Genomic DNA, 100,184 nt, shown 5'->3' with positions numbered 1-100,184 from the left:
TTGCGGTGCTGGGCGAATCCCGCTTCTTGGTCGGCGGCCAGGGCCAGGGTGTGTTGCTTCATCTTTGTCGCCTTGTGAGGGATGACAATACCAATGCAAGTCACGCGCCAGGTCGGGACTTATTCAGCGTTGCCTTAACGGCTATTTGCTGAAGGAGCGCTGGGTGGGACGGCATGAGGTCTGAGCCTCGCTGAATGCGCAGCTCAGTGCAGTGCCCGCACCGCCCAGCGCAACTTGGCAGACGTGGAGCGGGGGTTGCTGCGTTGCTCGTCATACGAGGCACGAATCGGGTCGGGGGCCACGCTGCTGAAAGTGCCGTTGCGCTCGCCGGTTTGGAAGCACTTTTTCACCCGCCGGTCTTCGCCGGAGTGAAAGCTCAAAATCGCCACGCGCCCACCCGGCTTGAGGCAGGCAGGCAGGTTTAGCAACATGGTATCCAGCACGCCAAACTCGTCGTTCACCTCAATGCGCAGCGCCTGGAACGTGCGCTGCAGCACTTTTTTAGTCTCGGCCAAGCGCTCTTCTGCAGGCATGCTGCGCTTGTACGCCAGCTCCATCGTGGCCCGCACCAGGTCGGCGAGCTGCACGGTGGTCTCTAGATACTGGCCTTGCAGGGCTGCGGCCAATGGCAGGGCAAAAGGTTCGTCCGAGTTATCTGTCAACAAATCGCGCAACCGGTGCCGGGTCACGCACAACAGCAGTTCGCTGGCCGACTGGCCGCTGGTGGGGTCCAGGCGCAGATCCAACGGCCCATCGGCCCGGAAACTGAAACCCCGTGCCGGATTGTCAATTTGCATGGACGATACGCCCAGGTCTGCCAGCACAAAGTCAAAGCCACCGCCCGCCTGGGGCAGCAAAGTGGCCAGTTCGCTGAAGTTGGCCCGATGCACGATGAGCGTCTCGTCGCCAAAGCCCGCTGCACGCAGCCGCGCCGTGGTGCGGGGTAGCTCGATCGGATCCACATCCATGCCAAACATGCGCCCGCCCGGCTGCACCAGCGGCAGCATGGCCAGTGTGTGGCCGCCAAAACCTAGTGTCAGATCCACGCCAGTTTCGCCTGGCAAAGGCTTCAGGATGGCGAGGATTTCGTCCACACAAATGGAGCGGTGCATGCCCGCAGGCGTTTGCCCGCGCAGCATGACCTTATCCACCTCTGCCGCATGGCGCGTGGGGTCCAGCTCTTTGTACTTTTCTTCAAACTGGCGAGGATGGGTGCCAGCGTAACGTACGCGGCGCTTGTGGGGAGGGGTGGCATCTGTCATCGGCCATTATGCGGCCGGGCGCTGGTGCCGGTCGCAGAAGGCGGTCAGACTGCACTGCAACTATAAATAAAAAAGCCGCGCAGCCCTTATAGAACATGCGCGGCCAGCTACTGAATCAGTAGCAATGTAATAACTTACTTCTTCGCAGGCGGCAAGTCCGTGCAGCTGCCATGCGCTACTTCCGCGGCCATGCCGATGCTCTCGCCCAGCGTGGGATGTGGGTGAATCGTCTTGCCGATGTCGACCACATCTGCACCCATCTCAATCGCCAGGGCAATCTCGCCGATCATGTCGCCAGCGTGGGTGCCGACCATGCCACCGCCGAGGATCTTGCCGTGGCCGTGGGCTTCTGGCGAATCGTCAAACAGCAGCTTGGTAACACCCTCGTCGCGGCCATTGGCGATGGCGCGGCCGGAGGCTGTCCAGGGGAACAGGCCCTTCTTGACCTTGATGCCCTGGGCCTTAGCCTGGTCTTCGGTGAGGCCGACCCAGGCGACTTCGGGGTCGGTGTAGGCCACGCTGGGGATGACGCGGGCGTTAAAGGCGGCGGCGGCCAGTTCTTTATTGCCTTGCAGTTCACCGGCAATTACTTCGGCTGCCACATGCGCCTCGTGCACCGCCTTGTGGGCCAGCATGGGCTGGCCGACGATGTCGCCAATGGCAAAGATATGCGGCACATTGGTACGCATCTGGATGTCGACGTTGATGAAGCCGCGGTCGGTGACGGCCACACCGGCTTTGTCAGCGGCGATCTTCTTGCCGTTGGGCGTGCGGCCTACGGCTTGCAGCACCAAGTCGTAAACCTGGGGTGCGGGGGCGGTGCCGCCCTCTTCTGCTGCTGCGAACGTGACTTCGATGCCTTCGGGCAAGGCGCGTGCGGACACGGTCTTGGTCTTGAGCATGATGTTGTCAAAACGTGGCGCATTCATTTTTTGCCAAATCTTGACCAGATCGCGGTCGGCACCCTGCATCAGGCCGTCGAGCATTTCCACCACGTCCAGGCGTGCACCCAGGGTGCTGTAGACGGTACCCATCTCTAAACCGATGATGCCGCCGCCCAAAATCAGCATGCGCTTGGGGACTTCCTTGAGTCCCAGCGCGCCGGTGCTGTCCACCACGCGCGGGTCTTCGGGCATGAAGGGCAGGCGCACGGCTTGCGAGCCCGCAGCGATGATGGCCTTCTTGAAAGCAATGGTTTGGGTCTTGCCGGTCTTTTCCTGGCCTTGGGCACCCGTGGTTTCTTCTACCTGCAGGTGGTTGGCACCAACGAACTGGCCCAGACCGCGCACGGTGGTGACCTTGCGCATCTTGGCCATGGCGGCCAGACCGCCGGTAAGCTTGCTGATGACCTTGTCTTTGTGGGCGCGCAGCTTGTCGATGCTGACTTCGGGCTTGCCGAACTCGATGCCCAAAGCACCGAGGTGGCTGACTTCGTCCATCACGGCGGCCACGTGCAGCAGGGCTTTGGAGGGGATGCAACCCACGTTCAAGCACACGCCGCCCAGAGTGGCGTAGCGCTCGACCAAGATGACTTTCAGGCCCAGGTCGGCGGCGCGAAAGGCAGCAGAGTAGCCACCAGGGCCAGCGCCAAGTACCAGCACGTCGCATTCCAGATCGGCCGTACCGGCAAAGCTGGAGGCAGTGGGTGCGGGGGCCGCTGCTACAGTAGCTGTAGCTATTGGCGCAGGTGCTGCCTGCGCTGGAGCCTGTTTTGGCTCAGAAGCAGGCGCCGCAGCGCCACCGGCAGCTTCGAGCACCAGCACAACGGAGCCCATTTTGACCTTGTCGCCCAGCTTGACGTTCAGCGCGGTGACCACGCCGCCGTCACTGGACGGGATTTCCATGGAGGCTTTGTCGCTTTCCACGGTGATCAGGGACTGGTCGGGTTTGACGGTGTCGCCCACTTTGACCATCAACTCGATGACGGTGACTTCGTCGAAATCGCCAATGTCGGGGACTTTGATTTCCAGGGATGCCATTTGTTTGATCTCCACTTATTTCTTTAATTTGACGGTAAACACTTCGACGGGTCCCGCCGAGTTCTTGTCGAATTCGCAGGCGGCTTGCACGCTGAGCACCGCCAGATCGCGGGCCGACTTGGCGCTGCCCCAGGTGGCGTGCAGGGCCCCCAGCGCGAAGCTGCGGCCCGAGCCTATGCCCCAGAATTCCTTGAACTCGAACACCTCGCGGTAGCTGTACAGGCCGTAAATGCCGGTGGCGTTGGCCACCACCACGCTGAACTGGCTGGACTCGTAAGGGTCGTTGTCGTCTTCTTTGGTTTGCAGAAAGAAGGCTTCTTTCAGCACTGGGTGCAGCTTGGTGAAGGTGGTGAACACCTCGTCTTTGCTGCCCAGCAAAAGCTGCTCGGGCGGCAACCCGGCCATGGCCAGGCGCAGCGCGGGGAAGTGCGCCACGGTGCCTGCCATGCCGACAAAGCTGGGACCCGCCAGGGTGTCGATCTTGAAGATTTTGCTGTTGTCTTCGAAACGTTGGCCGAGGCGGGTGTCGCCGAAGGTCACCAGCGTGTCGGCAGCGATGGCCACCACACCGGCTTTTTTGACCACGACGACGGTCGTCATATCAGAGCAGAACCCGGCGGAAGTCGGTGAGGACTTGGCCGAAATAGGCGTTGAAGCGGGCAGCCGCTGCGCCGTCAATCACGCGGTGGTCCCAGCTCAGCGACAGCGGCAACATCAGCTTGGGCACAAAAGCCTTGCCGTCCCACTTGGGTTCGACCGCGCTCTTGCACACGCCCATGATGGCGACTTCGGGGGCGTTGATGATGGGCGTGAAGTAGCGCCCGCCAATACCGCCCAGGCTGGAGATGGTAAAGCAGGCACCGCTCATGTCGGCAGGGCCGAGCTTGCCGTCGCGGGCCTTCTTGGCCAATTCGCCCATTTCGGTGCTGATCTGGACCACACCCTTTTTGTCGGCGTCCTTGATGACCGGAACCACCAGGCCGTTGGGCGTGTCTGCCGCAAAGCCGATGTTGAAGTACTGCTTCATCACCAGTTGGTCGCCGTCCAGCGAGCTGTTGAACTCGGGGAACTTCTTCAGCGCGGCCACGCTGGCTTTGATCATGAAGGCGAGCATGGTGAGCTTGATGCCCGCCTTCTCGTTTTCCTTGTTCATGCTGACGCGGAAGGCTTCCAGGTCGGTGATGTCGCAGTCGTCGTGGTTGGTGACGTGCGGAATGATGACCCAGTTGCGGTGCAGGTTGGCGCCACTGATCTTCTTGATGCGCGACATGTCCTTGCGCTCGACCGGGCCGAACTTGGCAAAGTCGACCTTGGGCCAAGCCAGCAGACCCAGGCCGCCGCCATCGCCTGCGGGGGCTTTGGCTTGGCTTGCAGCCATGGCAGTGGTCTTGACCGCGCCGGACATGACCGAAGCTGTGAAGCTTTGCACATCGGAGTCGGTGATACGGCCCTTGCGGCCGGTACCCTTGACTTCTGCCAGCGGCACGCCGAGTTCGCGGGCGAACTTGCGCACCGAGGGCGAAGCGTGGGGCAGCGCGCCGGTGGGGGCGACGGTGGGGTTGTGGGCGGCGGGTGCAGCAGCAGCGGGGGTCGCTGCGGCAGGAGCCGGTGCAGGGCTGGCAGCGACAGCGGCCACAGCAGGTGCTGCGGCCGGGGCGGCCGCTGCGGCTGCGGGAGCCGCCACGCCTTCCAGAATCGCCAGCAGGTCGCCGATGTTGACCGTGTCACCCATCTTGACCTTGAGCTCTTTGAGCACGCCAGCCGAAGACGACGGGATTTCCATCGAGGCCTTGTCGCTCTCGACGGTGATCAGCGACTGCTCTTGCTTGATGGTGTCGCCGACCTTGACCATAACTTCGATGACGGTCACGTCTTTGAAGTCGCCGATGTCGGGAACGAAGATCTGGACCGGGCCGGATGCCGCAGGTGCTGCTGCGGGCGTTGCTACAGGAGTTGTAGCTGCTGGTGCAGGTTCTGCCTGGGCTGGAGCCGCTTTTGGCGCCTCAACTGGCGCGGCGGCAGCGCCACCGGCGACTTCCAGCATCACCACCAAAGAGCCCTGCTTGACCTTGTCGCCCAGGGCGACCTTGATCTCTTTGACCACACCGGCGCTGCTGGATGGGATTTCCATCGAGGCTTTGTCGGACTCGACGGTGATCAGCGACTGGTCGGCCTTGACGGTATCGCCGGGTTTGACCATCAGCTCAATGACGGTCACCTCGTCAAAGTCCCCAATATCGGGGACATGAATTTCAATCAATGCCATGTTTGTGTCTCCAAAGTTGCGCGCAGGACCACCCGTGGTGGCCCTGCAAGGTGAGGTTTTGTTACGCGTACAGCGGATTGACCTTGTCGGCCTGGATGCCGTACTTGGCAATCGCTTCGGCCACCTTGGCCGCTGGCACGGTGCCGTCTTCGCTCAGCGCTTTGAGGGTGGCGACCACGATGTAGTGGCGGTTGATCTCGAAGTGCTCGCGCAGCTTGCTGCGGAAGTCGCTGCGACCAAACCCATCGGTGCCCAGCACTTTGTAGGTGCGGCCCTTGGGGATGAACGGACGGATCTGCTCGGCGTAGGCCTTCATGTAGTCGGTGGACGCGATGACAGGACCGGCGTGGCCCGCCAGTTGGTCGGTCACGAAGCAGCTACGGGGCGTTTCCAGCGGGTGCAGCAGGTTGAAACGCTCGGCATCCTGGCCATCGCGGGTCAACTCGTTGAAGCTAGGGCAGCTCCAGACGTTGGCAGCAATGCCCCAGTCGGCTTCGAGCAGCTCTTGCGCGGCCATGGATTCGCGCAGGATGGTGCCGGAGCCCAGCAGTTGCACGGTGCCCTTGCCGTTGGCAGCGGGTTTGCACAGGTACATGCCCTTGATGATTTGCTCTTCCGTGCCAGCGGTGAGGCCGGGCATGGGGTAGTTTTCGTTCAGCAGGGTCAGGTAGTAGTAGACGTTGTCTTGCTTCTCGACCATGCGCTTCAGGCCATGGTGCAGGATGACGCCGACTTCGTGGGCAAACGTAGGGTCGTAGCTGACGCAGTTGGGGATGGTGTTGGCCAGAATATGGCTGTGGCCATCTTCGTGCTGCAGGCCTTCGCCGTTCAGCGTGGTCCGCCCCGAGGTGCCGCCCAGCAGGAAGCCGCGGGCTTGCATGTCGCCAGCGGCCCAGGCCAGGTCACCAATGCGCTGGAAGCCGAACATCGAGTAGTACACGTAGAACGGCACCATGATGCGGTTGCTGGTGCTGTAGCTGGTGGCCGCAGCGATCCAGCTGGCCATGCCACCGGCTTCGTTGATACCTTCTTGCAGGATCTGCCCGGCCTTGTCTTCGCGGTAGTACATGACCTGGTCTTTGTCGACCGGGGTGTATTGCTGGCCCGCCGGGTTGTAGATACCGATCTGGCGGAACAGGCCTTCCATACCGAAGGTACGGGCTTCGTCCACCAAAATTGGCACGACACGTGGGCCCAGAGCCTGGTCGCGCAACAGCGTGGTTAAAAAGCGCACATAGGCTTGGGTGGTAGAGATTTCACGGCCTTCGGGCGTGGCTTCCATCACGGTTTTGAAGGTCTCCAGCGCGGGCACGGTGAACTGCTCGTCGGACTTGACGCGGCGGTGTGGCAGGTAGCCGCCCAAGGCCTTGCGGCGCTCGTGCAGGTACTGCATTTCGGGCGTGTCGTCGGCAGGCTTGAAGAACGGAATCTCGGCCAGTTGGCTGTCCGGGATTGGGATGTTGAAGCGGTCGCGGAAGATTTTGATGTCTTCGTCGGTGAGCTTCTTGGTCTGGTGGACGTTGTTCTTGCCTTCGCCGCTCTTGCCCATGCCAAAGCCCTTGACGGTCTTGATCAGCAGCACGGTGGGTTGGTCTTTATGGTTGACCGCCTGGTGGTAGGCCGCGTAGACCTTCTTGGCATCGTGGCCGCCACGCTTCAAGGCAAAGATTTCGTCGTCGGTCATGTGGGCGACCATTTCCAGGGTGCGCGGATCGCGGCCGAAGAAATGCTTGCGCACGTAGGCACCGTCGTTGGCCTTGAAGGCCTGGTAGTCGCCGTCCAGCGTGTCCATCATCAGCTTCTTCAAAGCGCCGTCTTTGTCGCGCGCCAGCAGAGGGTCCCACTCGTTGCCCCACAGCAGCTTGATGACGTTCCAGCCGGAGCCGCGGAATTCGCCTTCGAGCTCTTGCACGATCTTGCCGTTGCCGCGCACCGGGCCGTCCAGGCGCTGCAGGTTGCAGTTGACAACAAAAATCAGGTTATCGAGCTTTTCACGCGCGGCCAGGCCGATCGCGCCCAGGGATTCGACTTCGTCCATTTCGCCGTCGCCGCAGAACACCCAGACCTTGCGGTTGGCGGTGTCGGCAATGCCACGGGCGTGCAGATACTTCAGGAAACGGGCCTGGTAGATGGCCATCAGCGGGCCCAGACCCATGGAGACGGTGGGGAACTGCCAGAAATTGGGCATCAGCTTGGGATGCGGGTAGCTGGACAGGCCTTTGCCGTCCACTTCCTGGCGGAAGTTGAGCAACTGCTCTTCGGTCAGGCGGCCTTCCAGGTAGGCGCGGGCGTACACACCGGGCGACACGTGGCCCTGGATGTAGAGGCAGTCGCCACCGTGGTTTTCGTTCTCGGCATGCCAGAAGTGGTTGAAGCCGGCACCAAACATGTGGGCCAGCGAGGCAAATGAACCGATGTGACCGCCCAGGTCACCGCCGTCTACGGGGTGGTGGCGGTTGGCCTTGACGACCATGGCCATGGCGTTCCAGCGCATGTAAGCGCGCAGGCGTTCTTCAATCTCGATGTTGCCGGGGCAACGCACTTCCTGGTCGGCTTCGATGGTGTTGACATAACCGGTGTTGGCCGAGAAAGGCATGTCAATGCTTTTTTGTCGCGCATGTTCCAGCAACTGCTCTAAAAGAAAATGGGCGCGCTCCGGGCCTTCACTTTCAATGACGGCGGACAGCGCGTCCATCCACTCACGGGTTTCCTGGCTGTCTGCGTCGGTTTGCGCAGCTCCTGACAGGCTTTCTGGTACAGCTGACATGCTTTGTCTCCTAGGTTGGGTAGCGGTATTTTGATGGTTTGACACGGCTTTTTAAGGCGGCAAGTTTATTTTTGCATAAAAGTTTGTAAGTTTCAATATATGAATTTAAATTTCATAATGTGGTTTAAAAGCGCTTTAAACTGCGTAAAAACACGCATAGTTTTTTAGGGCTTTGGGGCCTAGGCAAGCTGTCACCTACACTTCACGCATGCCACAGCGCTCCCCATCACCCCCTCAAATGCCCGCAGCGCTGGCCCCCGCACGCTGGTGGAAACGCTGGTGGGGCCGCCAAACACCACATCGGCAAGACCGTTTTGCCATGCTGGCACCGCTGATTGCGGTGCTGATGTTTCTGGCCGCCATTGGCTCGTCCTTCATGTATCTGCGGTTGGAAGAAATCGACCGCGAACAAGAAGCCGTCAAACGCGATGTGGAATACACGCAACAGCAAATCCGCCTGCGCCTCTTGGAGCGCCAAGAGCAGCTCATGCGCATTGGCCGCGACATCTCTAACGAAGAGGTGGACGCCGAAGAATTCATCAGCCGCGCCGAGTCGCTGGTGGCGCAACACCCCGATCTGCAGTCCGTCAGCTGGATCGACGAGCGCCGCCGCATCAAAGCCAGCTACGCGGCACCCAGCCTGCCCACGCCCCAGGTGCGTGCGGTAGACACCCTGCTGCGGCCCGGTGGCGATACCGAAAGCACCTTCAGCCTGGCGCGTGACCTGCAGCAGCCGGTATACGCCCAGCCCGCGGGCACGCCCGACAGCGTGCCGCTATTGCAACTGCACATCCCACTGTCTGACCGGGGCCACTTCGCGGGGGTGTTGCTAGCCGAATACTCCAACGAAAGCCTGTTGCGCTACGGTGTGCCCGCCGAGGTGCTGGCCAAGTACGCGGTAGCCCTGCTCAACGGCAACGGCCAGGTGCTGGCCGGCAATGCTGCGCCCATCCATATGGTGGGAGCCCGCTTGCTGCCCTGGTCTAGCCAGTCAGAACCTTACGAAGTGCCGGTATCGCCGGTGGGCAACGGCTTGGTGCTGCGGGCCCAGGCCTACCGCACCTCGCAAGGCGTGATCGGCAGCGGCCTGTTCTGGCTGGTGGGAGCCTTGAGCATCTTGACCGCCTGGATGCTGATCGGCAACTGGAAGCACACCCGCCGCCGCCTGCAGGCCCAGCAGGCCCTGGTGTCGGAAACCAACTTCCGCCGCGCCATGGAAAGCTCGATGCTGACCGGCATGCGCGCGCTGGATATGCAAGGCCGCATCACCTACGTCAACACCGCGTTTTGCCGCATGACGGGCTGGAGCGAATCGGCCCTGGTGGGCCACACTGCGCCGTTTGTGCACTGGCCCGAAGAAGACCGCGACTTCCTGGTGGCGCGGCTGGAAGACGAGCTGAACGGCCGCACCCCGCCCGGCGGCTTCCAGGTGCGGGTGAAGCGTCGCGACGGCAGTATTTTTGATGGCCGCATGTACGTGTCGCCACTGATCGACGCGGTAGGCAAGCAAACCGGCTGGATGACCTCGATGACCGACATCACCGAGCCAAACCGCGTGCGCGAGCAGTTATCCGCATCGTATGAGCGGTTTACCAAGGTGCTGGAAGCACTGGATGCTTCTGTTTCTGTAGCACCCATCAACAGCCACGAACTGCTGTTTGCCAACAAGCTGTACCGCCTCTGGTTTGGCGTGCAGACCGAGGGCCATGAAAAACTGGTGGCCGAAGCCGGTGTGCCCAGCATCCCGGCCAGCGACGACACCATGGACGACGATGTGGACGCGTTTGTCGGCCTGCCCACAGACAGCCTGACCGACACCCAGTCCGAAAGCACCGAAGTCTTTGTGCCCGAGCTGGGCAAGTGGCTGGAAGTGCGCACCCGCTACCTGAGCTGGGTTGATGCGCGCCTGGTACAGATGGTGATTGCCACCGACATCACGCCGCGCCGCCGGGCCGAAGAGCAATCGGCCGCCCAGGCCGAGCGCACCCAAAGCTCCAGCCGCCTGATCACCATGGGCGAAATGGCCTCCAGCGTGGCCCACGAACTGAACCAGCCGCTGGCCGCCATCAGCAATTACTGTAACGGCATGGTCTCGCGCATCAAAGGCCCGGGCATTGCCGAAGCCGACCTGTTGGCCGCGCTGGACAAAACCGCCCGCCAGGCCCAGCGCGCGGGCCAGATCATCCAGCGCATACAGTCGTTTGTGAAGCGCAGCGAACCCAACCGCAGTCCGTCCGACGTGGAACACATGGTGTTCGAAGCCATGGAGCTGGCGGGTATCGAGCTGCGTCGGCGCAATGTGCGCCTCAGCCATTACGTCGCCGCCCGCCTGCCCCAGCTGCAGGTAGACCCGATTCTGATCGAGCAGGTGCTGGTGAATCTGCTGCGCAACGCCGCCGAGGCTATCGACCTGGCGCAACGCCCGACGGCCAACCGCAACATCGAGTTGCGGGTAGTGCCCAAGGTGGTGAATGACAAGGCGGGCATCGAGTTTTCGGTGGCCGACACCGGTAACGGACTGGCACCCGAAGTCAAGGAGCGGCTGTTTGAAGCCTTCTTCTCGACCAAGGCCGAAGGCATGGGCATTGGCCTCAATTTGTGCCGCACCATCGTCGAGTCCCACCTGGGCCGGATGCAGGCCGAGAACCTCTACAATGGAAATGAGGGCACAGGGTGCCGTTTTTCATTCTGGATACCGTTGGCGCAATCCTCTACTGCACTGAGTAGCCCAGCAAACACCCCCGAACTTTTACGTTAACCCCGGAGTGACTGCATGAGTTTGATCCCCAAAAAAGGTACTGTGTACGTGGTCGATGACGACGAAGCCGTCCGCGACTCGTTGCAATGGCTGCTCGAAGGCAAGGACTACCGGGTTCGTTGCTTCGATTCGGCCGAGTCCTTTTTAAGCCGCTTCGATGCCCGTGAAGTGGCCTGTTTGATCGTCGACATCCGCATGGGCGGCATGACCGGCCTGGAGCTGCAAGACCGTTTGATCGAACGTAAATCGCCCTTGCCCATCGTCTTCATCACCGGTCACGGCGACGTGCCCATGGCGGTAGACACGATGAAAAAAGGTGCCATGGATTTCATCCAGAAGCCTTTTAAAGAAGACGAACTGGTTGGCCTGGTCGAGCGCATGCTGGAGCATGCGAAAGAAGCCTTCACCGACCACCAGCAAGCTGCCAGCCGCGGTGCGCTGCTGTCCAAGCTGACCTCGCGTGAAAGTCAGGTGCTGGAACGCATCGTCGCTGGTCGCCTGAACAAGCAGATCGCCGACGACCTGGGCATCAGCATCAAGACGGTGGAAGCGCACCGCGCCAACATCATGGAAAAGCTCAACGCCAACACCGTGGCCGACCTGCTGAAGATTGCTCTGGGACAGATCGCCCCGAAAACCTGACGCTACCATTCCGATAGCTGCTTACGCCCGCCGCATTTGTGCCAGCGGGCGTTTTTACTTATATTTTTGAACCCATGACCGCTGAACTGATCGATGGCATCGCCCTCTCCCGCACCCTGCGCCTGGATGTCGCCGCACGCGCCGCCAACCTGAAGGCCCACGGCATCACCCCTGGCCTAGCCGTCGTGCTGGTGGGTGAAAACCCGGCTAGCCAGGTCTACGTGCGCAACAAGGTCAAGGCCTGCGCCGACGCGGGCCTGCACTCGGTGCTGGAGCAATATCCTGCCGACCTGTCACAAGCCGAACTGCTCAAGCGCATCAAGTTTCTGAACAGCGACCCGGCGATCCACGGCATTCTGGTGCAGCTGCCGCTGCCCGCGCACATCGATGCCCAGAAGGTCATCGAAACCATCGCCCCGTTGAAAGACGTGGACGGCTTCCACATTGCCAGCGCCGGTGCGCTGATGACCGGCAACTCCGCTTTCCTGCCCTGTACACCCTACGGCTGCATGAAGATACTGGAGAGCATCGGCTATGACCTGCGCGGCAAGCACGCCGTGGTGATCGGCCGCAGCAATATCGTGGGCAAGCCCATGGCCCTGCTGCTGCTGCAAAAGAACGCCACCGTCACCGTCTGCCACAGCGCCACCGCAGACCTGAAAGCCATGACCCTGCAGGCCGACGTGATTGTGGCCGCCGTGGGCAAGCGCAACGTGCTGACCGCCGATATGGTCAAGCCCGGTGCCGTGGTGCTCGACGTGGGCATGAACCGCACTCCCGACGGCAAGCTCTGCGGCGACGTAGACTTTGACGGTGTCAAAGAAGTCGCCAGCTACATCACCCCGGTGCCCGGCGGGGTCGGCCCCATGACCATCACCATGCTGCTGGTCAATACCTTGGAAGCTGCGGAACGATCTGTAGCACCTTGAATCCCACGAGCCCAACGCCATATCACCACCATGACCAATCCACTGCTCGACTTCTCCGACCTGCCCCTGTTTGACCAGATCCAACCGGAGCACGTAGGCCCCGCGATGGACAGCCTGCTGGCCCAGGCCAACGCCGCGCTGGAAACCGTCACCCAGCCCGACTTCCCCGCGCAGTGGACCGCCATCTCCAAGGCCCTGGACGTGAGTGCCGAGCAGCTAGGCCGTGCCTGGGGTGCCGTAAGCCACCTCAACAGCGTGGCCGACACCCCGGCCCTGCGTGCGGCCTACAACGAGGCTCTGCCCCGTGTCACCGAGTTCTGGACCCGCCTGGGTGCCGACGAGCGCCTGTACGCCAAGTACAAGGCCGTGCACACCGCCAGCCTGAACCCCGAGCAGCTCCAGGCCCACCGCAACGCCATGCGCAACTTTGTGCTCAGCGGTGCAGACCTGGTCGGGGCCGACAAAGAACGCTTTGCCCGCATCCAGGAACGCCAGGCCGAGATCAGCCAGAAGTTCAGCGAAAACGCGTTGGACGCGACTGACGCCTTTGCCTACTACGCTGCGGCGGACGAGCTCGACGGCGTGCCCGCCGACGTGCAGCAAACGGCACTGGCCGCGGCCAAGACCGAAGGCAAAGAAGGCTACAAGCTCACTTTGAAAATGCCCTGCTACCTGCCCGTCATGCAGTTCGCCAGTTCCAGCGCGCTGCGCGAGCGCCTGTACCGTGCCTACGTGACCCGCGCGTCCGACCAGGCCGAAGGCGATGCCACCCAATTCGACAATTCGGCCATCATTGCCGAGATCCTGGCGCTGCGCCGCGAAGAAGCCCAGTTGCTGGGTTATGCCAACTTTGGCGAAGTCTCGGTGGTGCCCAAAATGGCGAAGTCGCCCCTGGAAGTGACCCGCTTCCTGCGCGACCTGGCTGTGCGCGCCAAGCCCTACGCCCTGAAAGACGTGGCCGACCTGCGCGCCTTTGCCGCCGAGCACCTGGCCCTGGCCGATCCGCAGCCCTGGGACTGGTCCTTCATTGGCGAAAAGCTCAAGGAAGCGCGCTACGCCTTCAGCGAGCAAGAGGTGAAGCAGTACTTCACCGCACCCAAGGTACTGGGCGGCCTGTTCAAGATCATCGAAACCCTGTTCGAAGTGGCCATCCGCAAAGACAGCGCACCTGTGTGGCACCCGTCCGTAGAGTTCTACCGCATCGAGCGGGCTGGGCAATTGGTGGGCCAGTTTTATCTGGACCAACCTGCCCGCACCGGCAAGCGCGGCGGTGCCTGGATGGACGACGTGCGCGCCCGCTGGCTGCGCCCCGACACCGGACAGCTGCAAACCCCGGTGGCGCACCTGGTGTGCAACTTTGCCGACGGCGTGGACGGCCAGCCGCCGCTGCTCACCCACGACGACGTGACCACCTTGTTCCACGAGTTCGGCCACGGCCTGCACCACATGCTGACCCAGGTCAACGAGCGCGATGTCTCCGGCATCAGCGGCGTGGAATGGGACGCGGTGGAGCTGCCCAGCCAGTTCATGGAAAACTTCTGCTGGGAATGGGACGTGCTCAAGCACATGACCGCCCACGTGGTGACCGGCGAGGCGCTGCCCCGTGCCCTGTTCGACAAAATGACCAAGGCCAAAAACTTCCAGAGCGGCCTGCAGACCCTGCGCCAGATCGAGTTCTCGCTGTTCGACATGCTGCTGCACACCGAGCACGACCCCGCCCAAGACTTCATGCCCCTGCTGCGCCAGGTGCGCGACGAGGTGGCGGTGCTGCAGGCCCCGGCCTTCAGCCGCACCGTGCACACCTTCAGCCACATCTTCGCTGGCGGTTACGCTGCCGGTTACTACAGCTATAAGTGGGCCGAGGTGCTGAGCGCCGATGCCTACGCTGCGTTCGAAGAAACCGCCGGTGCCGACGGCCTGCCCAGCATCGAGACTGGCCGCAAATACCGCGAATCGGTTCTGGAAGCCGGTGGCAGCCGCCCGGCGATGGAATCCTTCAAGGCCTTCCGCGGCCGCGAACCTACACTGGATGCCTTGTTGCGCCACCAAGGTATGGCCGAAGTTTAAAAAGGACACCACGATGCGCCCCACCCTGTTCACCACCGCTCTGGCCTGTGCCGCCCTGGCCTTGGCCGCCAGCACGCACGCGCAAACCGTGTACCGCATCGTCGGGCCGGATGGCAAGGTGTCGTTCTCAGACCAGCCGCCACCGCCCGCCAGCAAGGCCAAGGTGACCACGGCGGCCCCTGGTGGTGGCAGTGCGGTCAATGCATCGCTGCCGTTCGAGCTCAAGGAAATTGTGCAGCGCTACCCGGTCACGCTGTACACCGGCACCAATTGCAGCCCCTGCGCCAGTGCGCGCAACCTGCTGACCTCGCGCGGCGTGCCGTTCACCGAACGCACGGTCAACAGCAGCGAAGATGCCGATGCCCTGCAGCGCATCAGTGGCGACACCAACCTGCCGGTGGGCACTATCGGCAGCCAACAGCTCAAAGGATTTTCAGACGTAGAGTGGACCCAGTACCTGGATGCGGCCGCCTACCCCAAGACATCGGTACTGCCCGCCAGCTACAAACAGCCCGCGCCACGCCCGCTGGTAGCCAGCAAAGCCGCAGCCCCACCCGCCCTAGCGCCGGCACCGGCGGCACAAGCTGCCCCAGCGCAGCAGCAACCTACCGACACCAGCAATAATCCACGCGGTATCCAGTTTTAGAGTTAGCTATATTTTTTATAGCTACTAGCACAGATGGAATCTACGCTAGGGGCCTATTTGGCTTAAAAATCCAAAGTCTTCACACCCTGGGCTGTACCCAGCAGGCACACGCTGGCTTTTTGGTGGGCGAACACCCCCACGCACACCACTCCCGGCCACTGGTTGACCTGCGACTCAAACGCCAGCGGGTCGCTGATCTGTAGGCCGGTCACGTCCAGAATGACCTGGCCGTTGTCCGTCAGCAGGGCTTGGCCGTCTTTTTGGCGGATGCTGGCCATACCGCCTAGTGCGGCGAACTGGCGTTTGACGCGGTTGACGGCCATAGGAATCACCTCCACCGGCAGCGGAAACTGGCCCAGGGTCTGCACCAGCTTGCTCTCGTCGGCAATACAGACAAATTTGCGCGACTGGGCGGCCACGATCTTCTCGCGGGTCAGTGCAGCACCGCCGCCTTTGACCATATGGCCCTGGTAGTCGATTTCGTCCGCGCCGTCGATGTACACCGCCAACTCGCCCACATCGTTGGCATCGAACACCGCAATGCCCAATGCCAGCAGCCGCGCTGTGCTGGCCTCGGAGCTGGACACCGCCCCCTTGACCTGGTCCTTAATGGTGGCCAGTGCGTCGATGAACTTGTTGACGGTAGAGCCGGTGCCCACGCCCACAATTTCGCCGGGCACCACATAGCGCAGCGCGGCTAGGCCGACCAGGGTTTTGAGTTCGTCTTGGGTCAATGCAGGAATGAGGTTGGTCATCTGGGAAAATCCGGGGTTGTAACGAAGTGCAGAAACCGAGAATTATCCAATGCCCCTGATCCCCTACGCCCTGGCCCGTCCCTTTTTGTTTGGCATGGACCCCGAGGCAGCCCACGACCTGACCTTGAACGCCATCGCCCGCACCCAGGGTACGCCGCTGGAATGCCTGTACCGCCAAACGCGGATCAGCGACCCCATTACTCTGGCGGGCCTGCAGTTTCCGAACCGCGTGGGCCTGGCGGCGGGGCTGGACAAGAACGCGCGCTGCATTGACGGCCTGGGTGCCATGGGCTTTGGCTTTGTGGAGGTGGGTACGGTCACGCCACTGGCCCAGCCTGGCAACCCGCAGCCGCGCATGTTCCGCCTGCCAGCAGCGCAGGCACTGATCAACCGGCTGGGTTTCAACAACGGCGGGCTGGCAGCTTTTGTGGCCAATGTGCAGCGGGCGCAGTTCCGCCGCAAGGCGCAAGGCCAGCCGATGCTGCTGGGCCTGAACATCGGTAAAAACGCCGCCACCCCGATCGAGCGCGCCACCGACGACTACCTGCTGGCGCTGGATGGCGTGTACCCGCATGCCGATTACGTCACGGTCAACATCTCCAGCCCCAACACCAAGAACCTGCGCGCTCTGCAAAGTGACGAGGCACTGGACGGCCTGCTGGGGACCGTGGCCGCACGCCGCGCAGCGCTGGCCGTGCAGCACGGCAAGCGGGTGCCGATTTTTGTGAAAATTGCGCCAGATCTGGATGAAGCCCAGGTCGCCGTGATTGCCGCCACCCTGTTGCGCCACGGCATGGACGGCGTGGTGGCCACCAATACCACCCTGGCCCGCGACGCGGTCAAGGGCATGGCGCATGGTGAAGAAGCCGGTGGCCTGAGCGGCGCGCCGGTGCGTGAGGGCAGCAACCGCGTGGTGCGCCAACTGCGCAACGCCCTAGGCCCGGCCTTCCCCATCATCGGCGTGGGCGGCATTTTGAGCGCAGCCGACGCGGTCGCCAAGATAGAGGCCGGAGCCGACGTGGTGCAGATCTACACCGGGCTGATCTACCAGGGGCCAGCCCTGGTACAGCAAGCAGCCCTGGCCCTCAAGTCTATGAAGAAATAGGCGGTTAGCGCTTATTCCTCATGGCTTTATTGCTACTATTTTTTTAGCATGGGCAATTCAAACAGCGTCCGTTCGCTGTAGTTGGCATCGGCCTTGATCTGCTTCTCGGTATACGGCAGCTTGACCCATTCGCCTGCCGCGTACTTGCGGGTTTGGTCGCTGAAGTGCGCGCTGGTCGGGTCGGACGACTGGCTGTAGGTCAGGATACCTTCGGCCACCGGACCGGCGTTGTCCCAAGTCACAAACTGGATGTAGCTGTTGCCAAAGGCACCGGCATTGGTGGCTGGGTCGGCGGTGTAGATGAACTGACCTGGTGCCACCTGGGTGCGCACGCCCGCCCAGTTGTTGTAAGTCGAGCGGCCACCCGGTATTGCCAGCACGCCCTCGGCACGTTGCAGCAGTTGCACGTCCTGGGTGCGGGCACGGCGCTTGATGGGGTCGTCAAACTGTGGGCTGGCCACCAGGGTTTCCAGCTGCGCCATGGCCGCGGCCAGGTTGGAGGAGCCGCGCGGGGTTTCCTGCGGGTCGGCCGGGTTGAACGGCACGCTCCACCACGACGCATCGTTCAACTCGCCCAGAGCGGCGTACAGCTCGTCGAACAGCACCACGCCCTGGTTGCTGGGGGTGTGTGCGGTGTTCCAGGCTTGCAGTACGGCACAGGCATCCAACGCCGCCGGTGTGGCACCGCTGCTGGCCAGGCAGCCCGAGACAAAGCCCGGCAACCACTTTTCGGCCTTGAAGAAGCGGCTCTTCAGGTAGAGCTGCTGCAGGTTGGCCAGCGTGAAGCGGTAACCGCCTTGCCCGTCGGTGCCTGCCAGGCGGTCACGCACCATGGCGTGGCCGGTGCGGGTGCGGTTGCTTTGCGGCAGCGCTTCGGCATTCGGGCCGGTGGCGATGATTTTGGCAAAGCCGCCCAGGTAAGTGTTCAGACTGGGCCACCAGTGGCTGTCGTTGGAGTTCATCGCGTAGTCTGGGCGCTTGACCCAGGGCCGTCCGACCGCCGGGATGCTGCCCGACCAGTCGCAGGCTGCGGTGGTACCCGCCATCACCACCACACCGGTGCTGGCCATCAAAGGCTGGAACGGTGGGGGCACACAGGCGGCCAGTTGCGCGTCGGGCACATTGGCGGCGACCGAGTAGTTGGCATACAGGGTGTCGCCGCCTTTGTCCGCAGCAATGGTATTGACCCAAGGCATGGCGTTATAGGTGGCCAGGGACTTGCGCAGGCTGTCCACGCTGGTGGACTTACCGTTCAGGATGACCTGGTCGATGAGCTGGTAGTTGCTGGCATTGGCATCTTGCAGTGCGTAGCCGCTGCCGGAGGTCCAGGTAAAGCTGCTGTCCATCAGCATGGGGCCGTACTCGGTGGTGTACAGGGTGCGCTTGATCTGGATCTGGTTGCCATCGGCACCCAGGGCGGACACGGTCAGCGGCACGGCCTTCATGGCAACGGATTTACCGTCCTTCAGGTAGCGCGTGGGGTTGCTGGGATCTATGGCCAGGTAGCGCACGGTAAAGCGGTTGTCGGTCGAGAAGGTGTGCGTCCAGGCGACTTTGTCGTTGAAGCCGATCAGGGGTAGCGGCACGCCCAGCAGGGTCGCGCCCATCACGTCATAGTGCTCACTGGCCACGGTGATGTGCACCTGGTTCAAACGCAGGGCACCCCACCATGGAAAGTGCGGGTTGCCCATCAGCAGGCCTTTGCCGCTCTGGGTGGTGTCGCGGCCCAGGCCCAGGCCGTTGGAACCAATGGTGTGGTCGCGCAAGGTCTGGAACGCCATCAACACGGGCGAATGGGCGTAGTCCACAGGCAGTACGGGTGTCTTGGCTTTGGCCACGGTCAACGGGGCGGCCGCTTTGGTAACGACAGCAGCGGGTGGCACGGCACTGCCGATGGCACCGATGAAGCCTAGCGAGCTTCCGACCATGGCAGCCTGTGAAAACCGCAGATAGGCATCTTCTTCGGTCATGGGCTTGACCCAGGCTTTGCCGCGACAGGCAATCGGCAATTTGGCCAGGCCGGTCTCGGACAGATAGCGGTTGTAGCCGGTCGCAAAACCATCGGCCAGTTCGCGGGTAGCACGGCTTGAGCCCGCCTTGAAGCGTGCCGCCTGGTCAGAGCCGAGTACCAGCTTGTAGAAGAAATCAGAGTCCACGTTGCTAAACTGGGTGCCCATCTGGCCCAGGTAGCCGCCAGCAGCACCGAAGTACTTGGCCCGCTCGCCATGCAGGGTGACCAGCTCTTCGGCAAACAAACAAAAGTTGTCCTGGGCAAACGCATAACCATAGCCATAGCCCGCACCCGTAAAACTGTCGGCCACGATGTGCGGCACGCCGTAGGATGTAGTGCGGATCGTGGCCGCGTATTCGGTAGGCACGCAGCCGCTGAGCAAAGCCGCAGCGATAGCGGCCACAAGCCCGATTCGCGCCGCAGGTATCCCGCGCGAGGTCGTCATTAGTTTCATACTTACTCCGTAATATTGGATTTAAGACCGAATAGATGTACACATTGTTACGTAAAACGGACTTATTCCATACTACTTTGCAAGTTATGTAACGCCCCCTATGGCTTATTCAAATGTACCTATTTTTGAGGATGGAAATTCACATTCGCGTGACTGATTCGCCGAAAAATGGTAGAGCAAAGCCAAGTTTGGCGACCTAGCCTCAAGCCCCACAAGAAGGCGATAAGACGCTGTGCACCAGAGGCAACAGGCTTGTATCCAGAGGGCTCGGCCAGCATCGCCATGGAGCACCACAGCGCACTGCGAAGCCCTCCCCCCCTACCGCCGCCCGCCACCCGATAACAGACCCAGAGATTGCACTCGGCATGGAGTTCGGCAGAGCTGCTCTGCCACACCAAACGGCTCCGTTCCAGGACCACATGGGGGTCTGCCAGGCTCACCAGACGGCATACATATTTATCGACCACCCCAATCGCCTGACCGGCAGCTTGGGGCCAGACCAGATCCAGGCGGGCCATCGCACCGGTCCACATGCTGCGCAACATCTGCCCGCCAAAATGCAGCAATAGGCCTGCTGGGCCCGCAATGCAAAACGCCACCGCAGACAAGCCTGCGGTGGCGTTTTGAAATACTATCTATTTAATAGCTGCTAGCGCAATTAGAGTATGCGCTAGAGGCCATTTTTATACCCCATTCAGCGTCCGGTTCCGGCCATGCGAGAAGTGGTCTTGTCCAGCATGACTTCAGGCGTATTGGCTTCTTCCCAGGTTTCGTTGTTCAAGGCGGCATCCAGGCGCTTCATGTCCAGGTCGCCAGTCCATTTGGCCACGACCAGGGTGGCTACACCGTTGCCGACCAGGTTGGTCAAGGCGCGGGCTTCGGACATGAAACGGTCAATACCCAGAATCAGCGCCAAACCGGCTACGGGTACATGGCCCACGGCAGACAAGGTGGCGGCCAGCACGATGAAGCCGCTGCCCGTCACACCGGCTGCACCCTTGGAGGTGAGCAGCAGCACCAGTAGCAAGGTGATCTGCTGGCCGATGCTCATCGGGGTGTCGGTGGCCTGGGCGATGAACACCACCGCCATGGTCAGGTAAATGGAGGTGCCGTCCAGGTTGAACGAATAGCCGGTAGGAATGACCAGGCCGACCACCGATTTCTTGGCACCGGCGTTTTCCATCTTCTCCATCATGCGGGGCAGCACCGACTCGCTGGACGAAGTACCCAGCACGATCAACAGTTCTTCCTTGATGTACTTGACGAACTTCAAGATGCTGAAACCATGCAGCCGCGCCACGATACCCAGAATTACAAACACGAAGATCAGACAGGTGCCGTAGAAGGTACCCATCAGCTTGCCCAGCGACACCAGCGAATCCACGCCGTACTTGCCGATGGTGAAGGCCATGGCACCGAACGCGCCGATCGGAGCCACTTTCATGACCATGCCCACGATGTCGAACATCACGTGCGAGAACTTCTCGATGAAGTCAAACACCTGGGTGCCCCGGCCGCCAAACTTGTGCAGCGCAAAGCCGAACATCACCGCAAACAGCAGCACCTGCAGGATTTCGCCTTTGGCAAACGCATCTACCACCGTGGAGGGAATCACGTTGAGCAAAAAGTCGGTGGTGGTAACCATCTTGCCGGGAGCGGTGTAGGCCGCAATGCCCTTGGTGTCCAGCGTGGAGGCATCAATATGCATGCCCGAGCCGGGCTGGATCAGGTTGACCATGACCAAGCCAACGATCAGCGCCAGCGTGCTCATGATTTCAAAGTACAGCAGCGCCAGGCCGCCGGTTTTGCCGACCTTCTTCATGTCTTCCATACCGGCGATACCCACCACCACGGTACAGAAAATGATCGGAGCAATCAGCATCTTGATCAGCTTGATGAAGCCATCGCCCAACGGCTTCATCTGCGCGCCCAGATCGGGCTGGAAATGTCCCAACGCCACGCCCATGGCGACCGCGAACAGCACTTGCACGTAAAGGGACTTGTAAAACGGCTTCTTGGCCGCCGGAGTATCTGAGTGCATGGGGCAAACCTTTCTGGATAAATAAATGGCCGCCCACACAGGCAGCAGAACAATGTTTAATTTATTCGCAAAAATACGCGTCGCCATTGTGGAAACTACGGTGGAAAAGCCCGAACCATGGCCCCAACGGCATCCAGCCTGCGCAATTTGTAACAATTCCAGCGCTGGTGGTGTCAGCGTCGGCCGGGGTTGGAGCGTTTTAGGTGGGTAACAACAACATTTTGAGGACTCTCCATGCAATTTATCCGTGCCATCGCTTTTGCTGCCATTGCAGGTACCACCATCCTCGCCGCCACCGGCTGCGCTGTCGTGCGCAAGCAAGAAACTGTGGGCGCATATGTGGACGACGCAGCCATCACCACCTCGGTCAAGGCCCGCTTTGTCGATGACAAAACCGTCGATGCCGGCGCCATCAGCGTGCAAACCCTCAAAGGCACCGTCATCTTGTCGGGCTTCGCCAAATCCGGTGCCGAAAAGAGCCAGGCCGAATCCATTGCCCGCAACGTCAAGGGCGTGAGCTCTGTGCGCAACGACCTGGTCGTGCGCCCTTAAGAAACCGCGATCTCCGGTTAACTAGGCTGGCCGCGGTGCCCTCCGCAGCCGGCCTTTTTTTTGGCCCGTCGGGACTGCAATTTACCGCCCCGCCACACAAAAGTGCCATGTTTTAGGACCACAATCCCCTTATGGAAAATACTGATGCACTGAATGACCGCAACGTCGCCCTGGCCTGGGCCGACCTGCAAGCCCACGCCAACAACGGCCAACCGCTCGACACCGATGCCTACCGCTTGGCCTTTGCCGACCCCGAGTTTTTACTGCGCCGCGAAACCCGCGGCATCCGCTTTCAGCTGGAAATGCTCAAGCCCGACCTGGCCCAACAAGCCCAAGGGATTGAAAACACCGTCGTCGTCTTCGGCAGCGCCCGCTTCCCAGCCCCCGAAGACGCGCAGCCTGCGCTGGCAGCCGCCGAAGCCAGCGGCGATGTCGAGGCCCTGAAAATCGCCCAGCGTCGCATGCGCAACGCCCGCTACTACGACCAGGCCCGCCTGTTTGCCCGGCTGGTGGCCAACTACAGCGCCAACCGTCCCGCTGCCGACCGCATCTACATCTGCACCGGCGGTGGCCCCGGCATCATGGAAGCCGCCAACCGCGGTGCGCATGAGATGGGCGCACTGAACGTGGGCCTGAGCATCGCCCTGCCCCACGAGCAAGGCGGCAACCGCTACGTGTCGCCCAGCCTGAACTTCAAGTTTCACTACTTTGCGCTGCGCAAAATGCATTTCATGATGCGCGCCAAAGCCCTGGTGGCCTTCCCTGGCGGCTTTGGCACGCTGGACGAACTGTTTGAAGTGGTAACCCTGGTACAAACCGGCAAAACCAAGGCCGTACCCATCATTTTGTTTGGTGTGGACTACTGGAAAAAGCTGATCAACTTTGACGTGCTGATCGAAGAAGGTGCCATCTCCGCCAGCGACATGGACCTGTTTAACTTCGTCGACACCCCCGAAGACGCGTGGACGGCTATTCGGGCGTTTTATAAAATTTAAGCGGCCAAGCCACTTTAGAGCCGCCGCCCACCACGGCCCCCACCACCCAAAACAGTCCGGCCACGCCCACGTAGGCGCTGGCTGCGCCAAACAGCAGCGGCATCACCACACTGGACGCATTGATGCTCATCAGCCGCAGGCCCAGGGCCTCGCCGTGGCGGTGCGCGGGAGTGATCTGGTGCAGAGTACTCATGATCATGGGCTGTACCGAACCCAGAGCCAAGCCCAAGAACACCGAACACACGCCCATCGCCACCGCGCTGGGCAACAACGGATACAGCGCAAACAGTGCGGCCGTCATCCACATCGCGCCCACAATCACCGCGCAGTCGTGCAGCCACCATCGGCATAGCCATGCGCACCACCGCGGCCGCAATCGCAAAACCGCCCAGGATGGTGCCGATGGTCGAGGCGCTCAAGCCGCGCTCGTGGCCCAGGATGGGCACCACAAAAGTGTGCACATCCCAGCAGGACGATAAAAACCAGTTCACCAGCAGCAGACGGCGCAACATGGGGTCGTGCAGCAAGTCCAATACGCGTGGCTTGGCTGCGCCCTGCACGGCGTGGATGGGCGGCAGCTCTTGCACGCCCTGCACCAATGCCCAGGTGGCCAGCGGCAGTACCACCATCAGGGCAAATGCCGCCTGAAACCCCCACTGGTCGGCGGGCACGCTGCCCGCGTGGTCGATCATCAACCCGGCTGCAAACGGCCCGATGAAGTTAGACAGTGCAGGCCCCAGCGCCAACCAACTGAACACCTGCTTGAGCTGGGTGGAACCCTCGGCCGCGCGGCCCACATGGCGCTGCAAGGCAATCACCGCGATGCCGGTGGCCCCGCCGGTCAGCAGCGCGCTGGCACACAGCACCGGATAGACCGGAAATGCCGCCGCCAGCACCGCGCCCAGCACGGCCATGCCCACGCTGATGGTCACCGGCTTGCGCAAGCCGTGGCGGTCCGCGTAGCGCCCGGCGGGCAGGGCCAGAAACACCTGGGTTAAGGCAAACAAGGCCAGCAAGCCCCCTACCGCCAGCCCGCTGTGACCGGCATGCAAAGCCAGCAAAGGAGCGGCCAGGCGGATGCCGGTCATACAGGCGTGCAGGCAAATCTGGGCGGCGATGAGGCGAGCCAACGCAGGGTTCATGGCAGAAATTTATATACCAAATCAGGCTCTAGCGCATATTCCACTTACACTAGAAGCTATTATTTAAGGAGCAACATCGCTCACAGCGCACCATCGTCCAGATCCGCCGATGCGGGCAGCAGCGCCAGCGCTTCCGTCTCGGGCAGTGCCTCTACCACCTTCAGGGCACGGCGCATCTGGCGGGTGCGGGTGTCGGCCTTGTCCAGGGTGTCGGAGGCTTTTTGCACCTGTTCGCGGATACGCGCCACCCATTCGCCGTAGCGCTCGAACTCGGTTTTCACCGCGCCCAGCACCTTCCACACTTCCGATGCCTGCTGCTCCAGCGCCAGGGTGCGAAAGCCCATGTGCAGGCTGTTGAGCATGGCCAGCAAGGTGGTCGGCCCGGCCAGGGTGACGCGGTAGTCGCGCTGCAGGCTGTCCATCAGGCCAGGGCGGCGCAGCACCTCGGCGTACAGGCTTTCGATGGGCAAAAACAGAACGGCGAAGTCGGTGGTGTGCGGCGGGGCCAGGTAGCTCTCGGCGATGGACTTGGCCTCGGCGCGGATGCGGGCTTCCAGCGCCTTGGCAGAGGCCTCGGCCGCCACCGCATCGGCACGTTCGTGGGCATCGAGCAGGCGCTCGTAGTCGTCGCGCGGAAACTTGGCATCGATGGGCAGCCAGACCGGCGCGCCGTCGGCACTGCGGCCGGGGAAGCGCACTGCAAAGTCCACCCGCTGGTTGCTGCGCGGCTTGGTCTCGACCTGCTTGCCGTATTGCTCGGGCGTCAGCACCTGCTCCAACAGATTCTCTAGCTGCACCTCGCCGAACATGCCACGGGTTTTGACGTTGGTCAGCACGCGCTGCAAATCGCCCACTCCCTGCGCCAGCGACTGCATTTCGCCCAGGCCTTTGTGCACCTGCTCGAGCCGGTCTGCCACCTGTTTGAAGCTTTCGCCCAGGCGGGTTTCCAGGGTGGTTTGCAGCTTTTCGTCCACCGTCTGGCGCATCTCATCCAGCTTGGCGGCATTGCTCTGCTGGAGCTGCAGCAGCTGTGCCTCCAGCGTGGCGCGCACCTCGCCCATGCGCCGGGCGTTGGATTCGCCCAGGGCCTGGAGCTGGGTGCTCAGGGTGTCGCTGACCGAGCGCTGCAGCAGGGCGAGTTGCTGGGCCAGCGCGTCGATCTGGGTGTTTTGCGTGCGCGTGGCCTCGGCACTTTGCTGCACCAGGGTGCGCTGGAAATTGGCGAAACTGGTGCCCAGCTCTTGCCGGTCGGCCCGTGAGGAATCCCGTTGGGCGCGCTCCAAGCGGTCCACGACAGAATTGTCGGCCTCGGGCGGCTTGCGCAGCAGCAAGGCCAACAACAGCGCCAAGTTCAGCACGGCCAGCGCCAGCAGCCCCCATTCGGTCAAGCTCATCAATACTATCTATTTGCTAGCTACTTGTGCAGCATTGATGGGCGTGAGCGGCTTGTTTTGTATCAAAAATCCGATCAGGTTGTCGGCCGCCAGTTGTGCCATGGCCGTACGGGTGGCCACGGTGGCGCTGGCGATGTGCGGGGTCAGCACCACGTTGGGTACGGTGAGCAGGTCGGGGTGAACCTTGGGTTCGCCCTCGAACACGTCCAGCCCGGCGGCGGCGATGCGGCCATCGCGCAGGGCCACGGCCAGGGCCGCGTCGTCCACAATGCCGCCGCGCGCGATGTTGACCAAGGTGGCAGTAGGCTGCATCAACGCCAGCTCGGCCGCACCGATGGTGTGGTGTGAGGCAGCGGAATACGGCACCACCAGCACCACGTGGTCGGCAGTCTTGAGCAGCTCTTCTTTGGAGACAAAACGGGCCTTGCAGTCGGCCTCGGTAGCCGCATCCAACTGGCTGCGGTTGTGATAAATCACATTCATGCCAAAGCCGTGGGCGCCGCGCTTGGCGATGCCCTGGCCGATGCGGCCCATACCGATGATGCCCAGCGTACTGCCGTGGATTTCGGCTCCGGCAAACATGTCGTAGCTCCATTTTTTCCACAGCCCGGCGCGCAGGAAATGCTCGCTCTCGCTGATGCGGCGGGCGGTGGCCATCAGCAGGGCGAAGCCGAAGTCGGCGGTGGTTTCGGTCAGCACATCGGGCGCGTTGGTAGCCAGCACGCCGGCGGCGCTCATCGCGTCGATGTCGAAATTGTTGTAACCCACTGCCATGTTGGCGCAGATGCGCAACTGCGGGCAGGCGGTCAGCAGCTCGGCATCGATGCGCTCGCTGCCGGTGGTGAAGGCACCCACCTTGCCCTGCAGGCGGGCGATCAGCTCGGCTTTGCTCCAGGATGCGTCGTCTTGGTTGGATTCCACCTCAAAGTGCTGCTCCAGGGCGGCGATGGTGGCGGGGAAGATTTTGCGGGCAACAAGAATGGCAGGTTTGGTCATAGGGGTGTCTCAATTTCAAAAACTTGGCGCAAGTAGCCAACGTACTTTTCGTCTTCGCACATATTCTTGCCGGGCGAGTCAGATAGCTTGGCCACCGGCTGGCCGTTGCAGCGGATCATCTTGATGACGATTTGCAGCGGCACGTGTGCTGGCGGGTCGCCCATGTCGTTGGTCAGGTTGGTGCCAATGCCAAAGGCCAGCAGGCAGCGGCCGCGGAACTGCTGGTACAGCGCAATGGTGCGCGGCACAGTCAGGCCATCGCTGAAGATCAGCACCTTGGTGAGCGGATCGACGCGGTTTTTTTTGTAGTGCGCCAGCAGTCGCTCGCCCCACTGGAACGGGTCGCCGCTGTCATGCCGCGCGCCGTCGAAAAGCTTACAGAAGTACATGTCGAAGTCGCGCAGGAAGGCATCCATGCCATACACGTCGCTGAGCGCAATGCCTAAGTCGCCGCGGTATTCCTTGGCCCACATCTCGAAACCAAACACCTGGCTGTCGCGCAGACGCGGGCCCAGGGCCTGGCAGGCCTGCAGGTACTCGTGGGCCATGGTGCCCAGCGGGGTCAGTCCTAATTGCATAGCAAACAATACATTACTGGTGCCCGTAAACTGCCCCTGAGGCCCTGAACCCAGCTGGGCCACCAAGGTGCGCAGCACCTCTTCGTGCCAAGCTTTGCTGTAGCGGCGGCGGGTGCCGTAGTCGGCAATCTTGAGATCAATCAGGCCGTCGCCGCGCAACTGGGTGATCTTGGTCTGCAACCGCTGCCGTGCCACCGCCATGTCGGGCGCGGTGGTGGCGTGGCGAAAGTACACCTCGTTAACGATGGCCAGCACCGGAATCTCGAACGGGATCACGTGCAGCCAAGGGCCTTGTATGGAGATGTCGATCTCGCCATTGGGCAAAGGGGTCACGGCGATGTATTTCTCGTTGAGCCTAAACAGCCCCAGAAAGTCCACAAAGTCGCTTTTGATAAAGCGCATGGAGCGCAGATAGCCCAGCTCGGCCTCGGAAAATCCCAGACGGCACAGCCCGCGGATTTCGGCCTGGATCTCGGCCACAAACGGGGCCAATTGCACGCCCGGGTTGCGGCATTTGAAACGGTACTGCACCTGTGCGGCGGGGAAGTGGTGCAACACGACCTGCATCATCGTGAACTTGTACAGATCGGTATCCAGCAGGCTAGTGATGATCATATAAATCGGCGGGCACAGGGCAAATACGGAGAAGTTATAGACACGGTCGCGCCAAAGTGTAGGGGATTCGCGCAGCGGCACCCTTTCGTTGAAAAACCTAGGGTTTTCGATAACTAAAGCAACTTTATTTAGTTAGTCTGCTCGTTTTATAGTTCGGCACCAGCGTGAAATAGTTCACACCCCTTGCTGGAACCTGTTCCCCAACCGAACCCTTGCGTTCACCCCTCTCTAGGAGACAACATGAAAAAATATACCGCCACCCTGGTGCTGTCCGCTCTGGCTTTTGCCGCCACCACGGCGTGTGCTGCAGAACCCGTGATCGGCCTGATCACCAAGACCGAAACGAACCCGTTTTTCGTGAAGATGAAGGAAGGTGCGCAAGCCGAGGCCAAGAAACTCGGTGCCAAGTTGCTCAGCGCCGCAGGCAAGCAAGACGGCGACAACGCCGGCCAGATCACCGCCATCGAAAACATGATGGCCGCCGGTGCCAAGACCATCATGATCACGCCCAACGATTCCAAGGCCATCATCCCCGCCATCAAGAAGGCCCAGGCCCAAGGCGTGATGTTCATTGCACTCGACAGCCCCACCGACCCCGTGGAAGGCACCGATGCCCTGTTTGCCACCGACAACTACAAGGCCGGCATTCTGATTGGCCAGTACGCCAAGGCTGTCATGGCTGGCAAGCCCGCCAAGATCGCCACGCTCGACCTGTTCCCCGGCCACCCCGTGGGCGCGCAACGCCACAACGGCTTCATGAACGGCTTTGGCCTGGCTGCCGCCGATGCCAAGAGCAACGAACTGTCCAAGACGGCTGAAATCGTCTGCATGGCCGACAGCTATGGCGACCAAGCCAAGGGCCAGACCGCCATGGAAAACTGCCTGCAAAAGAACCCTGACATCAACGTGCTGTACACCATCAACGAACCCGCTGCTGCCGGTGCCTACCAGGCACTGAAGGCTGCCGGCAAGGAAAAAGGCGTACTGATCGTGTCCGTGGACGGCGGCTGTGCCGGTATCAAGAACGTCAAGGCCGGCATGATTGCTGCCACCTCGCAGCAGTACCCATTGAAGATGGCCAGCATGGGCGTGGCCGCTGGTGTGGCATTTGCCAAAGACGGCAAAAAAGCCACCGGCTACACCGACACCGGCGTGACCCTGATCACCGACCACCCACAAAAGGGCGTGGACAGCAAAGACACCAAAGTCGGCATGGACCTGTGCTGGGGAAATAAGTAAATACCCCCAGGCTGCAGCGCTACGCGTCTTTCTCCAACCCCCTTGCAGGGGGCGATACCAGTGGCCTGGCAAAGCCAGTTCCACGGTATCCCTGAGGGGCGTGCGTTCTGGCTGATAGCTGGGGCTCGTCATTTACCCGGCATGGCAAAGATCCGCCGGGGCAGCCACACACACAGCGGCTGCCCCGTTTTTCAACCCATTTTTCCAAGGCTTACCGTGAGCACACTCAAAGAAAAACTACCGCCGATTGGCACGCTCGGGCCGTTCATTGCCCTGCTGATCGCCTGCGTTGTCTTCGCCACCCAAAGCGATCGCTTTTTGTCGGCAACCAACTTTTCGCTGATCCTGCAACAGGTCACCGTGGTCGGCGTGATCGCCATTGGCCAGACCCTGATTATTTTGACGGCCGGTATCGACCTGTCGTGCGGCATGGTGATGGCCCTGGGCGGTATCGTCATGACCAAGCTCTCGGCCGACCTGGGCTTGCCCGCGCCGCTGGCCATCCTGTGCGGCATCGGTGCCACAGCGCTGTTTGGCCTGCTCAACGGCCTGCTGGTCACGCGTATCAAGCTGCCGCCGTTCATCGTCACTCTGGGCACGCTGAACATTGCCTTCGCCATCACCCAGCTGTACTCCAACTCGCAAACCATCACCGATGTGCCCCCGCTGATGACGGCCCTGGGCAACACCTTCTCGATTGGCGGCACGGCCTTCGCCTACAGCACGCTGCTGATGCTGGCCTTGTATGCCGGTGTCTGGTTCTACCTGCGCGAAACCGCCGCTGGCCGCCACGTGTACGCGGTGGGTAACAACCCCGAAGCCACGCGCCTCACCGGTATCCCCACCGAGCGCGTCTTGCTGGGCGTGTATGTGCTGGCCGGTATCTTGTACGGCGTGGCCTCTCTGTTGTCGGTAGCCCGTACTGGTGCCGGTGACCCGAACGCCGGGCAGACCGAAAATCTGGATGCCATTACCGCCGTGGTACTGGGCGGCACCAGCCTGTTTGGTGGCCGTGGCGTGATCCTGGGCACCCTGGTGGGCGCGATCATCGTCGGCGTGCTGCGCAACGGCCTGACGCTGATGGGCGTGCAGTCGGTGTACCAGGTGCTGATCACCGGTATCTTGGTAATTTTGGCGGTCGCTATCGACCAGTTGTCCCGCAAAGGAGGCCGTTAATGTCTACCGAACACAAAATCGTCATGAAGGCCACCGGCCTGATCAAACGCTACGGCCAGGTCACGGCCCTGGACGGTGCCGACCTGGAACTGCGCCAAGGCGAAATCCTGGCGGTGATTGGCGACAACGGCGCGGGCAAGTCCTCGCTGATCAAATGCCTGTCCGGTGCCACCATCCCTGATGAAGGCGAAATCCTGCTGGACGGCAAGCAGATCCACTTCAAGAGCCCCATGGATGCCCGCCAGGCCGGGATCGAAACGGTGTACCAGGATCTGGCCGTGGCTGCTGCCATGAGCATCTCGGAAAACCTGTTTCTAGGCCGCGAAATCCGCCGCCAGGGCTTTGCCGGTAACGTGCTGCGCATGCTGGACAAAAAGAAGATGCTGGAAGAAAGCATCTCCCGCATGAAAGACCTGAAGGTCGGCATCCGCTCCATGACGCAGGCGGTGGAAACATTGTCGGGCGGCCAGCGCCAGTGCGTGGCCGTATCGCGCGCCGCAGCTTTTGCGCAGCACGTGGTCATCATGGACGAACCCACGGCCGCGCTAGGTGTCAAAGAAGGCAATATGGTGCTGGACCTGATCCGCCGGGTGCGCGACAAGGGCTTGTCGGTGATTTTGATCTCGCACAACATGCCGCACGTGTTCGAGATTGCCGACCGCATCCACGTGGCCCGTCTGGGCAAGCGCGGCTGCGTGCTCAATCCGCACAAGATCAGCATGGCGGACACCGTGGCAGTGATGACCGGGGCCATCCGCCCGGACGAGCTGCCCGCCGAATCGTTGGCGCACTGACCATGTTGAAAGGAATCGATCCTTTGCTCACGCCAGAGCTCTTGAAAGTACTGGCCGAGATGGGGCATGACGATGCCGTGTTGCTGGCCGATGCCAACTTCACGGCCCTGCGCCTGGCCGCTGGCAAGCCCGTGCTGTACCTGCCTGGCGTGGGCATGCAGCGCGCCGTGCAGGCGGTGGAATCGGTGCTGCCGCTGGCGGCCGACGTGGATGCCCCCGTGGCCTTCATGCAGGTCTCTGGCACCACCGCGCCCTACCGCTCGGCTTTGCAGCGCGAAGTGCTGGACATGCTGCAACCCAGCCTGCTACCCGGCCAGCAGGCCGAGTCGATTGAACGTTTTGCGTTTTATGAACGCGTGGCGAACGTCTACGCCATCGTGCTAACGGGCGAGTTGCAGCCCTTTGGCAACTTCATTCTGCGCAAAGGAGTCATCGGCGAAAATCTGCGGACATGAACGCACAACTCGCTCCCCCCCTGCTGCGCCCGCGTGGCTCCAACCACGTCGGGATGCGGCAGTTCAACGAGCGGGTCGTCCTGCAAGCCATCCGGCAACACGGCAGCCTGCCCAAGGCCGACTTGGCCCGGCTGACCCACCTCACCGCCCAGACCATCGGCCTGATCACCACCCGGCTGGAAGAAGACGGCCTGCTGCTGCGCCACCAGCCGGTACGCGGGCGCATCGGCCAGCCCTCGGTGCCGCTGGCATTGAACCCGGACGGGGCCTTTTCCATCGGCATCAAGGTGGGTCGCCGCAATACCGACTGGCTGCTGGTCGACTTCACCGGCAAAGTGCGCCAGCGCCTCACCCTGCCCTACGCCTTCCCCGACACCGCCGTGCTACTGCCCGCGCTGTCCACCCACATGCACACCCTGCGCGACAGCCTGGGGCCGCTGGAGTCGCGGCTGGTCGGCATCGGCGTGGCCGCACCCTTCCAGATGGGCGGCTGGCACAAGATGCTGGGCCTGTCCGACGCACAATCCAGCGACTGGAACGCACTGGACCTGGGTGCCGCAGTACAAGCCATGACCGACCTGCCCGTAAGCTTTGCCAAAGACACCAGTGCGGCCTGCGTGGCCGAGCTGGTAGCGGGCCGGGGCCGCGACCTGAAAACCTTTTTGTACATATTCATCGACACCTTTGTGGGCGGGGGCCTGGTGGTCAACTCGCATCTGCACAGCGGCCTGCACGGCAACGCGGGTGCGGTCGCCTCCCTGCCTATGCAATTGCCTTCCACGCCCGGCACCGCACCCGACCAGTTGGTGGCCCATGCCTCGCTGTGGGAGCTGGAGCAACGCCTGCTCGCGGTCGACTTGGACCCGACCGCCGCCTACGATGACCGGGCGCTGATGGCCCCATTTGTGGCCGAAACCCAGGCCTGGGTGGCACAGGCCGCTGCCGCACTGGCGCACTGCGTGGTCAGCGGCACCGCGTTTCTGGACCTGGAAGCCGTGGTGATCGACGGATCGCTGTGCCGCCCGCTGCTGGAATTGCTGTTGGAGCGCACCCGTCTGGCGCTGGCCGAGTTCAACTGGGAAGGCCTGTGGCGCACCGACCTAGTCGCAGGCAGCATCGGCTCGGATGCACGTGCCCTGGGCGGCGCGCTGCTGCCGCTGCACGCCAACTTTGCGCCGGACCGGGATTTGTTCCTCAAAACCTAAGCTTGGAGACCATCGTTCAGATGGTGCTCTTCCAGAAAATCCAGAAACCGCCGCACCGCAGGCACCATGCCCCGGCGAGACGGAAACACCGCATGGAACACGCCCGGGTGCGGGGCCCAGCCGGGTAGCACCGGCAGCAGTTGCCCCTGGCGCACCTCGTCGGCACACATGTAAGCGGGCAGCACGCAGATGCCGGTGCCGCCCAGCACCGCCAGCTTCAGGGTGAGCAAATCGTCGGCCACGTAGCGTGGCTGGTGGGTTACGGTACGGACCACACCTTCTGGTCCTTGCAGATGCCACACGGCCCGCCCGTCGCTGGCCGACATGCTGACGGAATCCAGCCGGCCCAAATCTTCCACCGTGGCCGGTTGGCCTTGGCGGGCCAGCTGCTGCGGGCTGACCACCAGCAACGAGCGCGTCATGCCAAAGTTCTTTACCACCAGGGTGCCGCTGTCGTCCAGCGTGAGCCGCACCCGCAGGGCCACATCCACGCCCTCCTCCACCAGGTCGACCACACGGTTGCTGACCCGCATGTCCACCTTGACTAGCGGGTAGCGGGCCAAAAACAGCGGCATTACTTCGCCCAGCGTGGTTTGCGCCAGCGTCACCGGGCAGGCGATGCGGATGGTGCCACGCGGCTCGGTTTGCGCCTGGGCCACGGCATCGGCTGCCGCATCGGCCTCGTCGCGCATGGCCATGCAATGGCGGTGGTAGATCTCGCCCACCTCGGTCAGCGACAGTTTGCGGGTGGTGCGCTGCAGCAGGCGCACGCCCAGCCGGGCCTCCAGCTCGGCCACCCGGCGCGACAGCCGGGATTTGGGCAGGCCCAGCGCGCGGCCAGCCGCCGCAAAGCCACCCCGCTCCACCACTTCGGCAAAGTAGGCCATGTCGTTTAGGTCCTGCATTTTTGGCTCCATCGTCCCACCAGCAGGACAATGTAGTGCATTTTCACCCACTTATCGAAGCATTGGAGTGGTGAGAAACTCTATCCATCGCCACATTGGTGGCTCTACTACCCAACTACACCATGAAACTGCTCCACATCGACTCCAGCATCCTGGGCTCCAACTCCGTTACCCGCAGCCTCACCGCCCAAATCACGGCGCAGTGGCAAGCCAGCCACCCTGGCACCACGGTTGAGCACCTCGACCTTGCCGTGGCTACGCCCAGCCACCTGTCCACCGAATCCCTGGGTTTTCGCATGCCGCCCACGGACGCTACCCTGACCCCGGCACAACGCGCTGAAAACGCCATTTCCGAGCAACTGGTGCTGCAATTCCTGGCTGCCGATGTCATAGTCATCGGTGCACCGCTGTACAACTTCACCATCCCCACCCAACTCAAGGCCTGGATTGACCGCATCTGCCAAGTGGGCCGCACGTTCAGCTACACCGCGACCGGCCCCGTCGGCCTGGCCGGTGGCAAGACCGTGATCGTGGCCCTGGGCCGCGGCGGTGTGTATTCCGCCTCCCAAGGTGGCCGCGCCATGGAACACCAAGAAACCTACCTCAGTGTGGTGTTCGGCTTTCTGGGCGTAACCGATGTGCGCTTTGTACGCGCCGAAGGTGTGGCTATGGGCCCCGATGCCAAAGCGGCTGCCTTGGCTTCGGCCGAGAAGGAAATTGCAGCCCTGGCTGCTTAATTTGCGCTAGCCCGCCACCGGCGGGCGTATTCCAACGCGACGCTGTAGGTGTTGATCTGCACCTGCACTGTCTCTTCAATGCGCACCCCATAGCCGCCTGCCATGGCAAACGCCAGCGGCACGCGGCGCTGCCAGGCCCAGTCGAGGACCCGGCGGTCGCGGGCCTGCAAGCCGTCAAACGTGAGCTTGAGGCGACCCAGCCGGTCCCCCTCGAACGGGTCGGCTCCGGCCAGGTAGATCACCAGCCCCGGCGCAAAGCGCTGCGCCAGGTGGTCCAGCGCCATCTCCAATGCTTCCATGTACGCGTCGTCGCCACAGCCATCGGGTAGCGGCACGTCCAGATCGCTGGCCTCTTTGCGGAACGGAAAGTTCTTTTCGCCGTGCAGCGACAAGGTGAACACGCTCGTATCATTTTGAAAAATGTGTGCCGTTCCGTTACCTTGGTGCACGTCCAGATCGACCACCGCGACCTGCAAGGGCTGGCGGTGCAAGCGTCCCCACTCGGCCTGTGCCACCCGTGCCGCCACCGCCGCATCGTTAAAAACACAGAAGCCGCCGCCCTTGTCGGCGCTCGCGTGGTGGGTGCCACCGGCCATGTTGGCGGCAATGCCGTGCCCGGCCAGCGCATCGCGTACAGCGGCCACCGTGGCCCCGGCAGACCGGCGCGAGCGCTCCACCATGGCCTCACTCCACGGAAAGCCGATTTCCCGCATGGCTGCGGGCTGGAGCTGCTGGATGCTGCCGTCGGCAATGGCCCGGATATAGGCCGGATGGTGGGCCAGCGCCAACTCGCCGTCGCTGGCACGCGGGGCGGGTTGCATCTGCACACCGGGCAATTCCACCGCCACCCGGTCGCGCAGCATGTGGTACTTGGCCATTGGGAAACGGTGGCCATCGGGCAGGGGCAGGACAAAGTGGTCTGAGTAATATGCGCGCATCGGAAATGTGACTTGGGGATGAATTAGCCCGGCGATAGAGTCGAATCCCTAAAATGGTGCAGTGCAACAAACGCCTATTGCAAGCTGGAATGGACGGCCTATAATTTATTCCATGCTGCACTGCAACATAACCGGTAACGGATCAAGGTCAGCGCAGATAGTAAACTTTTCTTTTTTTAAACTGGAGATATTGACATGATGACTGCTGAACAACTCTTGGCCTCGCACAAAGCTACCGTTGAAACCCTGTTTGGTCTGACCACCAAGGCTTTCGAAGGCGTGGAAAAGCTGGTTGAACTGAACCTGACCGCTTCCAAGGCTGCTTTGACCGAAGCATCGAGCCACTCGCAAGCCGTTCTGAGCGTGAAAGACGCACAAGAACTGTTGGCTCTGCAAGCCAGCCTGCTGCAGCCTTTGGCTGAAAAGACCGCTGCTTACAGCCGTCACCTGTATGACATCGCCCAGGGCACCAGCTCTGAGTTCACCAAGGCTGTCGAAGGCCAATCCGCAGAAGCGCAAAAGAAGATTGCTGGCCTGATCGAATCCGCCACCAAGAATGCACCTGCTGGTTCCGAGTCCGCTGTGGCCGTGATGAAGAGCGCCGTGTCCGCTGCCAACAACGCTTTTGAATCCGTTCAAAAGGCTGTGAAGCAAGCTTCCGACGCTGCCGAAGCCAACTTCAAGGCTGTGGCTGCCCAAGCCGTGACCGCTGCTGGCACCACCGCCGCTGCTGCCACCAAGAAGCGTTAATTTCTGCGGGTCTGCCAGCAGACCCTGCAAGACAATCTCAGGGAACCCCGGTTCCCGCCAGTTGTCTCCTCGGGTTCTTTCGACGCCATCAGGCTCAGGAATCCTTCAAGGCCCCGTCCGAAATGACGGGGCTTTTTTTCGTCTGAACGCTATATAAATAATAGCCATCAACCCAATCAGAATATACGCTAGAGGCCAATTTTATTCAAACATGGCTCTTGGCCAGCATGGCTGCACGTAACGCGGGTAGCGCCTGCAGCATCGCCGCCCGGCCCGCCTCGATGGCCCTGCGGCGGCTGCCGAAGTCAGCGCTTTTCATGCCCAGCAGCACCGGGCGCACCACCACGTCGGCATCGCGCAGCTCATAGGTGTTGATGCTTTTGCCCATGATGGCAAAGGTTTGCAGCAGGATTTGCAGCGTGCCATCGGCCGGGTTGCCCTCCGGCGCGCTGGAGATGTCGACGGCGATCACCAGCTCGGCCCCCATTTGCCGGGCGAAGCGCACCGGCACGGGCGACACCAGGCCGCCGTCCACATACTCGTGCCCGGCAATCCGCACCGGCTGGAACACGGCGGGCACCGCGCTGGAGGCCCGCACGGCGGTGCCGGTGTCGCCGCGCTGGAACAACACCGCCTCGCCGCTGTTCAGGTCGGTAGCCACCACGCCCAGGGGCAGCGGCATCAGTTCGATCGGGCGGTTCGCCACCTGGGCGTTGACGTAGCGGGCCAGCGCGTCGCCGCGCAGCACGCCGCGGCTGAAGATGGGCAGGGTCCAATCGGTGAACGCGGCCTCTTCCATGGTGTCGGCCACCTGCTGCATCTGCGCGCCGGTCTTGCCGCTGGCATACAACGATGCCACCAAGCTACCTGCCGAGGTGCCCACCACCAGATCGGGGCGGATGCCTGCCTCTTCCAGCACCTGCACCACACCCACGTGCGCAAAGCCCCGCGCCGCACCGCCGCCCAGTGCCAGACCGATGCGCGGCAAGCGTTTGACGGCGGGTGGGTTGGTGGCAGGCGGCGGGTTCAGCTCGATCGGTGCGGTAGTGCAGCCTGCCAGTACCGCAGCCAGCAGGCCGATGGCCACGCTGCGCCGACCAAGAGCGTGCAAAGAGAAAAATGTCATAGGGGAACACGCCTGGGTATTTACTACTATAAATATAGCTGCAAGTCTTTACAGATAATGCGCTAGATGCCTATTTTATGCACAAAACAAAGGCCTTAGGCTCTGCGCTAAACTGCCAAAAAACTCAGGGCAATGCCACCGAAAAACGCCTGCCCCACACGGCCACCGCCGGGGCGACCCGGGTGCTGCGGGGCCGCTGACAGGCCACGTTCTACCGATACTGAAAGGACCACCCCATGCAAGGCCAGCTGGAATTTCACGACTCCGAAGTCCGCAGTATCGCGCTGCACGGCGACGCGCTCACCCTCGCCTTCTCCGCCGCCTTTGTGCAGGCCGACGGCGCAGGCGCGGGCTACGTGCAGACGCTGGAACTCGGCTGCACCGGGGCCTGCGTGGACGGCCCGCTGGCCGACGGTGTGGGCCGCCTCTCAAGCGGCAAGCTGTGGGTGGAGGGTGTGGCCCTGCCTGCCCTGCCGTTCCCGTACACCGCGCCCGGCCCGGTTCAGGTGGAGCTGCAGTTTTCCAACGGCACCCGGCTGGCCATCCGCGCCGCCACGCTGGAATGCCGGTTCACCGGCGATCCCACATTTGTCGAGTCGTTCGCCTGCTGAAACTCAAAATTTATAATAAATAGGCCGCTAGCGCATATAAAACCTACGCTAGTAGCTATTAATACAATAGCAAAATGCATTCCCTCCGCATTGCCGCTGCCCAGTCCATTTCGGTCCCAGGCGACATCTCCGCCAATGTGCGCATCCACACGCAGTTCATCGCGGCAGCGCAGCATGCCGGGGTGGACTTGCTGGTCTTCCCCGAGCTGTCGCTCAGCGGCTATGAGCCCGCGCTGCTGCCCGGCTGCGTGCTGCACCCCGGTGACGCGCGGCTCACGCCCCTGCAAAACCTGGCGCGCCAGGCCCGTATGGCCATCGTGGTCGGCGCGCCCATCGCCGCCCCGGATGCGCTGCGGCCCTACATTGGCGCCATCAGCTTCTTCCCCGACGGCAGCCACAGCGTGTACTGCAAAAAGCACCTGCATGCCAGCGAAGAAAGCTTCGCCACACCCGGCGACCCGGCGGGCGACAACCACTTTGCCGTGCACGGCACACCACTGGCCCTGGCCATCTGCGCCGATGCCATGCACGCGCCCCACGCCGAGCGGGCCGCCGCGGCGGGCGCATCGCTGTACATCGCCAGTTCGGTGGTGTCCGTCGGTGGCTACGCCGCCGAAGTCGCCCAGCTCCGCCAGCACACCCGCCAGTTCGGCATGGGCGTGCTGATGGCCAACCAGGGCGGCACCACCGGCGGCTATGTCTGTGCAGGCCAAAGTGGCTTTTGGGCACCGGGCGGTGACTTGGTGGTGGCGGCACCCGGCACCGGGCCGGTGCTGGTGGTGGCGGAATATGGTGCGCAGGGCTGGAGCGGTGCGGTGCATGCGGTAGCACTGCCACCCTAATCCCCTAATCGCCCACAAAAAAAGCCGCAGCGATGCGGCTTTTGGGGGGATGGCAAGAGGCTGCTCAGGCTGCCGTTTTTTGCCGCATCTGCACCAGGGTGGCCACGCGCTTGAGCAGTTCGCGGTCGTTCCAGGGTTTCTTGAAGATGCCGTACAGGCCCTGGCAGTCGTGCACGCGGGCCTGCATTTCGTCGTGACCGGTGATGGCGACGATGGGCATGTCTTCGGTGTCCATATTGCCCTGCACGGCGGCAATCAGCTCGAAACCGTTCATGTTGGGCATTTCCAGGTCGGTGATCAGTACCGAGAAGCTGCCGGTGGCCAGCACCTCCAGCGCCTGGGCACCGTCATTGGCCAACGCAACGGTGTAGCCAGCGCCCTCCAGCAGCTTGCGCAGTTTGGCGCGGGCCACGGCCGAGTCGTCCACCACCAGCAGATCTTTGTGCGCCAGGCCCGATGGTTCGGGCACCACCATGGGTGCCTGCACGGTGGGGGCCACGGGCACCGCCGCCAGCACGGCGCGTGGCTGCGTGGCGACAAAGGCCGAAGCCGTCCCCAGCGTGTCGTCGTGCTTGCCCAGGCCGCGCAGCAGCATGTACAAACCCACCATGGCGAGTCCGATGGCAAAGGGCAGCAAATAGAGCTGAAAGAGGTCTAAAAAAGAGTTCATCGCAGTGTGTCCGGTTCGTGCCCGCTCTGGCGGCCGCAGAGTTGGCAGTTGTGTCGTCAAGGCTTGCCCACCTGGTAAGACACCACACCGTGCGTCGTACCAGCAGTCAGGGATTATGCGATTTTTGTGCCCGCTAATCGGTCACATCGCGTAACAGGTTTTCAGAGGCCCTACCCGGGACTTGGCTACAGGGTGCCGCCAAAGTCTATTCTGGCTGTAGCATGGGTGGCACATTTTCAGAATTTATAAACAATTGGCTTCTAGCGCATATACCACCTACGCTAGTAGCTATTTATTCCATAGCACCATGCCCCGCATCGCCGCCCTTGCACAATCCGCCGCCCCCACCGGGCTGGACTTCTGGTCCGCCCGTTTCGTCACCGAATCCGCCGAGCGCCTGACCGTGCGCAACGACGTGGCCGAAGCCCCCAGCCGCGAGCGCGATACCGGGGTGATGGTCTGCGTGCAGCACGGCGGCGGCCAGGGCTTTGCCGCCACCAGCGATGTGTCTGACCACGGCCTGCGCCAGGCCTTTGCCCAGGCCCAGTCTTTGGCCGCCGCCAGCGCCGCACACAGCGTGTTCGATTTCCGCGATGCACCCCGGCCCAGCGCGACCGGCAGCTTCACATCCTCCAACCAGCGCCCGGTGGCCCAGACCACGCTGGCCGAGCGCTTCGACCTGCTCAAGGAGGTGTGCGCCAGCGCCAACATCGGCGCGGAGATCGTGGACCGCAGCGCCGCCCTGTGGACCACCCACACCGAGCAAACACTGGTGACCAGCGACGGCGGCCACATGGCGCAGAGCTGGGACTTTGTGGTGCCCAACATCACCGCCGTGGCCAGTGCCAACAACGACACGCAAACCCGCACCTCGGCCGGCCAGTACAACGGCTTTTGCCAGCAGGGCGGCCTGGAGGTGCTGGACCGCGCAGGCTTCGCCCAGGACGGCCCACGCGTGGCCCGCGAGGCCCTGGAGTTGGCACGCGCCGCCAACTGCCCCACCGGCGTAATGGACGTGCTGCTGATGCCCGACCAGATGATGCTGCAGATCCACGAAAGCATCGGCCACCCGCTGGAGCTGGACCGCATCCTGGGCGACGAGCGCAACTTTGCGGGCACCAGCTTTGTGACGCTGGACATGTTTGGCCACTACGCCTACGGCAGCCCGCTGCTCAACGTGAGCTTCGCACCCGACCAGGCGCATGAATTTGCCGGTTTCGCGTTTGACGACGACGGCACCGAAGCCCAGCAGGCCTGGATCATCCGCCACGGCATCCTGCAGCGCCCGCTGGGCGGCAGCCTGTCACAGGCCCGGGTACAAGCCCTGGCACCGGGCATGGGCGGCGTGGCCACCACCCGCGCGTGCAACTGGAACCGCGCGCCCATCGACCGCATGAGCAACCTCAACATCGCGCCCGGCGACAGCAGCCTGGCGCAGATGGTTGCCAGCATGGACTACGGCATCGTGCTGCGCACCAACGCGTCGTGGAGCATCGACGATTCACGCAACAAGTTCCAGTTTGGCTGCGAATGGGGCCAGATGGTGCGCCACGGCCAGCTGGCCGAAATCGTCAAACGGCCCAACTACCGCGGCATTTCCGCCGGGTTCTGGCGCTCATTGGCCATGGTGGGCGATGCATCCACCTTCCAGGTCATGGGCACGCCCTACTGCGGCAAAGGCGAACCCAACCAGGTGATCCGCGTGGGCCATGCTTCGCCCGCCTGCCTGTTCAAGGGCGTGTCGGTGTTTGGCGGAGCCGCATGATGCCAAGCTACTTCCAACACCTTGCCGCCGCCGTCTGCACGCCCGTGGCCGGGGCCGACCGCGTCACGCTGTACTTCACCGCAGAAGCCTCCGACTTCATCCGCTTCAACCACGCCCAGGTGCGCCAGGCCACCCACGTGGACCAGCGCTACGGCACCGTCAGCGTGGTGACGGGCCACAAGCGCGCCTCCAGCAGCATCAGCCTGGGCGGCGACCTAGCCACCGACACCGCAGCCCTGCTGGCCGAGCGTGCGGCCTTATTGGAGCAGTTGCCCTTGGTGCCTGACGATGCCTACCTACTGCTACCCGACGCAGTGGTAGACACCGCGCGCAGCGCCAGCGGCACCTTGCCCACGCCGCAGCAACTGATCGCCGCCGTGGCCGAACACGCCACCGGCACCGACCTGGTGGGTTTCTACGCCGGTGGCAGCGTGCTGCGCGCCTTTGCCGACAGCCGCGGCCAGCGCAACTGGCACAGCGTGGAAAGCTTCCATTTCGACTGGTGCCTGTACCGCGAGAAGGACCAAGCCGTGAAATGCAGCTACGCGGGCACCGACTGGCAAACCCCGGAATTCGCCCGCCGCGTGGCCGAGGCCCGCACCCGCCTGGCCCTGCTGGCGCTGCCCCCTAAAGCCCTGGCCCCTGGTGCCTACCGCGTCTACTTCAGCCCCGTGGCCGTGGCCGAGCTGCTAGGCACCCTGGCCTGGGGCGGCTTTGGCTTGAAAGATTTGAAAACCGGCACCTCCACCCTGCTGCTAGCCCACCAGGGCAAAGCCGCCCTCAGCCTCCTCGTCAGCCTGACAGAGGCTACCGCAGACGGCATCGCCCCGCGCTTCCAGCCCGACGGCTTCACCAAGCCCGACGCAGTGCCCCTAGTGCGCGCAGGCCAGGTGGAAGCAAGCTTGACAGCCCCGCGCAGCGCGGTGGAATACGGCGTGCCCACCAACGGCAGCGGTGAAGGCGAAAGCCCCGAATCCCTGTCCATGGCCCCCGGCACCCTGCCCGAGGCCGAAGTGCTCAAAACCCTGGGCACGGGGGTGTTCATCAGCAACCTGCACTACCTCAACTACAGCGACCGCCAAGCCTGCCGCATGACCGGCATGACCCGCTTCGCCTGCTTCTGGGTGGAAGACGGCCAGATCGTTGCCCCGATCGCGGTGATGCGGTTTGACGATTCGTTTTTACGCATGTTTGGGCCGGGCCTGGTGGCGCTGACGGATGTGGCCGAGCTGGTGCCTGCAGATGGCACGTACGGCGCAAGGCAGTTGCAGAGCGTGAGCGCGCCGGGGGCCATCGTGGATGGCTTTGCGCTGACGCTATAGCGCGCCCTATGTACCAAGGCGCGCTAGGACTTATTCAGCGTAGCCTCAAGACTTCTTTTTGCGCACCATCGGCAGCAGCGCTAGCGCCAGGCCCAGCAGCACCACGCTGCTGGGCTCGGGCACGTTGTGCAGCGAGAAGCTGGGCGCATCGGAGAACAGTACGTCACTGCCCTCGGCAAAGCTAAAACTATACGAAGCCAGCATCCAGTCCTGGCCGTTGTTCACCACCGAGCAGCTACCCGCAACGCAGGAATTGCCAAACAAGAAATCCTCCAGCGCACCGGAAGCATCGAAGCTGAGGTAGCCCGCACCGACGTTTGCTGCGGTGTAGGCCACACCGCCCCAGTTGAAACCGAAGTCCGTCAACAGGCCGGTCGCATCGATGCTTTGCGAGGGCAGCACACTGCTGGAATCAAAGGTAAAAAAACCATTCACCGTCGAGCCGCTGAGCGCGCCCGCGGTCACATTGGCGCTGAAGTCGTAGCTGACAGGCGTAGCCTGGGCTCCCCAAGAGGCCCCCCACAATACGGCGGCCGCGATCCACATTTTCTGCATGTTGTCTCCTTTGTTATAAATTCAATAATTATTAGTCATAGAAAATGCCATTTGGCATAACTATTATTACTTATAAAAAAGGCATGCAAACCCGGTTGCCCCTCTAGGTAGGGCTGCATGCCTATGCCTTGAAATGGCCCCGCCCGGTGGGGAGCGAGGCCTTCTCAATCACCTCCTGGGTGGAGGGTGTCAGCCCCGGCTCAGGGAGCCCAGGCGCCGTCGATGGACCACCGGCTATCTTGCAGGTAGCCGCTCGCCGTGTTCCATGCCGCACCGCCACGGCCATCGGCGATCCAGACTTCCGAGTCGTAATGGCGCAGGTAGCAGTCCGGGTATTTCAGTGCCGAGAAGCGCACACCGCCTACCGTGCTGGCCTGGGCGCAGAAGGTGGCATCGTCCCGGAACAGGTCGGTGCCATTCGGCGGATCCCGGTGGATGCGGGAGTCGGCATGGCGCAGGTATTCCCCCGGGAAGTTCTTCGACTCGAACGAGTAGCAGCTGGCATCCGACAGGCCGGCAACGATCTTCCAGGTGGCATCGAGCTTGAGCACGTTCGGGCTGTTGGCATCCACCACGGCGGTGTTGGCCACGCCATTGATGTGCCGGATGAAGCGGTTGTCGAAGCCGGGGGTCAGTACGCGCACCGAACGCATCTCACCCAGCGGCAGCAACACACTGCTGTGCCACAAACCGGTTTCTGCCGCCCAGGACGCATCGGCACGGAAGCTACTGGTGTCTTGCAGCGGATCCAGCCAGACCTCTGAGTTGGCGTGGCGGATGTAGCGGCCCGGCAGGTTCTTCGACTCCAGCGAGATGGTGCCGCCGCCGTCCAGGCCCTTTTTGGCGCAGAAGGTCGCGTCTTGTCCGAATTGGCTGCTGTTGTCGTTCAGGTCCAGCCGCAGACGCGCGTTGAAGTGCCGCAGGTATTTGCCCGGCTCGTTGATAGCCTCAAACGAGAGGCAGCTGGCATCAGCCAAACCGGGCATCACCTTCCACGATGCGTCCTTCTTAAGCAACTCGGGGCTGCTGGCGTTCGCCTGCGTCGTCACGCCCAAGCCATTGTCGTGGCGCAGGTAGCGGTCGGTGACGGTAGGCGTGACGGTGCGGAACGAATACGGAGCCCCCAGGCGCAGGTACGGATCCCCGTTGATCAAGGCCAGGTTGGCAGCACGAACGGCAGCGAAGTCCACCTTTTTGACCTGGCGGTCGTAGGTCAGGAAGCCGTTCATCTCGTCTTCCACGTCGGTGATTTCGGTGTACACCGCGCCACTCAAACCTTTGGAGCCTTGCAGCTCGCGCAGGGAATTGACCTGGCTGGTGTAGACCTGCGTCAGCGCCGCAGAATCCGGGTAGTTGATGTAGCAGCAGGTGGAATCAGGGTTCCACACGTGGCCCTCAATACGCAGCCCATTGCCGCCGAATTCACCCAGCATGGCCGGGCGGTTGGGCTGGTAGGCGGGGGCCACAGGGCCCGGGTAGTCGTGCGTGTCGATCAGGTCACCCGCACCCGAGTCGCCAGGTGCCCAGTTGATGCCCGAGTGCGTGTTGACCAGGCGGCTGGGGTCCCAGGCCTTGAAGGTATTGGCCATGCGCACCATGTCGAAGTCGCCCCAACTTTCATTGAAGATCACCCAGGTGACGACGGCGGGCGAGGAACGGTGTTCATCGACAATCTCGCGGTCTTCGGCCTCTACCCGTGCGCGCACGGCGGCGTTATCGTCCACATCCCAGGCGTTGGGCATGTCCTGCCAGACCATCAGGCCCAGCTTGTCGGCCCAGTAAAACCAACGCTGTGGCTCCACCTTGATGTGCTTGCGCACCATGTTGAAGCCCAGGTCTTTGCTGGCCTGCAGATCAAACTTCAGCGCGTCGTCGGTAGGCGCGGTGTACAGGCCATCGGGCCAGAAGCCCTGGTCCAGCGGTCCGTACTGGAACACAAATTTGCCGTTCAGCAGCGGCCGCGGCACGCCACCCACCGTGCCCACGGTGATCGACCGCATGCCGAAATAGCTGCCCACTTCGTCAACCACGATGCCGCCGTTGCGCAGGCGTACCTTCAGGTCGTACAAAAATGGATCATCGGGCGACCACAGACGCGCGTTCGGGATCGGAATGGTGAATTCCACACCGGTACGGCCAGCCGCGACGGCCAAGGTGGTGCCGTTCGACGAAGCAATGGCTTCGACGGTCTGGTTGGTCAGGCCATCTCCCCGCACGATGACGCGCAAGCGGCCCGCCACCACATCGGGTGTCATGTCCAGCCGGGTGATGTGCGGTGCCGCCACAGGCTCCAGCCATACGGTTTGCCAGATACCAGAGCTGGGCGTGTAGAAGATGCCGCCGGGGTTGTTGGTTTGCTTGCCCAGCATGTCGTCGCCCGTAGTGGGATCGAAGGCACCCACCACCAGCTCATTGCTGCCAGCACGCAGGTAGGGCGTGATGTCAAACGCAAAAGCGTCGTAACCACCCGAGTGCTGGCCAACCTGCTGGCCGTTCACGTACACGGTGGCTTTGCGGTCGACGGCACCGAAGTTCAGCTTCACATGCTTGCCGCTCCAGCCTGCGGGAATCTCAAAACTGCGCTTGTACCAAAGGTTGCGCTCGTTCATACGCTGGATGCCGGACAGATACGACTCTACCGGGTAAGGCACCAGCACCTGCTCGGGACTGGCCGGAAAAGACGGTGCCGTGGAGGGTGGGTTTTCGGCACTGGGCGCGGCATTGCCGCCGTTGTAGCTCCATTTGCCGTTGAGGTTGATCCAGTCCGCACGGGTGAGTTGTGGGCGGGGATATTCGGGTAGCGGAATCGCGGCCTGCAAGGCGATGTTGGTCCACGGTGTGGTCAATCGCGGCGCGACCACCGCGGCTTTGGCGCTGGCGGTGATGGGCTGGTCTTTTTCAGTCAGTGCGGCCGGGGAGTCGGATCCGCCGCCACAGCCCGCCAGGATCAGCGGGACCAGCACAGTGGCCAACAGAAGCTTGGTTTGTCTCATAGTTTTTTGTTTTTGGTTGTCGTTAAGGAACACGATGTACCGGCGCTAGGCCCGCACGTCGACATGCTCGTGTAGGTGGTAAATCAACGCATAGGCAGCCTCCAGAGAGTTGTGTGGCAGAGCGAGGGCGACAAGGGGATGGGCGACTTCAGCGCACCGCCAGCAGGCATGCGGTTCAGACGAATATGAATTTCTACGCCCCGCTACAGATAGATTTTTTCTTATTATTACTAATAATTAGTAATTGTAAAGAGGGGCTATAAAAAATTTACGTATCTATTCGTGCATGGACCACCGCCATGGAGGACCTGGACAATTTCTGGGGAGAGTGAGGCTGCGCGACGGCGCACTGGACAGCGCAAAATAGACCGCAAGTTCCACCCTCAGCCACCCCATGTTCGCCTTCCTCAAAAAACTCCTCCGCACCACGCCAGCGCCCGGGAACACGCTGGCAGCTTCCCCCAGCCAGCGCATGGATCTGGAAGAGCGCAAGGCGTACCGCAAGGAGTGCCTGTACCAATCGATCCGGGAGACGTTTTTGTCGATGGAGGTGGTCTCCAACATGTACCGCTTCAAGGTGATGCCAGTGGACGAGCGGCACCACCGCTTCATTGCCATGGTGGATGTGGCGAAGTCGTTTGTGGCGGGGGCCCAGGCGCGGACCAAGAGCTTTTACGCCATGGAAGAGAGCATGCGCACGGCTGCCTACCAGCGCTACGGGGTGGTGATCGATGGCATTTACTGGCGGGTGAGCGAAACCGAGGAGCCGTTTGAGCGCTCCGCCCGGTCCAGCGACACAGCCCGACCTGGTGGCTCGGTGGTCGCGGCGCAACGCGCACCGGTCACCCCGGCCAAAGCCGGAGCCCCCGCGGCCACCCCGCTGGCACGCCACCGCTACCCCGCCGTGTCCGCCGAAGAGCGCGCCGCCTTCATGGCCGCCCTGCAGCGCGGCAAGGCACCGCCGCTGGTGCGTGTGGGTGAGCAGGAATACCTGTCGGACCTGATGCCGCTGGAGGGCGGGGGCAAGACGGGCGGCACGCAGTACGGAAAGTTGTAGCCCCCCAGGAGCCAGGTTCTCGCGCCACGCAGACCAAAAAAATGGCCGCTCCCCGTACAGGGAGCAGCCATTTTTTAAATTAAGCATGAAATAAGCCTCTTGCGCTTACTCCATCTACACAAGCAGCTACTTTTTACATAGCAACCTGCACCACAGCAGCTTAGGCACTGAAGGCTTGCAAAGCCGCGTTCAGCGTGGCGCTGGGGCGCATCACGGCTTCGGTCTTGGCAGCGTCGGGCAGGTAGTAGCCGCCGATGTCGGCGGGCTGGCCTTGCACGGCCTTGAGTTCGGCAACGATTTGCGCTTCGCCTGCGGCCAGGGATTTGGCCAGGGGGGCGAAGTAGGCTTGCAGCTCTTTGTCTTCGGTCTGGGCGGCCAAGGCCTGGGCCCAGTACAGGGCCAAATAGAAGTGGCTGCCACGGTTGTCGAGCTCGCCGGTGCGGCTGGACGGGCCTTTGTTGGTGTCCAGCAGTTGGCCGGTGGCGGCATCCAGGGTTTTGGCCAGCAGCTTGGCTTTGGCGTTGCCGGTTTTGATACCCAAATCTTCCAGCGACACGGCCAGGGCCAGGAACTCGCCCAGCGAATCCCAGCGCAGGTGGTTTTCTTCCACCAGCTGTTGCACGTGCTTGGGCGCAGAGCCACCGGCACCCGTTTCGTACATGCCGCCACCGGCCATCAGAGGCACGATGGACAGCATCTTGGCGCTGGTGCCGAGTTCCATGATGGGGAACAGGTCGGTGAGGTAGTCGCGCAGGATGTTGCCGGTGGCGCTGATGGTGTCCTGGCCGCGGATGACGCGCTCCAGGGTGTAGCGCATGGCGCGCACCTGGCTCATGATCTGGATGTCCAGGCCGGTGGTGTCGTGCTCGTGCATGTACATCTTCACCTTGGTGATCAGCTGCGCTTCGTGCGGGCGGTAGGCATCGAGCCAGAACACCACGGGCATGCCCGAGTTGCGCGCGCGGCTGACGGCCAGCTTGACCCAGTCGCGGATGGCGGCATCTTTCACCTGGCACATGCGCCAGATGTCACCGGCTTCGACGTTCTGGCTCAGCAGCACTTCGCCGGTGGCGAGGTCGGTGATGTTGGCCACGCCGTCTTCGGTGATCTCAAAAGTCTTGTCGTGCGAACCGTATTCTTCGGCCTGCTGGGCCATCAGGCCCACGTTGGGCACCGTGCCCATGGTCTTGGGGTCGAACGCGCCGTGCCATTTACAGAAGTTGATGATTTCCTGGTAGATGCGGGCGAAGGTGGACTCGGGCATCACGGCCTTCACGTCCTTCAGGCGGCCATCGGCACCCCACATCTTGCCGCCGCTGCGGATCATGGCGGGCATGGAGGCGTCCACGATCACGTCGTTGGGCGAGTGGAAGTTGGTGATGCCCTTGGCCGAATCGACCATGGCCAGCTCGGGGCGGGTGGCGTGGCAGGCGTGCAGGTCTTTCAGCACTTCTTCACGCTTGGCCGTGGGCAGCGTGGCAACCTTCTCGTACAGGTTGGCCATACCGTTGTTGACGTTGACACCCAGCTCGTCAAACAGCGCGCCATGCTTGGCAAAGGCTTCGCGGTAGAAAATCTTCACGCAGTGGCCGAAAACGATGGGGTGCGACACCTTCATCATAGTGGCCTTGACGTGCAGCGAGAACATCACGCCGGTCTTGTGCGCGTCTTCGATTTCTTTCTCGTAGAACTCGACCAGCGCTTTTTTGCTCATGAACATGCTGTCGATGACTTCACGGTCCAGCAGCGACACCTTGGGCTTGAGGACGACGGTTTTGCCACTCTTGGTGAGCAGTTCCATCTTCACGTCGCGGGCGCGGTCCAGGGTGATGGACTTTTCGCCGTGGTAAAAGTCGCCATGGTGCATGTGCGAGACGTGCGAGCGCGATGCCTGGCTCCACTCGGCCATGCTGTGCGGGTTCTTGCGGGCGTATTCCTTGACGGCCTTGGGCGCACGGCGGTCGGAGTTGCCTTCGCGCAGCACGGGGTTGACGGCGCTGCCGGTGCACTTGCTGTAGCGGGCGCGGATGGCCTTGTCTTCGTCGGTCTTCGGGTCTTCGGGGAAGTCTGGCAGGGCGTAGCCCTTGGATTGCAGTTCCTTGATGCAATTGATCAACTGGCCCACCGAGGCGCTGATGTTGGGCAGCTTGATGATATTGGTGTCGGGCAGCAGGGTCAGGCGGCCCAGCTCGACCAGGGTGGCGGGCACTTTTTGCGCGTCGCTCAGGAACTCAGGAAACTCGGCCAGCACGCGGGCAGCAACCGAGATGTCGGCGCTGACAACATCGATGCCTGCCTGGCTGGTGAAAGCCTTGACGATGGGCAGCAGCGAATGGGTCGCCAGCATGGGCGCTTCGTCCGTGAGCGTGTAGATGATTTTTGATTTTCCGGCAGCCATGGATGAACCTCTCAGGGATTGGATAAATGGGTGTGGCAACTTAGCGCGACTGTCTGCGAGTCTACTTTATGCATTGCGCAGCTAACCCTATGCCTAAGCAGTAAGCGGGCCAACTCCGCCTAAAAATATAAACGAAATTGCTCTCTAGCGCATATTCAGCTTGCACTAACAGCTATAACTTAAATAGCACACCACAAAACCGTCTGCCGCCGTATTTATCCCCTCTTTGATGGATGCCCCCAAAGCACCACGGGCCTAGACTAGATCGCCTTCTCCGGCCCTTTACACCGGGCTCCAAAAGGCGCAATGTTGGCCTGCAACCGGGGGAACGCTATGGCACACACGCTCAAGCCCACCACACCACGCTGGGCCCTGCAGCACACTGCACGCGGGGCAGCGCTGTTCCTGGGCTGCCTGCTGCTGACAGGCCTGTCCACCAGCGCCCAGGCCCCCGAAGCGGGCAAGGTGCTGGACGAAGCCAAACAGGCGGGGCGTGACGGCAGCAGCTTCACCCACGCGGCAGAGGACTATTTCCACGACATGGACGGTGCCCTGGCATTGACCCCGCAAGAGGTGGCCGGACGCAATATGTGGCTGGTCTGGAGCGGCGGCAACGACCGCATGTGGGACAAGCTGACCCGCGACACCTTTGGCGCGTTCGACCTGCTGAAAATCATCAGCTCCCACCCCAGCCAGGGCTATTCGCGGGCCAACCGCTGGGAGTACCTGGGCCTGGTCAACGAACCCTGCTTTGACAAGGCCACCGGCCCCGACCCCGCCCACCAAGGCCTGTGGCTGGATGCACGCGGCAAGGGCTGCGCCCCCGACCCTTTTGAAAACGCCCGCAAATACCCCGGCGTGGCACTGGGCGCACGGGGCACCACCCTGCCCACCGGCTCGTTCTACGGTGAAGCCACCGGCATCATGGGTCTGCGCCTGTTCCCCAACCCAGCCTTCGATGCCAAAGCCGCCCAGGAATGGGATGCCGAGCGTTACTACACCGACGAAAAATACTACAACCGGCAAGACCTGGTGCGCCCGTACCGCGTCGGCATGTCCTGCGGGTTTTGCCACGTCGGCCCCAGCCCGGTGAACCCGCCGCAGGACCCCAACGCCCCCGCGTTCGCCAACCTCAGCTCCTCGGTGGGCGCGCAGTACATGTGGGTAGACCGGCTGTTCATCCACAACGCCAACAAGCCCGAGGGCCAGCGCAACTACATGTACCAGCTGGCCCACAGCTTCCGGCCGGGGGCGATGGACACCTCGCTGATTTCCACCGACAGCATCAACAACCCGCGCACCATGAACGCGGTGTACAGCTTTGCCGAGCGCATGGCCCAGGGCAAACAGCTCTGGCACGAGCCGCTGAACGGCGGCGAGCGCGACAACAAACAGTTCAACGGCTTCATCACCAGCGGCCCGCTGACCGAGTTCTATGACCCCGCCACCCACATCGCCCGCGTGCCCCATGTGCTCAAAGACGGCTCCGACTCGGTCGGCCTGCTGGGCGCGCTGAACCGGGTGTACCTGAACATCGGCCTGTTCAGCGAGGAATGGATGCTGCACTTCAACCCGGTGGTGGGCGGTAAGGCCATCACGCCCATCCCCATCGCCACGGCGCAAAAGAACTCCGGCTACTGGCAGGCCACCGAGGCGGGCACGCCCAACACCGCCCTGTTCTTCCTCAAGGCCGCCCAACCCGATTACCTGCAAAACGCGCCCGGCGGCGCTGCCTACCTGCAAGCCGACACCGCCACGCTGGACCACGGCAAACAGGTATTTGCCGACACCTGTGCCCGCTGCCATTCCAGCAAAACCCCCACGCCCCCGCCCGAGCTGGGCCTGGAGCCGCAGCAGTGCGCAGGCGGCGGCTACCTGGGCTGCTTCAAGGCCTACTGGGGCTGGACCCAGACGGACGGCTACAAAAAGCTGATGCGCCAGATCGTGCAGGCCCCTGACTTTTTAAAGGGCAACTACCTGTCTACCGAGGCGCGCATCCCCGCCACCCTGCTGCGCACCAACGTCTGCAGCCCGCTAGCCACCAATGCGCTGGCCGGCAATATCTGGGACAACTTTTCGTCCACCGCCTACAAGCAGTTACCCAGCGTGGGCACCGTTACCCTGAGCGACCCGTTCACCGGGTCCAACGTGCCCTACGCCATGCCAGCAGGCGGGCGCGGCTACACCCGCGTGCCGTCGCTGATCAGCCTGTGGTCCACCGCGCCGTATTTGCTGAACAACACCGTGGGGCCGTTCAACGGCGACCCGTCGGTGGCCGGGCGCATGCAGGTGTTTGATGCGTCGATCAACCAGATGCTGTGGCCCGAACAGCGGGTCCACGACAGCATCCTGGGCAGCAAAGTACCCGGCACCATCGACCGCACCGACCAGCGCAGCGAAATCATCGTGCCCGCCGGTTTTGTGCCCGAGGTGCTGCAGCCCTTGCGCAGCTGGCTGCACCGCTGGTTTCCGTCGCTGGGGGGCGACATCACGCTGGGCCCCATCCCCCAGGGCATGCCGGTCAGCCTGATCTCCAACCTCAAACTCCAGGCAGAGAGCGACAAGTTCAGTGACAAAGCCGCCCATGCACGCGATGTGGGCGAGGTGCTCGTCAAGCTGCAGGCCGACCTGCTCACCGCACCCAAAGATGCCACCGACCCGCAGCTGCGTGAGAAGTTTGCCAACCTGCGCGCACCGCTGATGCGCCTGAGCAAATGCCCCGACTTCGTGGTCAACCGCGGCCACTACTTCGGCACGGCAGAGTTCAACCAGCAAGAAGGCCTGAGCGCCGACGAAAAAGCCTTTGGCACCGAACCCGTGCTGAGCGACGACGACAAGCGCGCGCTGATCGCCTTCCTCAAAACCTTTTAACTCCATGCCCATTTCTGAAGGCCAACCATGGGACACCATCATCGTGGGAACGGGCGCAGGCGGTGGCACCCTGGCCGCCCGGCTGGTAGAGGCGGGCCAGCGCGTCTGTGTGCTGGAAGCGGGTGGCGACCCGCGGCTGGAGAAAAGCCCGCGCCTGCCCGACGACTACGACGTACCCGGCTTCCACGCCTTTGCCTGTGAGAACGAAGCCATGGCCTGGAACTTCCAAGTGCGCCACTACGCCGACGAGGCCCGGCAGGCGCGCGACCCCAAATACAGCGCTGCCCGCCAGGGCGTGCTGTACCCGCGCGCCGCCGGGCTGGGCGGCTGCACCGCGCACAACGCCATGGTCTTCATGCGCCCGCACGACTCCGACTGGAACCACATCGCCGACCTCACCGGCGATGCCAGCTGGCGCGCCACCCACATGCAGCGCTACTTTGCCCGGCTGGAGTCCTGCCAGTACCGCCCCATTTGGCGCGCCCTGCAGCGCCTGGGCCTGGACCCCAGCGGCCACGGCTGGCACGGCTGGCTGCACACCGAGCGCTCGGTACCGCCCGAAGCCCTGGAAGACGCACAGCTGGTGGACCTGCTGGCCCGCACCGCGCACAACTTCACCCACAGCCTGCCCACCCCGCTGCGCAGCCTGTTGCGCTGGCTGCGGGTGCGCGGCGACCCCAACGCCCGGCCCTGGGGTGGTGACAGCTTTGAGGGCCTGTGTTACACGCCGATGAGCACCGCCCGGCACAGCCGCATGGGGGCACGCGAGCGCCTGCTGCAAGTGCGCGAAAAACACCCCGACCGCCTGCACATCGAGCTGCACGCCCTGGCCACCCGCGTGCTGTTCAATGCCGAGGGTGCGGCCTGCGGGGTCGAATACCGCAAAGGCCAGCGCCTGTACCGTGCCCATCCCGCGCCCAGTGCGGCAGCGGGTATCACCCGGCAGGTGCAGGCTGGCCGGGAAGTGGTTCTGTGCGGCGGCAGCTTCAACACCCCGCAGCTGCTAATGCTCTCTGGCATCGGCCCCGCTTCCACGCTGCGCGCCCACGGTATTCCGGTGCGGATAGACCTGCCAGGCGTGGGCCGCAACCTGCAAGACCGCTACGAGGTCGCCCTCACCCACCGCATGCGCCAGCCCTGGCTGGGGCTACAAGAGGCGCGGTTTGAACGCGGCGACCCGGTGTGGGAGCGCTGGAAGAACGCGCGCTCGGGCATGTACGCCGCCAGCGGAGCCATGCTGGGCCTGATCGAAAAGTCCAGCCCGAACCTGCCCGAGCCCGACATCTTCTGCATGGCCCTGCCCGCCCAGTTTGAAGGCTACGCGCCGGGCTTCTCGGAGCAGATCCGCCAACATGCCGACAGCCTGACCTGGGCCATCCTGAAGGCCCACACGCTGAACCGAGCCGGCACGGTCACGCTGCGCTCAGCCGACCCGCTGGACACCCCGCTGGTCAACTTCCGTTATTTTGAAGAAGGCAGCGACGCAGCAGGCACCGACCTGCAGGCCGTGGTGCAGGCCATCCGCGCCGTGCGCCGCCTCACCGCCCCGTTACTGGCCAGTGGCCTGATCGCCGAAGAATGCACACCCGGCTCCAGCGTGCAAAGCGATGCCGAACTGGCCGACTACGTGCGCAACACCGCCTGGGGCCACCACGCCTGTGGCTCTTGCGCCATCGGCGAGGTCCTCGACAGCGCCTTCCGCGTCCACGGCACGCGTGGCCTGCGGGTGGTAGACGCATCGGTGTTCCCGCGCATCCCCGGCTTCTTCATCGCCGCCGCCGTCTACATGGTGGGTGAGAAGGCAGCGGATGCAATTCTTCAGACCTAACCAGGAGAAAACCATGGCCTACGATGTACCGCAACTGCTGGCAATGAGCCAAACCGAGCTGGACGACCTGTTCCGCGCCAGCCCGGCAGGCGATATCCCCGATGGCGGGGCCGAGGGCACGGCCATCATCGCGCCCGGTACCAAATACACCCAGAGCATCGCGTCCATCATCAACCACTTCGGCTGGCAGGGCAAAGTGTTCGATGCGCAAAAGGGCTTTCTCAAAAACAAGGTGCTGCCCTTCGGCATCGAGGCCGTGGTGGCCCGTGTGTACAAGGATGCCAGCTGGCTGGACGGCAAGGAATGCATCGTATTGGACTATTCCGACACCTCGGTGCTGGCCCACTACATCCGCGACGAAATCCGCCTGATTGGCCCCGGCTTCTACCTGGGCAAGGTGTACTGGGGCAAAGAGCGGCTGATCGACTTCTGTTTGCAGTTCTAGCCACGCTACAGTTTTTAACTAACATTTTAATAGCTACTAGCGTATATTAAATATACGCTAGTAGCCAATTTAATACTTAAAAATTGGCCTAAAAATCATGCTTCCCCAGTCGCACTTCATGGTCGTTGCGCCGCTGGCTGCGGGCCGCGAGGCCGATCTGCGGGCGCTGCTGGCCAGCATGAACACCCAGCCCGGCACGGCCAACCCGCACAACCCGCTGCTGCCGTTTGGCCTGTTCACGCAGCTGCACTTTGCCCGCTTTGTGCTGCTCGACGATGCCCTGCAAGCCGACCTCACCACCCTGGGCCTGCCGCGCCCGCGCCTGCCCACCTACCTGGCCTTCATGGGCGATTGCGACGGGTCGGCGCGCGCGTGTTTGGACCTGATGGCCCAGAGTGCGGGGCAAGGGCTGAGCCGCATCTTTGCCCACTGCGAAGGCTTTGCCCAAGGCAAAGACCTCACCGCCTGGATGCTTGCGCACGACCGCCCGCTGGCCGCCACTTACATAAACTGGCGGGGCCGCAGCGTGCAGCAGATCCGCGAAGAAGCCGCCCTGCAGCAGACCTTGTCCGACCAGGTGCCGCGCAGTGTGGAAGCCGATGCACGGCGCACCCACCAGTACCTGCGCCATTTTGTAGAAACCGAGGTCGCCGCAGGCCGCCTCAGCCTGAGCCCGTCCGCTCCCACGCCACTGGGCTGGCAGATCCGCAATCTGGTTCACCTGCTGGGCGTGCCGCTGGCGGGCCTGGTACTGCTGCCGTTTGTGATCCTGTTGCTGCCCTGGCTTATCTACGCGCTGCGCCGCCGCGAAACCACCGACCCCGTGCTCTGCCCGCGCCCCGACCCGAAGGCGCTGCAAGAACTGCAAGACATGGAAGACTTTGACGTGAGCAACCAGTACACCGCGCTCGGCCCGGTCAAGCCGGGGCGGTTCCGGCGCGGGCTGGTGACGGTGCTGCTGGTGCTAATCGACTACGCCTGCCGCCACGTGTTCATCCGGGGCCACCTGGCGCGGGTGCAGACCATCCATTTCGCCCGCTGGGCCTTTTTGGACGACAAAAGCCGCGTGGTCTTCACCAGCAACTACGACGGCAGCCACCAGGGCTACATGGACGACTTCATCAACAAGGTGGCCTGGGGCCTGAACCTGGTGTTTGGCAACGGCATTGGCTGGCCGCGCACCGACTGGCTGATCCTGGGCGGCGCGCGGCACGAGCAGCCGTTCAAATACTACCAACGCCGCCACCAGATTCCCACCCAGGTTTGGTACAAGGCCTACCCCGGCCTGACCCTGGCCGACCTGCAGCGCAACCAGCGCATCCGCGCCGGGCTGGAAAACCCCGCGCCCACCGACGCAGAGCTGCAAGACTGGCTGAGGTTGCTATGAATCCTGAATTCGACGACATCCAGGGCATCGTCCGCTTTGGCTACAAGCACCATGTGGAGGCCTGCTTCCTGCTGCTGCAAGTGCACGATGCCCCGGCCGCCCGCGCCTGGCTCGCCACCGCCCCTGTCACCAGCGCCGCCACCGCCGATCCACCGCCCGCCACCGTGCTGCAGCTAGCCCTGACCAGCGAAGGCCTGCGTGCCCTGGGCGTGGCCGAGGACACCGTGGCCGGGTTCTCCAGCGAATTCATCGGCGGCATGGGCACCGATGCCAGCCGCGCCCGCCGCCTGGGCGATGTGGGGGCCAACGCGCCCAGCCAGTGGCAGTGGGGCACGGGCGCGCACATCCCGCATGTGCTGCTGATGCTGTACGCCCTGCCCGGCCAGCTGGCGGCGTGGCAGGCCCAGATCGAAGCCGACTATGCGGTGGGCTTTGCGCTGCTGACCCGCCTGCCCTGCGCCGACCTGGGCGAGGCGGAGCCCTTTGGCTTCAAGGACGGCATCTCCCAGCCCACGCTGGACTGGGACCGCACCCGCCCCGCCGTGGATGCCGAGCACGCCACCTACAGCAACCTCAGCTGCCTGGGCGAAACCCTGCTGGGCTACCCCAATGAATACGGCGGCTACACCGACCGACCGCTGCTGCCGCCCCATGGCGCACTGCCCCACGCCGAAGAAACCCCCGACCGCGCCGACCTGGGCCGCAACGGCAGCTACCTAGTGCTGCGCCAGTTGGAGCAAGACGTGCAAGGCTTCTGGCATTGGCTGGACGGTGTGGCCGAACAGCACACAGCCACCCGCGAAACCCTGGCCGCCACCCTGGTGGGCCGCAAGCTGGACGGCAGGCCGCTGGCCGATGCCCCCCCAGGCGACCCCAACGGCTTCACCTACGCCGCCGACCCGCGTGGCACCCGCTGCCCGCTGGGCGCCCACGTGCGCCGCGCCAACCCGCGCACCGCCGATCTGCCGCCCGGCGAGCCCGGTTTCATCGGCTGGCTGACCCGCACCCTGGGCTTCGATGCCCCGGCCCTGGCCCAGGACCGCGTGGCCTCCACCCGCTTCCACCGCCTGCTGCGCCGGGGGCGCGAGTACCGCGGCACCGACACCGGCCTGTACTTTGTCTGCCTGGGTGCCAACATCGCCCGCCAGTTTGAATTTGTGCAGGCCGCCTGGCTCAACGCGCCGCAGTTTGCCGGGCTGCACGGCGAAACCGACCCGCTGGTGGGCATCCGCGAGCCCGCGCAAGACGACTTTTCCATCCCCCAGCCCAGCGGGCCCGACCAGCGCCTCAGCGGCCTGCCGCAGTTCGTCACCGTGCGCGGCGGGGCCTATTTCTTCCTACCCGGCATCCGCGCCCTGCGGTATTTAGGAACAGCATGAATTCCAACACCAGCCGCCCGGTGCCCCGCGCCAACACCGGCTCTACGCTGCGCAACTGGTTTTCCGACACCTCGCTGGCACTCATCCAGCTGGAGCGCCGCTTCGACCCGTTTCTGCGCCCGGCCTTCGAGGCACTTTTGCTGGAGCCGCTGACCCGCCTGACCACCGCCCTCATCAACGCCCAGCGCACCAACGAGGGCCTGCAACTGGCAGAGGAACGCATCCTGCCGGGCGAGGAAGCCTGTGTGGATTCCATCATCCAAAGCTTCCAGGAACAAATGCGCGCGCTGTGGAAACCTGGCGGCTTCGAGCGCGGCGGCAACACCAAAACCCAGGGCATCGTGCGCGCCGAGTTCATCGTCCACCCCGACCTGCCCGCCCACCTGCGCCACGGCATTTACGCCACCCCGCGCAGCTACCCGGCCTGGGTACGCTTCTCCGGCCCTGGCCCCTACGTCACACCCGACATCGACGACGTGGGCTTCATGAGCATCAGCGTCAAACTCATGGACGTGCCCGGCCCCAAGCTGATGGACGAGGAACGCTTCACCCAGGACATGTTCGGCGTGTCGCCGCCCACCTTCGTCACCCCCGACGTGATGGCCAATGCCCAGCTGCAAAAAGAGAGCCTGAAAAACGCGCAGATCTTCTACTTTCTCAACCTGCACCGCCCGCATTTTCTGGACATGGTGATGCAAGGCCTGTGGACCAAAACCCAAAGCAGCCCGCTGGAAGCACCGTACTTCAGCTGTGTGCCCTACCTGCTGGGCGAGGGCCAGGCCATGCAGTATTCGTTCTGGCCCACAAGCAAACACCGCACCCCCATCCCCCGCCTGCCGCTGCGCCCGCCCGACGACTACCTGCGCAACGCCATGGAGGCAAAGCTGGCCGCGGGCGATGTGGAGCTGGACGTGCGCCTGCAGGTGCAAACAGACCCGCATTTGATGCCCATCGAGAACGCCGGTGTGCTCTGGCCCGAGCGCCTGTCCCCCCGCATCTCCGCCGCCACCCTGCGCATTCCGCAGCAGCAATTCAACACGCCCGCGCAAATGGAATTCGCCAAGCGCCTGTCGTACAACCCCTGGCACAGCATTGCCGAGCACCGCCCGCTGGGCAACCAGAGCCGGGCACGGCGGCGGATGTACTACGAGCTGTCGAAGCTGCGCCACCAGATGAACGCGGTGCCGCACTTTGAGCCTACCGGGGACGAGGTGTTTTAGCCTCCAGACGCACAAAAGCCCGCAGCACCTAAAGCACTGCGGGCTCTCCAGGAGTGGGAATCTACTGTTTGATGGTGCTTAGCAAAGCCAGCAAAGCGCCTCCATTCGGGCTGCCCAGACCGGTGCTGGCATCGTAGCCCGCAGTGGCTTTGCAGGTGGTGCAGCTACCGTTGGCGCCGGTGGTCACGTCCAGAAAAGCCTGGCTGTAAGAACTGGCGTTGGGCAGCAGGTTCAGGTACAGGGCGTTGTGCACGCTGGTCAGCACCGGCAGATTGACCAGGGCACGCTGGGCGCTGGCGATGGCCAGCAAGGCGGCCCACTCGGGTGCGGCAATGCTGGTTCCGCCGCCGGACATGAAGCCAAACGCACCGCCCGGCACCGTGATGCCCACGTACTGGCCGGTGTAGGGATCGGAATCAGATGACACGTCGGCCACGCGTCGCTTGGTGATGGTTTTGGACAAGGCCGTCTGGTAGGCGGGCACGGCGGTGTAGGCGCTGGTGCCGCCACCGGTGCCCGACCACACGGTTTCGGTGCGGGTGCTGCCATTGAAGCTCAGCGATGTGCCGCCAGTGGCCAGCACCTTGGTGGACACGGCGGGCCAGTTGACCGCAGCGCCCGAGTCGCCGGTGGAGGCGGTGTACTGCATGCCCTTGCCCTGGAACAGGCTGTCTACCGAGGCAGTCCAGTTGCCTTCACCGGCACCAAAACTCATGCTGACCACGCCAGAACCCATGGTGTTGGCCACCGTGATGGCGTTGGCCAGGGCCGACAGCGATGCGGACGTAGCTTCGACCAGAATGATGCGGGCCAACGGCGCGATGGCGTGGGCCGACTCCACGTCCATCGCGATTTCGGCCGCCCAGCCGGCGTTGTAAGCCGGTGCCACCGAGGTGCGGCCTGAGGTGGCGGCGGCGTACACCACGCTGAAGGTGCAACCCGCGGTGGGGCTGGCGGCGGCCAGGGGCAGTGCCGCTGTGGGCGAGATCGCCACGCTGGTGCAGGTGGGTAGGTTCAGGCGGGCGTTGTAGTTGTTCAGGTCGGCAAAGGCATTCGGGTTGTGGTACGCGTCCACCAGGTAGATGGTTTGGCCCGCACCCAGTGCCGCACGGGCGGCAGCGGTAGAGACCACTCCCGCAGCCGATACGGCGGGCAATTTGTAGGCGGCGCGGATCTGGGCCGGGGTGTAAACGGTGACCACCGAGGCGGCACGCGCGCTCATTTGCGATGCCGGGGTGCTCGCCAGCAGCCGCCGGGCTTCCACCGACTCGGTGGCTACGGTCTGGGGCAGCAGGCGGGCCGTGGCCAGGCCTTCCATGGCGGGCAACACCGCTTCGGTGCGCACTGCATCGGTATCGCTGGGCACCAGCGACGGGTCGCTGATGTCCACCGGTGCCATGTGGAAGGTGGGCAAAACTTCGGTCGGCACATCGGCCAGCAGCGCGACTGCGTCCAGCGTTTGCGCAGAGGATGTGGCGGCCACGTCCGAAGAAGATCCGCCGCCGCAAGCGCTGAGCGCCAGCAGGGCCAGCACCGACAGGCTGCCCGCGGCGGTGCGTGCAACAGAACGGGATAAGGGGGTAGATACCAGCATGTCGTCACCTTTTAATGTCAAAAACAAAAGGGCGGCAGCGGACAGAATGGAGTTTGACGTAACCCTGTCCGGTAACCCCGCTAGCATGGTGCTGGTGTGCAGCACCGAAGCCCGGTGGCTTTGCGTCCCCGGCTTTCGCCAGGTTTGCCCTTGTCAGATTCGCTTCAAAGAAGCCGCCTCGCTGACTGCGGCAGCCAAATTGCATGAATGCGGGTTTGGCTGCAGCGCAATTGTTTCACAAAAGTAACAAATACCCTGGGCAAATATCACGTTCTGGCGGCTTCTACAATCGCGCCCCTTTCCTTGCCTACTTTTCCCTTCCTCCCAAAATGAACATTACGGTTAACGACGACTTGCTGGCTTACATCGACCCGCTCACACCCGACGAGCACGCCGCGCTGGAGCGCAGCATCCTGGCCGAGGGCTGCCGCGATGCGCTAGTGCTGTGGGGCGATGTGCTGGTGGACGGACACAACCGCTACGGCATTTGCAGCACGCACAAGATCCCGTTCAACACCGTGCAGAACACCGCTTTCCAAACGCTGGACGATGTGCACCTGTGGATGATCGACCAGCACCTGGGGCGGCGCAGCGTGTCGGACTTCCAGCGCGGTGTGCTGGCGCTGCGCAAAAAAGACATCCTGGCCGGGCGCGAACAGCCTGCCAAAACCGAAGCCCCGGCCAGCACCACCGCGCCGTGGGAAGAGTCCGCCACGTCAGCTGCAGCCGCCCCCGCCGCCGAGCCCGCGCTGACCCGCGAGGCGCTGGCCAAGTCGGCGCGCATCAGCAACAGCACCTTCACGCAGATCGAGAAGATCCAGAAGTCGGCCACGCCCGAACTGGTGGCGGCGGTGAAGTCCGGCACCATCTCCATCAACACCGCGGCCACCGTGGCCTCGCTACCCGCTGAAGCGCAGTTGGCCGCCGCCGCCGGGGGCAAGAAAGAGCTGCAACAGGCCGCCCGCCAGGTACGCGCCGCCAAGGCCGTAGAGCGCACCGAACCCGATTCGCCCGAAGGCATCATCGCCCGCCTGAAGCAAACCGTGGCCGAGCTGACGGCTGAAAACGCGGCCTTGCGGGCGCAATTGGCCGAGATGATGGCGTGAACCAGCGCAGCCCACACGCCTGAAATTTAAGCAAAACAGGCCGCTAGCGTAGGTATACCCTACGCTGCTAGCTATTAATTAAATAGCAATCAACCGAGCCTGAGCCAACAGGCTGGCGGCGATCTGCAACTCCGACTGCAACCATTCCCGGAACGCCAGCAGCGGCGGCCAGTCCCGGTGCTCCGGGGGGTAGACCAGCCAGTACGCGTCGTACGCCTCGGTGGCCAAGGCCAGGGGCGACAGCTGCACCAACCACCCGGCACGCAGCGCGTCGGCGGCCACCAGCTCCCGGCCCAGCGCGATGCCCAGGCCCTGCTCGGCAGCCTGCAGCATCAGCCCCATGTCGTTGAAAACCGCCACGGGCTGGATGCGGCACGGGTGACCCGCCAGCGCAAACCACGCCTCCCAGCACTCGCTGGTGCCCAGCAAGGGCTCGTGCAGCCAGGCGGTCGGGTCGCTGCCTGCCAGGCGCGCGGCCATGGCCGGGCTGGCCACCACCACCTGCTGGGAGTCAATCAGGCGGCTGCCTTCCAGGCCGCGCCACGGGCCTTTGCCCTGGCGCACCGCTGCGTGGAAGCCTTCGCGGGGCAGATCCATCGCCTGCTGCGAGGTGTGCAATTCGACCGCGATGCCGGGGTGCAAAGCCCGCCAGTGCGCCATGCGGGGCATCAGCCAGTGCTGGGCAAACGAGGGCGACACGGTGATGCGCAAGCGCTGGTCGGTGCCGGTGGAGGCCACGGCGGCGGCGCGCATGCCTTCGTCAATCTGGGCCAGCGCAGGCTCTACCGCTTGCAGCAGCGCGGCCCCGGCGGCGTTGAGCACCACGCGGCGGCCCCGCCGGTCAAACAGCAAAAAGCCCAGTTGCTCCTCCAGCAAACGGATTTGCTGGCTGACAGCACTGTGCGTGAGGTGCAGCTGCTCGCCCGCCGCGCGCAGGTTGGACAGCGTGGCCACAGCGCGGAAGGTGGGCAGGGTTTGCAGGGGAATACGGGGCATGCTGGTAAGTATAACCAACCAAGCTTGGCAGAAATGAGCGCTTTTATCCCGTGATTTGGACGGATATGCTTACCAGCAATCCATTTCATTGCCTGCCATGAGCTCCACCACCCTTGCATTCAACCGCCCCCTGGCCTGGCGCAACGCCGCCGATCTGTTGGCCCGGCTATGGCAGCGCGGCACCCGCCGCTACCCGCCCGCTGCAGCGCCTTTGGGCGAACTGGACAACCACCTGCTGCGCGACATCCAAGCCCCTGGCCGGGTGCACGGGCAGGCACGTGAGCACAGTGAACTGGCCCGCTATGACCGGCAACAGGCACAGCGCGCTAGCAACCGAAAAATATAAAAAATCGGGCTCTAACGCATATACAACTTACGCTAGCAGCTATTAAAAAAGGAGTATTAAGGAGCGCTAGTACACCGAGGCCGGGTTGTCATGCGCGCCAAACACCCGCACGCAGTCGCGCCCATGGGCCTTGGCGGCGTACATGGCGGCATCGGCGTTGCGCAGCAGGGTGTCGGCATCCAGACCGGCGCTGGGGTACAGGGCCACACCGATGGATGCGCCCACTTGCAGGCGGTGCGACTCGATTTCCATGTCGCGGGCGATGTCTTCGAGCAGGCGGTGGGCCAGGCCCAGCGCCTGCTCGGTTTGCTCCACCCGGCATTGCAGCACGGCAAATTCGTCGCCGCCCATGCGGGCCACCACATCGCCGTCGCGGGCCACGATACGCATGCGATCGGCGATCAGCGCCAGCACCTTGTCGCCGATGGCGTGGCCGTAGTTGTCGTTGATGGGTTTGAAGCGGTCGATGTCGATGAAGTGCACGGCAAACCCGGCACTGCCGGGCTCCGCAGCGCAAGCGGTGGCCAGGCTCTCTAAAAACACCTCGCGGTTGACCAGCGCGGTCAGGCCGTCATGGCGGGCCACGTGGCGGATGCGTTCTTCGGCGTGGCGGCGCTCGGTGATGTCGGTGTAGGTGCGCAGCACGCCGCCGCCCGCGATGGGCATGCTGTGGATTTCCACCACCCGGCCGTCGCGGCGTTTGCGGTCGTAGGCATAGGGGCGGTCGAATATGTCGCCGGTGCGCACCGAGGTCAACACCTCCTCGGGCACGTGGACCAGTTCGCCCGCGGCCAGCTGGTAGTCGGTCAGCGCGTCCAGCGTGGGCCGGCTATCCATCAGGCTTTGAGGCAGGTTCAGCAGCTCCCGGGCACGCCGGTTGCACAGTACCACCACGCGGTCGGCGTTGACCATCATCACGCCCTGCTCCATATAGGTCAGCGTGGCTTCGAGCAGCGCCGATTTTTCTTGCAAGATGGCCTCGCTCTCGCGGGCACGGCGCTCGGCCTCCAGCAGTTGCTGCTGCTGGCGCTTGAGCACGGTGATGTCCACATGGGCCGAAAAACCTTTGCCGTCCGGGCTACGCTGCCCGATCACCCGGCTCCAGCGCGCACCGGGCAGCGGAAGCTCAAACGGCGCGCCGGTAAAGCGGGTGTGCTCCGACAGGGTCAGCAGGCCCGCCTCGAACAGCTCCGGGCTTTGCGACTCCAGGCCCTGCCAGGCGGTGCGGTAAGCCCATTCCAGGTGCGCGCCGATGGCGGCCGTGCGGTTGGGCAGGCCGTACATCTGCACAAACGGCCCGTTGGCCCAGAGGATGCGGTCGTCGGCCCCGGTGACCATCACGCCGTCGGGCACGTGGTCGAACAGGGCCGTGCCGTCGATAGCGGTGGTGGCCAGGATGGTCGGGCCCTGCGGGTCGGTGGCCGAGGTGTGGGCCTGCCAGATGCGAATGCGGCCAATCCCGGGCAAGGGCAGCGACGACACCCACAGCCGCACGCCCAGGTGCTCAAAGGCGTAGGGTCGCTGCTGGTTGCGGTGGCGTGCGATGCCGCTGTCGATGTACTGGTCGATCTTGGCCATTTCGTCCGCCGCCAACCGCCCCTGGTAGAAGCGCCGCAGGTTGGCGCGGTACGGCTCCCCAACGTAAATGTGGGCGGCGTGTTCGGGGAAAAACTTGAGGAATTGGCGGTTCCACAGCAAGGTGTTATCGGCATCGTCGAACACACAGACGGCAAGCCCCAGGCTATCGAGCGTGTCGGCTACCGATCGCAGCAGCGGCAGACCCTTACCCATAGGAGCCTCCAGGCGCTACCGTGGCGCGCAGCACGCCAGGGCGAAATACAAGCAGGTTACCGGCCGGGGGGCCGCCAGGCAGGAATAGAGTCGCTAACTGCTTCATTACACGGGTTCTCGGTGGCGTTAACGGACTGGGGGAATCGGCCGCTGCGCATTGCCGGACCAAACGCAAAATATAGCCGAATCTGGCACCCACGCGGCTCCGCAATGACCCGAAGACGCTACATTTTTTGCGTCGGTATTTATACAAAAAATCGGCTTCTGGCGCATATTTAAACTACACCATTAGCTATATTAATAATAGCAAAAAGCCAATACATTCCGGTGCAAGGCCCAAGGTCAATGCATAGCACCCCTATGGCCCATTTTGGTGCGCCCCCCATAATACCCAATGGATCTCCAACCTGGGCGCTGGGAAGTTCCACATTTTCCCCATGGCCGATGGCAAAGCTGGCGCAGACAAGCCAGGCGATGTGCACAAATCCCAACCGATCGCACATATGACCTACCCGCTACCCGCCAGTCTGATTGCGCGCATCCAGCGCGCATGGGCACCGTATATCGCTGAGGAGCCGCTGGCAGCCAGCTTCCGCGCCAAACAGCTGCAGACCATGCTGGGCATGACACCGCTGTCGATGGTGGTGAACGTATTCAACGCCATGCTCGTGCTGTACCGCATGGTGGCGGGTGCGCAATGGCTGTGGATCTGGATGCTGGTGCTGCTGGTGTATGCCAGCCGGGGCATGGCCGCATGGCTGCGCCACAAGCGCCGGGCCGTACAGCAAACCGCCTCGCGCCGGGCCATGCAGCGGGCCGTGCAGCATGCAGCCACTTTGGGCACCCTGTGGGGCATATTGCCTGCGGTGCTACTACCGGCGTTGGGGACGCAAGACCAGATGATGCTGGCGGTGATGTCCTGCGGCATGGTGTGTGCGGGCGGCTTTGCCTTGGTTACCGTGCCCGCGGCTGCCATGGCCTATGTGGTCTGCCTGACCATCGGCTCCGTCATCGGGCTGCTGCGCGCCAGCATGCCGGGTACAGAAATCTTGTTTTTCCTGCTGGTGGGTTATGGCATGGTGGTGGTTGCATCGGTGCAAAGCATGGCCAAGTCTTATGGCTCGCGGCTGGTGGCCGAGGCCGATGCGGCACACAAGCAGCAGATCGTCGGGCTGCTGCTGAGCGATTTTGAAGAAAACGCCAACGATTTTTTGTGGGAACTGTCGCCCACCGGCCATCTCATCTACGCGTCCAATCGGCTGATCAAAGCCCTGCAATTCAATGGCGCGCTAGGGCTGGTGGCGCTCATCGCCCGCACCCACCAGTCCCAGGCCGCCACCCCCGCAGATGCCCAAATCTACCTCGACAATTTGCAGAAGGTGCTGTTTGCAGGCGCACCCTTTCGCGACCAGGTGGTGCCCATCGTGCAAGACGGCAAGCTGCGATGGTGGGCCCTGACGGGCAAGCAGGTTGCCCAGCCGGACCAGCCCCTGCCTGGCTGGCGCGGCGTGGGTGCCGACATCACCGAGCGCAAAATCGCCGAAGACGAAATGCACCGCATGGCCCATTTCGATGTGCTGACCGGCCTGGCCAACCGCCGCCACTTCCAGCACCGCCTGCAGCAGCTGTGCACCCAAGACGGCACGCGGGCGACCCTGCTGTGCATTGACCTGGATAACTTCAAGCGGGTGAACGATGGCTACGGCCATGCCAATGGCGACATGCTGCTCAAGACCGTGGCCCAGCGCATGCTGGGCGAAATCCGCGGCCGGGACCTGGTGGCCCGGCTGGGCGGCGATGAGTTCGCCATCCTGCTGGACGGTGTGTCCGAGGCCGAGGAAGTACGCCTGTTTGCCGAGCGGCTGATGCGGACCATCGAGGCCCCCTGCAAGCTGTCGGGCATTGCCTATACGCCCAACATGAGCATCGGCATTGCTTGCCTGCCGCAAGACGGCAAGAAGGCAGACGACATCCTGCACCGGGCCGACCTGGCGCTGTACGAAGCCAAGGCCCGGGGGCGCAGGCAGGCCCAGTTTTTCTCGCTGGCGATGGATGAAAAGTCGCGCCGCCGTATCGCCATCGAAGACGATCTGCGCCAGGCGCTGCAGCAACAAGAGCTGCACCTGGTGTACCAGCCACAGATCGCGCTGCCTACCCAGCAGCTCATCGGGGTGGAAGCCTTGCTACGCTGGTCCAGCCCGCGGTTTGGCAACCTATCGCCCGCAGAGTTCATTCCAATTGCCGAAGAGGCCGGGCTGATCCGCGACATCGGGCTGTGGGTGCTGGAAACCGCCTGCACCGCGGCAGGTACGCTGCCCGACCACCTGGTGATGGCGGTTAATTTGTCGGCCTGCCAGTTTGACGATGCCCTGCTGGTCGACAAGATTTTGGCTGTGGTGGAGCGCACCGGCCTGCGCGCGCAACGGCTGGAGCTGGAGATCACCGAATCGGTGTTTCTGAAAGACACCGACGATGTGCTCACCGCTCTGCACCGGCTGCGCATGGCGGGCATCCGCATTGCGCTGGACGACTTTGGCACCGGCTATTCGTCGCTGGCGTATCTGCGCAGCTTTCCGTTCCACAAGCTCAAGATCGACCGCGCCTTTGTAATGGCCATGCACCAAAGCGCCGAGTCCAAAGCCATCGTGCGCTCAGTGATCGATCTGGCCAAGGCCTTGCACATGGAAACCACCGCCGAGGGCATAGAAACCCTGGAACAGTACGAGCGGCTGGCCGAAATGGGCTGCAGCAACGGCCAGGGCTTTTACCTGGCCCGGCCGATGGCGATGGACGCGGTGCTGGCGCTGCTGGCACCAGCACCAGCACCGGGAGTCGCTATTGGGGCGGCTTAGGGGTTAAGTCCACCCCGTTCAACTGCCCCACCAGCTCGGGCAACATGGGCACAAACAGGTCTTCCCCGCCATTCGCCAGCGCCAGGCCAAAGCTGTTTTTGACAGCGTTGCCCAGGCTGTTGGAGATGCCTGCCGCGTCGGCCATGGAGCCGAGGTAGCGCAGGTCCTTGTAGGCGTTTTTCAGGGTGAACTTGTGCGCGTCTTTGTTGCCGTCCAGCGTGTAGCCCATGAAGGTCTGGTAGAAGCCGCAGTCCATACGGCCGTTGCGGATCACCGCATCAAACCGCTCGGGGGCGATGCCCACGGCTTTGGCCACGGTCAGGGCCTCGGCGTACAGCGCGGCGTAGCCCAGCGAGATGAAGTTGTTCACCAGCTTCATGCGATGGCCGTCGCCCAGCGCGCCGATGTGCACGATGCGCCCGGCCCAGGTCGCCAGAATGGGCTGGATGCGGGCGAAGATGGCTGCGTCAGCCCCCACCATGGTGTCCAGCGTGCCCTCCCAGGCTTCCTTGGGCGTACGGCTCAGGGGCGCATCCACCAGGGTGATGCCCAGCGGTGCCAGCTCGGCGGCCAGCGCCACGGTGGAGGTGGGGTCGGCGGTAGAGCAATCGACCAGCACCGAACCAGGGCGCAGGCTGCTGGCCAGGCCGTTCGGCCCGCGGATCAGCGCCTCTACGTCCTTGGAGCCGGTGACGCATAAAAACACCACCGTAGCCTGTGCACCCAGTGCTTGGGGCGAGTCGGCGCGGGTGGCACCGCGTTGCAGCAGGTCGGCTACCGCGTCGGAATCGCTGCGGGCGTAGACGGTAAGCGGATAGCCCTTGTCCACGATGTTTTTGGCCATGCCGTGGCCCATCAGGCCCAGGCCGATGAAGCCGATGTGTTCAGTGGTTTTTTCGGTGGTCATGGGGGACTTTCCTTACCAGCGCTGGTGCACCAGGGGCTTGGCAAAACGCTCGTACACCGCGGCCAGGGCCTGCATGGTGCTGTCGCTCAAGGCAGGCAGGTCGGCGGCGGCCACGTTGTCGGCCACCTGGGTGGCACGCTTGCCGCCGGGGATGCTGCAGGTGACAGCCGGGTGCATCTGGATCCAACGCAGTGCCATTTGCGCCATGGTCATGCCCTCGGGTACCAGGGCACGCATGGCTTCCACGGCTTGCAGGCCCACGCCGTAGTCCAGGCCGGAGAAGGTTTCGCCCTTGTCAAAGGCCGCGCCGTCGCGGTTGAACAGGCGGTGGTCGTCGGCTTCGAAGTGGCTGTCAGCCGCCATCTTGCCGCTGAGCAAACCGCTGGACAGCGGCAGCCGCGCCAGAATGCCCACGCCGCGCTTTTGCGTCTGTTCAAACAGCAAATCGGCCGGGCGCTGGCGGAACAGGTTGTAGATGATCTGCACCGTCTGCACGCCAGGGAAGGCGATGGCTTTCAGCGCCTCTTCCACCTTCTCCACACTCACGCCGTAGTGGCGCAGCTTGCCGGCCTTTTGCAGGTCGTCCAGCACGCCAAACACTTCGGGCATGTAGTACACATCGGTGGGCGGGCAGTGCAGTTGCAGCAGGTCGAGCGCGTCAGTATTCAGGTTCACCAGGCTGCGTTCCACAAAGGCGGTGAGGTTCTCGCGGTTGTAACCGCCCGCCACGTGCGGGTTCAGCCGGCGACCAGCCTTGGTGGCAATGTAGAAGGGTTCGCTGCGTTCGCGCTTGAGCTGGGCCAGCAGGCGTTCGCTGCGGCCATCGCCATACACGTCGGCGCTGTCAAAAAAGTTCACGCCCAGGTCCAGCGCACGGTGCAGTGCGCCCATGGATTCGGCATCGCTAACCTCGCCCCAGGTGCCACCAATGGCCCAGGCACCAAAGCTGACGGTTGAGATGTTCCAGCCGGTACGGCCTAGGGGACGGTATTGCATTGTGCGTGTCTCTTTGTAATTGGGGACGGCAAGTATCGCACCGCGGGCGAATTAGTGCAGCGGGTCAACAATCTAAGAAAAAATGACCTCTAGCGCATATACCACCTTCACATGTAGCTACTTTTTAAATAGCAAGTAAAGCTGCCAGCATGTGTACGCTATCGCACAGACCGGCCTTCAATGGCAAACCTACAGTGGGGCACAACAGGCAGGGATCACCCCGCGTGCACCGCACCAGGAGATGGTATGAAGACGATTGGCATTTCACCCTCGCGCCGCAGTTTTTTGCGCGGCGCAGTCAAAACCGCCCCGGCCATGGTGGCACTGGGCGGCACCCTCGGTTTGGCGGCCTCTGGCGCGGCCGACAGCAGCGCCGCCCGCTACAGCCCCAGCTATTTCAACGCCCCGGAATGGGCTTTGCTCTCGGCCCTGGTCGAGCGACTCATCCCGGCCGATAGCCAAGGCCCAGGTGCCACGGAGGCCGGTGTCGCCGAGTTCATCGACCAGCAGATGGGCCAGCCCTACGGCTTTGGTGCGCTGTGGTTCATGCAGGCACCGTTTGTACCCACTGCCGCCGATGAATTCGGCTACCAGCTGGCACAAAGCCCGCGCGATTTGTACCGCCAGGGACTGGCCGCACTGGCGCAGGCGGTGCAACAACAGCACGGCAAACCGTTTGCTGCGCTGGCCCCGGCCGACCAGGACGCGGTGCTGACTGCGCTGGAAGCCGGCAAGCTGGCTATCGGCGCGGTGCCGCCCAAGGCCTTCTTCTCGCAGCTGCTGACCAACACCCGCGAAGGCTACTTTTGCGACCCCAAGCATGGCGGCAACAGGGACATGGCGGCCTGGCGGATGGTCGGCTTTCCGGGTGCGCGTGGCGACTACATCGACTGGGTCGACCAGTACGCCACCAAGTACCCGCTGCCGCCGGTATCCAGCTCTTAAAGGACCACGATGAGCGATAGCGTTAAAAAACCCGCGGTCGATGTTGTCATCGTCGGCTTTGGCTGGACCGGTGCCATCATGGCCAAAGAACTCACCGAGGCCGGGCTGAAAGTCGTGGCCCTGGAGCGCGGCCCGTACCGCGACACCTACCCCGACGGCATCTACCCCACCACCCTGGACGAGCTGACCTTTGTGCAACGGGGCAAGCTGTTCCAGAACATGGCGAAAAGCTCGTTCACCTTTCGCCACGGCGTGGCCGATGTGGCCGTGCCGTACCGGCAGATTGGTGCCTTCAAGCCCGGCGAAGGTGTGGGCGGCGCAGGCCTGCACTGGTCGGGCCAACACTGGCGGGTGCTGCCTGAAGAGCTGCAGCTCAAAACCCACTACACCCAACGCTACGGCAAGAACTTCATTCCCGACGGCATGACGATCCAGGACTTTGGCGTGAGCTACGCCGAGTTGGAGCCACACTTCGACTTTGTGGAAAAAGTCTTTGGCACCTCGGGCCGGGCCTACAAGGTCCAAGGCCAGGTGGTGGGCGAAGGCAATGTGTTCGAGGCCGACCGCTCCGCCCCGTTTCCCCTGCCGCCGCAAAAAGTGCCCTACACGGCCAGCCTGTTCATGAAGGCGGCGAAAGAAGTTGGCCTGCACCCGTTCATCGGCGCGTCGTCCAACGCATCCGGCCCGTACACCAACCCCTATGGCTGCCAGATGGGGCCGTGCAATTTCTGCGGCTTTTGCTCCGGCTTTGCCTGCTACAACTATTCCAAGGCCTCGCCGAATGTGAACATCATGCCGGCGCTTCGCTTGGTGGCCAACTTCGAGCTGCGCGCCGATGCCAACGTGCTGCGCATCAACCTGGATGCCGGCGGCAAGCGCGCCACCGGCGTCACCTATGTGGACAGCGCGGGCAAGCAATTCGAGCAACCCGCCGACCTGGTGATCGCCAGTACCTTTGCCTACAACAACGCCCGGCTGTTTTTGCTCTCCGGCATCGGTAAGCCCTACGACCCGGTGAGCGGCACGGGCGTGGTGGGCCGCAACATCGCCTACCAGATGATGTCCACGGTGCAGATGTTCTTCCCACCCGGCACCAACACCAACCCCTTCATTGGCGCCGGCGGCACCGGTGTGGCGGTAGACGACTACAACGGCGACCACTTCGACCACGGCCCGCTGGGCTTTGTGGGCGGCGCGCCCGCCTGGTGCAACCCGGCGGGCGTGAAACCCATAGGCGGCATTCCGGTGCCCACCGGCACGCCGAACTGGGGCGCTGGCTGGAAGAAAGCCGTGAAAGACAACTACCTGAACACCGTGTCCTTTGACGTGCACGGTGCCAATATGGTCTACCGCGACTGCTATGTCGACCTGGACCCGACCTACACCGACCACTACGGCCAGGCGCTGATGCGCTTCACCTTCGACTGGAAAGACAACGACATCAAGATGAGCCGCTACGTCACCGGCGAGATGCTGCAGGTCGCCAAGGCGATGAACCCGCAGTCCATCAAGGTCAGCCAGAAGAACTTTGGCGACCACCTGGACCTGCGCGCCTACCAAACCACCCACTGGGCCGGTGGCGTGGCCATGGGCGAAGACCGCAGCACCAGCGTGCTGAACCGCTATCTGCAAAGCTGGGACGTGCCAAATGTGTTTGCCGTCGGCTCCGGCGTGTTCCCGGTGGGCATAGGCTACAACCCCACCGGCCTGGCCACCGCGCTGACCTACTGGGCCGCCAAGGCGATCCGCGAGCAGTACCTGAAAGACCCACGACCGCTGGTGGACGCATGATGGCCCGCCCCACTCTGTTTCTTTCTGCCGCGCTGGCTTTGGTATGCAGTGCGGGCACTGTGCTGGCCCAAAGCCCGGCCAATGCGCCTGTCGATGCCCAGTTGGTCGCCAAAGGTGCCTACCTGGCCCGCGCGGGCGACTGCGTGGCCTGCCACACCGCGCCCCAGGGCCAGCCGTTCGCGGGTGGCCTGGCGATATCCACACCCATCGGCGCGGTGTATTCCACCAACATCACGCCCGACAAGACTGCGGGCATCGGCGACTGGAGCTATGAAGACTTCGCCCGGTTGATGCGCACCGGCGTTACCAAGGCGGGCTACACCGTCTACCCGGCCATGCCCTACCCGTCTTTCTCGCGCCTGGGCGACGACGACCTGCACGCGCTGTACGCCTACTTCATGCACGGCGTGCCGCCCGCACCCACACCGAACAAAAAGGCCGACATTCCCTGGCCGCTGTCGATGCGCTTCCCGCTGGCGTTGTGGCGCATGGCTTTCGCACCGGCACCGCTGCCCACCAGCGTGCCGGCCGAAGCCCAACCCACGCTGCTGCGCGGTGCCTACCTGGTGCAGGGCCTGGGCCACTGCGGTGCCTGCCACACGGCGCGCGGCGTGGCGTTTCAAGAGAAAGCGTTGACCGCCAGCGACAGCGCGGTCTACCTGGCAGGCGGTGCCGCCATCGACGGCTGGCCCGTGCCCTCGCTGCGCAACACCCACGGCGGCGGCCTGGCGCTGTGGAGCAAAGAAGACATCGTTGAATTCCTGCAGACCGGGCGCAACCCGCGCAGCGCGTCTTTCGGCGGCATGAATGACGTGGTGGCCCATTCCACCCAGTACCTAAGCGAGACCGACCTGGGCAGCATCGCGCTGTTTTTGAAATCGCTGCCCGACGGCACCAGCGTGCCACCGCCGTTCGTGCCCGACCCCAAGGTCGGCCAGGACCTGCACGCCGGTGTAGTCAACGGCCGCGGCGCGCAGGTCTACCTGGACCGCTGCGCCGGTTGCCACCGCTCCGACGGCCAGGGCAACGGCAAGGCCTTCCCGGCGCTGGCGGGCAACGCCGTGCTGCAGACCAGCGACCCCACATCGGGCATCAAAATCGTGCTGTCTGGCAGCGCCGTGCCCAGCACGATGAAGGCACCCTCGGCGCTGACCATGGCACCGTACGCGGGGCTGCTGAATGATGCCGACATTGCGGAAGTGGTGAGCTTCATCCAGACCAGCTGGGGGAACCGGAGTGGTACGGCCACAGCCAGCCAGGTGGCGAAACTGCGCCAGAGTTCGCCTGCGGTGCAGCCGATGACGGCAGCGGCTTTTGCGGCGGGGCGGGTGGTGCCGAGTCCGTTGGTAACGCAGGCGGGGACCAGTGCGGCGCAGGGTAAGCCATAGAAATTTAAGAAAAATCGGGCTCTAGCGTAGGTACTACTTACACCAGCAGCTACTTATTCAATAGCAAGACAGCGCGCTGCAAGGCCACGAAATTGGGGGGATTAGCATCCCGATCGCTCTCCGCGCGCCAAGCTTTTGGATACACAGCAGCTCATGCGAGCAGTTTCCAGTTGAGCGCGATCCAAACCGTCCGCACCGTCAAAACCGCCAGAGCCAAACTCAGCGCGGCCAACAGCACCGCAGCGAGTATCCAGAGCGGCGCGTTGCCCCGGAACTCTGCGTACTTCAACGCCGCATTGACTAGCGCAGCCATCGGGAAGCTGATCGCCCACCACGCCGCAGAAAACGGGACACTGGGGCGAAATACTTTGGGCGCGACCACCGCGAACATGAACAGCGCAAAATAGAAAAGCAGCGCGGCGAAACGGTCGATGCCCCCGACGATATTGCTGTACGCGAGGAAACCCACGGCAAACGGTGCCATCAGAATCACCAGCGACGGTGCCATGCCAGGCGCAAGTGGGTCACGGTGCACGAGTCGGCTGACGATCATCACGAAAAGCACGAGCGCCAACACCGTGCCGACTGCAGCGGCCAGCAGATTGACCTCCCCCACCCAGGCCATCGGCATCTGTCCGCTGGTCACAGGAATGTCCAGCGTGGCCACGCATGGAACGATCCAGGCGGGCACTGTGTGCGACGCGTCCACCTGCCCTTTGAGCAGGCGGGAGACCACGGCGTAGCACAGCATAAAAGTCACCACTACCCCCATGGTCCAGATGGCTTGGGCCGCCGACGGGCTATACGGCCCAACGACAACCGACAACAAGAGCAGCGAGATCGCGATGGTGCCAAAGAAGTTGCCTGTGACTGGATGGTGAAACTCTGCCCGTACAGCCCCAGGATGCTTCACCAGCTTCGCCAGATAAGCCCACGCAAGCAGCAGAAAAACACCCACTGCGAACGCCCCGATCGCCTCGCCCACCCAGGCCGGTGCGCCCAGGCTGTTGTGTGCCAATCGCCAGGCAAGGGCCAGTCCGGAGAGACCCATCACCGAGCCAAACAGGTTGACTGGCAGGTTGCGGATGGACGTAGCACCGGGTGAGGAACGGCTGAGGAGGGAGGGGTCAACGGACAAGCTTTGCACGGTAGACTTTCTTGGCTGAATTTGCATGAAATTTCATTTTCCGCCAAACTCTGGACGCTGTCTTTACCAACCTCGGGCGTTTTCTGCCAATCAATGGGCAATGTCTGCCATGCTTATCGCCATACTCGCTTTTCCCCGTTTTCAGCTGCTGGATGTCGCCGGGCCTGCGGACGTTTTCGTCGAAGCCGCGCGCCAACTTGGCAGGCCTGGTGCCTACCAGGTACAGGTCATTGGCACCGAAGAAGGCATGCTCAAAAGCAGCAGCGGATTGCGTCTGGCCGTGGATGCCACTGTAGCGACGCATCGCGGGGCGATTGACACCTTGCTGGTGGCAGGCAGTCCGAACATCGAGGACATGGCCAGCGATGTGCCGTTGCAAGACTGGCTTAGGCGGCAGTCTCACAGCGTGCGGCGCTATGGCTCGGTATGTACGGGTGCTTTCGTGCTGGCGGCCACCGGACTACTCGACGGCAAGCGGGTGGCGACCCACTGGAATTCAGCCGCCCGCCTCGCGGCAGCGTATCCCGGCACCTGCGTCGAAGCGGATGCCATCTACGTGCAGGACGGCAAGCTGTTCACCTCCGCAGGCGTGACTGCCGGCATGGACCTGGCACTCGCGATGGTGGAAGAAGACCACGGCCGCGACCTCGCGCTGCGGGTAGCACGCGAGCTGGTGATGTTTCTCAAACGACCAGGCGGGCAAAGCCAGTTCAGTGCCCACTTGGCGGCGCAGACCTCAGAACGTTCCAATGTGCGTGCGCTGCAGGACCATGTGTTGGCGAATCTGAAAGACGATCTGTCCGTGCCCGTCCTGGCATCCAAGGCAGGCATGAGTGAGAGAAGCTTTGCGCGGATCTTCCGCGCTGAGACCGGAACCACGCCCGCCGAGTTTGTCGAAAATGCCCGCATTGACGCGGCCCGCCGTCTGGCAGAGGAGTCGGACTGGCCCGCCAAACGACTGGCCGATGCCGTGGGTTATGCCAACGTGGATGGCTTCAGACGGGCATTTGGTCGTCGGCTGGGTGTAAGCCTGGTGGAATACCGAAAGCGCTTCGCAAGATGACAATTAAGCGCTTTCAGCCCATTCGGTGCGCAATCCCAAAGCCCCTTTTAAGCCTTGGCCAGGATGCGCAAACTTCGCCCGACCAACCTGCGGCACCTGCAGTTCGGGCTCGCTGCCAGCGCGCTCAATCGTCCGGACATGGGCTGGCAGACAGAACGGTACGCACGCGGTAGCCACAACCTTGGCGCACAGCTACCCAGGCGCCGGCCAACCAAAATTTATAGAAAATCGGCCTGTAGCGCTTATTTAACCTGCATAGACAGCTATTTTTTGTATAGCAAATTACCCACCGTGGCACGCATACTGCTATTCGGTTTTGCCTGGCAACCCTGTATAGACTGCAGGGTCGCCAACCAGACAGCAACGAGGGTATGTGCGGATCATGGTGGTGTGTAATGCACCGCCATAATTCCTAACCCATATTGGTGCACGCCCATCCTGGCATATTTTTGTACTCATTGGAAAAGCATGAAAAATTTGAGCAAACTGGCACTGGCTTTGAGCCTGTCCGCAGCCGCTTTGGTATCCCACGCCGCAGGCACCATGGTCTACTGTTCCGAGGCCAGTCCTGAAGGTTTTGACACTGCGCAATACACCGCCGGCCAAACCTTCGATGCCGCTGGCATGGCCTTGTTTAACCGCTTGGTCGAGTTTGAGCGCGGCACCACCAAGGTGGTCCCCGCCTTGGCCGAGTCGTATGACACCGCACCCGACGGCCTGACTTACACCTTCCACCTGCGCAAGGGCGTGAAGTTCCACACCACCGAATTTTTCACCCCCAGCCGCAATTTCAATGCCGATGACGTGGTGTTCACGTTTATGCGCATGTTCGACAAGGGCAATGCATTCGCCAAGGCCTACCCAGCGCAGTACCCCTACGCCGGTGACACGGGTCTGGACAGCAATGTGGCCTCGGTGCGCAAGACCGACGAAAACACCGTCGTCTTTCTGCTGAAAAAGCCCGACCCCGATCTGCTCGCCAAGATTGCCATGCCGGTGTTCTCCATCCTGTCCGCCGAGCATGCCGACAAGCTGCTGGCCGCAGGCACACCCGCGCTGATCAACCAGCAGCCCGTGGGCACCGGCCCGTACATCCTCAAGCGTTACCAGAAGGACTCGCAAATCCGCTACGCGGGTAACAAGCAGTACTGGAACCCCAAGGACGTGAAGCTGGACAACCTGATTTTTGCCATCACCACCGACGGTGCCGTGCGTGCGCAAAAAATCAAGGCCGGTGAATGCCAGGCCATGTCGTATCCCAAGCCGCAAGATCTGGCCAGCCTGAAGGCCGACCCCAAGCTGAAGGTCATCACCGCCCCCGGTTTCAACATCGGCTACCTGTCGTACAACACCGAAAAGCCCACCACCGGCAAGCTCGAAGTGCGCCAGGCACTCGACATGGCCATCAACCGCAAGGCCATCATCGACGCGGTCTACCAAGGCCAGGGCCAGGAAGCCAGCAACCCCTTCCCTTCGTCGCTGTGGTCGTATAACCCGGCGCTGAAGAACCCGCCCATGGACATCGAAAAAGCCAAGGCGCTGCTGAAAAAGGCTGGCTACCCCGATGGCTTTGAGATCACGCTGTGGAGCATGCCCGTGCAGCGCCCCTACAACCCCAACGCCAAGCTGATGGCCGAAATGATCCAGGCCGACTGGGCCAAGATCGGTGTCAAAGCCAAGATCGTCAGCTACGAATGGGGCGAGTACCTGAAGCGCATGAAGGCCGGTGAGCACGATGCCGGCCTGGTCGGCTGGAGCGGCGACTACGCCAGCCCTGACAACTTCCTGGGCGTGTTGCTGACCTGCGAAGCCGTCGGCGGCTCCAACTACTCGCGCTACTGCAGCAAAGAGTTTGATGCTCTGGTACTGAAGGCCCGCAACAGCCTGGACCCCAAAGAGCGCACCACGCTGTACATGAAGGCGCAAGAAGTCTTCAAGCGCGACATGCCCTGGTCCACCATCGCCCACTCCACCGTCAGCCTGCCCATGGCCAAGGGTGTGGACGGTTTGAAGATCAGCCCGTTTGCCGTGTTTGACTTTGCCGGTGTGAGCAACAAGTAAGTCTTTTGTGTCGGTAAAAAAAGCAAGGTGGTGAACATGTTTCGCCACCTTGCTTTTTCGTTTTAAGCAGCCTTATGTTCTTCTACATCCTCAAACGCCTCGCCGTGCTGGTGCCGACTTTCTTCGGTATCACCCTGCTGACCTTTTCGCTGATCCGCATGATCCCCGGCGACCCCATCGAAGTGATGATGGGCGAGCGCTCGGTAGACCCGGTGATGCACGCCGCTGCCCTCAAGCAACTGGGCCTGGACCAGCCGCTGCCGGTGCAGTATTTCCACTACCTGGGCCAGTTGCTGCACGGCGACCTGGGCGCTTCGCTCAAAACCCAGAACCCGGTGTGGACCGAATTCAAGATCCTGTTCCCTGCCACGCTGGAGCTGGCCATCATGGCGCTGCTGTTTGCGCTGGTGGTGGGCGTGGTGGCCGGGGTGACGGCAGCGGTGAAACGCGGCTCGTTTCTAGACCACGGCGTGATGACCCTGGCGCTGACCGGCTACTCCATGCCCATCTTCTGGTGGGGGTTAATGCTGATCATGCTGTTCTCCAGCGGGCTGGGCTGGACCCCGGTGTCGGGCCGCATTGACCTGATGTTCGACATTCCGCCCGACACCGGCTTCATGCTGATCGATGCTTGGCGCGCCCAGCGGGCCGACCCCAGCCTGAACGCCGGGGCGTTGTGGGACGCCGCCAAACACCTGATCCTTCCGACCATCGTGCTGGGCACCATTCCGCTGGCGGTAATTGCCCGGATGACGCGCTCCAGCATGCTGGAAGTGCTACGTGAAGACTATGTGCGCACCGCCCGCGCCAAAGGCCTGTCGCCCGCCCGCGTGGTGTTCATCCACACGCTGCGCAACGCGCTGATTCCGGTGCTGACGGTGATTGGCCTGCAGGTGGGGACACTGATGGGCGGCGCGGTGCTGACCGAGACTATCTTCTCCTGGCCCGGCATCGGCAAGTGGCTGATCGATGCCATCGGGCGGCGCGACTACCCCGTAGTGCAAAGCGGCATTTTGCTGGTGGCTACCCTGGTCATCGTGACCAACTTTGTGGTCGATATTTTGTACGGCGTGGCCAACCCACGCATCCGGCACAACAAGTAAAACAACATGCAAACCTCTCTCCCCACACCCTCCGTCACCGACGAGCTGGAGCTCGCCCCTGGTGCACCGCCTTCCAGCTGGCAGGAGTTCTGGCGCGGCTTCACCAAGAACAAGGGCGCGGTCGTCGGCCTGGTGTTCATGTCCATCGTCTGCCTGGCCGCGCTGTTTGCGCCCTGGGTGGCACCGTATGACCCGATCGAGCAGTTCCGCGACCACTTCCTCACGCCGCCCGCCTGGGTGGCCGGGGGTTCTTCGCAATTTCTGCTGGGTACCGACGAGGTGGGCCGCGACATCCTTTCGCGTCTGATCCACGGCGCACGGCTGTCGCTGTTTGTCGGCTTGGTGTCGGTGGTGCTGGCGCTAATCCCTGGCGTGGTGCTGGGGCTGGTGGCCGCCACTTTTGGCAAGGCGCTGGACTCCATCATCATGCGCATCATGGACATCATGATGGCCCTGCCTGCGCTGCTGCTGGCGGTGGCGATTGTGGCCATCCTCGGCCCCGGGCTGGGCAACGCGCTGGTGGCGATTGCCGTGGTGTCGCTGCCCGCCTACGTGCGGCTCACCCGCGCCTCGGCCATGACCGAGCTGAACCGCGACTACGTCACCGCCGCCCGTCTCTCGGGTGCGGGTACGCTGCGCATCATGTTCGTCACCGTGCTGCCCAACTGCATGGCCCCGCTGATCGTGCATGCCACCATGGGCTTCTCAGCCGCCATTTTGGAAATATCGGCGCTGGGCTTTCTGGGCATGGGCGTGCAGCCGCCCGCGCCCGAGTGGGGCACCATGCTGGCCTCCGCCCGCGACTATATCGAGCGCGCCTGGTGGGTCGTCACCCTGCCCGGCCTGACGATTCTGTTCTCGGTGTTGGCCATCAACCTGATGGGCGATGGTCTGCGCGACGCGCTCGACCCCAAGCTCAAGACCGCCGCATAAAACTACAAAGAACCACGATGGCATTGCTCACAATCAAAAATCTTTCGGTCGAGTTCGGCCCCCAAGGCCGGGCTTTCCGGGCGGTGGACGGGCTGGACCTGACCGTCTCGCAAGGCGAAATCGTCGGCATCGTCGGCGAGTCCGGCTCCGGCAAATCGGTCACCATGATGGCCTTGATGGGCCTGCTCGACGGCCAGGGCCGCATCACCGCCGACACCCTGAACTTCGACGGCCAGGACCTGCTGAAAATCGCCCCCGCCCAGCGCCGCAAGCTGCTCGGCAAAGACATGGCGATGATCTTCCAGGACCCGATGACTTCGCTCAACCCCAGCTTCACCGTGGGCTACCAGATCATCGAAGTGCTCAAGCAGCACATGGGCCTACGCGGTGCAGCCGCCACCGCCCGCGCGGTGGAGCTGATGGAGATGGTGGAAATACCCGCCGCCAAAAGCCGCCTCGACGTGTACCCGCACCAGCTCTCGGGCGGCATGAGCCAGCGGGTGATGATTGCCATCGCCATCGCCTGCAAGCCGCGCCTGCTGATCGCTGACGAGCCCACCACCGCGCTGGACGTAACCATCCAGGCGCAGATCATGGAGCTGCTGGTCAATCTGCAAAAAGCCCACAACACGGCCCTGGTGATGATCACCCACGACCTGGCCGTGGTGGCCGAGGTGGCCCACCGCGTGGCCGTGATGTATGCCGGCCAGGTGGTAGAAACCGGCAGCGTGGCCCATTTGTTCGACCACCCCGCCCACCCCTACACCGACGCACTGCTGCAGGCCGTGCCCGAGCGCAGCCACGGCGCGCGCCGCCTGAGCACCTTGAAAGGCATGGTGCCAGGCCAGTACGACCGCCCCAAGGGCTGCCTGCTGTCGCCGCGCTGCCCACGCGTGCAAGACCGCTGCACCACCGAGCGCCCTGCGCTGGCCCAGCACAACGGCTTTGGCGTGCGCTGCTTCTTCCCCCTGACCACATCCGCGCAAGAGGTGGCCGCATGAGCGCCGTTGTTTTAGAAGCCAAAAACCTCACCCGCTACTACGGCGTGGCCCAAGGATTTCTGCAGCCCAAGCTGCAGGTCAAGGCACTCAACGGCATCTCGTTCCAATTGCAGGCCGGTAAAACCCTGGCCGTGGTGGGCGAATCCGGCTGCGGTAAAAGCACGCTGGCCCGGCAGTTGACGCTGATCGAAGCCCCCACTTCCGGCACCCTGGTGATGGACGGCCAGCAGCTCGACACCGCCAGCAGCGCCCAGCGCAAAGCCATGCGCAGCAAGGTGCAGATGGTGTTCCAGAACCCTTACGCCTCGCTCAACCCACGCCAGAAGATCGCCGACCAACTGGCCGAGCCGCTGCTGCTCAACACGCAGTTGACCGCCGCCGAGCGCACCGCCAAGGTCCACGACACCATGCGCCGCGTCGGCCTGCGCCCCGAGTTTGCGCAGCGCTACCCGCATATGTTCTCGGGTGGCCAGCGCCAGCGCATCGCCATCGCCCGCGCCATGATTCTGCAGCCCAAGATTTTGGTGGCCGACGAGCCCACTTCGGCACTCGACGTGTCCATCCAGGCCCAGGTGCTGAACCTGTTCATGGACCTGCAGGAAGAGTTCAACACCGCCTACGTCTTCGTGTCGCACAACCTAGCGGTGGTGGAGCATGTGGCCAACGACTTGATGGTGATGTACCTGGGCCGCGCGGTCGAGGTGGGTGCCAAGGGCCTGATCTTCGAGCGCCCGCTGCACCCCTACACGCAAGCCCTGCTGTCGGCCACGCCGTCCATCGACCGCAGCCAGCGCCGCGTGAAGATCAAGATCACCGGCGAGCTGCCCAGCCCTTTGAACCCGCCCAGCGGCTGCGCTTTCCACAAGCGCTGCCCGCACGCCACGCCACGCTGTTCGGCCGAAGAGCCGCTGCTGCGGCCACTATTGGGCCGCGAGGTGGCCTGCCACCATGCAGAAACCATCAACGCTGCTGAAAATATATAAAAACGGGCTCTAGCCCTTATATAGACTTCATATAAAGCTATCAAATTAATAATAATTGGTACCAACCATAACAAGACCAAATCGCCACCAGTATGGAAAATCATCGGGTTGGTGCTAGTAAATCCGGCTGAATTCCCAGTGAAGAAAGCGTAAAGTTGCCATGCAGCAAATGGAGGGCATGATAGTCTCGAAATCTGAGAGAAAAATATTCGAAAAGCTGGCGGAACTCGAAAACGACATGCATGTGCTGCGCGAGGGCTATCTGGTTGTCAACAAGCGCTATACGCTCGCGTTGACCTCCATGAAAACCTTGACCGCCAGCGCACTTGAAGCCGCCACGCGGGCCGCATTGGCCGCAGAAAAGTCGGCTTTGGCGAGCCAAAGTGCAAAGATGGCTGCCAAAGAGGCATCCGTGATACCGGTCATTGACGCTACCGAATCCGCAGCAGAAGCGGCCATGTTGGCCGCCGTGGCTGCGTCCGAAGCGGCAGCGGCGGCATCCGCAGCAGCTTCTGCTTCGGCCTCTGCAGCGGCATTCCAGGCGGAAGAAACCGCGTTGCAGGCATCGGCAGAAGCCGCCAGCGCGACCTCCCGGGCCACAGCCGCTGCCGCCACGGCCGCCAAAATGGCCAATGAAGCTGCTGCCATCGCACGGTCGGTCAGAAAATAAACCGACCAATTGCCATGCGGACCCCTACCGGCAATGAAGTGGCTACAACGGCAGCCCCTGCCGTAGCGTCCACTACCGCGGCCCTGGCACCGGCAGGTAGACAAAAATTGGGGGTCGCTGCAAGAATGCTCGCCATCGAGAGCGAAATTGGCCGCATGTTTGAACGCGTGCCATTTGGTTGCCACACCCTCGATGCCGAGGGCACTTACCAGTCCATCAATGCATTGGAACTGGCTTGGCTGGGCTATACCAGCGAAGAAATTATTGGCAAAAAGAAGCTCACCGACTTCCTGACACCGGCCAGCCAGGAAAAGCTCCACGCCCACACGTTGGACACAGCGGCTGCATTTCTGGCGCTTAAGCTAGAGCTGGTGCGCCGCGATGGGGGCCGCATGTCCATCTCCCTGAGTGCCCTGACGCACCCCAGCTGCGACCCCAAACTCTGCCGTGCATTGATTTTTGACCAAACGGAAACCCGGGCGCTCCAGTCCGAGCGCAAGGTGTCTGCCGCTGTTTTTGAGTCGCTAGCGGGCATGTTCATCACCGACCGCAACCAACGCATCCTGCAGGTCAACCAATCGTTCACCGAACTCACGGGCTACACCGCCCAAGAAGCACAGGGACAGACACCGCGCCTGCTGAGTTCCGGGCGCCACACCAAGGGCTTTTACCAGGCGATGTGGGCCGCGCTGATGGAACACGGCACCTGGAATGGCGAGATATGGAACCGGCGCAAGAACGGAGAAATATTTGTCGAATGGCTGAGCATCTCCACGGTGACGGACCTGTCGGGTGCCGTTACGCACTACGTGGGCAGCTTTATCGACATTACCGACAGCAAACGTGCCCAGGACCAGATCGCCTACATGGCCTACCACGATGCGCTCACCCAGCTACCCAACCGGCGCCTGCTGCTGGACCGGCTGAACCAGGCGCTGGCAACGGCCCGGCGCAGCAGCCTGCACGGGGCAATCCTTTTCATTGACCTGGATAACTTCAAGCACATCAACGACACCTGCGGCCACGAAACGGGCGACCGGGTACTGGTGGAAACCGCCAATAGATTGCGCAATGCGGTGCGTGAAGGCGACAGCGTGGCCCGCCTGGGTGGCGACGAATTCGCCATTTTGTTGGAAGATCTGAGTTCGGAGCGCATGGAGTCTGCGGCCAAGGCCGGGCAATTGGCTGAAAAAATACGGGCAGTGCTTGCCCAGCCCTACCTCTTGGGCAACTACCAGTTCCACTGCTCGGCAAGCATCGGCGTCGACTTGTACGCGCACACCGAAACCGCCACCGATCTGCTACAGCATGCCGACCTGGCCATGTACCAGTCGAAAAAGGCCGGACGCAATACCCTGCGGTTTTTTGACCCCACCATGCAAACCGCCCTGAGCCAGCATATCGCCATGAAAAACGAGCTACGGCAAGCGATTCACCAACGCCAGCTGCGCCTGTTTTTTCAACCGCAAATAGACCATCGGCGGCACATCATTGGCGCGGAAGCCCTGGTTCGCTGGCCGAACTCCAACCATGACATGGTGTCGCCGACTGAATTCATTCCCTTGGCTGAAGAATCAGACATGATCCTGCAGATCGGGCAATGGGTATTGGAAACGGCTTGCATACAACTCAAAGCCTGGGAGAACCGCCCGCTGACCCGCCATTTACGGCTGTCGATCAATGTCAGCGCCAAACAATTTCACCAGTCGGACTTTGTTGCGATGGTCAAGCAAGTGGTGGCGGACAGCGGGGTCAATCCAGCCCTGATCAAGCTGGAAGTGACCGAAAGTGTGGTACTTAAGGTTGCCGACGCCATTACCAAAATGGATGCACTTCGCGCCATCGGTGTGCACTTTGCCATGGACGACTTTGGCACCGGCTATTCATCGCTGTCTACCCTGACAAAATTACCGCTCAACCAGCTCAAGATCGACCAGTCTTTTGTGCGCAACATCGGACTCAAACCCACCGACGCGGTCATCGTGCAAACCATCATCGCGATGGCGCACATGCTGAACATTGAAGCCATTGCCGAAGGTGTTGAAACCGAAGAGCAGCTGGCCTTTTTGGAGCGGCATGGTTGCGACTGCTTCCAGGGCTTCCTGTTTGGCCGTCCCGTACCCATTGAGGAACTGGAAGCACAGCTTGTGGCCCGGGCTGCATTGGTACCGTAGTCTGCGCGCCCCGCGCCGGCCAGGCAACCTCACCCAACCACACGCGCCAGCAGCTTAGGCACCGATGCCGCCAGCATCGCCACCCCGGATGCCGTCAACAGCCCCAGCACAATCTTGCGGAACGCGATTTCGCTGATGCCGATGTACAGCCGCGCGCCCAACAGCGTCGGCACCAGCATGGCAACCGCCACCACACCAAACATCGGCAGCATGCTGCGCGTGACGATGCCGCGGGCCAAGTAGGTGCCCATGGTGACCAACAGCATCGACAGGTTGAAGTTCTGCACGATGGCGCGCTGCGCGTCTTTCTCCAGCCCGCGCAGGGTGCACCACAGCGTGGGCAGCGCTCCGGTAAAGCCGCCCAGCCCGCCCATCACGCCCCCGGTCAGGCCCACCACGCCATCGGCCCAGCGGCCGCCGGCCGTGATGCAGGGCAGGTGCCGGGCCATCAGCATTGCCGGGCACCACACCACCAGCAGGCTGCCCAGCGCCAGGCGAAACCAGTCCATGTCCAGCCGCGGCAGCAAGGCCACGCCCAGCGGAATGCCTAGCAGGCCGCCCAGCACAAACGGCAGCAAGGCCTTCATATCAAAGCCCCGGCGCACCGTCACTGCCGCCAGCACCTGCCCGGTCAGCGAGCCAAACACCGCCAGCGCCGCCGCCAGCCGCGGATCCAGCGTCCAGGCCCAAAACGACATCGCCACCAGCCCATAGGCAAAGCCCGACAAGCCCTGCACAAAGCCCGCCACCACCGCGCCCAGCGCCACCACCCACACCATCGAATCCATTGCATCTCCCCAAATTGCACCGCCCGATTGTGATCAGTTCAGGTGCAGGGATGGGCTAGCATTCGGCCTTCAACCAGAAAGGCGCGCCCATGTCCCCCATCTTCAAAATCGCCGTCATCGCCGGAGACGGCATCGGCCAGGAAGTCATGCCCGAAGGCCTGCGCGTGCTGCAGGCCGCTGCCCGGCGCTTCGACATCGCGCTGGAGTTCCATCCCTTCGACTGGGCCCACTGCGGCTACTACGCCGAAACTGGCCAGATGATGCCCGACGACTGGAAGGCCCGGTTGCAGCCCATGGACGCGATCTACTTCGGGGCCGTGGGCTGGCCGGCCACCGTGCCCGACCACATCTCGCTGTGGGGTTCGCTGCTCAAGTTCCGCCGCGAGTTCGACCAGTACATCAACCTGCGCCCGGTGCGCTTGTTTGAGGGCGTACCCTGCCCGCTGGCCGGGCGCAAGCCGGGCGATATTGACTTCTTTGTGGTGCGCGAAAACACCGAGGGCGAATACACCAACCTGGGCGGCACCATGTACGCCGGTACCGAGCGCGAAATCGTCATCCAGGAGTCGGTGTTCTCGCGCCATGGCACCGACCGGGTGCTGAAGTACGCTTTTGAGCTGGCCCAGAGCCGCCCGCGCAAACACCTGACCGTGGCCACCAAATCCAATGGCATCGCCATCAGCATGCCCTGGTGGGACAGCCGCGCCGATGCCGTGGCCCAGGGCTACCCGGATGTGGCGGTGGACAAGCAGCACATCGACATCCTCAGCGCCCGCTTTGTGCTGCAGCCCAACCGCTTTGACGTGGTGGTGGCCAGCAACCTGTTTGGCGATATCTTGTCCGACCTGGGCCCGGCCTGCACCGGCACCATCGGCCTGGCACCTTCTGCCAACCTGAACCCCGAGCGCACTTTTCCGTCGCTGTTCGAGCCGGTGCACGGCTCGGCCCCCGACATCGCGGGCCAGGGCATCGCCAACCCCGTGGCCATGGTCTGGTCGGGCGCGCTGATGCTGGACTTTTTGGGCCACCGCGCGGCCCACGATGCCATCGTGGCGGCGATTGAAAAAGTGCTGGTCACCGGGCCCTGCACGCCGGACCTGGGCGGCAGCGCGTCAACGGCGGAGATGGGCGCGGCGATTGCAGCGCATTTGGGCTAGTACGCAAGCCGCAAGGGATTCAAACACAAATGCTATTTATTTAATAGCTACTAACGTATATAGAATATGCGCTAGAGCCATATTTTTTATAAATTTTAAGCACAGACCCTGAACCCAAGCCGTCGCCCAACCGTCACATATTTGAAATATCTCCCCTGTCTAATGCTGCATTTACAGGGGAAATTGATATGTTCACACGCCGTGCGCTGCTGGCGCTTGCAATGGTCTTCAGCTGCAACGCCTTCGCGGCAGCAAGCCCTTACCTCACCCATAAGCAGCTGGACATCATTCCATTCCTGCCAGCCCCCGTCGCCAATGGCAGCGCCGAAGACCGTGCACAGCAAATGCTGGTGATTGCGGCCCAAAAGGCCGCCTCGCCTGAGCGCATCGCCCTGGCCAACAGCGATGCGGAAGAAACCGTCTACGCCATGTTCTCCAGCGTGCTGCCCGCCAGCTTCCAGCCCGCCAATCTGCCCCTGTTCACCGCCATGTTTGAACGCATGGGCGAAACCGAAGATGCGGTGGTGGACCCGGTGAAGGCTTACTTTGGCCGCACCCGTCCGTTCCTGAACAACCCAGAGATCAAGCCCCTGGTGAAGCCATCCAAAAGCGGCTCCTACCCCTCCGGCCACACCTCGCGCTCCACCATGATGGCGATCGTGCTGAGCAGTATGCTGCCCGAGAAACGGGCGGCCCTGTTCGAACGGGCCAACGCCTACGCAGAAAGCCGTGTGGTCGGTGGCATGCACTACCCGAACGATCTGGATGCTGGCCGCCGCGCAGGCAGTGCGATGGCCGCTACCTTGCTGGCCAGCCCCACGTTCAACACCGACTTTGAAGCCGCCCGCGCGGAATTGCGCAAGGTACTGGGGCTGTAATACACCCTAGCGCGGCTGCGCAAAACTCTCAGCCCGAGCCACCACACCCTGTGTGCGCTGCCGCACAGACCCCGGCGGCCTGGGCTGCAACCATGGTGTGCTTGTGCGCTGGGAACATGGGCAACTGGCCCCAGCGTCCTCTTCCACCCGCGTTGAAAGGACCCACCATGATCGAGAAAACCGCCACCGTCCATTGGGAAGGCCCCGGCAAAAAAGGCCAGGGACAGATCAGCACCGAAACCGGCGCGCTCAAGGCCTACCCCTACGGTTTTGCCAGCCGGTTTGCCGACGACCGCAAGGGCAGCAACCCCGAAGAAATCCTGGGCGCGGCGCATGCGGCCTGCTTCGCCATGGCGTTCTCATTTGCCTGCGACAAGGCCGGCTTTGCCACCGCCACGGTGGACACCCAGGCCCAGGTGCGCCTGGTGCCGCAGGGCGAAGGGTTTGGCATTGACCGCATCGCGTTGACCTTGACAGCCAGCGTGCCCGGCCTGGACGAAGCGCAGTTCCAGGCCCTGGCGCAGGCCGCCAAGCGCGATTGCCCCTTGTCCAAAGCCTTGGCCAGCGTGCCCGAAATCACCCTGCAAGCCACCTTGAAAGTGGCCCCATGAACCGCGTTGACACCGGCGACACCCCCGATGCAGGCCTGTCCGCTGCCGACCATGTGCTGGGCCCGCCGGAGGCCCGGCTGACGCTGGTGGAGTACGGCGACTACGAATGCCCGGCATGTATCCAGGCCGAGCCGTTGGTCCGGCACCTGGTAGACACCGAGGGCCACCGTCTGCGGTTTGTGTTTAGGCACTACCCGCTGGTAGAGGTGCATCCGCACGCCGAGCTGGCCGCCGAAGCGGCCGAAGCCGCGGCTGCGCAGGGTAAGTTCTGGCCCATGCACCACCTGCTGTTTGCCCAGAGGCAACACCTGGACGCTGCCGCGCTGGCGGGCTACGCCGAAACCGTTGGCCTGGACATGCTGCGCTACCACGGCGAGATGAACGACCGCATCTACACCCAGCGGGTACAAGAGCACCGGCGCGCTGGCGACCGCAGCGGCCTCCGTGCCACACCGACTTTTTTCCTGAACGACGCGGTGGTCGATGTGTCGTTTGGTTTTGAAAAGCTCACCGAGGCAGTGCACACGGCTTTGAAAGGCCGGTAAGCCCTGGCGCTTTTTTACCCTCCTGAAGGAGCCGTTATGCCTACCAAAGCCTGGAGCGCCAAACGCGAGCGCCAGTACACCCACATCAAAACCAGCCTGCTCGAACGCGGCAAGCCCGAGTCTCTGGCCGAGGAAATCGCCGCGCGCGTGGTTAACAAAGAACGCGCCCAGCACGGCGAATCGGTGGAGGCCAGCGCGTCCTCGCTCAACGACATGTCCGCCAGCCGACGCGGCGGCCTGCGCTCGCACAAGGGCGCGGGCGGCCGCACCGTGCAGCAATTGCGCAACGAGGCCCGCCAGCGGGGCATCAAGGGTCGGCCGAAAATGAACAAGGCTGCGATGGAAGCTGCGCTGCAGCGGTAATCGCCTTCACCCTCGGTGAGGGGCAGGCCCCTCAGCCCTGCGGCACCACCATGGTGATGGCATCAAAAGGGCAGCGCACCGCGCATTTGCGGCAGCCGGTGCAAGCATCCATGTCGCTGAGCACCGAAAACTTCTTCCAACCCTGCGGCTCCAGCGACAGCAAATGCAGGTTGCAGGTGGGCACGCACCAGCCACAGCCGGTGCAGCGGCTGGTGTCAATCACGGGCTTGGGGACGGGGCGTGGGAATGGCATGGCTTGCACATCATAGGCATGCGGCGCGGGCTGCAGTGCAGAATCCCCCCCTTCTATGATGAAACCATTTCCCTTTCACCACGCGGTTTCTCGCCTGCGCGACGTGCGCCTGGCGCGCAGTGCCAAGCCCTTTATCGCCCGGGGTGCCCGCGCGCCCCGCTGCCCCGGCTGCCGGGTGCTGTTCAGCCACTGCCTGTGCACCCTGCGCCCCGATGTGCCCACCCAGGCGGGCATGTGCCTGATCATGTGCGACATCGAGCCGCTCAAGCCCAGCAACACCGGCTGGCTGATCGCCGACGTGGTCAAGGACACGGCCGCCTTTGGCTGGACCCGCACCGAGGTGGACCCGGCGCTGATCGCCCTGCTGGCCGATCCGCAGTGGACCCCCTACCTGGTGTTTCCCGGCGAATATCTACCCGCCGAGCGCGTGGTGACCGAGGTGCCCGTGGTACCCGGCAAACGCCCGCTGTTTGTGCTGCTGGATGCCACCTGGCCCGAAGCCCGCAAGATGTTCCGCAAAAGCCCGTACCTGAACCACCTGCCGGTGCTCAGCCTGCTGCCCGAACAGCTCTCGCGCTACCGCCTGCGCCGCAGCACCCGCACCGACCACCTCTGCACCTCTGAAGTCGCAGCCCGCTGCCTAGCCCTGGCGGGCGAAGAGCACGCGGCCGACACGCTGGATGCCTATCTGGAAGTGTTCACCAGCCATTACATGGATGCCAAGCAGTCGGTGCTGCCGGATCTGGAGGATGCGGTGCACCTGCGTCTGCGGGAGCTGGTCAATACTATTTAGTGCCTCTAGCGTATATTCCATCTACACTAGCAGCTATTAATATAATAGCAATTTATTCAGGCCTTGGGGGCCAGCTTGTCCTGGGTCTGGGTGTCGAAATCGCTGGCCGCATGGCGCTCGTGCAGCTGCTCTGACGGCTCGCCCCAGGCGCGGTTCACCATCCGTCCGCGCTGCACGGCGGGCCGCGCCGCGATCTGCTGGGCCCAGCGCAGTACATGGGTGTATTCATGCACGCTCAAAAACTCGGCCGCGCCGTACAGCTGCCCCAGCACCAGGCCGCCGTACCAGGGCCATACCGCGATGTCGGCGATGGTGTAGTCTTCACCGGCCAGAAAGGTGTGCTCGGCCAAACGGCGGTCCAGCACGTCCAGCTGGCGCTTGACCTCCATGGCATAGCGGTTGATCGGGTACTCGAACTTGGCCGGTGCGTAGGCGTAAAAATGGCCAAAACCACCGCCGAGAAACGGCGCACTGCCCATCTGCCAAAACAGCCACGACAGGCACTCGGCCCGCGCCGCGCCGCTGGCGGGCAAAAACGCGCCGAACTTCTCCGCCAAGTGCTGCAGGATCGCACCCGACTCAAACACCCGCACCGGCTCGGCCCCGCTGCGGTCCATCAAGGCCGGAATCTTCGAATTGGGGTTGACCTCGACAAAGCCGCTGCCGAACTGGTGGCCTTCGTTGATACGGATCAGCCAGGCATCGTATTCGGCCCCGCTGTGGCCCAGCGCCAGCAGCTCTTCCAGCAGGATGGTGACCTTAACGCCATTGGGCGTGGCCAGCGAATACAGCTGCAGCGGGTGTTGGCCCACGGGCAACACCTTGTCGTGCGTGGCACCGGCGATGGGGCGGTTGATGTTGGCAAACTGCCCCCCGTTTTCCTGGTCCCAGGTCCAGACTGTGGGGGGTGTGTAGGCGATGGTGTCGGTCATCCGATGGTTTCCTTGGTGGGGTGTGGATCAAAAACTGAATGGATGGAAGGGTAGCCGCAGTGCGATGCCCCGTGGCATGGAGGGTTTTGGATGTAACGCCGTTGTGCGATTTAGCGGGCCCACGCAAAAGCGCGATTTCCGCTTACGGGATCAACGGCACGAGCTGCCATTTTGATAGCAACCCCATGCCTATCGGCTTACCCCTAAGCCGATACCGCGCTATCCCGCCGCGACGATCACATGCGCCTGGATTTTGCCGACCACCGGGCCTGTGCCATGGCGGCTGGCGATGGCCTGCGTCGCGCGGTCCGTAGCCATCGCCAGCAAGCTGGCATCGCGCGCTTCGATTTCGTTGCGCAGCGGTGTGCCCTGGCAGTAGGCGGTGGCGGCCTCGCGCGCCGAGGGTGCGCAACTCAGCTTCGCGTGCGTTTCGATCGCGATATCGGTGAACCCGGCACGGCGCAAGTCCTCGCGGATCACCGCGACATCGTGGTAGCCGTGTGGCGTGCGGGCAAGAAAGCGCGGTGGGTCGTGCGGAAACAGCGCAGCGACGGCCTGGGTGACCTCGTCGGCAAAGGCGTTCTCTTCGATACGGTCCCAGACACTGAAGACAAAGCGCCCGCCCGGCCTCAGCACACGGCGCGCCTCGGCATAACCGGTGACCCGGTTCGGGAAAAACATCGCGCCGAACTGGCAGCACACGACATCGAACGCGGCATCCTCGAACGGCAGGGCCAGCGCATCGGCCTGCCGCCATTCGATACGGCTGTCAGTCCCCTGCCGGGTGGCGGCATAGTCGAGCATGGGCTGGTTGAGGTCGGTCACCACATAGCGCGCGTCGGCACGCAGTTTGGACGCAAGCGCCCGCGTCACCACGCCGCTGCCAGCCGCTGTTTCCAGCACCGCGCCGGACGAAAAGGCCGCAACCAGCTGCGCCAGGTCGGCAGCGTAGGCGCCGAAGATCAGCGGGACCATCAGCGTGTCGTAGAACTTCGGGATCGAGCCCGCGAATACCTTGTCGCTCTCCGCCATAGGACCTCCTTACAAGCACCTGAATGGTGAACGCGCGCCCCCCATTTCCCAGCAGCCATCGCCTCTCCAACGCGTCCGCCGTTTTAGTTGGACATGGATCGACCATTCGCGATGGTGAACGCGCATGCCAGCCTCGTCAATGGCGGCATGCAGACTTCTCCACCAGCATTACGACTACCAAGTGCGCAACGCCCTGAAAGCCCGCACCGCCAGCGGCGACACCGCCCCGGTGACCCCTATTGACTACCGCCCGTGGTGGCGAATAGTTTGCTATTCTTTTTGAATATAAAAACATAACTGCTTGTGCAGATTAAATATGGGCCAGAGGCCGATTTGTCGCATGAAAAATTGGCTAAAAACCAAATTTTATGCCCGCCCGCTCAACCGACATTCCGCAAACCCCGCCCCATCCCCCAGCACAAAATCCCAAAAAGCCGCCCCCAGGTCCGACGGCACGGCATCCCTGCGGTGTAGCAGGCACCAGTCCAGCATCTTAGGCATCTCCTGCAAATCCAGCACCGCCAACATGCTTGCGGCCAGCTCCACCTGGAACACGTGGGCGGACAAAAAGCTGATGCCCATGCCGACCATCACAGCCTGTTTGATGGTCTCCTTGCCGGACAACTCCATCGACACATTCACCTGCAGCGACTGCGATTGCAGCAGGTGCTCCAGAAACTGGCGGGTGGCCGAACCGGGCTCGCGGAAGATGAAGTCTTCGGTACGAAAATCGGCCCAGGTCAGCTTACGTTTGAAGGCAAGACGGTGGTTGGGTGGGGCGCGATGCAGTGCATCAACGAGACGCAGAACGCCAAATACCTCGCGCTCAAATGCCTGGATGCGGCTGTATTGCCGCGTCTGCCATTGCATGCATCTGGCTCTGGGTCAGAATCGCCTGTACCGGTGATGAAAGAAAATTGCAGGTTGGCACTACACGCAGGTACTAGCCCAAAAACGAACCGCCGGCACTGAAGTTTTCTCGATATCGGATCGGGCTGAGATTGAGCCTGCGTTGGAACGCAACACGCATATGTTCCGGGCTAGTAAAGCCGCATTCATAGGCGATTACTTTCACGGGAAGAGCCGTAGCCTCGAGAAGATTTCGAGCTTTGTCAATGCGAACGCCCTCAACGAACTCGTGGGGCGTCATATCGAGCTCAGTCGTGAAAAGGCGTGCTACGCTGCGCACGCTGGTACCAGCTAGTGACGCTATTCTCTCAACCGAGTATGGCTCACTGAGGTGTGCCATCACATAAGCCTGTACCTTACCCAACGGTGATGCCGGATCGCCAGACAGAATAAGCAGCGGGCTAAACTGCGATTGCCCCCCCTGACGCTGCGCAACGACAACCAAACGCTTGGCGCACGCGAGAGACATAGTGCCTCCGAAGTCTTCGCGCACGAGGGCCAATGCGAGGTCAATCCCTGCTGTCACACCTGCTGATGTGAATAGGTTGCCGTCTCGGGCGTAGATCCGGTCGTATTCGACGCGTGCCGCAGGGAACAAATTGGCCAATTCGCCCGCGCTCTGCCAGTGGGTGGTCACGGTACGATCATCCAGCAGACCAGCGTGCCCCAATAAAAAGGCACCCGTGCAGATCGAGCCAAAACGCTCGGAGGGCGGACCCCATCGCCTCAGCCACGTACGAGTCGGCCCATGAGCCGGCTTGGTCGGTAAACCAGGGCCACCAGCCACAAAGGTCGTGTGAAAAGGCTCTTGGACTTCTGCATAACTGAGATCAGCCAGAAGTAGCGTGCCATTTGACGCACGCATCGCCCGTGTGTGCTCGGCAATGATGACGCACTCGTACCCCTCGCCTTCCGGCACAAAACTGTTCGCTTCAGCAAAGACATCCAGAGGTCCTGCGACGTCCAAGGCTTGCACGCCTTCATGAATGACAAGCGCCACTTTTCTGATCATCTTCAACACCTTGCATTAGAGGCCCGCCCCAAAAGGCAGAAAATAAGGGCCACTTGGCAGAAAGCGCGCGTGGACTGCAATTGCGGCCACGACCTGCCGCAACTTCATAGGCGCACCGGCCCAAAACGGGCGGGCGCCCACTTCACCCAGAGCATGACCATGACTAAACCAAGCAAACTTATACCCAATGTGAACGGAATCACGATTCCAGACAGCGCGCTTTGCCGCGCCATCACGGGATTCATCCGTGATACCGAGAGCGAACTTCTCTTCAACCACTCCAGCCGGGTCTATTTTTTTGGCGCCCTGGCAGGCCAACAGCGCGGACTGAACGTGGATCACGAGTTGCTCTATGCAGCCACCATGTTTCATGATGTGGGTCTTGTGCCCAAACACAGCAGCCCGAATCTTCGATTTGAAGTCGACGGTGCAAACGCCGCGCGGGACTTCCTGCAAAGCTGGAAGGTCAACGAAGGAGACATCGAACGGGTGTGGACCGGCATCGCGCTGCACACGACGCCGGGCGTTCCTGAGTTCATGCACCCAGTGGTCGCTCTGACCACAGCAGGGGTCGAAATGGATGTGCTCGGGCTGACGTACAAGCAATACTCTGATGATGTCCGCGAAGCCGTAGTGAAGGCTTTTCCAAGGACACCTCAATTCAAGGAAGACATCATTAATGCCTTCTACGATGGCATCAAGCACAAGCCCGACACAACTTTCGGTAACGTGAAGGCTGACGTGATCGCGGATAAGGAACCTAATTTTCATCGCGGAAACTTCTGCTCCGTAATCCGTTGCTCTTGCTGGAAAGCTTAAAGACTCAATAGAGATTGAAACTCCACACACCATTCCCTACAGCGGCGGAGATGTAGAGCACAAAGACGTGTGTCTAAGCGATGAGACTCGCGAGTCTCATCTGGCCGTTTACGTATCTCACGCCCGCTCGGCTCATTTAACGCTGGATCTATAACCATCCTAATTGCTGGCCCCCTCACGTTTAGCCACGCTATATAGCTGCATGACCTCTGGCAAACCAAGCCGGCAGGGGCCGATTTGATGCATGGGAAATGGGCTAAAACTAAATTTCATGGCTTGGGGCTGTGCCTGCACTCCGCAAACCCCGCCCCATCTCCCAGCACAAAATCCCGAAACGCCGCCCCCAAATCCGACGGCACGGCATCGCGGCGGTGCAGCAGGCACCAGTCCAGCATCTTCGGCATGTCCTGCAAATCCAGCACCGCCAGCATGCCCGCGGCCAGCTCGACCTGGAACACGTGGGCGGACAGGAAGCTGATGCCCATGCCGACCATCACGGCCTGTTTGATGGTTTCGTTGCCGGACAGCTCCATCGACACATTCACCTGCAGCGACTGGGATTGCAGCAGGTGCTCCAAAAACTGGCGGGTGGCGGAGCCGGGTTCGCGGAAGATGAAATCCTCGGTGCGCAAGTCCGCCCAACTGAGCTTGCGGCGGGTGGCCAATGGGTGGTTCGGCGGGGCCACTATGCAGTGGGGGTTGCGGGCGAAGGTTTCGGCTTCTACGTCGGCCTCGCTGGGCGGGTAGCCACCGATGGCTACGTCCAGTTGGTGGTCTTGCAGCATGGCCAGAATTTTCTCGCGCCGCTCCACCGTGAGCTTGAAGCGGATGCCGGGGTGCCGCGCCTTGAAGGCCATGAGCAGCGCGGGCGCAAAGTAATGTGCCGTGGGCACCACGCCCAGGTGCAGCAAGCCACCCTCGCCGCTGCGGCTGACGGCCATGGCTTCGTCTGCAATGCGCACCTGGTCGAGGATGCGGCGGGTGTGGCGCAGCAGGGCTTCGCCGGGCGCACTCAGCACCAGGCGCTTGCCGGTTTTGGTGAACAGCGGCTGGCCCGCGTCTTCCTGCAACTGGCTGATCTGCATGGACACCGCGGGCTGCGTGAGGTGCAGTTGCTCGGCGGCGCGCGAGTAGCTCAGCGTGGTGGCCACGGCTTCAAAGATGCGGAGCTGGCGCAGGGTGGTGTTTTTCATGGCAGGGTTTGACCCGGAATGCGGGCCTTGGATAACGGGCGAAATCGGCTCAATGGCAAGAGGTTTGCGGGGAGTTTCCCTAAGCTGCAACGCAGCATTTCCGGCCCTAAACACCTATGGTGCGACCCCATGCGGTTACAAGTGCCAAGTATAAGTAAAACTTTGCCAAACTATCAATAAGCATTGGTTGTGGATATGCACGGCTGTTTCTAGACTTGCCTCCAACGCAACCCCGCCCACTCCCCATCCGCTTTCATGTCCACACCTACCACCGCCCCCTTCCCCACCTGGAACGATGCCCATGCGGCCACGCTGGATGCTCCTGGCCTGCTGCTGTACCGCTCCAACCTGCTGGGCTCCGACCTGCGCATCACCAACTACGGCGGCGGCAACACGTCGGCCAAGCTGGTGCAAAAAGACCTGCTGACCGGGCAGGACGCCACTGTGCTGTGGGTCAAGGGCTCGGGCGGCGACGTGGGTTCGATGAAGCTGGACGGCTTCAGCACCCTGTACATGGACAAGCTCAACGCGCTGCAAAAGCTGTACCGCGGCCCGCAGTTTGAAGACGAGATGGTGGCCTACCTGCCGCACTGCACCTTCAACCTGAACCCGCGCGCCGCCAGCATCGACACGCCCCTGCACGCCTACCTGCCCTTCGCCCATGTGGACCACATGCACCCCGACGCGGTGATTGCGATTGCCGCCATGGCCAACAGCGAAGCGCTGACCGCCAAGATTTTTGAAGGCACCGTGGGCTGGCTGCCCTGGCGCAAGCCCGGCTTCGAGCTGGGCCTGATGCTGCAACGCTACCAAGCCGCCCACCCCAGCCAGCGCGGTTTGGTGCTGGCGGGCCACGGCCTGTTCACCTGGGGCGACACGGCCAAGAGCTGCTATGAAAACACCGTGGGCGTAATCGCCCATGCGCAAAACTGGCTCGGCCGCGAGAGCGTGGCCCGCAAGGCGGTGGCTTTTGGGGGTGTAGCCCAAGCGTCGCTGGCCACCGGCGACCAGGATGCCACCCTGGCCCGTGTGCTGCCTGTCCTGCGCGGCCTGGCCTCCAAAAGCGGCCACAAGCTGCTGCATGTGGACCGCCAGCCTGCGGTGATGGACTTTGTAAACAGCGTGCAACTGGCCCCGCTGGCGGCCATGGGCACGTCCTGCCCCGACCACTTTTTGCGCACCAAGATCCGCCCGCTGATCCTGGAAGCATCGGTGTACCAACTGGAAGGCACCGCCCTGGCCGCCGCGCTGGAAGAAAAATTGGTCGCCTACCGCGCCGACTACGCCGCCTACTACGACCGCTGCAAGCGCCCCGACAGCCCGGCACTGCGCGATGCCAACCCGGTGATCATCCTGCTGCCCGGCATCGGCATGGTGTCGATTGCCAAGGACAAGGCCACGGCGCGCATTGCCGGTGAGTTCTACGTCAACGCCATCAACGTGATGCGCGATGCCAACGCCATCGACACCTATGTGGGCCTGCCCGAGCAAGAGGCGTTCGACATCGAATACTGGCTGCTCGAAGAAGCCAAGCTGCAGCGTATGCCCAAGGCGAAGCCCCTGGTCGGCAAGGTGGCGCTGGTGACCGGCGGCGCAGGCGGTATTGGCCGCGCCATCGTCGAGCGCTTTCTGAACGAGGGTGCCTGCGTGGCGCTGCTGGACATCGACGTGGAAGGGCTGGAGACCACCCGCGCCGAATTGGCCCAGCGCTTCGGTAAAGACGTGGTGCGCAGCATGGTGTGCGACGTGACGTCTGAAGATTCGGTCATCAACGCCTATGTGAAGGCCACGCTGGAGTTTGGCGGGGTGGATATTCTGGTGTCCAACGCCGGCATTGCTTCGGCCGCGCCGATTGAAGACACCAGCCTGGCGCTGTGGATGCGTAACCAGAACATTTTGGCCACCGGCTACTTCCTGGTGGGCCGCGAATGTTTCCGCCTGATGAAGGCCCAGGCCATCGGCGGCGCCATGGTCTACATTGCCAGCAAAAATGGCATGGTGGCCAGCGCCCAGGCCAGCGCCTACTGCGCCGCCAAGGCAGCCGAAATCCAGCTGTCGCGCAGCTTTGCGCTGGAAGGGGCACCGCTGGGCATCCGCTCCAACGTGGTCAACCCCGATGCCGTCATCCGCGGCAGCAAGATTTGGACGGGGGCCTGGAGCCAGGAGCGCGCCGCCGCCAACAAGATCAGCGAGGAAGAACTGGAAGCCTTCTACCGCGACCGCTCCATGCTGAAACGCAGCGTGTTTCCCGAGGACATTGCCGAAGCCACCTACTTCCTGGCCAGCGACTTGGCCGCCAAATCGACCGGCAACATCATCAACGTGGATGCGGGTAATCTTGCGGCCTTCCCACGTTAATTCGGCGATCAAACAAAACCAAAGAGACGACCATGACCACGACAAAAATTGCTCCCGAATTAATAGCTGACCATGCACACGCTGCAAGCGCTAGAGTCGATTTAGACTATAAAAACCTGGGCGAACAGCTGTCGCGCCGCGGTGTCAACATCGACACCCTGAAAGCCGACGTGGCGAAGTTCGCCGTGGCCGTACCCAGCTGGGGCGTAGGCACCGGTGGCACGCGCTTCGCCCGCTTCCCTGGCAAGGGCGAGCCGCGCAATGTGTTCGACAAGCTGCAAGACTGCGGCGTGATTAACCAGCTGGTGCGCTGCACACCCACCGTGTCGCCGCACTTTCCCTGGGACAAATGCAACGACTACAAAGAACTGCGCCAGCATGCCGAGTCGTTCGGCCTGGGGTTTGACGCGGTGAATTCCAACACCTTCTCTGACCAAAAAAACCAGCCGCTGTCGTACAAGTTCGGCAGCCTGACCCATGCCGACGCCGGCGTGCGCGCCCAGGCCGTGGCGCACAACATCGAGTGCATTGAGATCGGCAAGCAAATCGGCAGCAAGGCGCTGACGGTGTGGATTGGCGACGGTGCCAACTTCCCCGGCCAAAGCCACTTCCGCCGCCAGTTCGACCGCTACCTGGACAGCAACCGCCAAATTTATGCCGCGCTGCCAGACGGCTGGCAGATGTATTTAGAGCACAAGATGTTCGAGCCCGCCTTCTACGCCACCGTCATTCAAGACTGGGGCTCCAGCCTGCTGGCCGCGCAGACCCTGGGCGAGAAAGCCCGCTGCCTGGTGGACCTGGGCCACCACGCGCCCAACACCAATATCGAGATGATCGTGGCGCGCCTGGTGCATGCGCAAAAGCTGGCCGGTTTCCACTTCAACGACAGCAAATACGGCGACGACGACCTCGACAGCGGCAGCATCAACCCGTTCCAGCTGTTCCTGGTGTTCAACGAACTGGTGGACGCAGCGCAAAGCAAAGTCCCCGGCTTCGACCCCGCCTACATGCTGGACCAGTCGCATAACGTGACCGACCCCATCGAGAGCCTGATGACCAGCGCCGTGACCGTGCAGCGCTGCTACGCCCAGGCCCTCTTGGTAGACCGCGTTGCGCTGACCAATTACCAGGACAGCAACGACGTGCTGATGGCCGCACAGACCCTGAAGGCGGCCTTCCACACCGACGTGACCCCGCTGCTGCAAAAAATCCGCCTGGAAGCGGGTGGCGCAGTCGATCCGGTCGGCACATACCGTGCGTCGGGCTACCGTGCCGACATGGCTGCCATCCGCCCCGCCAGCGGCCCCAGCAGCGGCATTGTTTAAGCGCATTTGCACCGGCAAAGCGCACCCCATCGACACTGGCGGCATCCGTGCCGCTGGTAGCGAGACCGACCCTCGGGTCACATTTCCATACCAACAACGACATCCAGGAGACAACATGAAGAAACAACTCGCAACCCTGATCACCGTGGCCCTCAGCGCAGCTCTTGCCAGCCCGGCCTTTGCTGCCGACAAGATCGCCCTGGTGGTGAAGAGCCTGGGCAACGGCTTCTTTGATGCCGCCAACCAGGGCGCGCAGGAAGCCGCCAAAGAGCTCAAGAACATCGACATCATCTACACCGGCCCAGCCAAGGCTACGGCCGAAGGCCAGATCGAGATCGTCAACGCGCTGATCGCCCAAAAGGTCTCGGCTATCGTCATTTCCGCCAACGACCCCGACGCGCTGGCCCCCGTGCTCAAGCGCGCCATGGACCGTGGCATCAAGGTCATCTCGTTTGACTCGGGCGTGCGCAAAGACGGCCGCATGATGCACCTCAACCCCTCCAGCAACCCGCTGATCGGCGAAAAACTGGTGAAGATGACCGCTGACGCGATTGGCCCTACGGGTGAAATCGCCGTGCTGTCGGCCACCGCCCAGGCCACCAACCAGAACATCTGGATCGAAGAAGCCAAGAAAGTGCTGGCCCAGCCCGCCTACCAGGGTCTGAAGCTGGTCAGCGTGGTCTACGGTGACGACCAGACCGACAAGAGCTACCGCGAAGCCCAAGGCCTGTTCAAGAGCTACCCCAA

81 protein-coding genes, 1 pseudogene and 1 riboswitch are annotated in these 100,184 nt (G+C 62.8%); of the genes and pseudogenes, 50 read left to right on the top strand and 32 right to left on the bottom strand.

Features of this window, described 5'->3' with window-relative positions:
- Positions 1-203: 203 nt before the first annotated feature.
- The 5 genes from rsmH to aceE all read right to left on the bottom strand — a co-directional run bounded on the left by rsmH (position 204) and on the right by aceE (position 8,274).
- Positions 204-1,262 carry a 16S rRNA (cytosine(1402)-N(4))-methyltransferase RsmH gene (gene rsmH, locus Q0T48_RS00635; protein ID WP_295950929.1) on the bottom strand — a complete coding sequence of 353 codons (1,059 nt, stop codon included), beginning with the start codon at positions 1,260-1,262 and terminating at the stop codon, positions 204-206.
- Between the two features lie 134 nt (positions 1,263-1,396).
- Positions 1,397-3,241, bottom strand: coding sequence for a dihydrolipoyl dehydrogenase (gene lpdA, locus Q0T48_RS00630; protein ID WP_295950926.1), 1,845 nt, complete (start codon positions 3,239-3,241; stop codon positions 1,397-1,399).
- A gap of 15 nt (positions 3,242-3,256) precedes the next feature.
- Positions 3,257-3,841 carry an MFS transporter gene (locus tag Q0T48_RS00625; RefSeq protein WP_295950923.1) on the bottom strand — a complete coding sequence of 195 codons (585 nt, stop codon included), beginning with the start codon at positions 3,839-3,841 and terminating at the stop codon, positions 3,257-3,259.
- Between the two features lies 1 nt (position 3,842).
- Positions 3,843-5,507, bottom strand: coding sequence for a dihydrolipoyllysine-residue acetyltransferase (gene aceF, locus Q0T48_RS00620; protein WP_295950919.1), 1,665 nt, complete (start codon positions 5,505-5,507; stop codon positions 3,843-3,845).
- 61 nt (positions 5,508-5,568) lie between these two features.
- Complete coding sequence (gene aceE, locus Q0T48_RS00615) at positions 5,569-8,274, bottom strand: pyruvate dehydrogenase (acetyl-transferring), homodimeric type (RefSeq protein WP_295950916.1); 2,706 nt, start codon at positions 8,272-8,274, stop codon at positions 5,569-5,571.
- A gap of 208 nt (positions 8,275-8,482) precedes the next feature.
- Between aceE and Q0T48_RS00610 the strand changes: the two genes are divergently transcribed.
- From Q0T48_RS00610 to Q0T48_RS00590, 5 genes are all read left to right on the top strand, one after another.
- The gene (locus Q0T48_RS00610; protein ID WP_295950914.1) at positions 8,483-11,032 is read left to right on the top strand and encodes a PAS domain-containing sensor histidine kinase; all 2,550 of its coding nucleotides are present in this window, start codon (positions 8,483-8,485) and stop codon (positions 11,030-11,032) included.
- 15 nt (positions 11,033-11,047) lie between these two features.
- Positions 11,048-11,674: a response regulator transcription factor gene (locus tag Q0T48_RS00605; RefSeq protein ID WP_295950912.1), complete on the top strand. Its 627-nt coding sequence runs from the start codon at positions 11,048-11,050 to the stop codon at positions 11,672-11,674.
- Between the two features lie 74 nt (positions 11,675-11,748).
- Positions 11,749-12,603, top strand: a complete 855-nt coding sequence (gene folD / locus Q0T48_RS00600; protein ID WP_295950907.1) for a bifunctional methylenetetrahydrofolate dehydrogenase/methenyltetrahydrofolate cyclohydrolase FolD — start codon at positions 11,749-11,751, stop codon at positions 12,601-12,603.
- Positions 12,604-12,633: 30 nt separating this feature from the next.
- Positions 12,634-14,670, top strand: coding sequence for a M3 family metallopeptidase (locus Q0T48_RS00595; RefSeq protein WP_295950904.1), 2,037 nt, complete (start codon positions 12,634-12,636; stop codon positions 14,668-14,670).
- Positions 14,671-14,683: 13 nt separating this feature from the next.
- Complete coding sequence (locus Q0T48_RS00590) at positions 14,684-15,316, top strand: glutaredoxin family protein (RefSeq protein ID WP_295950901.1); 633 nt, start codon at positions 14,684-14,686, stop codon at positions 15,314-15,316.
- A 62-nt stretch (positions 15,317-15,378) separates the two neighbouring features.
- Here Q0T48_RS00590 and rpiA read toward each other — a convergent pair whose 3' ends face one another.
- Positions 15,379-16,071 (bottom strand): ribose-5-phosphate isomerase RpiA, encoded by a 693-nt coding sequence (gene rpiA, locus Q0T48_RS00585; RefSeq protein ID WP_295950898.1) that lies wholly within the window; start codon positions 16,069-16,071, stop codon positions 15,379-15,381.
- A gap of 49 nt (positions 16,072-16,120) precedes the next feature.
- Here rpiA and Q0T48_RS00580 point away from each other — a divergent pair, with 49 nt between their 5' ends.
- Positions 16,121-17,176, top strand: coding sequence for a quinone-dependent dihydroorotate dehydrogenase (locus Q0T48_RS00580; RefSeq protein WP_295950895.1), 1,056 nt, complete (start codon positions 16,121-16,123; stop codon positions 17,174-17,176).
- Between the two features lie 35 nt (positions 17,177-17,211).
- On the opposite strand, the gene Q0T48_RS00575 is transcribed toward Q0T48_RS00580, so the two are convergent.
- Together Q0T48_RS00575 and Q0T48_RS00570 are read right to left on the bottom strand one after the other, a co-directional pair.
- Positions 17,212-19,590 carry a penicillin acylase family protein gene (locus Q0T48_RS00575; RefSeq protein WP_295950890.1) on the bottom strand — a complete coding sequence of 793 codons (2,379 nt, stop codon included), beginning with the start codon at positions 19,588-19,590 and terminating at the stop codon, positions 17,212-17,214.
- Positions 19,591-20,335: 745 nt separating this feature from the next.
- Entirely contained in the window at positions 20,336-21,682 is a 1,347-nt protein-coding gene (locus tag Q0T48_RS00570; RefSeq protein WP_295950887.1) for a dicarboxylate/amino acid:cation symporter, read from the bottom strand.
- A 234-nt stretch (positions 21,683-21,916) separates the two neighbouring features.
- On the opposite strand from Q0T48_RS00570, the gene Q0T48_RS00565 reads away from it, so the two are divergent.
- Both Q0T48_RS00565 and Q0T48_RS00560 read left to right on the top strand, forming a co-directional pair.
- Positions 21,917-22,234: a BON domain-containing protein gene (locus Q0T48_RS00565; RefSeq protein ID WP_295950884.1), complete on the top strand. Its 318-nt coding sequence runs from the start codon at positions 21,917-21,919 to the stop codon at positions 22,232-22,234.
- A gap of 131 nt (positions 22,235-22,365) precedes the next feature.
- Entirely contained in the window at positions 22,366-23,229 is an 864-nt protein-coding gene (locus tag Q0T48_RS00560) for a TIGR00730 family Rossman fold protein (RefSeq protein ID WP_295950881.1), read from the top strand.
- Here Q0T48_RS00560 and Q0T48_RS00555 read toward each other — a convergent pair.
- From Q0T48_RS00555 to pncB, 4 genes and pseudogenes are all read right to left on the bottom strand, one after another.
- Positions 23,204-24,371 (bottom strand): annotated as a pseudogene (locus tag Q0T48_RS00555) (MFS transporter). The gene Q0T48_RS00560 and the pseudogene Q0T48_RS00555 overlap by 26 nt on opposite strands.
- An 80-nt stretch (positions 24,372-24,451) precedes the next feature.
- The gene (gene rmuC, locus Q0T48_RS00550; RefSeq protein ID WP_295950879.1) at positions 24,452-25,765 is read right to left on the bottom strand and encodes a DNA recombination protein RmuC; all 1,314 of its coding nucleotides are present in this window, start codon (positions 25,763-25,765) and stop codon (positions 24,452-24,454) included.
- Between the two features lie 9 nt (positions 25,766-25,774).
- Entirely contained in the window at positions 25,775-26,761 is a 987-nt protein-coding gene (locus Q0T48_RS00545) for a D-glycerate dehydrogenase (protein ID WP_295950876.1), read from the bottom strand.
- Complete coding sequence (gene pncB / locus Q0T48_RS00540; RefSeq protein ID WP_295950872.1) at positions 26,758-27,954, bottom strand: nicotinate phosphoribosyltransferase; 1,197 nt, start codon at positions 27,952-27,954, stop codon at positions 26,758-26,760. Before pncB ends, Q0T48_RS00545 begins: the two co-directional genes overlap by 4 nt.
- A gap of 240 nt (positions 27,955-28,194) precedes the next feature.
- Between pncB and Q0T48_RS00535 the strand changes: the two genes are divergently transcribed.
- The 5 genes from Q0T48_RS00535 to Q0T48_RS00515 all read left to right on the top strand — a co-directional run bounded on the left by Q0T48_RS00535 (position 28,195) and on the right by Q0T48_RS00515 (position 32,823).
- Positions 28,195-29,193: a sugar ABC transporter substrate-binding protein gene (locus Q0T48_RS00535; RefSeq protein ID WP_295950869.1), complete on the top strand. Its 999-nt coding sequence runs from the start codon at positions 28,195-28,197 to the stop codon at positions 29,191-29,193.
- Positions 29,194-29,409: 216 nt separating this feature from the next.
- The gene (locus Q0T48_RS00530; RefSeq protein ID WP_295950866.1) at positions 29,410-30,369 is read left to right on the top strand and encodes an ABC transporter permease; all 960 of its coding nucleotides are present in this window, start codon (positions 29,410-29,412) and stop codon (positions 30,367-30,369) included.
- The gene (locus Q0T48_RS00525; protein ID WP_295950864.1) at positions 30,369-31,163 is read left to right on the top strand and encodes an ATP-binding cassette domain-containing protein; all 795 of its coding nucleotides are present in this window, start codon (positions 30,369-30,371) and stop codon (positions 31,161-31,163) included. Before Q0T48_RS00530 ends, Q0T48_RS00525 begins: the two co-directional genes overlap by 1 nt.
- Before the next feature lie 2 nt (positions 31,164-31,165).
- Positions 31,166-31,618, top strand: a complete 453-nt coding sequence (locus Q0T48_RS00520; RefSeq protein WP_295950861.1) for an RbsD/FucU domain-containing protein — start codon at positions 31,166-31,168, stop codon at positions 31,616-31,618.
- Positions 31,615-32,823, top strand: coding sequence for an ROK family transcriptional regulator (locus tag Q0T48_RS00515; protein WP_295950859.1), 1,209 nt, complete (start codon positions 31,615-31,617; stop codon positions 32,821-32,823). The genes Q0T48_RS00520 and Q0T48_RS00515 overlap by 4 nt, the downstream gene beginning before the upstream one ends.
- Here the strand turns inward: Q0T48_RS00515 and Q0T48_RS00510 are convergent.
- Entirely contained in the window at positions 32,820-33,728 is a 909-nt protein-coding gene (locus Q0T48_RS00510) for a LysR family transcriptional regulator (protein ID WP_295950858.1), read from the bottom strand. The genes Q0T48_RS00515 and Q0T48_RS00510 overlap by 4 nt on opposite strands.
- A 122-nt stretch (positions 33,729-33,850) precedes the next feature.
- Between Q0T48_RS00510 and Q0T48_RS00505 the strand changes: the two genes are divergently transcribed.
- Positions 33,851-34,465: an FMN-dependent NADH-azoreductase gene (locus tag Q0T48_RS00505; protein ID WP_295950855.1), complete on the top strand. Its 615-nt coding sequence runs from the start codon at positions 33,851-33,853 to the stop codon at positions 34,463-34,465.
- Here the strand turns inward: Q0T48_RS00505 and Q0T48_RS00500 are convergent.
- Positions 34,462-35,403 carry a histone deacetylase gene (locus tag Q0T48_RS00500; RefSeq protein ID WP_295950852.1) on the bottom strand — a complete coding sequence of 314 codons (942 nt, stop codon included), beginning with the start codon at positions 35,401-35,403 and terminating at the stop codon, positions 34,462-34,464. The genes Q0T48_RS00505 and Q0T48_RS00500 overlap by 4 nt on opposite strands.
- A 195-nt stretch (positions 35,404-35,598) precedes the next feature.
- Here Q0T48_RS00500 and Q0T48_RS00495 point away from each other — a divergent pair, with 195 nt between their 5' ends.
- Positions 35,599-36,153 (top strand): phasin family protein, encoded by a 555-nt coding sequence (locus Q0T48_RS00495; protein WP_295950848.1) that lies wholly within the window; start codon positions 35,599-35,601, stop codon positions 36,151-36,153.
- Positions 36,154-36,358: 205 nt separating this feature from the next.
- On the opposite strand, the gene Q0T48_RS00490 is transcribed toward Q0T48_RS00495, so the two are convergent.
- Complete coding sequence (locus Q0T48_RS00490; RefSeq protein ID WP_295950846.1) at positions 36,359-37,279, bottom strand: patatin-like phospholipase family protein; 921 nt, start codon at positions 37,277-37,279, stop codon at positions 36,359-36,361.
- 236 nt (positions 37,280-37,515) lie between these two features.
- Here Q0T48_RS00490 and Q0T48_RS00485 point away from each other — a divergent pair, with 236 nt between their 5' ends.
- Positions 37,516-37,890 carry a hypothetical protein gene (locus Q0T48_RS00485; RefSeq protein WP_295950843.1) on the top strand — a complete coding sequence of 125 codons (375 nt, stop codon included), beginning with the start codon at positions 37,516-37,518 and terminating at the stop codon, positions 37,888-37,890.
- A gap of 74 nt (positions 37,891-37,964) precedes the next feature.
- Complete coding sequence (locus Q0T48_RS00480; RefSeq protein ID WP_295950840.1) at positions 37,965-38,732, top strand: carbon-nitrogen hydrolase family protein; 768 nt, start codon at positions 37,965-37,967, stop codon at positions 38,730-38,732.
- A 64-nt stretch (positions 38,733-38,796) separates the two neighbouring features.
- Here the strand turns inward: Q0T48_RS00480 and Q0T48_RS00475 are convergent, their stop codons facing one another.
- A complete protein-coding gene (locus tag Q0T48_RS00475) occupies positions 38,797-39,402 on the bottom strand; it encodes a response regulator (RefSeq protein ID WP_295950838.1) in 606 nt (201 codons plus the stop codon).
- Positions 39,403-39,709: 307 nt separating this feature from the next.
- Here Q0T48_RS00475 and Q0T48_RS00470 point away from each other — a divergent pair, with 307 nt between their 5' ends.
- Positions 39,710-41,167: a TldD/PmbA family protein gene (locus tag Q0T48_RS00470; protein WP_295950834.1), complete on the top strand. Its 1,458-nt coding sequence runs from the start codon at positions 39,710-39,712 to the stop codon at positions 41,165-41,167.
- The gene (locus Q0T48_RS00465) at positions 41,167-42,489 is read left to right on the top strand and encodes a metallopeptidase TldD-related protein (protein ID WP_295950831.1); all 1,323 of its coding nucleotides are present in this window, start codon (positions 41,167-41,169) and stop codon (positions 42,487-42,489) included. Before Q0T48_RS00470 ends, Q0T48_RS00465 begins: the two co-directional genes overlap by 1 nt.
- Before the next feature lie 45 nt (positions 42,490-42,534).
- On the opposite strand, the gene Q0T48_RS00460 is transcribed toward Q0T48_RS00465, so the two are convergent.
- Both Q0T48_RS00460 and Q0T48_RS00455 read right to left on the bottom strand, forming a co-directional pair.
- Positions 42,535-43,044 carry a PEP-CTERM sorting domain-containing protein gene (locus tag Q0T48_RS00460; protein WP_295950828.1) on the bottom strand — a complete coding sequence of 170 codons (510 nt, stop codon included), beginning with the start codon at positions 43,042-43,044 and terminating at the stop codon, positions 42,535-42,537.
- Positions 43,045-43,244: 200 nt separating this feature from the next.
- Positions 43,245-46,037: an AbfB domain-containing protein gene (locus tag Q0T48_RS00455; protein ID WP_295950825.1), complete on the bottom strand. Its 2,793-nt coding sequence runs from the start codon at positions 46,035-46,037 to the stop codon at positions 43,245-43,247.
- Positions 46,038-46,431: 394 nt separating this feature from the next.
- Between Q0T48_RS00455 and Q0T48_RS00450 the strand changes: the two genes are divergently transcribed.
- Positions 46,432-47,094: a hypothetical protein gene (locus Q0T48_RS00450; protein WP_295950822.1), complete on the top strand. Its 663-nt coding sequence runs from the start codon at positions 46,432-46,434 to the stop codon at positions 47,092-47,094.
- Between the two features lie 160 nt (positions 47,095-47,254).
- Here Q0T48_RS00450 and Q0T48_RS00445 read toward each other — a convergent pair whose 3' ends face one another.
- The gene (locus Q0T48_RS00445) at positions 47,255-49,492 is read right to left on the bottom strand and encodes an NADP-dependent isocitrate dehydrogenase (RefSeq protein ID WP_295950820.1); all 2,238 of its coding nucleotides are present in this window, start codon (positions 49,490-49,492) and stop codon (positions 47,255-47,257) included.
- Positions 49,493-49,825: 333 nt separating this feature from the next.
- Between Q0T48_RS00445 and Q0T48_RS00440 the strand changes: the two genes are divergently transcribed.
- The 6 genes from Q0T48_RS00440 (at position 49,826) to Q0T48_RS00415 (ending at position 58,622) form a co-directional block, all read left to right on the top strand.
- Positions 49,826-52,363, top strand: coding sequence for a hypothetical protein (locus Q0T48_RS00440; RefSeq protein ID WP_295950816.1), 2,538 nt, complete (start codon positions 49,826-49,828; stop codon positions 52,361-52,363).
- 4 nt (positions 52,364-52,367) lie between these two features.
- Positions 52,368-54,191 (top strand): GMC oxidoreductase, encoded by a 1,824-nt coding sequence (locus tag Q0T48_RS00435; RefSeq protein WP_295950814.1) that lies wholly within the window; start codon positions 52,368-52,370, stop codon positions 54,189-54,191.
- Between the two features lie 13 nt (positions 54,192-54,204).
- Positions 54,205-54,636, top strand: coding sequence for a hypothetical protein (locus tag Q0T48_RS00430; protein ID WP_295950812.1), 432 nt, complete (start codon positions 54,205-54,207; stop codon positions 54,634-54,636).
- 97 nt (positions 54,637-54,733) lie between these two features.
- Positions 54,734-56,023 carry a hypothetical protein gene (locus tag Q0T48_RS00425; RefSeq protein WP_295950810.1) on the top strand — a complete coding sequence of 430 codons (1,290 nt, stop codon included), beginning with the start codon at positions 54,734-54,736 and terminating at the stop codon, positions 56,021-56,023.
- Positions 56,020-57,402, top strand: a complete 1,383-nt coding sequence (locus Q0T48_RS00420; protein ID WP_295950809.1) for a hypothetical protein — start codon at positions 56,020-56,022, stop codon at positions 57,400-57,402. Before Q0T48_RS00425 ends, Q0T48_RS00420 begins: the two co-directional genes overlap by 4 nt.
- Positions 57,399-58,622 (top strand): hypothetical protein, encoded by a 1,224-nt coding sequence (locus Q0T48_RS00415; protein ID WP_295950807.1) that lies wholly within the window; start codon positions 57,399-57,401, stop codon positions 58,620-58,622. Before Q0T48_RS00420 ends, Q0T48_RS00415 begins: the two co-directional genes overlap by 4 nt.
- Before the next feature lie 61 nt (positions 58,623-58,683).
- Here Q0T48_RS00415 and Q0T48_RS00410 read toward each other — a convergent pair whose 3' ends face one another.
- Positions 58,684-60,216, bottom strand: a complete 1,533-nt coding sequence (locus Q0T48_RS00410) for a S53 family peptidase (RefSeq protein WP_295950805.1) — start codon at positions 60,214-60,216, stop codon at positions 58,684-58,686.
- Positions 60,217-60,283: 67 nt separating this feature from the next.
- A riboswitch (cyclic di-GMP riboswitch) is annotated at positions 60,284-60,375 on the bottom strand.
- A gap of 170 nt (positions 60,376-60,545) precedes the next feature.
- On the opposite strand from Q0T48_RS00410, the gene Q0T48_RS00405 reads away from it, so the two are divergent.
- Positions 60,546-61,322 (top strand): hypothetical protein, encoded by a 777-nt coding sequence (locus Q0T48_RS00405; RefSeq protein ID WP_295950804.1) that lies wholly within the window; start codon positions 60,546-60,548, stop codon positions 61,320-61,322.
- Positions 61,323-61,400: 78 nt separating this feature from the next.
- Here the strand turns inward: Q0T48_RS00405 and Q0T48_RS00400 are convergent, their stop codons facing one another.
- On the bottom strand, positions 61,401-62,330 hold the full coding sequence (locus Q0T48_RS00400; RefSeq protein WP_295950937.1) for a LysR substrate-binding domain-containing protein: 930 nt from the start codon (positions 62,328-62,330) through the stop codon (positions 61,401-61,403).
- 85 nt (positions 62,331-62,415) lie between these two features.
- Between Q0T48_RS00400 and Q0T48_RS00395 the strand changes: the two genes are divergently transcribed.
- The gene (locus tag Q0T48_RS00395; RefSeq protein ID WP_295950801.1) at positions 62,416-62,664 is read left to right on the top strand and encodes a hypothetical protein; all 249 of its coding nucleotides are present in this window, start codon (positions 62,416-62,418) and stop codon (positions 62,662-62,664) included.
- A gap of 66 nt (positions 62,665-62,730) precedes the next feature.
- Here Q0T48_RS00395 and Q0T48_RS00390 read toward each other — a convergent pair whose 3' ends face one another.
- The gene (locus Q0T48_RS00390) at positions 62,731-64,455 is read right to left on the bottom strand and encodes a GGDEF domain-containing protein (protein ID WP_295950799.1); all 1,725 of its coding nucleotides are present in this window, start codon (positions 64,453-64,455) and stop codon (positions 62,731-62,733) included.
- Positions 64,456-64,958: 503 nt separating this feature from the next.
- Between Q0T48_RS00390 and Q0T48_RS00385 the strand changes: the two genes are divergently transcribed.
- The gene (locus Q0T48_RS00385; protein WP_295950797.1) at positions 64,959-67,307 is read left to right on the top strand and encodes an EAL domain-containing protein; all 2,349 of its coding nucleotides are present in this window, start codon (positions 64,959-64,961) and stop codon (positions 67,305-67,307) included.
- Here Q0T48_RS00385 and Q0T48_RS00380 read toward each other — a convergent pair.
- Both Q0T48_RS00380 and Q0T48_RS00375 read right to left on the bottom strand, forming a co-directional pair.
- On the bottom strand, positions 67,291-68,214 hold the full coding sequence (locus Q0T48_RS00380) for an NAD(P)-dependent oxidoreductase (RefSeq protein WP_295950795.1): 924 nt from the start codon (positions 68,212-68,214) through the stop codon (positions 67,291-67,293). The two genes, Q0T48_RS00385 and Q0T48_RS00380, sit on opposite strands and share 17 nt — an antisense overlap.
- 12 nt (positions 68,215-68,226) lie before the next feature.
- A complete protein-coding gene (locus tag Q0T48_RS00375) occupies positions 68,227-69,210 on the bottom strand; it encodes an aldo/keto reductase (protein WP_295950792.1) in 984 nt (327 codons plus the stop codon).
- Positions 69,211-69,456: 246 nt separating this feature from the next.
- Between Q0T48_RS00375 and Q0T48_RS00370 the strand changes: the two genes are divergently transcribed.
- From Q0T48_RS00370 to Q0T48_RS00360, 3 genes are read left to right on the top strand one after another with little or no spacing between them, the layout of a single operon-like run.
- Positions 69,457-70,155, top strand: coding sequence for a gluconate 2-dehydrogenase subunit 3 family protein (locus Q0T48_RS00370; protein ID WP_295950790.1), 699 nt, complete (start codon positions 69,457-69,459; stop codon positions 70,153-70,155).
- 9 nt (positions 70,156-70,164) lie between these two features.
- Positions 70,165-71,946, top strand: coding sequence for a GMC family oxidoreductase (locus Q0T48_RS00365; protein ID WP_295950788.1), 1,782 nt, complete (start codon positions 70,165-70,167; stop codon positions 71,944-71,946).
- Positions 71,946-73,334, top strand: coding sequence for a cytochrome c (locus Q0T48_RS00360; protein ID WP_295950786.1), 1,389 nt, complete (start codon positions 71,946-71,948; stop codon positions 73,332-73,334). Before Q0T48_RS00365 ends, Q0T48_RS00360 begins: the two co-directional genes overlap by 1 nt.
- Before the next feature lie 151 nt (positions 73,335-73,485).
- On the opposite strand, the gene Q0T48_RS00355 is transcribed toward Q0T48_RS00360, so the two are convergent.
- On the bottom strand, positions 73,486-74,481 hold the full coding sequence (locus tag Q0T48_RS00355) for an SLAC1 anion channel family protein (RefSeq protein WP_295950783.1): 996 nt from the start codon (positions 74,479-74,481) through the stop codon (positions 73,486-73,488).
- Positions 74,482-74,590: 109 nt separating this feature from the next.
- Here Q0T48_RS00355 and Q0T48_RS00350 point away from each other — a divergent pair, with 109 nt between their 5' ends.
- The 8 genes from Q0T48_RS00350 (at position 74,591) to Q0T48_RS00315 (ending at position 84,469) form a co-directional block, all read left to right on the top strand.
- Entirely contained in the window at positions 74,591-75,544 is a 954-nt protein-coding gene (locus Q0T48_RS00350) for a GlxA family transcriptional regulator (RefSeq protein WP_295950780.1), read from the top strand.
- Between the two features lie 468 nt (positions 75,545-76,012).
- Positions 76,013-77,605, top strand: coding sequence for an ABC transporter substrate-binding protein (locus Q0T48_RS00345; protein WP_295950777.1), 1,593 nt, complete (start codon positions 76,013-76,015; stop codon positions 77,603-77,605).
- Between the two features lie 74 nt (positions 77,606-77,679).
- On the top strand, positions 77,680-78,708 hold the full coding sequence (locus tag Q0T48_RS00340) for an ABC transporter permease subunit (RefSeq protein ID WP_295950776.1): 1,029 nt from the start codon (positions 77,680-77,682) through the stop codon (positions 78,706-78,708).
- 6 nt (positions 78,709-78,714) lie between these two features.
- Positions 78,715-79,641 carry an ABC transporter permease subunit gene (locus Q0T48_RS00335; RefSeq protein ID WP_295950772.1) on the top strand — a complete coding sequence of 309 codons (927 nt, stop codon included), beginning with the start codon at positions 78,715-78,717 and terminating at the stop codon, positions 79,639-79,641.
- 17 nt (positions 79,642-79,658) lie between these two features.
- Positions 79,659-80,642 (top strand): oligopeptide/dipeptide ABC transporter ATP-binding protein, encoded by a 984-nt coding sequence (locus Q0T48_RS00330; protein WP_295950770.1) that lies wholly within the window; start codon positions 79,659-79,661, stop codon positions 80,640-80,642.
- Positions 80,639-81,625 (top strand): peptide ABC transporter ATP-binding protein, encoded by a 987-nt coding sequence (locus Q0T48_RS00325; RefSeq protein WP_295950766.1) that lies wholly within the window; start codon positions 80,639-80,641, stop codon positions 81,623-81,625. Before Q0T48_RS00330 ends, Q0T48_RS00325 begins: the two co-directional genes overlap by 4 nt.
- Positions 81,626-81,785: 160 nt before the next feature.
- Positions 81,786-82,295 carry a hypothetical protein gene (locus Q0T48_RS00320; RefSeq protein WP_295950764.1) on the top strand — a complete coding sequence of 170 codons (510 nt, stop codon included), beginning with the start codon at positions 81,786-81,788 and terminating at the stop codon, positions 82,293-82,295.
- 14 nt (positions 82,296-82,309) lie between these two features.
- Complete coding sequence (locus Q0T48_RS00315; RefSeq protein WP_295950761.1) at positions 82,310-84,469, top strand: EAL domain-containing protein; 2,160 nt, start codon at positions 82,310-82,312, stop codon at positions 84,467-84,469.
- Between the two features lie 29 nt (positions 84,470-84,498).
- On the opposite strand, the gene Q0T48_RS00310 is transcribed toward Q0T48_RS00315, so the two are convergent.
- A complete protein-coding gene (locus Q0T48_RS00310; RefSeq protein WP_295950759.1) occupies positions 84,499-85,257 on the bottom strand; it encodes a sulfite exporter TauE/SafE family protein in 759 nt (252 codons plus the stop codon).
- An 89-nt stretch (positions 85,258-85,346) separates the two neighbouring features.
- Between Q0T48_RS00310 and Q0T48_RS00305 the strand changes: the two genes are divergently transcribed.
- From Q0T48_RS00305 to Q0T48_RS00285, 5 genes are all read left to right on the top strand, one after another.
- Positions 85,347-86,414, top strand: a complete 1,068-nt coding sequence (locus tag Q0T48_RS00305; RefSeq protein ID WP_295950758.1) for a tartrate dehydrogenase — start codon at positions 85,347-85,349, stop codon at positions 86,412-86,414.
- Between the two features lie 188 nt (positions 86,415-86,602).
- Entirely contained in the window at positions 86,603-87,292 is a 690-nt protein-coding gene (locus Q0T48_RS00300; protein WP_295950756.1) for a phosphatase PAP2 family protein, read from the top strand.
- Between the two features lie 167 nt (positions 87,293-87,459).
- The gene (locus tag Q0T48_RS00295; RefSeq protein ID WP_295950752.1) at positions 87,460-87,903 is read left to right on the top strand and encodes an OsmC family peroxiredoxin; all 444 of its coding nucleotides are present in this window, start codon (positions 87,460-87,462) and stop codon (positions 87,901-87,903) included.
- On the top strand, positions 87,900-88,448 hold the full coding sequence (locus tag Q0T48_RS00290) for a thioredoxin domain-containing protein (RefSeq protein WP_295950750.1): 549 nt from the start codon (positions 87,900-87,902) through the stop codon (positions 88,446-88,448). The genes Q0T48_RS00295 and Q0T48_RS00290 overlap by 4 nt, the downstream gene beginning before the upstream one ends.
- 36 nt (positions 88,449-88,484) lie before the next feature.
- Positions 88,485-88,811, top strand: a complete 327-nt coding sequence (locus Q0T48_RS00285) for a plasmid stabilization protein (RefSeq protein WP_295950747.1) — start codon at positions 88,485-88,487, stop codon at positions 88,809-88,811.
- Positions 88,812-88,842: 31 nt separating this feature from the next.
- Here Q0T48_RS00285 and Q0T48_RS00280 read toward each other — a convergent pair whose 3' ends face one another.
- Complete coding sequence (locus Q0T48_RS00280) at positions 88,843-89,064, bottom strand: 4Fe-4S binding protein (RefSeq protein WP_295950744.1); 222 nt, start codon at positions 89,062-89,064, stop codon at positions 88,843-88,845.
- A 55-nt stretch (positions 89,065-89,119) separates the two neighbouring features.
- Here Q0T48_RS00280 and Q0T48_RS00275 point away from each other — a divergent pair, with 55 nt between their 5' ends.
- The gene (locus Q0T48_RS00275) at positions 89,120-89,857 is read left to right on the top strand and encodes a tRNA-uridine aminocarboxypropyltransferase (RefSeq protein WP_295950741.1); all 738 of its coding nucleotides are present in this window, start codon (positions 89,120-89,122) and stop codon (positions 89,855-89,857) included.
- Between the two features lie 56 nt (positions 89,858-89,913).
- Here Q0T48_RS00275 and yghU read toward each other — a convergent pair whose 3' ends face one another.
- The 4 genes from yghU to Q0T48_RS00255 form a co-directional block, all read right to left on the bottom strand.
- Positions 89,914-90,789 carry a glutathione-dependent disulfide-bond oxidoreductase gene (gene yghU / locus Q0T48_RS00270; RefSeq protein ID WP_295950738.1) on the bottom strand — a complete coding sequence of 292 codons (876 nt, stop codon included), beginning with the start codon at positions 90,787-90,789 and terminating at the stop codon, positions 89,914-89,916.
- Positions 90,790-91,008: 219 nt separating this feature from the next.
- Positions 91,009-91,821, bottom strand: coding sequence for a methyltransferase domain-containing protein (locus Q0T48_RS00265; protein ID WP_295950736.1), 813 nt, complete (start codon positions 91,819-91,821; stop codon positions 91,009-91,011).
- A 366-nt stretch (positions 91,822-92,187) separates the two neighbouring features.
- Complete coding sequence (locus tag Q0T48_RS00260; protein WP_295950734.1) at positions 92,188-92,691, bottom strand: LysR substrate-binding domain-containing protein; 504 nt, start codon at positions 92,689-92,691, stop codon at positions 92,188-92,190.
- A 73-nt stretch (positions 92,692-92,764) separates the two neighbouring features.
- A complete protein-coding gene (locus Q0T48_RS00255) occupies positions 92,765-93,739 on the bottom strand; it encodes a GlxA family transcriptional regulator (protein ID WP_295950935.1) in 975 nt (324 codons plus the stop codon).
- A 162-nt stretch (positions 93,740-93,901) separates the two neighbouring features.
- On the opposite strand from Q0T48_RS00255, the gene Q0T48_RS00250 reads away from it, so the two are divergent.
- Positions 93,902-94,561 carry an HD domain-containing protein gene (locus Q0T48_RS00250; protein WP_295950932.1) on the top strand — a complete coding sequence of 220 codons (660 nt, stop codon included), beginning with the start codon at positions 93,902-93,904 and terminating at the stop codon, positions 94,559-94,561.
- Between the two features lie 269 nt (positions 94,562-94,830).
- On the opposite strand, the gene Q0T48_RS00245 is transcribed toward Q0T48_RS00250, so the two are convergent.
- On the bottom strand, positions 94,831-95,754 hold the full coding sequence (locus Q0T48_RS00245) for a LysR family transcriptional regulator (RefSeq protein ID WP_295950731.1): 924 nt from the start codon (positions 95,752-95,754) through the stop codon (positions 94,831-94,833).
- 255 nt (positions 95,755-96,009) lie between these two features.
- Between Q0T48_RS00245 and Q0T48_RS00240 the strand changes: the two genes are divergently transcribed.
- The 3 genes from Q0T48_RS00240 to Q0T48_RS00230 all read left to right on the top strand — a co-directional run.
- The gene (locus Q0T48_RS00240) at positions 96,010-98,112 is read left to right on the top strand and encodes a bifunctional rhamnulose-1-phosphate aldolase/short-chain dehydrogenase (RefSeq protein ID WP_295950729.1); all 2,103 of its coding nucleotides are present in this window, start codon (positions 96,010-96,012) and stop codon (positions 98,110-98,112) included.
- Positions 98,113-98,144: 32 nt separating this feature from the next.
- The gene (gene rhaI / locus Q0T48_RS00235) at positions 98,145-99,437 is read left to right on the top strand and encodes an L-rhamnose catabolism isomerase (protein ID WP_295950725.1); all 1,293 of its coding nucleotides are present in this window, start codon (positions 98,145-98,147) and stop codon (positions 99,435-99,437) included.
- 115 nt (positions 99,438-99,552) lie between these two features.
- On the top strand, positions 99,553-100,184 hold a 632-nt coding region (locus tag Q0T48_RS00230; protein WP_295950723.1), incomplete at its 3' end, for a substrate-binding domain-containing protein.

This window comes from Rhodoferax sp. (genome assembly GCF_025354435.1).
Taxonomy (GTDB): Bacteria; Pseudomonadota; Gammaproteobacteria; order Burkholderiales; family Burkholderiaceae_C; genus Rhodoferax_B.
This window is presented reverse-complemented; position numbering and strand designations above follow the sequence as displayed.

Coding starts and splice junctions, on each gene's coding strand:
- rsmH (WP_295950929.1), bottom strand. CDS start 1,262: ATGACAGATGCCACCCCTCCCCACAAGCGCCGCGTACGTTACGCTGGC.
- lpdA (WP_295950926.1), bottom strand. CDS start 3,241: ATGGCATCCCTGGAAATCAAAGTCCCCGACATTGGCGATTTCGACGAA.
- Q0T48_RS00625 (WP_295950923.1), bottom strand. CDS start 3,841: ATGACGACCGTCGTCGTGGTCAAAAAAGCCGGTGTGGTGGCCATCGCT.
- aceF (WP_295950919.1), bottom strand. CDS start 5,507: ATGGCATTGATTGAAATTCATGTCCCCGATATTGGGGACTTTGACGAG.
- aceE (WP_295950916.1), bottom strand. CDS start 8,274: ATGTCAGCTGTACCAGAAAGCCTGTCAGGAGCTGCGCAAACCGACGCA.
- Q0T48_RS00610 (WP_295950914.1), top strand. CDS start 8,483: ATGCCACAGCGCTCCCCATCACCCCCTCAAATGCCCGCAGCGCTGGCC.
- Q0T48_RS00605 (WP_295950912.1), top strand. CDS start 11,048: ATGAGTTTGATCCCCAAAAAAGGTACTGTGTACGTGGTCGATGACGAC.
- folD (WP_295950907.1), top strand. CDS start 11,749: ATGACCGCTGAACTGATCGATGGCATCGCCCTCTCCCGCACCCTGCGC.
- Q0T48_RS00595 (WP_295950904.1), top strand. CDS start 12,634: ATGACCAATCCACTGCTCGACTTCTCCGACCTGCCCCTGTTTGACCAG.
- Q0T48_RS00590 (WP_295950901.1), top strand. CDS start 14,684: ATGCGCCCCACCCTGTTCACCACCGCTCTGGCCTGTGCCGCCCTGGCC.
- rpiA (WP_295950898.1), bottom strand. CDS start 16,071: ATGACCAACCTCATTCCTGCATTGACCCAAGACGAACTCAAAACCCTG.
- Q0T48_RS00580 (WP_295950895.1), top strand. CDS start 16,121: ATGCCCCTGATCCCCTACGCCCTGGCCCGTCCCTTTTTGTTTGGCATG.
- Q0T48_RS00570 (WP_295950887.1), bottom strand. CDS start 21,682: ATGCACTCAGATACTCCGGCGGCCAAGAAGCCGTTTTACAAGTCCCTT.
- Q0T48_RS00565 (WP_295950884.1), top strand. CDS start 21,917: ATGCAATTTATCCGTGCCATCGCTTTTGCTGCCATTGCAGGTACCACC.
- Q0T48_RS00560 (WP_295950881.1), top strand. CDS start 22,366: ATGGAAAATACTGATGCACTGAATGACCGCAACGTCGCCCTGGCCTGG.
- rmuC (WP_295950879.1), bottom strand. CDS start 25,765: ATGAGCTTGACCGAATGGGGGCTGCTGGCGCTGGCCGTGCTGAACTTG.
- Q0T48_RS00545 (WP_295950876.1), bottom strand. CDS start 26,761: ATGACCAAACCTGCCATTCTTGTTGCCCGCAAAATCTTCCCCGCCACC.
- pncB (WP_295950872.1), bottom strand. CDS start 27,954: ATGATCATCACTAGCCTGCTGGATACCGATCTGTACAAGTTCACGATG.
- Q0T48_RS00535 (WP_295950869.1), top strand. CDS start 28,195: ATGAAAAAATATACCGCCACCCTGGTGCTGTCCGCTCTGGCTTTTGCC.
- Q0T48_RS00525 (WP_295950864.1), top strand. CDS start 30,369: ATGTCTACCGAACACAAAATCGTCATGAAGGCCACCGGCCTGATCAAA.
- Q0T48_RS00520 (WP_295950861.1), top strand. CDS start 31,166: ATGTTGAAAGGAATCGATCCTTTGCTCACGCCAGAGCTCTTGAAAGTA.
- Q0T48_RS00515 (WP_295950859.1), top strand. CDS start 31,615: ATGAACGCACAACTCGCTCCCCCCCTGCTGCGCCCGCGTGGCTCCAAC.
- Q0T48_RS00510 (WP_295950858.1), bottom strand. CDS start 33,728: ATGCAGGACCTAAACGACATGGCCTACTTTGCCGAAGTGGTGGAGCGG.
- Q0T48_RS00505 (WP_295950855.1), top strand. CDS start 33,851: ATGAAACTGCTCCACATCGACTCCAGCATCCTGGGCTCCAACTCCGTT.
- Q0T48_RS00500 (WP_295950852.1), bottom strand. CDS start 35,403: ATGCGCGCATATTACTCAGACCACTTTGTCCTGCCCCTGCCCGATGGC.
- Q0T48_RS00495 (WP_295950848.1), top strand. CDS start 35,599: ATGATGACTGCTGAACAACTCTTGGCCTCGCACAAAGCTACCGTTGAA.
- Q0T48_RS00490 (WP_295950846.1), bottom strand. CDS start 37,279: ATGACATTTTTCTCTTTGCACGCTCTTGGTCGGCGCAGCGTGGCCATC.
- Q0T48_RS00485 (WP_295950843.1), top strand. CDS start 37,516: ATGCAAGGCCAGCTGGAATTTCACGACTCCGAAGTCCGCAGTATCGCG.
- Q0T48_RS00480 (WP_295950840.1), top strand. CDS start 37,965: ATGCATTCCCTCCGCATTGCCGCTGCCCAGTCCATTTCGGTCCCAGGC.
- Q0T48_RS00475 (WP_295950838.1), bottom strand. CDS start 39,402: ATGAACTCTTTTTTAGACCTCTTTCAGCTCTATTTGCTGCCCTTTGCC.
- Q0T48_RS00470 (WP_295950834.1), top strand. CDS start 39,710: ATGCCCCGCATCGCCGCCCTTGCACAATCCGCCGCCCCCACCGGGCTG.
- Q0T48_RS00465 (WP_295950831.1), top strand. CDS start 41,167: ATGCCAAGCTACTTCCAACACCTTGCCGCCGCCGTCTGCACGCCCGTG.
- Q0T48_RS00460 (WP_295950828.1), bottom strand. CDS start 43,044: ATGCAGAAAATGTGGATCGCGGCCGCCGTATTGTGGGGGGCCTCTTGG.
- Q0T48_RS00455 (WP_295950825.1), bottom strand. CDS start 46,037: ATGAGACAAACCAAGCTTCTGTTGGCCACTGTGCTGGTCCCGCTGATC.
- Q0T48_RS00450 (WP_295950822.1), top strand. CDS start 46,432: ATGTTCGCCTTCCTCAAAAAACTCCTCCGCACCACGCCAGCGCCCGGG.
- Q0T48_RS00445 (WP_295950820.1), bottom strand. CDS start 49,492: ATGGCTGCCGGAAAATCAAAAATCATCTACACGCTCACGGACGAAGCG.
- Q0T48_RS00440 (WP_295950816.1), top strand. CDS start 49,826: ATGGCACACACGCTCAAGCCCACCACACCACGCTGGGCCCTGCAGCAC.
- Q0T48_RS00435 (WP_295950814.1), top strand. CDS start 52,368: ATGCCCATTTCTGAAGGCCAACCATGGGACACCATCATCGTGGGAACG.
- Q0T48_RS00430 (WP_295950812.1), top strand. CDS start 54,205: ATGGCCTACGATGTACCGCAACTGCTGGCAATGAGCCAAACCGAGCTG.
- Q0T48_RS00425 (WP_295950810.1), top strand. CDS start 54,734: ATGCTTCCCCAGTCGCACTTCATGGTCGTTGCGCCGCTGGCTGCGGGC.
- Q0T48_RS00420 (WP_295950809.1), top strand. CDS start 56,020: ATGAATCCTGAATTCGACGACATCCAGGGCATCGTCCGCTTTGGCTAC.
- Q0T48_RS00415 (WP_295950807.1), top strand. CDS start 57,399: ATGAATTCCAACACCAGCCGCCCGGTGCCCCGCGCCAACACCGGCTCT.
- Q0T48_RS00410 (WP_295950805.1), bottom strand. CDS start 60,216: ATGCTGGTATCTACCCCCTTATCCCGTTCTGTTGCACGCACCGCCGCG.
- Q0T48_RS00405 (WP_295950804.1), top strand. CDS start 60,546: ATGAACATTACGGTTAACGACGACTTGCTGGCTTACATCGACCCGCTC.
- Q0T48_RS00395 (WP_295950801.1), top strand. CDS start 62,416: ATGAGCTCCACCACCCTTGCATTCAACCGCCCCCTGGCCTGGCGCAAC.
- Q0T48_RS00390 (WP_295950799.1), bottom strand. CDS start 64,455: ATGGGTAAGGGTCTGCCGCTGCTGCGATCGGTAGCCGACACGCTCGAT.
- Q0T48_RS00385 (WP_295950797.1), top strand. CDS start 64,959: ATGACCTACCCGCTACCCGCCAGTCTGATTGCGCGCATCCAGCGCGCA.
- Q0T48_RS00380 (WP_295950795.1), bottom strand. CDS start 68,214: ATGACCACCGAAAAAACCACTGAACACATCGGCTTCATCGGCCTGGGC.
- Q0T48_RS00375 (WP_295950792.1), bottom strand. CDS start 69,210: ATGCAATACCGTCCCCTAGGCCGTACCGGCTGGAACATCTCAACCGTC.
- Q0T48_RS00370 (WP_295950790.1), top strand. CDS start 69,457: ATGAAGACGATTGGCATTTCACCCTCGCGCCGCAGTTTTTTGCGCGGC.
- Q0T48_RS00365 (WP_295950788.1), top strand. CDS start 70,165: ATGAGCGATAGCGTTAAAAAACCCGCGGTCGATGTTGTCATCGTCGGC.
- Q0T48_RS00360 (WP_295950786.1), top strand. CDS start 71,946: ATGGCCCGCCCCACTCTGTTTCTTTCTGCCGCGCTGGCTTTGGTATGC.
- Q0T48_RS00350 (WP_295950780.1), top strand. CDS start 74,591: ATGCTTATCGCCATACTCGCTTTTCCCCGTTTTCAGCTGCTGGATGTC.
- Q0T48_RS00345 (WP_295950777.1), top strand. CDS start 76,013: ATGAAAAATTTGAGCAAACTGGCACTGGCTTTGAGCCTGTCCGCAGCC.
- Q0T48_RS00340 (WP_295950776.1), top strand. CDS start 77,680: ATGTTCTTCTACATCCTCAAACGCCTCGCCGTGCTGGTGCCGACTTTC.
- Q0T48_RS00335 (WP_295950772.1), top strand. CDS start 78,715: ATGCAAACCTCTCTCCCCACACCCTCCGTCACCGACGAGCTGGAGCTC.
- Q0T48_RS00330 (WP_295950770.1), top strand. CDS start 79,659: ATGGCATTGCTCACAATCAAAAATCTTTCGGTCGAGTTCGGCCCCCAA.
- Q0T48_RS00325 (WP_295950766.1), top strand. CDS start 80,639: ATGAGCGCCGTTGTTTTAGAAGCCAAAAACCTCACCCGCTACTACGGC.
- Q0T48_RS00320 (WP_295950764.1), top strand. CDS start 81,786: ATGCAGCAAATGGAGGGCATGATAGTCTCGAAATCTGAGAGAAAAATA.
- Q0T48_RS00315 (WP_295950761.1), top strand. CDS start 82,310: ATGCGGACCCCTACCGGCAATGAAGTGGCTACAACGGCAGCCCCTGCC.
- Q0T48_RS00310 (WP_295950759.1), bottom strand. CDS start 85,257: ATGGATTCGATGGTGTGGGTGGTGGCGCTGGGCGCGGTGGTGGCGGGC.
- Q0T48_RS00305 (WP_295950758.1), top strand. CDS start 85,347: ATGTCCCCCATCTTCAAAATCGCCGTCATCGCCGGAGACGGCATCGGC.
- Q0T48_RS00300 (WP_295950756.1), top strand. CDS start 86,603: ATGTTCACACGCCGTGCGCTGCTGGCGCTTGCAATGGTCTTCAGCTGC.
- Q0T48_RS00295 (WP_295950752.1), top strand. CDS start 87,460: ATGATCGAGAAAACCGCCACCGTCCATTGGGAAGGCCCCGGCAAAAAA.
- Q0T48_RS00290 (WP_295950750.1), top strand. CDS start 87,900: ATGAACCGCGTTGACACCGGCGACACCCCCGATGCAGGCCTGTCCGCT.
- Q0T48_RS00285 (WP_295950747.1), top strand. CDS start 88,485: ATGCCTACCAAAGCCTGGAGCGCCAAACGCGAGCGCCAGTACACCCAC.
- Q0T48_RS00280 (WP_295950744.1), bottom strand. CDS start 89,064: ATGCCATTCCCACGCCCCGTCCCCAAGCCCGTGATTGACACCAGCCGC.
- Q0T48_RS00275 (WP_295950741.1), top strand. CDS start 89,120: ATGATGAAACCATTTCCCTTTCACCACGCGGTTTCTCGCCTGCGCGAC.
- yghU (WP_295950738.1), bottom strand. CDS start 90,789: ATGACCGACACCATCGCCTACACACCCCCCACAGTCTGGACCTGGGAC.
- Q0T48_RS00265 (WP_295950736.1), bottom strand. CDS start 91,821: ATGGCGGAGAGCGACAAGGTATTCGCGGGCTCGATCCCGAAGTTCTAC.
- Q0T48_RS00260 (WP_295950734.1), bottom strand. CDS start 92,691: ATGCAATGGCAGACGCGGCAATACAGCCGCATCCAGGCATTTGAGCGC.
- Q0T48_RS00250 (WP_295950932.1), top strand. CDS start 93,902: ATGACTAAACCAAGCAAACTTATACCCAATGTGAACGGAATCACGATT.
- Q0T48_RS00245 (WP_295950731.1), bottom strand. CDS start 95,754: ATGAAAAACACCACCCTGCGCCAGCTCCGCATCTTTGAAGCCGTGGCC.
- Q0T48_RS00240 (WP_295950729.1), top strand. CDS start 96,010: ATGTCCACACCTACCACCGCCCCCTTCCCCACCTGGAACGATGCCCAT.
- rhaI (WP_295950725.1), top strand. CDS start 98,145: ATGACCACGACAAAAATTGCTCCCGAATTAATAGCTGACCATGCACAC.